This is a genomic window from Kangsaoukella pontilimi (genome assembly GCF_009830125.1).
GTDB lineage: Bacteria > Pseudomonadota > Alphaproteobacteria > Rhodobacterales > Rhodobacteraceae > Kangsaoukella > Kangsaoukella pontilimi.
In genome coordinates this window covers 1-111,032 of the sequence record NZ_WUPT01000002.1, presented here as the reverse complement: position 1 = coordinate 111,032, position 111,032 = coordinate 1, and the positions used below count along the sequence as shown (strand labels likewise).

At 62.8% G+C, this 111,032-nt stretch carries 118 protein-coding genes and 2 tRNA genes (1 of these 120 running past the window's edge); 59 read left to right on the top strand and 61 right to left on the bottom strand.

All coding sequences use genetic code 11. The annotated features are described in order from the left end of the window. From motA to GQ651_RS09920, 4 genes are all read right to left on the bottom strand, one after another. Positions 1-389: the 5' end (the start) of a flagellar motor stator protein MotA gene (motA, locus tag GQ651_RS09935; RefSeq protein WP_160764107.1), read on the bottom strand. It extends 481 nt beyond the left edge of the window; 389 of the gene's 870 nt are visible here — the first part of the coding sequence; the start codon lies at positions 387-389; the stop codon falls past the left edge of the window. Positions 390-452: 63 nt separating this feature from the next. Further along, positions 453-1,052, bottom strand: coding sequence for a MotE family protein (locus tag GQ651_RS09930; protein ID WP_160764106.1), 600 nt, complete (start codon positions 1,050-1,052; stop codon positions 453-455). Further along, the gene (locus GQ651_RS09925; RefSeq protein WP_160764105.1) at positions 1,049-1,438 is read right to left on the bottom strand and encodes a hypothetical protein; all 390 of its coding nucleotides are present in this window, start codon (positions 1,436-1,438) and stop codon (positions 1,049-1,051) included. The genes GQ651_RS09930 and GQ651_RS09925 overlap by 4 nt, the downstream gene beginning before the upstream one ends. 8 nt (positions 1,439-1,446) lie before the next feature. Beyond that, complete coding sequence (locus tag GQ651_RS09920) at positions 1,447-1,908, bottom strand: flagellar basal body-associated FliL family protein (protein ID WP_160764104.1); 462 nt, start codon at positions 1,906-1,908, stop codon at positions 1,447-1,449. Positions 1,909-2,019: 111 nt separating this feature from the next. Between GQ651_RS09920 and fliF the strand changes: the two genes are divergently transcribed. The 4 genes from fliF to fliP are packed head-to-tail and all read left to right on the top strand — an operon-like array spanning position 2,020 to position 5,288. Continuing rightward, positions 2,020-3,636, top strand: a complete 1,617-nt coding sequence (gene fliF / locus GQ651_RS09915) for a flagellar basal-body MS-ring/collar protein FliF (protein WP_227258221.1) — start codon at positions 2,020-2,022, stop codon at positions 3,634-3,636. After that, positions 3,633-4,247, top strand: a complete 615-nt coding sequence (locus GQ651_RS09910; RefSeq protein WP_160764102.1) for a FliH/SctL family protein — start codon at positions 3,633-3,635, stop codon at positions 4,245-4,247. Before fliF ends, GQ651_RS09910 begins: the two co-directional genes overlap by 4 nt. Beyond that, positions 4,240-4,524: a FliM/FliN family flagellar motor switch protein gene (locus tag GQ651_RS09905; RefSeq protein WP_160764101.1), complete on the top strand. Its 285-nt coding sequence runs from the start codon at positions 4,240-4,242 to the stop codon at positions 4,522-4,524. Before GQ651_RS09910 ends, GQ651_RS09905 begins: the two co-directional genes overlap by 8 nt. Positions 4,525-4,562: 38 nt before the next feature. Further along, positions 4,563-5,288 (top strand): flagellar type III secretion system pore protein FliP, encoded by a 726-nt coding sequence (fliP, locus tag GQ651_RS09900; RefSeq protein ID WP_406565471.1) that lies wholly within the window; start codon positions 4,563-4,565, stop codon positions 5,286-5,288. A 68-nt stretch (positions 5,289-5,356) separates the two neighbouring features. Here the strand turns inward: fliP and GQ651_RS09895 are convergent, their stop codons facing one another. The 5 genes from GQ651_RS09895 to GQ651_RS09875 form a co-directional block, all read right to left on the bottom strand. After that, on the bottom strand, positions 5,357-6,457 hold the full coding sequence (locus tag GQ651_RS09895) for a flagellar basal body P-ring protein FlgI (RefSeq protein WP_160764100.1): 1,101 nt from the start codon (positions 6,455-6,457) through the stop codon (positions 5,357-5,359). Next, positions 6,454-7,464 (bottom strand): flagellin, encoded by a 1,011-nt coding sequence (locus GQ651_RS09890; RefSeq protein ID WP_160764099.1) that lies wholly within the window; start codon positions 7,462-7,464, stop codon positions 6,454-6,456. Before GQ651_RS09890 ends, GQ651_RS09895 begins: the two co-directional genes overlap by 4 nt. Before the next feature lie 2 nt (positions 7,465-7,466). Beyond that, positions 7,467-8,924, bottom strand: coding sequence for a flagellar hook-associated protein FlgK (gene flgK, locus GQ651_RS09885; RefSeq protein ID WP_160764098.1), 1,458 nt, complete (start codon positions 8,922-8,924; stop codon positions 7,467-7,469). Between the two features lie 18 nt (positions 8,925-8,942). Then, on the bottom strand, positions 8,943-10,250 hold the full coding sequence (locus GQ651_RS09880; RefSeq protein ID WP_160764097.1) for a flagellar hook protein FlgE: 1,308 nt from the start codon (positions 10,248-10,250) through the stop codon (positions 8,943-8,945). Positions 10,251-10,346: 96 nt separating this feature from the next. Beyond that, positions 10,347-11,153 (bottom strand): flagellar motor protein MotB, encoded by an 807-nt coding sequence (locus GQ651_RS09875; RefSeq protein WP_160764096.1) that lies wholly within the window; start codon positions 11,151-11,153, stop codon positions 10,347-10,349. A gap of 138 nt (positions 11,154-11,291) precedes the next feature. On the opposite strand from GQ651_RS09875, the gene GQ651_RS09870 reads away from it, so the two are divergent. Then, complete coding sequence (locus GQ651_RS09870; RefSeq protein ID WP_160764095.1) at positions 11,292-13,067, top strand: IlvD/Edd family dehydratase; 1,776 nt, start codon at positions 11,292-11,294, stop codon at positions 13,065-13,067. A 15-nt stretch (positions 13,068-13,082) separates the two neighbouring features. On the opposite strand, the gene trhO is transcribed toward GQ651_RS09870, so the two are convergent. After that, positions 13,083-13,988, bottom strand: a complete 906-nt coding sequence (trhO, locus tag GQ651_RS09865; protein ID WP_160764094.1) for an oxygen-dependent tRNA uridine(34) hydroxylase TrhO — start codon at positions 13,986-13,988, stop codon at positions 13,083-13,085. 95 nt (positions 13,989-14,083) lie between these two features. On the opposite strand from trhO, the gene pncA reads away from it, so the two are divergent. After that, entirely contained in the window at positions 14,084-14,689 is a 606-nt protein-coding gene (gene pncA, locus GQ651_RS09860) for a bifunctional nicotinamidase/pyrazinamidase (protein ID WP_160764093.1), read from the top strand. A gap of 152 nt (positions 14,690-14,841) precedes the next feature. Here pncA and GQ651_RS09855 read toward each other — a convergent pair whose 3' ends face one another. The 4 genes from GQ651_RS09855 to GQ651_RS09840 all read right to left on the bottom strand — a co-directional run bounded on the left by GQ651_RS09855 (position 14,842) and on the right by GQ651_RS09840 (position 19,915). After that, positions 14,842-16,656: a M3 family oligoendopeptidase gene (locus GQ651_RS09855; protein ID WP_160764092.1), complete on the bottom strand. Its 1,815-nt coding sequence runs from the start codon at positions 16,654-16,656 to the stop codon at positions 14,842-14,844. Between the two features lie 52 nt (positions 16,657-16,708). Continuing rightward, positions 16,709-17,638: a LysR substrate-binding domain-containing protein gene (locus GQ651_RS09850; RefSeq protein WP_160764091.1), complete on the bottom strand. Its 930-nt coding sequence runs from the start codon at positions 17,636-17,638 to the stop codon at positions 16,709-16,711. A 337-nt stretch (positions 17,639-17,975) separates the two neighbouring features. Then, positions 17,976-19,574: an ATP-dependent DNA ligase gene (locus tag GQ651_RS09845; RefSeq protein WP_160764090.1), complete on the bottom strand. Its 1,599-nt coding sequence runs from the start codon at positions 19,572-19,574 to the stop codon at positions 17,976-17,978. A gap of 89 nt (positions 19,575-19,663) precedes the next feature. Beyond that, positions 19,664-19,915, bottom strand: coding sequence for a DUF1127 domain-containing protein (locus GQ651_RS09840; RefSeq protein WP_160764089.1), 252 nt, complete (start codon positions 19,913-19,915; stop codon positions 19,664-19,666). A 127-nt stretch (positions 19,916-20,042) separates the two neighbouring features. Between GQ651_RS09840 and GQ651_RS09835 the strand changes: the two genes are divergently transcribed. Beyond that, positions 20,043-20,927, top strand: a complete 885-nt coding sequence (locus GQ651_RS09835; RefSeq protein ID WP_160764088.1) for a LysR family transcriptional regulator — start codon at positions 20,043-20,045, stop codon at positions 20,925-20,927. Here GQ651_RS09835 and GQ651_RS09830 read toward each other — a convergent pair whose 3' ends face one another. Both GQ651_RS09830 and GQ651_RS09825 read right to left on the bottom strand, forming a co-directional pair. Further along, a complete protein-coding gene (locus tag GQ651_RS09830; protein WP_160764087.1) occupies positions 20,928-21,590 on the bottom strand; it encodes a ChrR family anti-sigma-E factor in 663 nt (220 codons plus the stop codon). A gap of 5 nt (positions 21,591-21,595) precedes the next feature. After that, positions 21,596-22,147, bottom strand: coding sequence for a sigma-70 family RNA polymerase sigma factor (locus GQ651_RS09825; RefSeq protein ID WP_160764086.1), 552 nt, complete (start codon positions 22,145-22,147; stop codon positions 21,596-21,598). Positions 22,148-22,364: 217 nt separating this feature from the next. Between GQ651_RS09825 and GQ651_RS09820 the strand changes: the two genes are divergently transcribed. From GQ651_RS09820 to GQ651_RS09795, 6 genes are read left to right on the top strand one after another with little or no spacing between them, the layout of a single operon-like run. Next, positions 22,365-23,660 (top strand): NAD(P)/FAD-dependent oxidoreductase, encoded by a 1,296-nt coding sequence (locus GQ651_RS09820; protein ID WP_160764085.1) that lies wholly within the window; start codon positions 22,365-22,367, stop codon positions 23,658-23,660. Then, on the top strand, positions 23,657-24,421 hold the full coding sequence (locus GQ651_RS09815; RefSeq protein ID WP_160764084.1) for a DUF1365 domain-containing protein: 765 nt from the start codon (positions 23,657-23,659) through the stop codon (positions 24,419-24,421). Before GQ651_RS09820 ends, GQ651_RS09815 begins: the two co-directional genes overlap by 4 nt. Further along, the gene (locus tag GQ651_RS09810; RefSeq protein ID WP_160765118.1) at positions 24,412-25,674 is read left to right on the top strand and encodes an MFS transporter; all 1,263 of its coding nucleotides are present in this window, start codon (positions 24,412-24,414) and stop codon (positions 25,672-25,674) included. Before GQ651_RS09815 ends, GQ651_RS09810 begins: the two co-directional genes overlap by 10 nt. A gap of 2 nt (positions 25,675-25,676) precedes the next feature. After that, positions 25,677-26,261 carry a DUF3833 family protein gene (locus tag GQ651_RS09805; protein ID WP_160764083.1) on the top strand — a complete coding sequence of 195 codons (585 nt, stop codon included), beginning with the start codon at positions 25,677-25,679 and terminating at the stop codon, positions 26,259-26,261. Then, positions 26,258-26,989, top strand: a complete 732-nt coding sequence (locus tag GQ651_RS09800) for an SDR family NAD(P)-dependent oxidoreductase (protein WP_160764082.1) — start codon at positions 26,258-26,260, stop codon at positions 26,987-26,989. The genes GQ651_RS09805 and GQ651_RS09800 overlap by 4 nt, the downstream gene beginning before the upstream one ends. Positions 26,990-27,013: 24 nt before the next feature. Beyond that, on the top strand, positions 27,014-28,057 hold the full coding sequence (locus tag GQ651_RS09795; protein ID WP_160764081.1) for a dipeptidase: 1,044 nt from the start codon (positions 27,014-27,016) through the stop codon (positions 28,055-28,057). On the opposite strand, the gene GQ651_RS09790 is transcribed toward GQ651_RS09795, so the two are convergent. The 8 genes from GQ651_RS09790 to GQ651_RS09755 form a co-directional block, all read right to left on the bottom strand. Continuing rightward, on the bottom strand, positions 28,054-28,701 hold the full coding sequence (locus GQ651_RS09790; RefSeq protein WP_160764080.1) for a CDGSH iron-sulfur domain-containing protein: 648 nt from the start codon (positions 28,699-28,701) through the stop codon (positions 28,054-28,056). The genes GQ651_RS09795 and GQ651_RS09790 overlap by 4 nt on opposite strands. A 64-nt stretch (positions 28,702-28,765) precedes the next feature. Beyond that, positions 28,766-30,061, bottom strand: coding sequence for an NAD(P)/FAD-dependent oxidoreductase (locus GQ651_RS09785; RefSeq protein ID WP_160764079.1), 1,296 nt, complete (start codon positions 30,059-30,061; stop codon positions 28,766-28,768). Further along, positions 30,058-31,416, bottom strand: coding sequence for a glutamine synthetase family protein (locus tag GQ651_RS09780; RefSeq protein WP_160764078.1), 1,359 nt, complete (start codon positions 31,414-31,416; stop codon positions 30,058-30,060). Before GQ651_RS09780 ends, GQ651_RS09785 begins: the two co-directional genes overlap by 4 nt. Then, entirely contained in the window at positions 31,409-32,089 is a 681-nt protein-coding gene (locus tag GQ651_RS09775) for a type 1 glutamine amidotransferase (RefSeq protein WP_160764077.1), read from the bottom strand. The genes GQ651_RS09780 and GQ651_RS09775 overlap by 8 nt, the downstream gene beginning before the upstream one ends. Before the next feature lie 152 nt (positions 32,090-32,241). Next, on the bottom strand, positions 32,242-33,045 hold the full coding sequence (locus tag GQ651_RS09770) for a cytochrome c1 (RefSeq protein ID WP_160764076.1): 804 nt from the start codon (positions 33,043-33,045) through the stop codon (positions 32,242-32,244). A gap of 14 nt (positions 33,046-33,059) precedes the next feature. Beyond that, the gene (locus GQ651_RS09765) at positions 33,060-34,406 is read right to left on the bottom strand and encodes a cytochrome b (protein ID WP_160764075.1); all 1,347 of its coding nucleotides are present in this window, start codon (positions 34,404-34,406) and stop codon (positions 33,060-33,062) included. A gap of 11 nt (positions 34,407-34,417) precedes the next feature. After that, positions 34,418-34,978: a ubiquinol-cytochrome c reductase iron-sulfur subunit gene (gene petA, locus GQ651_RS09760; protein ID WP_160764074.1), complete on the bottom strand. Its 561-nt coding sequence runs from the start codon at positions 34,976-34,978 to the stop codon at positions 34,418-34,420. 185 nt (positions 34,979-35,163) lie between these two features. Beyond that, positions 35,164-35,769, bottom strand: a complete 606-nt coding sequence (locus GQ651_RS09755) for a glutathione S-transferase (protein ID WP_160765117.1) — start codon at positions 35,767-35,769, stop codon at positions 35,164-35,166. A gap of 71 nt (positions 35,770-35,840) precedes the next feature. Here GQ651_RS09755 and GQ651_RS09750 point away from each other — a divergent pair, with 71 nt between their 5' ends. Beyond that, entirely contained in the window at positions 35,841-36,173 is a 333-nt protein-coding gene (locus tag GQ651_RS09750; RefSeq protein WP_160764073.1) for a four-helix bundle copper-binding protein, read from the top strand. Here the strand turns inward: GQ651_RS09750 and GQ651_RS09745 are convergent. From GQ651_RS09745 to GQ651_RS09730, 4 genes are read right to left on the bottom strand one after another with little or no spacing between them, the layout of a single operon-like run. Beyond that, positions 36,170-36,778, bottom strand: coding sequence for an FMN-binding negative transcriptional regulator (locus GQ651_RS09745; RefSeq protein WP_160764072.1), 609 nt, complete (start codon positions 36,776-36,778; stop codon positions 36,170-36,172). The two genes, GQ651_RS09750 and GQ651_RS09745, sit on opposite strands and share 4 nt — an antisense overlap. Positions 36,779-36,781: 3 nt before the next feature. Beyond that, positions 36,782-38,038: a tRNA (N(6)-L-threonylcarbamoyladenosine(37)-C(2))-methylthiotransferase MtaB gene (mtaB, locus tag GQ651_RS09740; protein ID WP_160764071.1), complete on the bottom strand. Its 1,257-nt coding sequence runs from the start codon at positions 38,036-38,038 to the stop codon at positions 36,782-36,784. Next, complete coding sequence (dapF, locus tag GQ651_RS09735) at positions 38,035-38,880, bottom strand: diaminopimelate epimerase (protein WP_406565455.1); 846 nt, start codon at positions 38,878-38,880, stop codon at positions 38,035-38,037. The genes mtaB and dapF overlap by 4 nt, the downstream gene beginning before the upstream one ends. Positions 38,881-38,907: 27 nt before the next feature. Continuing rightward, positions 38,908-39,474: a COG3904 family protein gene (locus GQ651_RS09730; protein WP_160764070.1), complete on the bottom strand. Its 567-nt coding sequence runs from the start codon at positions 39,472-39,474 to the stop codon at positions 38,908-38,910. Between the two features lie 146 nt (positions 39,475-39,620). Between GQ651_RS09730 and GQ651_RS09725 the strand changes: the two genes are divergently transcribed. After that, positions 39,621-39,696 (top strand) — tRNA-Lys (locus GQ651_RS09725). A 108-nt stretch (positions 39,697-39,804) separates the two neighbouring features. Here GQ651_RS09725 and GQ651_RS09720 read toward each other — a convergent pair. Next, positions 39,805-40,878 (bottom strand): AI-2E family transporter, encoded by a 1,074-nt coding sequence (locus tag GQ651_RS09720; protein WP_160764069.1) that lies wholly within the window; start codon positions 40,876-40,878, stop codon positions 39,805-39,807. A gap of 80 nt (positions 40,879-40,958) precedes the next feature. On the opposite strand from GQ651_RS09720, the gene GQ651_RS09715 reads away from it, so the two are divergent. The 11 genes from GQ651_RS09715 to GQ651_RS09665 all read left to right on the top strand — a co-directional run bounded on the left by GQ651_RS09715 (position 40,959) and on the right by GQ651_RS09665 (position 51,429). Then, a complete protein-coding gene (locus GQ651_RS09715; RefSeq protein ID WP_319637391.1) occupies positions 40,959-41,459 on the top strand; it encodes a DUF4112 domain-containing protein in 501 nt (166 codons plus the stop codon). Positions 41,460-41,619: 160 nt separating this feature from the next. Beyond that, positions 41,620-43,146: a phospholipase D family protein gene (locus tag GQ651_RS09710; RefSeq protein WP_227258129.1), complete on the top strand. Its 1,527-nt coding sequence runs from the start codon at positions 41,620-41,622 to the stop codon at positions 43,144-43,146. A 226-nt stretch (positions 43,147-43,372) separates the two neighbouring features. Next, a complete protein-coding gene (locus GQ651_RS09705) occupies positions 43,373-43,921 on the top strand; it encodes a hypothetical protein (protein ID WP_160764068.1) in 549 nt (182 codons plus the stop codon). Further along, entirely contained in the window at positions 43,921-44,322 is a 402-nt protein-coding gene (locus tag GQ651_RS09700; protein ID WP_160764067.1) for a phage holin family protein, read from the top strand. Before GQ651_RS09705 ends, GQ651_RS09700 begins: the two co-directional genes overlap by 1 nt. Continuing rightward, a complete protein-coding gene (locus GQ651_RS09695) occupies positions 44,315-45,316 on the top strand; it encodes a DUF3618 domain-containing protein (RefSeq protein ID WP_160764066.1) in 1,002 nt (333 codons plus the stop codon). The genes GQ651_RS09700 and GQ651_RS09695 overlap by 8 nt, the downstream gene beginning before the upstream one ends. Before the next feature lie 218 nt (positions 45,317-45,534). After that, on the top strand, positions 45,535-46,386 hold the full coding sequence (locus GQ651_RS09690) for a YihY/virulence factor BrkB family protein (protein WP_264464694.1): 852 nt from the start codon (positions 45,535-45,537) through the stop codon (positions 46,384-46,386). A gap of 62 nt (positions 46,387-46,448) precedes the next feature. Then, positions 46,449-47,816, top strand: a complete 1,368-nt coding sequence (locus GQ651_RS09685) for a mechanosensitive ion channel domain-containing protein (RefSeq protein WP_160764064.1) — start codon at positions 46,449-46,451, stop codon at positions 47,814-47,816. A gap of 42 nt (positions 47,817-47,858) precedes the next feature. Continuing rightward, positions 47,859-49,517, top strand: a complete 1,659-nt coding sequence (locus GQ651_RS09680; RefSeq protein ID WP_160764063.1) for a mechanosensitive ion channel family protein — start codon at positions 47,859-47,861, stop codon at positions 49,515-49,517. A 60-nt stretch (positions 49,518-49,577) separates the two neighbouring features. Further along, entirely contained in the window at positions 49,578-49,826 is a 249-nt protein-coding gene (locus GQ651_RS09675; protein WP_160764062.1) for a hypothetical protein, read from the top strand. Positions 49,827-49,936: 110 nt separating this feature from the next. Continuing rightward, entirely contained in the window at positions 49,937-50,956 is a 1,020-nt protein-coding gene (locus GQ651_RS09670) for a phosphatase domain-containing protein (RefSeq protein WP_160764061.1), read from the top strand. A 5-nt stretch (positions 50,957-50,961) separates the two neighbouring features. Beyond that, the gene (locus GQ651_RS09665) at positions 50,962-51,429 is read left to right on the top strand and encodes a CreA family protein (RefSeq protein ID WP_160764060.1); all 468 of its coding nucleotides are present in this window, start codon (positions 50,962-50,964) and stop codon (positions 51,427-51,429) included. A gap of 7 nt (positions 51,430-51,436) precedes the next feature. Here the strand turns inward: GQ651_RS09665 and GQ651_RS09660 are convergent, their stop codons facing one another. Then, positions 51,437-51,805, bottom strand: a complete 369-nt coding sequence (locus GQ651_RS09660) for an ANTAR domain-containing protein (protein WP_160764059.1) — start codon at positions 51,803-51,805, stop codon at positions 51,437-51,439. Positions 51,806-51,903: 98 nt separating this feature from the next. Between GQ651_RS09660 and GQ651_RS09655 the strand changes: the two genes are divergently transcribed. After that, on the top strand, positions 51,904-52,632 hold the full coding sequence (locus tag GQ651_RS09655) for a Crp/Fnr family transcriptional regulator (RefSeq protein WP_160764058.1): 729 nt from the start codon (positions 51,904-51,906) through the stop codon (positions 52,630-52,632). Positions 52,633-52,661: 29 nt separating this feature from the next. Here GQ651_RS09655 and GQ651_RS09650 read toward each other — a convergent pair whose 3' ends face one another. After that, positions 52,662-52,874 carry a hypervirulence associated TUDOR domain-containing protein gene (locus GQ651_RS09650; RefSeq protein WP_160764057.1) on the bottom strand — a complete coding sequence of 71 codons (213 nt, stop codon included), beginning with the start codon at positions 52,872-52,874 and terminating at the stop codon, positions 52,662-52,664. Between the two features lie 293 nt (positions 52,875-53,167). Here GQ651_RS09650 and GQ651_RS09645 point away from each other — a divergent pair, with 293 nt between their 5' ends. Beyond that, positions 53,168-54,412 carry a DUF2254 domain-containing protein gene (locus GQ651_RS09645; protein WP_160764056.1) on the top strand — a complete coding sequence of 415 codons (1,245 nt, stop codon included), beginning with the start codon at positions 53,168-53,170 and terminating at the stop codon, positions 54,410-54,412. A gap of 39 nt (positions 54,413-54,451) precedes the next feature. On the opposite strand, the gene GQ651_RS09640 is transcribed toward GQ651_RS09645, so the two are convergent. The 4 genes from GQ651_RS09640 to GQ651_RS09630 form a co-directional block, all read right to left on the bottom strand. Continuing rightward, complete coding sequence (locus GQ651_RS09640) at positions 54,452-55,069, bottom strand: exopolysaccharide biosynthesis protein (RefSeq protein WP_160764055.1); 618 nt, start codon at positions 55,067-55,069, stop codon at positions 54,452-54,454. A gap of 265 nt (positions 55,070-55,334) precedes the next feature. Further along, positions 55,335-55,490 (bottom strand): hypothetical protein, encoded by a 156-nt coding sequence (locus GQ651_RS18720; protein ID WP_227258128.1) that lies wholly within the window; start codon positions 55,488-55,490, stop codon positions 55,335-55,337. A 243-nt stretch (positions 55,491-55,733) separates the two neighbouring features. Continuing rightward, the gene (locus tag GQ651_RS09635) at positions 55,734-56,702 is read right to left on the bottom strand and encodes an amidoligase family protein (RefSeq protein WP_160764054.1); all 969 of its coding nucleotides are present in this window, start codon (positions 56,700-56,702) and stop codon (positions 55,734-55,736) included. A 39-nt stretch (positions 56,703-56,741) separates the two neighbouring features. Beyond that, positions 56,742-57,734 (bottom strand): DNA topoisomerase IB, encoded by a 993-nt coding sequence (locus GQ651_RS09630; RefSeq protein ID WP_160764053.1) that lies wholly within the window; start codon positions 57,732-57,734, stop codon positions 56,742-56,744. A gap of 102 nt (positions 57,735-57,836) precedes the next feature. Here GQ651_RS09630 and GQ651_RS09625 point away from each other — a divergent pair, with 102 nt between their 5' ends. Beyond that, positions 57,837-58,502: a ferredoxin reductase domain-containing protein gene (locus GQ651_RS09625; RefSeq protein WP_160764052.1), complete on the top strand. Its 666-nt coding sequence runs from the start codon at positions 57,837-57,839 to the stop codon at positions 58,500-58,502. Positions 58,503-58,715: 213 nt separating this feature from the next. Continuing rightward, entirely contained in the window at positions 58,716-60,152 is a 1,437-nt protein-coding gene (locus GQ651_RS09620; protein WP_160764051.1) for a sensor histidine kinase, read from the top strand. 10 nt (positions 60,153-60,162) lie between these two features. On the opposite strand, the gene GQ651_RS09615 is transcribed toward GQ651_RS09620, so the two are convergent. Next, positions 60,163-61,029, bottom strand: coding sequence for a LysR family transcriptional regulator (locus GQ651_RS09615; protein ID WP_160764050.1), 867 nt, complete (start codon positions 61,027-61,029; stop codon positions 60,163-60,165). Positions 61,030-61,158: 129 nt separating this feature from the next. Between GQ651_RS09615 and GQ651_RS09610 the strand changes: the two genes are divergently transcribed. After that, positions 61,159-62,154 (top strand): GNAT family N-acetyltransferase, encoded by a 996-nt coding sequence (locus GQ651_RS09610; RefSeq protein WP_160764049.1) that lies wholly within the window; start codon positions 61,159-61,161, stop codon positions 62,152-62,154. Positions 62,155-62,161: 7 nt separating this feature from the next. On the opposite strand, the gene GQ651_RS09605 is transcribed toward GQ651_RS09610, so the two are convergent. Genes GQ651_RS09605 through GQ651_RS09560 form a run of 10 tightly spaced genes read right to left on the bottom strand, consistent with a single transcriptional unit; the run spans position 62,162 to position 71,251 of the window. Continuing rightward, positions 62,162-62,863, bottom strand: coding sequence for an alpha/beta fold hydrolase (locus tag GQ651_RS09605; RefSeq protein WP_160764048.1), 702 nt, complete (start codon positions 62,861-62,863; stop codon positions 62,162-62,164). Beyond that, on the bottom strand, positions 62,860-63,984 hold the full coding sequence (locus tag GQ651_RS09600; RefSeq protein ID WP_160764047.1) for a cobalamin-independent methionine synthase II family protein: 1,125 nt from the start codon (positions 63,982-63,984) through the stop codon (positions 62,860-62,862). The genes GQ651_RS09605 and GQ651_RS09600 overlap by 4 nt, the downstream gene beginning before the upstream one ends. Next, positions 63,981-64,601 carry a class I SAM-dependent methyltransferase gene (locus GQ651_RS09595; protein WP_160764046.1) on the bottom strand — a complete coding sequence of 207 codons (621 nt, stop codon included), beginning with the start codon at positions 64,599-64,601 and terminating at the stop codon, positions 63,981-63,983. Before GQ651_RS09595 ends, GQ651_RS09600 begins: the two co-directional genes overlap by 4 nt. Next, positions 64,598-65,551: a cupin domain-containing protein gene (locus tag GQ651_RS09590; RefSeq protein WP_160764045.1), complete on the bottom strand. Its 954-nt coding sequence runs from the start codon at positions 65,549-65,551 to the stop codon at positions 64,598-64,600. Before GQ651_RS09590 ends, GQ651_RS09595 begins: the two co-directional genes overlap by 4 nt. A gap of 33 nt (positions 65,552-65,584) precedes the next feature. Continuing rightward, on the bottom strand, positions 65,585-66,553 hold the full coding sequence (locus GQ651_RS09585; protein ID WP_160764044.1) for a nuclear transport factor 2 family protein: 969 nt from the start codon (positions 66,551-66,553) through the stop codon (positions 65,585-65,587). Next, the gene (locus GQ651_RS09580; RefSeq protein ID WP_160765113.1) at positions 66,550-67,569 is read right to left on the bottom strand and encodes a LacI family DNA-binding transcriptional regulator; all 1,020 of its coding nucleotides are present in this window, start codon (positions 67,567-67,569) and stop codon (positions 66,550-66,552) included. The genes GQ651_RS09585 and GQ651_RS09580 overlap by 4 nt, the downstream gene beginning before the upstream one ends. Further along, complete coding sequence (locus GQ651_RS09575; RefSeq protein WP_160764043.1) at positions 67,566-68,336, bottom strand: SDR family NAD(P)-dependent oxidoreductase; 771 nt, start codon at positions 68,334-68,336, stop codon at positions 67,566-67,568. Before GQ651_RS09575 ends, GQ651_RS09580 begins: the two co-directional genes overlap by 4 nt. Before the next feature lie 9 nt (positions 68,337-68,345). Further along, positions 68,346-69,674 carry a histidinol dehydrogenase gene (hisD, locus tag GQ651_RS09570; protein ID WP_160764042.1) on the bottom strand — a complete coding sequence of 443 codons (1,329 nt, stop codon included), beginning with the start codon at positions 69,672-69,674 and terminating at the stop codon, positions 68,346-68,348. Positions 69,675-69,683: 9 nt separating this feature from the next. Then, a complete protein-coding gene (locus tag GQ651_RS09565; protein ID WP_160764041.1) occupies positions 69,684-70,184 on the bottom strand; it encodes an ester cyclase in 501 nt (166 codons plus the stop codon). Positions 70,185-70,210: 26 nt separating this feature from the next. Then, positions 70,211-71,251: an ABC transporter ATP-binding protein gene (locus tag GQ651_RS09560; RefSeq protein WP_160764040.1), complete on the bottom strand. Its 1,041-nt coding sequence runs from the start codon at positions 71,249-71,251 to the stop codon at positions 70,211-70,213. A 253-nt stretch (positions 71,252-71,504) separates the two neighbouring features. Between GQ651_RS09560 and GQ651_RS09555 the strand changes: the two genes are divergently transcribed. The 6 genes from GQ651_RS09555 to GQ651_RS09530 all read left to right on the top strand — a co-directional run bounded on the left by GQ651_RS09555 (position 71,505) and on the right by GQ651_RS09530 (position 79,328). Then, positions 71,505-72,740, top strand: coding sequence for an ABC transporter substrate-binding protein (locus GQ651_RS09555; RefSeq protein WP_160764039.1), 1,236 nt, complete (start codon positions 71,505-71,507; stop codon positions 72,738-72,740). Between the two features lie 60 nt (positions 72,741-72,800). Then, positions 72,801-73,829 carry a carbohydrate ABC transporter permease gene (locus GQ651_RS09550; protein WP_160764038.1) on the top strand — a complete coding sequence of 343 codons (1,029 nt, stop codon included), beginning with the start codon at positions 72,801-72,803 and terminating at the stop codon, positions 73,827-73,829. Between the two features lie 3 nt (positions 73,830-73,832). Then, positions 73,833-74,717 (top strand): carbohydrate ABC transporter permease, encoded by an 885-nt coding sequence (locus GQ651_RS09545; protein WP_160764037.1) that lies wholly within the window; start codon positions 73,833-73,835, stop codon positions 74,715-74,717. 6 nt (positions 74,718-74,723) lie between these two features. Further along, positions 74,724-75,722, top strand: coding sequence for a nuclear transport factor 2 family protein (locus GQ651_RS09540; protein WP_160764036.1), 999 nt, complete (start codon positions 74,724-74,726; stop codon positions 75,720-75,722). 36 nt (positions 75,723-75,758) lie between these two features. After that, positions 75,759-77,450 carry an adenine deaminase gene (gene ade / locus GQ651_RS09535; protein WP_160764035.1) on the top strand — a complete coding sequence of 564 codons (1,692 nt, stop codon included), beginning with the start codon at positions 75,759-75,761 and terminating at the stop codon, positions 77,448-77,450. 108 nt (positions 77,451-77,558) lie between these two features. After that, a complete protein-coding gene (locus GQ651_RS09530) occupies positions 77,559-79,328 on the top strand; it encodes a calcium-binding protein (RefSeq protein WP_160764034.1) in 1,770 nt (589 codons plus the stop codon). 15 nt (positions 79,329-79,343) lie between these two features. Here GQ651_RS09530 and GQ651_RS09525 read toward each other — a convergent pair whose 3' ends face one another. Then, positions 79,344-81,002: a M10 family metallopeptidase gene (locus GQ651_RS09525; protein WP_160764033.1), complete on the bottom strand. Its 1,659-nt coding sequence runs from the start codon at positions 81,000-81,002 to the stop codon at positions 79,344-79,346. Positions 81,003-81,212: 210 nt separating this feature from the next. Next, complete coding sequence (locus GQ651_RS09520; RefSeq protein ID WP_160765112.1) at positions 81,213-82,250, bottom strand: LacI family DNA-binding transcriptional regulator; 1,038 nt, start codon at positions 82,248-82,250, stop codon at positions 81,213-81,215. 155 nt (positions 82,251-82,405) lie between these two features. On the opposite strand from GQ651_RS09520, the gene GQ651_RS09515 reads away from it, so the two are divergent. After that, positions 82,406-82,482: transfer RNA gene (locus tag GQ651_RS09515), tRNA-Arg, on the top strand. A 2-nt stretch (positions 82,483-82,484) separates the two neighbouring features. Here GQ651_RS09515 and GQ651_RS09510 read toward each other — a convergent pair. After that, complete coding sequence (locus GQ651_RS09510; protein ID WP_160764032.1) at positions 82,485-83,018, bottom strand: Crp/Fnr family transcriptional regulator; 534 nt, start codon at positions 83,016-83,018, stop codon at positions 82,485-82,487. A gap of 68 nt (positions 83,019-83,086) precedes the next feature. Here GQ651_RS09510 and GQ651_RS09505 point away from each other — a divergent pair, with 68 nt between their 5' ends. Further along, positions 83,087-83,674 (top strand): hypothetical protein, encoded by a 588-nt coding sequence (locus GQ651_RS09505; protein WP_227258127.1) that lies wholly within the window; start codon positions 83,087-83,089, stop codon positions 83,672-83,674. A gap of 11 nt (positions 83,675-83,685) precedes the next feature. Here the strand turns inward: GQ651_RS09505 and GQ651_RS09500 are convergent, their stop codons facing one another. Continuing rightward, positions 83,686-84,390 (bottom strand): winged helix-turn-helix domain-containing protein, encoded by a 705-nt coding sequence (locus tag GQ651_RS09500; RefSeq protein ID WP_160764031.1) that lies wholly within the window; start codon positions 84,388-84,390, stop codon positions 83,686-83,688. Then, on the bottom strand, positions 84,362-84,649 hold the full coding sequence (locus GQ651_RS09495) for a hypothetical protein (RefSeq protein ID WP_160764030.1): 288 nt from the start codon (positions 84,647-84,649) through the stop codon (positions 84,362-84,364). The genes GQ651_RS09500 and GQ651_RS09495 overlap by 29 nt, the downstream gene beginning before the upstream one ends. 182 nt (positions 84,650-84,831) lie before the next feature. On the opposite strand from GQ651_RS09495, the gene GQ651_RS09490 reads away from it, so the two are divergent. The 5 genes from GQ651_RS09490 to GQ651_RS09470 all read left to right on the top strand — a co-directional run bounded on the left by GQ651_RS09490 (position 84,832) and on the right by GQ651_RS09470 (position 88,653). Next, a complete protein-coding gene (locus GQ651_RS09490) occupies positions 84,832-85,332 on the top strand; it encodes a hypothetical protein (RefSeq protein ID WP_160764029.1) in 501 nt (166 codons plus the stop codon). 207 nt (positions 85,333-85,539) lie between these two features. Further along, entirely contained in the window at positions 85,540-86,148 is a 609-nt protein-coding gene (locus tag GQ651_RS09485) for a ribonuclease HII (RefSeq protein ID WP_160764028.1), read from the top strand. Between the two features lie 116 nt (positions 86,149-86,264). Next, positions 86,265-87,362, top strand: a complete 1,098-nt coding sequence (locus GQ651_RS09480; protein WP_160764027.1) for a site-specific DNA-methyltransferase — start codon at positions 86,265-86,267, stop codon at positions 87,360-87,362. 354 nt (positions 87,363-87,716) lie between these two features. Then, positions 87,717-88,064 carry a hypothetical protein gene (locus tag GQ651_RS09475; protein WP_160764026.1) on the top strand — a complete coding sequence of 116 codons (348 nt, stop codon included), beginning with the start codon at positions 87,717-87,719 and terminating at the stop codon, positions 88,062-88,064. Then, a complete protein-coding gene (locus tag GQ651_RS09470) occupies positions 88,057-88,653 on the top strand; it encodes a DedA family protein (protein WP_160764025.1) in 597 nt (198 codons plus the stop codon). Before GQ651_RS09475 ends, GQ651_RS09470 begins: the two co-directional genes overlap by 8 nt. Here the strand turns inward: GQ651_RS09470 and GQ651_RS09465 are convergent. Continuing rightward, positions 88,650-89,522, bottom strand: a complete 873-nt coding sequence (locus GQ651_RS09465) for a TIGR01459 family HAD-type hydrolase (protein ID WP_160764024.1) — start codon at positions 89,520-89,522, stop codon at positions 88,650-88,652. The genes GQ651_RS09470 and GQ651_RS09465 overlap by 4 nt on opposite strands. Before the next feature lie 10 nt (positions 89,523-89,532). Next, positions 89,533-90,453 (bottom strand): manganese-dependent inorganic pyrophosphatase, encoded by a 921-nt coding sequence (locus GQ651_RS09460; protein ID WP_160764023.1) that lies wholly within the window; start codon positions 90,451-90,453, stop codon positions 89,533-89,535. A 183-nt stretch (positions 90,454-90,636) separates the two neighbouring features. Between GQ651_RS09460 and GQ651_RS09455 the strand changes: the two genes are divergently transcribed. Both GQ651_RS09455 and GQ651_RS09450 read left to right on the top strand, forming a co-directional pair. Further along, the gene (locus GQ651_RS09455; RefSeq protein WP_160764022.1) at positions 90,637-91,302 is read left to right on the top strand and encodes a DUF2161 domain-containing phosphodiesterase; all 666 of its coding nucleotides are present in this window, start codon (positions 90,637-90,639) and stop codon (positions 91,300-91,302) included. A gap of 9 nt (positions 91,303-91,311) precedes the next feature. Further along, positions 91,312-92,085: a sulfite exporter TauE/SafE family protein gene (locus tag GQ651_RS09450; RefSeq protein WP_160764021.1), complete on the top strand. Its 774-nt coding sequence runs from the start codon at positions 91,312-91,314 to the stop codon at positions 92,083-92,085. A gap of 118 nt (positions 92,086-92,203) precedes the next feature. On the opposite strand, the gene GQ651_RS09445 is transcribed toward GQ651_RS09450, so the two are convergent. Then, the gene (locus GQ651_RS09445; protein ID WP_160764020.1) at positions 92,204-93,823 is read right to left on the bottom strand and encodes a phosphoenolpyruvate carboxykinase; all 1,620 of its coding nucleotides are present in this window, start codon (positions 93,821-93,823) and stop codon (positions 92,204-92,206) included. 364 nt (positions 93,824-94,187) lie between these two features. Between GQ651_RS09445 and GQ651_RS09440 the strand changes: the two genes are divergently transcribed. From GQ651_RS09440 to GQ651_RS09415, 6 genes are read left to right on the top strand one after another with little or no spacing between them, the layout of a single operon-like run. Then, a complete protein-coding gene (locus GQ651_RS09440) occupies positions 94,188-94,889 on the top strand; it encodes a response regulator transcription factor (RefSeq protein ID WP_160764019.1) in 702 nt (233 codons plus the stop codon). Next, complete coding sequence (locus GQ651_RS09435; RefSeq protein ID WP_160764018.1) at positions 94,890-96,617, top strand: sensor histidine kinase; 1,728 nt, start codon at positions 94,890-94,892, stop codon at positions 96,615-96,617. 12 nt (positions 96,618-96,629) lie between these two features. Next, positions 96,630-97,067 (top strand): HPr kinase/phosphorylase, encoded by a 438-nt coding sequence (locus GQ651_RS09430; protein WP_160764017.1) that lies wholly within the window; start codon positions 96,630-96,632, stop codon positions 97,065-97,067. Continuing rightward, positions 97,064-97,975 (top strand): RNase adapter RapZ, encoded by a 912-nt coding sequence (gene rapZ, locus GQ651_RS09425; protein ID WP_160764016.1) that lies wholly within the window; start codon positions 97,064-97,066, stop codon positions 97,973-97,975. Before GQ651_RS09430 ends, rapZ begins: the two co-directional genes overlap by 4 nt. A gap of 5 nt (positions 97,976-97,980) precedes the next feature. Then, positions 97,981-98,364 carry a PTS sugar transporter subunit IIA gene (locus GQ651_RS09420; protein WP_160764015.1) on the top strand — a complete coding sequence of 128 codons (384 nt, stop codon included), beginning with the start codon at positions 97,981-97,983 and terminating at the stop codon, positions 98,362-98,364. Between the two features lie 4 nt (positions 98,365-98,368). Further along, entirely contained in the window at positions 98,369-98,641 is a 273-nt protein-coding gene (locus GQ651_RS09415; RefSeq protein WP_160764014.1) for an HPr family phosphocarrier protein, read from the top strand. A gap of 67 nt (positions 98,642-98,708) precedes the next feature. Here GQ651_RS09415 and GQ651_RS09410 read toward each other — a convergent pair whose 3' ends face one another. Continuing rightward, the gene (locus GQ651_RS09410) at positions 98,709-99,584 is read right to left on the bottom strand and encodes a 3-hydroxybutyryl-CoA dehydrogenase (protein WP_160764013.1); all 876 of its coding nucleotides are present in this window, start codon (positions 99,582-99,584) and stop codon (positions 98,709-98,711) included. A gap of 145 nt (positions 99,585-99,729) precedes the next feature. On the opposite strand from GQ651_RS09410, the gene GQ651_RS09405 reads away from it, so the two are divergent. After that, positions 99,730-100,614 (top strand): DUF6473 family protein, encoded by an 885-nt coding sequence (locus GQ651_RS09405; RefSeq protein ID WP_319637389.1) that lies wholly within the window; start codon positions 99,730-99,732, stop codon positions 100,612-100,614. Positions 100,615-100,666: 52 nt separating this feature from the next. Here the strand turns inward: GQ651_RS09405 and GQ651_RS09400 are convergent, their stop codons facing one another. Both GQ651_RS09400 and GQ651_RS09395 read right to left on the bottom strand, forming a co-directional pair. Then, the gene (locus tag GQ651_RS09400) at positions 100,667-101,599 is read right to left on the bottom strand and encodes an electron transfer flavoprotein subunit alpha/FixB family protein (RefSeq protein ID WP_160764012.1); all 933 of its coding nucleotides are present in this window, start codon (positions 101,597-101,599) and stop codon (positions 100,667-100,669) included. Further along, on the bottom strand, positions 101,599-102,357 hold the full coding sequence (locus tag GQ651_RS09395) for an electron transfer flavoprotein subunit beta/FixA family protein (RefSeq protein ID WP_160764011.1): 759 nt from the start codon (positions 102,355-102,357) through the stop codon (positions 101,599-101,601). Before GQ651_RS09395 ends, GQ651_RS09400 begins: the two co-directional genes overlap by 1 nt. 148 nt (positions 102,358-102,505) lie before the next feature. On the opposite strand from GQ651_RS09395, the gene GQ651_RS09390 reads away from it, so the two are divergent. Further along, the gene (locus GQ651_RS09390) at positions 102,506-102,874 is read left to right on the top strand and encodes a VOC family protein (RefSeq protein WP_160764010.1); all 369 of its coding nucleotides are present in this window, start codon (positions 102,506-102,508) and stop codon (positions 102,872-102,874) included. A 174-nt stretch (positions 102,875-103,048) separates the two neighbouring features. On the opposite strand, the gene GQ651_RS09385 is transcribed toward GQ651_RS09390, so the two are convergent. The 4 genes from GQ651_RS09385 to GQ651_RS09370 all read right to left on the bottom strand — a co-directional run bounded on the left by GQ651_RS09385 (position 103,049) and on the right by GQ651_RS09370 (position 105,331). Continuing rightward, positions 103,049-103,621: a cob(I)yrinic acid a,c-diamide adenosyltransferase gene (locus tag GQ651_RS09385; protein ID WP_160764009.1), complete on the bottom strand. Its 573-nt coding sequence runs from the start codon at positions 103,619-103,621 to the stop codon at positions 103,049-103,051. Position 103,622: 1 nt separating this feature from the next. Further along, positions 103,623-103,826, bottom strand: a complete 204-nt coding sequence (locus GQ651_RS09380) for a twin transmembrane helix small protein (RefSeq protein WP_160764008.1) — start codon at positions 103,824-103,826, stop codon at positions 103,623-103,625. Between the two features lie 71 nt (positions 103,827-103,897). After that, entirely contained in the window at positions 103,898-104,731 is an 834-nt protein-coding gene (locus GQ651_RS09375) for an SDR family NAD(P)-dependent oxidoreductase (protein WP_160764007.1), read from the bottom strand. Between the two features lie 63 nt (positions 104,732-104,794). After that, entirely contained in the window at positions 104,795-105,331 is a 537-nt protein-coding gene (locus GQ651_RS09370) for an SH3 domain-containing protein (protein ID WP_160764006.1), read from the bottom strand. A gap of 144 nt (positions 105,332-105,475) precedes the next feature. Between GQ651_RS09370 and GQ651_RS09365 the strand changes: the two genes are divergently transcribed. The 5 genes from GQ651_RS09365 to GQ651_RS09345 all read left to right on the top strand — a co-directional run. Further along, on the top strand, positions 105,476-107,794 hold the full coding sequence (locus GQ651_RS09365; protein ID WP_160764005.1) for a DNA topoisomerase IV subunit A: 2,319 nt from the start codon (positions 105,476-105,478) through the stop codon (positions 107,792-107,794). A gap of 4 nt (positions 107,795-107,798) precedes the next feature. Continuing rightward, complete coding sequence (locus GQ651_RS09360) at positions 107,799-109,013, top strand: YjgN family protein (protein ID WP_319637388.1); 1,215 nt, start codon at positions 107,799-107,801, stop codon at positions 109,011-109,013. Next, complete coding sequence (locus GQ651_RS09355) at positions 109,010-110,122, top strand: M48 family metallopeptidase (protein WP_160764003.1); 1,113 nt, start codon at positions 109,010-109,012, stop codon at positions 110,120-110,122. Before GQ651_RS09360 ends, GQ651_RS09355 begins: the two co-directional genes overlap by 4 nt. Positions 110,123-110,187: 65 nt before the next feature. Then, positions 110,188-110,820, top strand: a complete 633-nt coding sequence (locus tag GQ651_RS09350) for a hypothetical protein (protein WP_160764002.1) — start codon at positions 110,188-110,190, stop codon at positions 110,818-110,820. An 89-nt stretch (positions 110,821-110,909) separates the two neighbouring features. Then, a partial coding sequence (locus GQ651_RS09345) for a GTP-binding protein (RefSeq protein ID WP_227258212.1) occupies positions 110,910-111,032 on the top strand: 123 nt, incomplete at its 3' end.

Genomic DNA, 111,032 nt, shown 5'->3' with positions numbered 1-111,032 from the left:
GTATCGCAGATCATCTCAACCGCTTCGTGATCCTTCTGAATTTTCGGGTAGCTGCCGAAGACAGAAGAATTTTCCGGGTCCTCGATGTGTTCTTCCAGAGCCACGGGGTTCTGACGCGCGAAGCGGATCAGTTCGAACAGAAGACAGAGGAGATCACGGTAATCCTCGGGCTTCCATTTCGGTCCCTTGAAGGCTTTTGAGATGTCGGCAATCGCATGTTTGGCGGCCGCGCCGCTATTGGCGATCAGAAAGGCGCCCGTGGCGGCGCCGCCGATCATCATCATCTCGTAGGGCAACGCGCCGATGATAATCTTCATCTTGCCGCCGGCCAGAAGATAACCGCCGAAAACCATGCCGAATACGACAACTATTCCGATAATGCCGATCACACCGAGTGTTCCGTTCCGCCAGACGTTGCGGAGCCTCAGTGACAGATCGGCGTTAACAACTGGCTACTGCTCCAGAGGTTCGACCGGCAAATCTGCGTTTCTTCCAGCGAGAACGACCGAGATCGAATAGGCAAGGTCGGGCTCTAGTCCGGCCAGTATCGCCGCCGCCGAATCCGAGCGCATCCGACCCAGGAAACCGGCTGCGAAGCTGGGCTCCATCCGGCTGAACAGATCGGCGGCCTGCTCGGCTTTCATATTCTCGTAGACGGCGGTCAGCCGGTCGATGTCGCTTTCGGCGGCGGCGTTGACGTCTGCGATCGTGGAGCGGAGCTTGGCCTCGGCCTCTTGCAACTGGGCAAGGTCCTCGGCGATCTGCGCCTCGGCGCGTTTCAGGACCTGCATACGCGCCTCCATAGCGAGGGTGCGTTCCTGAAGCGCGACTTCACGTTCCCTGAGCGATTCGAGCAGCGCCAGAAGCTCGGGCGTGACGTCGGAATCCGGGCCCTTCGGCTCTCGGGTGACGACATCTTCGGTATCCGGATTTGCCGCGAACGCGAACCCGCCGCCCGAGCCGATGCGGATCACGGCGGAGCCGACAAGCAGCATTGCGAGGATCGCGAGAACATTCTGTGCGGGTCTTGTCCGCTTGCGTTTTCCCGTCATTCCGCAGCCTCCCGATGAGGCGCGCGCCGTGACTGAAAGAGCGTGACCACGTCATTCTCAAGACCTCCATCGCGCGAGGAGCGGGCCTCGGCCGGAGCAGGCTCGGGAAGGTCGTGCATCGATGCAACAAGTAACTCGAGCCGTTGCGCGACACCCTCCGCCTTGTTTGTCAGAGAAGACAGAGAGGTAGCCGAGTTCGCCGTTGCCTTCTGCGCCGTCTCCAGCGCCTTCGTCATGTCCGACACCTGCTTCGACAGGACGGCGATGGCCCCGCCGACACCCTTTTCCACGTCGTTGAATCGGCTCAGGCGGCGCGACAGGACGATGCAGTAAAGTCCGGCGCCCAGGGCTCCGGCAATCAGAAGGATATCGGCAACAAGTTCCACCTTCGGCCTCAACTCACAACGAATTCCATGACCAGCAGGTCCCTTACCAGTTCTCCTCCGACGACCAGATCGATCCGGCGGCGCATCTGTGCACGAAGCGTCAAGAGCGCTGACGGATCCTCAAGCTCGGCAAGCGTGACGGATCGGAGGTAGGTGTTCAGAACGTCGACCACGCGCGGCATCTTTTTCTCGACCTCGTCGGCATAGCTGGGCGACACCTCGAGCTGGGCGGAAAACCTCAGATAACGCGCGTTCTCTGCCGTGCCGATCGGGATCGTCATGGACTGAATCGGCACGAAGGCGATGTCGTCCGAGGTTTTTTCGACCTTTGCCGTCTCTTTCTCGGACCCGCCGGCCATGAGGAAGTACCCGGCGCCGGCACCGGCCAGCCCAAGTACCAGCCCTATTACAAGCGGCATCTTTCCGCGTTTTGGCGGCGCCTCTTCAGCATCTGCCGTGGCGTCGGTCATCTGAAATTCCTTTCACACACTGCCTTCATAGACCGCGCTGGCTAACCGAATCTTAAGAAGGCAGATGCGAGAAAGCGTTCACGAGCAATTGTGGAGAGTTTCGTGGCGCAGATGGCAGAAGCCTGGGGCGCGATGACGCTGCAGAAGCGCATTGTGGTTGTCGCGGCAACGCTGGGTATGTTCCTGGCGGTGATCGGTCTGGCGCGCATGGCGTCGCAACCCCGCTACGAACTGCTCTATGCAGGCCTGGAACCTGCAGTTGCCGGCGATGTGATCGCGGCTCTTGAAGCACGCACTCTGCCGTTCGATGTACGGGGCAGCGCAATCTATGTGCCTGCTGCGGAACGCGATGCCCTCCGTATGGCATTGGCCGGTGAAGGGCTGCCCAGCTCGGGTGGTCAGGGTTACGAGCTTCTCGATACGCTGTCGGGCTTCGGCACGACGGCACAGATGTTCGACGCCGCCTACTGGCGCGCGAAAGAGGGCGAGTTGGCCCGTACGATCACGGCAAGCCGCCATGTCTCGGCCGCGCGGGTCCATATCGCCAACCCCGGCACCGGCCCCTTCGATCGCGGCAGTGTCTCGGCGGCGTCCGTGACGGTGACCACTGTGTCACCGCTCAGCGCCGCGCATGTCGATGCCCTTCGGCATCTCGTTTCCTCTGCGGTTTCCGGGCTTGAGGCGGCAAATGTGTCGATCATCGACAGTCAGAGCGGCCTCATCCCGGCTGACGGCGCCGGGCAGATGTCGCCCGGCGGAACGGCGCAGACACTCGCCGACAGTCTTCGCGCCAATGTGCTGCGTCTGGTCGAGGCACGCGTCGGTGTGGGTAATGTCCGGGTTGAAGCGCATGTTGACACGATCACCGAACGTGAGGCGATCTCCGAGCGGCGCTTCGATCCCGACAGCAGGGTCGCGATCAGTTCCGAGACCGAAGAGACATCGACGCGCGCCGCCGATCAGAACAGCGGAGCGGTGACGGTCGCCTCGAATCTTCCGGAAGGGGATGCGGGCGGATCTGCCAACAGCTCCGAGTCGAACGAGACCCGGAGCCGGGAGATCGTCAATTTCGAAGTCTCCGAAACGCTCCGAGACGTCGTCCGTGAGCCCGGCGGGATACGGCGCCTGTCGATTGCGGTTCTGGTGAACGGGCTGGTCTCGACAGCCGAAGATGGGACAATCGCTTGGGAGCCTCGTCCAGACTCCGAGATTGCTGTTCTCAGGGACCTTGTGGCGTCAGCCGTCGGGTTCAACGCCGAACGAGGCGACCAATTGACGATCCACTCCATGCAATTCGATAGCCCCGAGGTCGATGCGCCTGTGGAAACGGCGTCCTTCATCGACTCGTTTTCGTTGGATGTGATGTCCCTCATTCAACTGGCGACGCTTGCCCTCGTCAGCTTGATCCTGGGATTGTTCGTGGTGCGACCGCTACTGATGAGCTCGAGTCGCGCGCCGACAGCCGCGTTGCCCCGACCCGAGCGCGCAGAGGGCCCTGAAGACGACTTTCCGGCCCTGCCGCCTCTTGATGGCGAACTGTCCGGCCAGGGCGAGGGGTTCTCGGGCCTACCCGACCTTCCAGGACTTCCTGATTTCGGTGATATGAACGGCGGTGGCGCATCGAATGATCCCGCGGACCGCATTCGTCAGCTTCTTGCAGACCGGCAGGACGAAGGGATCGAGGTGCTTGCGCGCTGGATGCAGGATGCGGGCGAGGCTGCGCAATGACACTGCGTGACCTCTTCGAGGATTTCGAGACGGCAGAACGCGGTTTGCCATCCGCGCCGGCTCGGTCGCCCGAGCCGGCCTCCGCGCCAACCGACGAAGACGTCAGATCCGAGGGGTTCGAGGCAGGCTATGCATCGGGCTGGGAAGACGGTGAAAGGTCGATGGCCGAGCGGCATGGACGGGTAAGCGCGGAATTCGAACGGACGATACGCGATCTCGGGTTCACCTATCACGAGGCACTCGAACAGCTTCAGGTCCAGTATGTCCGTTTGATTGAGGGCTTTTTGGAGGCGCTCTTTCCTGCAGCGGTGCCGGAACTCATTCTGGAGACCGTGCGACACGAGATGTCGGAACGGTCAGCGGGGCTTGCTGACGGCAGCATGAACATCGTCGCGGCGCCCGGAATGGTCGGGCTTCTGGAGAGGCTGGTTGCCGAGCATTTCCCGGACCAGATCACCGTCACCGAGGAGTCGAGCCTTGCCGAAAACCAGGCCTTCATCCGGCTCGGTGAGACTGAATTGATGGTCGATTTTGAAACCCTCGTCACGCGGATGAGGGAACAATTGGCGGCGCTTGGCAGCGAGAACAGGGACCTGGCGGTAAATGAGTGACGAGTCCAATCAGACCGAAGGCCCCATCGCGGGCATAAGCGACGTTCCTGTCACACTGACCGTGTCCGTCGGGCGTGCACGGCCGACCGTTGGCGAGCTGTTGTCACTGACGGCGGACGATATCTTCACTCTGGACAAGTCCCTCGATGATCCGGTCGACCTCTACGTGGGCGATCACCTCGTCGGGCGAGGTGTCCTCGAGGAACTCGACGAGCCGGGCTCGGGACGCCTCGGAATAAGAATCACCGAAATAGCGCCGATCAAGGACCTGGTTTGACTGCTTTCCGCCACCGATGTCCTGTGTTCCTGGGTAGGTTGGGTGGCGCCGCGCTCGCCGTTGTTTTTCCATCCATTCTTTGGGCACAAACAGTGACGGTCTCCGTAGGCGAAGGCGCTTCGGTGGCTGAATACGCCATTCAGCTTCTGGTTCTCGTCACGCTTCTGAGCCTTGTTCCCGGACTGGCCATGATGATCACCTGCTTTCCATTCATGGTCACGGTCCTTGCCATTCTGAGGCAAGGGATCGGACTTCAACAGTCTCCTCCCAACATGCTCATCGTGAGCCTCGCCCTGTTCCTGACGTTTTTCGTGATGGAGCCGGTCTTTCGGGAGGCGTGGACCGCCGCAGGTCAGCCGTTCTCCAACGGCGAAATCGATGCAGGGCGAGCTGTCGAGCTTGGTCTCGGTCCTTTTAAGGCGTTTATGCTCGGAAGGGTCGATGGGGACACTCTTGCGGGACTTCAGGCGCTTCGGGACGACAACGCGGCAGGCGCATTCGGCTCGACGCAAGGGGTTAGCGACCTGAGTGTCCTCATACCAGCCTTTCTGCTCAGCGAGATCGAACGCGCATTCCAGATCGGATTTTTGATTTTCCTCCCTTTCCTGATTATCGACCTCGTCGTTGCGGCTGTTCTAATGTCCATGGGGATGATGATGGTTCCGCCCGCCATCGTTTCGCTTCCGTTCAAACTCGCGTTCTTTGTGGTTGCGGACGGTTGGTCGCTGATCACAGGAGCCTTGGTCCGGGGCTATCTGAACTAGCTCCCCTAGAAGGTCGGCTTTCTCTTTGGCTTCGTGTTGGCCACGCGATCGAACCACGCCGACGCTTCTTACCGAACAAGCAGCTCCGCATGAAGCGCACCCGCTGCGTTGATCGTCTTCAGGATGTCGATCATGTCGCGCGGCGAGACTCCCAACGCATTCAGCCCGGCGACCACTTCCGAAAGTGTCGTCGCCTCCTCGATCTCGGCGAGTCCGGTTCCGGGGGCTTCCTCGATGTCGACCTGCGTACGCGGCACAATGATGCTTTCGCCTTCGGCAAACGGGTTCGGTTGCACGACAAGAGGGGCCTCTTCCACCCGGAGCGTCAAATTGCCTTGTGACACCGCGACGCGCGACAGACGAACATCCTCGCCGATGACTATGGTTCCGGACCTCTGATCGACGACGACACGGGCAAGCGACGCGGGTTCGACGGTAAGCCCCTCAATGAATGTGATGGCGCGGGCCGGGTTGCCTAGCCCCGCACCGGTCGTATCGAACACGACTGTTCCAGGGTCAGTCATGAGCGCAACTGTCTGACCGAAGGCCGCGTTGATTGTTGCTTCAATTCGGGCAGCGGTCGTGAAATCCGGCGAACGAAGGGACAGACGCACCTCTCTCATCGAATTGAATTCGAAGGGGACCTCACGTTCGACCCGTGCGCCCCCTGGGATGGAACCCGCAGTCGGTACACCCTCGACAACCTCGGCGCCATTCCCTGCCGCCGCGACGCCGCCCGCGATGATCGTGCCCTGAGAGACCGCGTAGATCAGACCATCGGCCGCGTTCAGGGGTGTCATCACGAGAGTACCGCCCAGAAGGCTGCTGGCATCACCGATCGCGGACACCGTCACGTCGATCCTGCTGCCGGCTCGGGCGAATGGAGGTAGTTCCGCAGTGACCAGAACTGCGGCCACATTCCTTGGCCGAAACTGTTCGCCAGTCACGTTCACACCGAGACGCTCGAGGATGTTCGACATGATTTCTTCGGTGAAAGGTGCGTTTCTTATCCCGTCTCCTGTCCCGTTCAGACCGACGACAAGGCCATAGCCGACAAGATCGTTGCCACGGACCCCGTCGAAATCAACGAGATCCTTTATCCGGACCTCCGCCAGAAGCGACGGCGCCAACATCAGCCAGACAAGACATGCCCCCAGAAGTCCCCTCATCTCAGATAATCCGTAAGGGAAAGCCCGGACATTTTGGACGTGAGCACGTAGAGACTGCGAAGCTGCGTTTCGACGGCTTCGATTTCGCTTGCGACCTCAAAGGGATCGATTTCCGTCAGAGAGGCTCGCGCGACCTCGAGCCCGTCTCTTTCAGCGGCGGTTTCTGCAATCGCCACGTCCAGATTTTCCTGCATGGTGCCGACTTGTGCCTGCAGGGAAAGAACGCCTTCGCGCGCATTCAGGAGAATGTCACCCGACCGCCTGAGTAGCGTTTCACGATCCTCGGGCGTTGCAGTCGTCAGGCCACGTTCCAGAAGGGCTGAGGTGACGAAGCCTTTGACGAGGCCCCGCAGCTCGGGGGTCGCGGCGGTAGGCGCGACGGACGCGAGAGACAACACTCCGGCGGTATCTCCGCTCACTGGAGGACCGCCCCGATAGACAAGCGTATCGAAATCCCCGCCGGGTGCCAGCCAGTCGTCCAGCGCAGCCTCGATATCGGCGGCCGTCACGGCGCCCTGCGCGACGATCACAGCCTCGGCGGAATTGAGAATGTCGGACGCGGGCGGCAGGGCCGGGCCGTCAACCCGGGTGCCGGCAAACAGGCTTCGGCCACCGATCTGGGTGTTCAGTTGCGCCACGGCGCGATCGAACGCCTGCGCCGCATCGCTTAGCACTTCGGCTTCCAGCGTTGGCCGCGGGGCCCCCTGCAGGAGAAGAAGCTGACCCGCGACCCGATCGGTCGCCTCACGGATCGATGACAGCGCGGTTTGACGCGCATCGGTCTCGAGGGCGAATTCGGATAGGGAGGTGAGCGTTGTCCGCGCTTTGGCGATGCCGGAATCGAAAGCGGCCAGAGCCCGGTAGTCTCCACCGACGGCATCGTCCAGCCGCGCGGTCCGGCCCGTCGAGAGTTCGCGCGTCAGCTCGTCGAAACGGGCGGAGAGGCGGGCATTGTCACGTCGAAGCTGGAGAGACTGCGCAAGATCGCCGATCGAAATGAAGGACATCACTAAAGCTCCAGAAGTTGGTCGATGAGGCGGCTGGCGGTTCTTACAACCTGTGCATTGGCGGCGTAGGCCTGTTCGATCATCAGAAGCTTCTGCATTTCCTGATCGGTATCGACTCCGCCGGAGAGTTCGCGGTTGAGAAGCGTCTCCTGACGGGCTGCCTGAAAGCTCCGTTCCCCATCGGCAGCAAGGCTTTCTCGGGACACGGAGGACAGAAGGTCAGCGGCAAGGATGCTGACCGTTCGGCCCGCGCCACCAAAGACCGGGTCGGCAGGGGCCTGAACGGCGCTGAGGGTGGCAGAAAGGCTTGAGATCAGGGTCGCATCGCCCACGTCGCCCGGCAGAGCGGCGCCGAGACCATCCCGCAAACGCCAGCTTTCACCACCCGCGTCGGGATCTAGTGCTGTATTCACCGACAATCGACCGGCGAGCCCGATCAGATCGGCCGCGTCGTAGACGCCGCCACCGTCGGTGAAGAGGCCCGGGTCCCCCGGCGCACGTGTGGGGTCATCCGTATTTGCTTCGAACCTGGTCAAAAGTTCGGCGGCGAAACCGTCCAGTCGCGCTTGCACCTCGGGCGCGCGGGCGTCGCGAAGATCGAACAGTGCCGCAAGGGAACCTCCGGCGATTGGCGACGACGCGCCCGCGGTGTTCACCAGCCGACCATCGATGGTCAGACCGGACAGCGCGCCGGATGCAAGGCTCATGTCCGGCGTAATCGGCTGCGTTTGATCGAAGCCGAGCTCTGCGGCGGTCAGGTCGACAAGCCGCGCGCCGCCGGGTGTGTACAGCGCGATCGTGTCATTGTCGCGCGCGATGATGCTGACAGGCAGAACGCGCGAAATCTCGTCGACAATGACCTGTCGCTGATCGAGAAGGGCCGGGTAGTCCTGACCGCTGCCTCGGGCGCGTAGGATCGCATCATTGAGATCAGCAACCCGTTGGAGGTTGGCGTTTACAGTGCGCACCTGTGTGGCGATGGCGGCGTCGGCATCCTCGCGCTGCTGCTGAACGGACTTGCTTGCGTCATTCAGTTTTCCGGCGAGGTCGCGCGCGGCCCCGACCGCCGTGTCCAGCCGCGCGACATTGTCCGGGCGCGATGCAGCGAGGCTGAGAGCGTTCTCGAAGGTCGTGAGGACATCCGTGAGGCTGCCCGCCTCGCCCGGGCGGCCGATCGTTTCGAGCGCCCGCTGAAAGAAACCGACGAACACATCGGCGTTGGCGAGTCCGGCATCTGCGAGACGGCGGTCGCGGAGAAGTATCGCGTCGACCGAGCGGCGAATGCCGTCGATCTGTACACCGTCGCCCGCGCCTGTTGTCGTCCGCGCGCTGAGTTCGAGTTCGCGACGGCCATACCCTTCCGTCATGGCATTGGCCACGTTCGAGCTGACCAGCTGCGCCGCGCGCGACGAAGCGGTCAGACCTGAAAGGGCGTTGGCCAATGCAGATGAAATACTCATGATTTAGCGTAAGCGCCCCTACCGTTTGATATTCGTGGTTTCCTGAAGCATCTCGTCGACCGTTTGGATGACCTTCGCGTTGGACGAATAGGCCCGCTGTGTCTGAATGAGCTGCGTCAACTCCCCGGCGACGTCTGTCGCGCTTTCCTCCAGGGCGAAGCCGACGATGTCGCCAGTCGGTCCGTCAGCCGCATCCCAGAGAAAGAAGGTGCCGCTGTCATTCGACGTGCGATAGGTCTGGTTGTCCTCGGCGATCAGGCCATTGGGGTTCGGCAGGTCGATCAGAGGTATCTGGTAGATTGTGCGCGTAATTCCGATGTCGAAATTCGCGCGGACGAAGCCGTTCGCATCGACCTCGACCGAGATCAGGTTGCCCACAGGCGAGCCGTCCTTCGAAATGGAGGTGGGCGCGAAGCTGTCGGAAAGCTGGGTCAGACCCTGTCCGCTGCCCACGGAACCGATATTGATGTCGATCGGGCCGCCGGCCACGTTCACGGTGAAGTTTCCGGTTGCGGGGTCGTAGGCGCCACCGGTCGCGCCGACGGCCACACCGGCGAGCGTACCGCCGGAGCCACGCGTATCATCGAAGGTCAGCGTGTACTCCCCGATCACGGCACCGCCGGAGGCGCTGTCGGTCAGGGTCATTGTCCATTCGTTCGAGAGGCCGGGCGCTCCGGGAACGGTGGGCGAGAACTCGATGTTGATGGATTGCGAGGTGCCGAGGTTGTCGAAATATTCGACGGAAAGCTCCAGCGGATTGCCGCTCGACCCGAATTCGGTTTCCGTGGCGGGCAGATTCACGCCGAGCGCAATGCGCGTGGTCGGTTCGGAAGTGAACTGGTTTACGTTGATCTGCACAGGTTCCAGACCATCGCCTGTATCGCGCGGAAAGGTCGGGATCGTGCCGTCGGGATCGGCGGGCCACCCCATCAGCGTCACGCCGGCGCTGGTCCTCAGAAACCCGTCCGCATCGGTGCGGAACGAACCGGTCGTCGCCAGAAAGAGCGGGTAATCCCCGGTCTGACTGAGAAGCGAGCTGGCAGTGGTGACAGGAAGGAAGCCCCGGCCGCGAACGGCCAGATCCGTCGGATTGTTCGTCGTCGCCAACGCGCCCGGCTGATCGATAAGCCTTTGCGTCGACACGCGGACGCCGCCTGCCGAATAGGTGCCCTGACCACTTTCGATCACGAGCGATGAGAAATCGGCTTCGGCCCGCTTGTAGCCGTAGGTCGCCGAGTTCGCGATATTGTCCGAAATTGTTGCAAGTCGGCTGGCATTCGCCGCCAGGCCCGCCACACCCGCGTTCAGCGAGGAAGAGATCGTCATTGGTCTGCACCTTTCTGCTGCATCGCCCCCGATTTCCGACCCGGATATCCCGCTGGGCTTAAGGATCGGTTGACGTCAAAAATTCGAAACACTTTCTCAGAGCCTGTGCCGCAGCAGGATGACCTCGACCCTCTCGTTTCTGGGCGCACCCGGGTCCCGCATGACGGGCTGACCGGCACCGAACCCGGTGATCCGCTGAAAACGCGCCGACGGCAGACCGGCCCCAACCAGGGTGCTACGGACGCCGTCGCTTCGGATGACGGAGAGCGACCAGGGGTCCAGGCCCCCGGCCGCGACGTGAACCTCGATCGCGATTTCGTTTCGCACAAGGCGTGCAGCCTCAGCCGTGGCTTCCAGTAGCGCGGTCAGAAGCGGCGTCGGCGCCTCGGCCTGAAATAGCGGTGCGTCGGGCGTGGCGAAGAGTTCGACGATCAGGCCTTCATCGCTGATCTCGCTGATGATGTGTCGGGCAAGCAGATCGCTGACAAGGCTTTCACCGCCCCGCCCGCTCAGCGCGGCCTGTACGTCGTCAAAGCTCGCTTCTCCGCCACCTTCTTCGCTTTCGAGATCGGACGTTCCATTCTGTGTCTCTAGGCCCGGCGCAAGAAGTGCCGCGCCGGTGCCCGAATTGGCCAGCGCGACCTCGGTGAAGACGCTGTCGCCCCCAAAGGCACCATCGCCACCGCCGGACACCTTGTTGATCGGAATGCTGGGATTGAAGTAATCCGCGATCCCCTTGCGCTGCTTTTCGTTCGTCGCGCCGAGCAGCCACATCAGCAGGAAGAACGCCATCATGGCCGTCACGAAATCGGCATAGGCGACCTTCCAGGCGCCACCGTGATGTCCGCCCTGAATGATCTTCTTGCGCTTGACGATAATCGGCGCTTTCGCGTCGGCGGCCATGTATCACCCCATCAAAGCCGCCCACCGACACCGGGGATAGAGGTCAGGAGTAAAGCCCGCGTTAATACGGGCTTTCGCTGGAAAAGCTGCCGCGTTTGTTCTACTCCCCGACTTAAACCCAAGGACAAGGATAGGGCCGTGACCAAGCTTCGTTCCCAACTCTGGTTCGACAATGCCGACAATCAGGAGATGACGGCGCTCTACCTCGAGCGCTATCTGAACTACGGCCTGACGCGCGAGGAATTGCAGGGCGGCAAGCCCATCATCGGCATCGCCCAGACGGGCTCGGACCTGAGCCCCTGCAACCGACACCATATCGAACTGGCCAAGCGTGTCCGGGACGGCGTCATTGCGGCTGGCGGCACGGTGATCGAGATCCCCGTCCACCCGATCCAGGAAACCGGCAAGAGGCCCACGGCGTCGCTCGACCGGAACCTCGCTTACCTGTCGCTGGTCGAAACGCTCTACGGCTATCCCATCGACGGCGTGGTGCTGACCATCGGCTGCGACAAGACCACACCTGCGCTTCTCATGGCTGCCGCCACCGTCAATATCCCCGCCATCGCGCTGTCGGTCGGACCTATGCTGAACGGCTGGTTTCAGGGCAAGCGCACCGGGTCGGGCACCATCGTCTGGAAGGCGCGCGAACTGCACGCGGCGGGCGAGATCGACGATGACGGCTTCATGGAGCTTGTCGCCTCGTCCACGCCATCGGTCGGCTATTGCAACACGATGGGGACCGCCACGACGATGAACTCTTTGGCCGAGGCGCTGGGTATGCAGCTTCCGGGGTCAGCGGCCATTCCGGCGCCCTATCGCGAGCGCGGACAGATCAGTTACGAGACCGGCAAGCAGATCGTCGAGATGGTTCATTCCGATCGCCGCCCGTCCGACATAATGACCCGCGAAGCCTTCGAGAACGCTATCGTCGTGAATTCGGCCATCGGCGGGTCGACCAACGCGCCAATTCACCTGAACGGTATTGCGCGCCACCTGGGCATCCCGCTCGACAATGACGACTGGCAGACGCTAGGCCACAAGGTGCCGCTTCTGGTGAACCTGCAGCCCGCGGGCGAATACCTTGGCGAGGATTACCACCGCTCGGGCGGCGTGCCCGCCGTAATCGGTGAGCTGATCGAAGCCGGGCTGCTGCCGCATCCGGACGCGCTGACCGCCAACGGCAAAACCATGGCCGAGAACTGCGCCAAGGCCCGCAGCGAGAACCGTGACGTGATCAAGACGGTCGGCGAGCCGATGAAACGGGATGCCGGGTTCATCAATCTCAAGGGAAACCTGTTCGACAGCGCGATCATGAAAACCAGCGTGATCTCGCCCGAGTTCCGTGAGCGTTACCTGTCGAACCCCGACGACCCCGAGGCCTTCGAGGGTCGCGCCGTCGTCTTCGACGGGCCGGAGGATTTCCACGCCCGGATCGACGACGAAACCCTCGGCATCGACGCGAATTGCATTCTGATCATGCGGGGCGCCGGGCCGATCGGCTATCCCGGCGCGGCAGAGGTGGTGAATATGCGCCCGCCGGCCTACTTACTGAAGAAGGGCATTCATTCACTGCCCTGCGTGGGCGACGGGCGGCAATCCGGTACATCGGGTTCGCCCTCGATCCTGAACGCCTCGCCCGAGGCTGCGGCGGGCGGCGGCCTGGCGCTGGTGCAGACGGGCGACCGCGTTCGGATCGATCTGCGCACCTGCACCGCGAACATGCTGGTGGAAGATGCCGAGCTTGAGGCCCGCCGCGCCGCTTTGCCCACGCGTCCCTTCGCCCCGGAAAGCCAGTCGCCGTGGCAGGAGATATTCCGCGACCGAGTTGGGCAACTGGCCGAGGGTATGACGCTGAAGGGTGCGGATCAGTATCGCGACATCGCCCGCAAGCACATGCCCCGCGACAACCACTAGGCGGCGCTCGGGACGTCAGCCGGTTCCGAAATGCTCCGATCCGCGGGCGGCGGCGAGTTCAACCTGACGCTGCCGTTCGCGGAACCGCGCGCGGTCGGCCTCCGAATACGTGCCGATGCAGCGCGCACAGGAAACGCCCAGCTCGAAATCGGGATGGGCCTTGTCGGTCTCGGAGATGGGGTGCCGGCAGGCGTGACAGAGGTCATGCGCGCCCGGGCTGAGGCCGTGACCGACAGACACGCGCTGGTCGAAGACGAAACACTCCCCGCGCCAGAGGCTCTGCTCTTCCGGGACCTCTTCGAGATATTTCAGGATTCCCCCCTTCAGGTGGAACACATCCTCGACCCCCTGACCGATCAGCCAGTTGGTGGCCTTCTCGCAGCGGATGCCGCCAGTACAGAACATGGCGATCTTCTTGCCCTCAAACCGGTGGCGGTTGGCGGCCCACCATGCGGGGAAATCTCGGAAGGTCTCGGTTTCCGGATCGACCGCACCTTCGAAGGTCCCGATGGCAACCTCGTAGCCATTCCGCGTGTCGATGACGGCCACATCGGGCCGGGAAATCAGGTTGTTCCAGTCGGATGGCGGCACATACGCGCCGACCTTCCGGCGGGGGTCGACGTCCTCCTGCCCAAGCGTGACGATCTCCTTCTTCAGCCGGACCTTGAGCCGGCCAAAGGGGTTGGTGTCCGCTTCGGATTCCTTCCAGTCCAGATCGGCGCAGCCCGGCAGCGCACGGATATGGTCGAGAACAGCGTCTATTCCCTTCCGCGTTCCCGCTATGGTGCCGTTGATTCCCTCTCGCGCCAGAAGAAGTGTGCCCCGCACCCCGTTCGCGCAGGCAATCTCGGCCAGCGGCGCTTTCAGAGCGGCCGGGTCTGGGAAAGGCGTGAACCTGTATAGCGCTGCAACGACGATCATCAGCGCGACCTAAGCCATCCGGGCCCGGCCCTCAAGCCCGGCGGTTGACCGCAAGGCGGGCGCTGCCTAAGCCATAGGCCTCAAGGAGTTTGCCAATGCGTCCTCAGAACGAAGCCATCATTGTCATCGACGTTCAGAACGATTTCTGTCCGGGCGGCGCCCTCGCTGTGGCAGGCGGCGATGAGATCGTCGCTCCGATCAATGCGCTCGTGCCGGAGTTTCCGGTGCGTGTCTTCACGCAGGACTGGCACCCTGCGGGTCATTCGAGCTTTGCGACAAGCCATGACGGGCACGATCCTTTCACGATGATCGACATGCCCTACGGGCCGCAGGTCCTCTGGCCTGACCACTGCGTGATTGGCTCGGACGGCGCTGCCTTTCACCCAAAACTCGATACCCGACATGCCGACCTGATCGTGAGAAAGGGCTTTCGTACCGAGATCGACAGCTATTCGGCTTTTTTCGAGAATGACCACGAAACTCCAACAGGGCTGGAGGGGTACTTGCGCACCCGCGGGGTCGACACGGTGACGCTGGTCGGTCTCGCCACCGATTACTGCGTGAATTTCTCGGCCGTCGATGCGGCACGCCTCGGGTTCAAGGTGACCGTCATCGAAAGCCTTTGCCGCGCGATCGACCTCGACGGTTCGCTTGCGGCCGCGCGGGACGGTATGAAAGAGGCGGGCGTCACGCTGGCGTGATGGTGTCAGGGGGCTCTGCCCCCCGCCGCGCTGACGCGCGTCTCCCCCCGGGATATTTCCGAACAGGCGAAGACAATTTGACTCAAATTTTTGCTTCTTCTGTTTGAAAATACCCCGGGGAGCGCGAGGGGCGGGCCCCTCGCTGCCCGCCGCTACTCCATCGCTTCGAGCTGATCGATGAAGCCCGAGATCATCGACAACCCCTTGTCCCAGAAGGACGGATCCGACGCGTCGAGGCCGAAGGGGGCAAGAAGTTCCTTGTGGTGCTTCGACCCGCCTGCCTTCAGCATGTCGAAATATTTCTTCTGGAAGTCGGCGTCGCCCTCTTCGTAGACCGCGTAAAGCGCGTTCACGAGCCCGTCACCGAAGGCATAGGCATAGACGTAGAAGGGCGAGTGCACGAAATGCGGGATATAGGCCCAGTAGTTCTCGTAGCCCTCCATGAAGGTGAAGGCGGGACCGAGGCTCTCTCCCTGCACGCTCATCCAGAGCGCACAGATATCGTCGGGCGTCAGTTCGCCGCCCCGGCGTGCGTCGTGGAGTTTGCATTCGAAATCGTAGAAGGCGATCTGACGGACGACCGTATTGATCATGTCCTCGACCTTGCCCGCGAGCAGCACCTTGCGCTCGGCGTCGTTGGGTGCGGCGGAGAGAAGCTGCTTGAAGGTCAGCATCTCGCCGAAGACCGAGGCGGTCTCGGCAAGGGTCAGCGGAGTCGATGAGAGCAGCTCGCCCTGTCCGGCGGCAAGCCGCTGGTGCACGCCGTGGCCGAGTTCATGGGCCAGAGTCATCACGTCACGCGGTTTGCCGAGATAGTTCAGCATCACATAGGGGTGCACGTCGGCAACCGTCGGGTGGGCGAAGGCGCCCGGCGCCTTGCCGGGCTTCACGCCGGCATCGATCCAACCCTTTTCGAAGAAGGGCTCGGCCAGGCGGGCCATCTCCGGGTCGAACGCGCCATAGGCGGAAAGCACCGTGGTCTTGGCCTCGTCCCAGCCGATCTTACGCTCGGTCTCCATCGGTAGCGGCGCATTCCGGTCCCAGACCTGAAGCGTGTCGAGGCCCAGCCATTTCCGTTTCAGCTCATAGTAGCGGTGTGAGACTTTGGGATAGGCATTCACCACAGCGTTGCGGAGCGCTTCGACAACCTCGGGCTCCACATGGTTCGAGAGGTGCCGCCCCGTCTGCGGTGTCGGCATGCCGCGCCAGCGGTCCTCGATCTCTTTTTCCTTGGCGAGCGTGTTGTGGACTCGGGCGAAGAGCTTGATGTTGTCCCCGAAAACGCGTGCGACCTCGCGCGCAGCCTCTTCACGGCGGTCGCGGTCCTGGCTGGTCAGGTGGTTGAGCGTGGCCTCAAGACCCTGCATCTCGCCATCCACGTCGAACTCCAGACCGGCGATGGTCTCGTCAAAAAGACGGTTCCAGGCGGCAGCGCCAACGGTGGACTGGTCGTGCAGGAATTTCTCCAGCTCGTCGGAAAGCTGGTAGGGCCGCATCGCCCGCATCCGGTCGAAGATGGGCTTGAAGCGGGCCAGACCGACATTCTCTGCGAACAGGCTGTCGAGATGCGCGTCATCCACGCGGTTCAGCTCCAGCGAGAAGAAAACCAGCGGCGTCGTATAGGCCGTGACCTTATCCTGCGCGTCGCTCATCGCCTTGGCGCGTTCGGGATCGGTAGTGTTCTGATAATAGCGCAGACCGATGAAGGACATGATGCGCCCGGCGATCAGGTCGATCTTCTCATAGCGCAGAACGCAGTCGAGCATCCCGGTCGCATCGAGCTCGGCGAGTTTGCCTTCGTAATCCGCCGCGAAATCGGCGCAGGCCTTTTCCAGCCAGTCCATGTCCCGCTTCAGCTCGGGGGCATCGGGTGCGGGGTAGAGATCCGTCAGGTCCCACTCCGGAAGCTGGCCGAACTCGCCCGAAGCGGCGGCATCGGCATCGAAGACGCGTGTGTCGAAGGTCATCCTGACTCCTTTTGTCTGACGCATGAGAGATAGTGCCTTGCCCGGTGCGGGTTCAAGCGGAAGGCGTATCGCCGAAGATGCTGAGGCGGTCCTGTGCCGCACGCTCCGCTGCCCACTCTCGGAATGCTTTGACCTGGCGCGTGTTCCAAGCGTCCTCATGTGCCAGCAGGCTGAACGAGCCGCGCGGAGAGGGGCAGGTCAGCGTCGGGAATGGCAGGACGAGCGTTCCCAGCGAGATTTCTTCGTGACAGAGCGCGAGGTCGGCCATGAAGACGCCGGCACCCATGGTGGCGGCCTTGGCGATCAGGTCGAAGTTCGGAAAGCGGTCTGCGCCGCTGTCGTCCAGCATTGGCGCGAACTGATCGCACCAGTCCGTCCAGTCCTGATTATGACCCGATTCACGAAGAAGCGCGCAGCGGGCGAGGTCGGCAGGTGTGTCGAACGGCCCGTGTTCGTCAAGGTAGGCCGGTGAGCAGGCCGGGGTCAGGATATAGGGGAGCAGCGGCTCGACCCGGATCTGAGGAGACCTCGGCCGGATCGGAAACTGAACCGAAAACCCGATCTGGTATTCGACCGCATCGAACCCACGATCACCGAAAAAGTCTGTCGTGACGCTGATGCGGATGTCCGGATGCAACGCGCGGAACTCGGGCAGGCGCGGCAGAAGCCAGCGCACCGAGGTTGCCGGCGGACAAATGATCCGAAGCGTGTCGCCCGTGTCGGAGGCCTGACGCGCGCCTTCCGCGATCCGTTGAAAGGCGTCTGTCAGGACCGGCAAGAGCCGCGCGCCGGCTTCGTTCAGCTTCACGCCCCGGGCGTTCCGGTGAAACAGTGCCACTCCGAGATGATCCTCAAGCGTCTTCACGTGCCGGCTGACAGCGCCCCGCGTGACGTTCAACTCATCCGCAGCGGCGATGAACCCGCCGTGCCGTGCGGCGGCTTCGAAAGCGCGAAGGGCGTTTAGCGGAGGAAGTCGCGACATGTCTTTGGATCAGGTTTTCTCAACCATATTGTCAGATCTTGTGGTTTGCCGTCCAGACCGGGCGTCTCTAGATCTTCGAATGCAATGCTGAATTCGAGGTTGGAGTGACTATTCACATGGAATTATTTAGTGCTCTGCCCGCATTCCTGCTTTGGCTGAGACGCTTCGGCAGCTATTCCGGGTACAGAAATAGTCATCCTTGGGAGGATGAGGGCCTGCAGCGGCTGGCCGAAACGTCGCCCCACCTTTTGCGTGACATCGGACTGTCTGCCGCAGACGTCTCATCTCCGACACCCTCCGAGATCGCCGCGCAAATCCAGCTGAGGTCAGGACGCGGTTAGCCGTAGGCGTCGAGCATCGCGTTGAGATCATCGAGCGTGTTCGCCTCGGACATTGGCTTGTCCTTGCGCCAGCGCAGCATACGCGGGAACCGAAGCGCCACGCCCGATTTATGCCGGGGACTGGCCTGGATGCCTTCAAAGGCAATCTCGAAGACATGCTGGGGTTTCACCGACCGGACAGGACCGAACCGCTCGACCGTGTTCTTGCGGACCCAGGCCGTAATCTCACGGAATTCTGCGTCGGTCAGGCCGGAATAGGCCTTGGTGAAGGGGATAAGCGCGTCGCCGTCTCGCACGGCAAAGGTGAAGTCGGTAAACAGGTTGGCGCGCCTGCCGTGTCCGGCCTGGGCATAGATCATCACGGCGTCGATGGTCAGCGGGTCGACCTTCCATTTCCACCAGTCGCCTTTACGGCGGCCGTCGCGATAGGGGCTGTCGAGCCGCTTGAGCATCAGGCCCTCAGCTTGTTTCTGGCGCGCATCCTCGCGCTGACGGGCAAGGTCGGCCCAGTCGGTGGTCGGAAGCAGGCCGGACATTCGGAATGGGGCGCCGCCAGGAATATCCATCGCCAGACGGTCAAGCCGGGCGCGACGCTCGGAAAAGGGCAGGGCGCGGATGTCGCTGCCGCCATCCTCGAGCAGATCATAGGCGCGGATGACCGCAGGCGCCTCTGCGAGCAGCTTTTTCGGTACAGTTTTCCGCCCGATCCGCTTCTGAAGGGCGTTGAAGCTGAGCGGTAGGTCGGCCTCATGGTCCCAGGCCAGTACCTCGCCATCCAGAACGGTACCGGGTGGAATGAAATCGATGAGCGCGGCAAATTCCGGGAAGCGGTCCGTCATCAACTCTTCGCCACGCGACCACAGGAAGTGCTGCCCGCCCCGGAGGACAAGCTGGCCCCGGATCCCGTCCCATTTGAATTCCGCGGCCCACGCATCCGGCGGCCCGAGGCTCTCGACAGGGTCATCAAGCTGATAGGCGAGGTAGAAGGGATAGGGCTTGGACAGGTCCGTCTCGGGGTCCGGCGCAAGGATCAGGCTATCGAACGTCACGTTGTCCGGCGACCAGTCGCCCATAAGGCGGTGGGCGAGGTCGGGTTCCTCGATTCCCGTGGCCCGCGACAGGGCGCGGGTCATCAGCTTTTGCGAGACGCCCATACGGAAGCCGCCTGTTAGAAGCTTATTGAAAACGAAGCGCTCGGTGCTCTCTAACTGGTCCCAGGCGTCGAGAATGCCCTCGCGCTTGCCGGTGTCGCCCATCGCCGAAAGTGCGCGAAGCGCGCCGATCCAGTCCGACAAGGTCCGGTCGGAGTGTCGCGTCGGCTCGGGCAGGATCAGCGCGATGGTCTCCGCCAGATCGCCTACGATCGGATAGCTTTCCTCGAACAACCAGAGCGGCAGTCCGGCCCGCTCCGCCGCCCATTCCCGCAACTGGGTCGTCGTGACGGCGCGTTTCGGGCGGCGGCCCGAGAGAATGGCGATCGTCCAAAGCTTGTCCGGCTCGTCGGCTGTCTCGAAATACTCGGCCAGCGCCGCAACCTTGGCATTGGTGCGTGTCGTCTGGTCGAGCGCCGTAAAGAGCGTGGCAAAGGCCTTCACGGTCTTCGGGCCCCGCGCGATACGGGCGAGGGGCCCTTGGATTTCTGAGCACTGGTCATGGCGGGAAAGTAGTGCCGCCGACCTGCCGGTCACATGAAATTCCGGCGCCGTTCGAGTGACATCCGATAGAGTTCCGTGGCCGCGTTGGCCGACAGCGGCAGATAGGACGCCTCGACAACTTCGGCGCGGGTCACGCCCATGTCGTCAAGCATGTGGTCGTCCATGTCGAGCAGACGAAGAAAGCGCTGCCGGCGCCGGCGGGCCTGGGTCCGGTCACGAAGAGCGGTCACGAGACGGGCAAAAGGGCCGGGCGATGCGGGAATGCACGTTGCTTGGGTCATATCAATGTTCCTTTCGACTGTTTGGTCGAGACGTCGCGACGGCCTCACAGTCAGGAACATGCGCTCTGGACATCATTCAATCAAACGAATAGGTTTGACGAAAGCTTTCAGAATTATTGACAGATAGATGAACGTCCAGACGTCACCCAAAATACCGCTTCTCGAACTCGATCTCCTGAACACACTGGTCGCGATTGCCGAGACCGGCAGCTTCTCAGCCGCCGCTCAAGCCATTTTCCGGACGCCATCGGCGATCTCGATGCAGGTCAAGCGGATGGAGGAGTTGCTTGGCCGCCCGGTCTTTGTGCGCGACAGCCGGTCTGTCAGTCTGACGGCGGATGGCGCTTTCCTCGTGGAACATGCGCGCCGGATGCTGGCGATGAATAACGAAGCGGTCGCGCGGTTCGTTCAGCCCGATCTGAAGGGGGTGGTTCGTCTTGGCGCGACCGATGACGTGGCAGAGCGCTTCCTGCCTCCCATGTTGCGCCGTTTCGCGGACAGTCATCCGGGCGTATCCGTCAACGTGACGGTCGCCGATACGGTCGGCCTTCGTCAGGACCTGAATACCGGGCGACTTGATATGGCGCTTGTCGTGGGCAAAGCAGAAGATCGCGACGCCTTCGGTGCCGAGGTTCTGATGGAGGAGCAGTTGGTCTGGGCCGCAAGACGGTGCGGCACAGCCGCATCACGCGAACCCCTGCCGGTCAGCGTCTGGGAAGAAGGGTGCGCATGGCGTATCTCGGGCCTCAAAGGCCTTGATGCGCAGGGCCGCCCCTGGCGCATCGCCTTTCAGAGCGCGCATATCTCTGGACAGAAGGCGGCGATACTGGCCGACCTTGCGGTCGCGCCGCTTCCTGCCGCGACACTGTCCGGGGACATCGTGGAAGCGCCCGCGAAATACGGGCTTCCGAGACTTCCCAAATACGTGCTGGGCCTGATGGTCCGCTCTGACCCGTCGCCTGCCATCGAAGCTGCGGCGGATCACCTGCGGGCCAGTTTCCCGAGAGACTGATCAGATACCGATGAAGCGCTGAGCAATGCGCGGCAGGATGCCCTTGAACCGCAGAGGCGCATCGGTTGCGGCCAGACAGATACACACTTCTCCCGGCTCGGCGATCGGCGTGTGATGAAGGTCCTCGTTAGCCACCTCGACGTCGCCGCGCGCAAACAGCCCGTCATCGTCGCGGAAGGCGCCCTTCAGAACCAGCGTCAGTTCCGTGCCGTGGTGGCCGTGATCGGGCATTGCAGCGCCGCCCGGAATGGCAAGAAGCCGAACCGTCGCGTCGCGCGACGTGGGAAGAACCGCCTGTTTCACGCCACCCGCGATGGAGCGCCACCGCACAGCGTCCAGATCGCCGCCGACATAGTCGCGGAGCGGCTCGGGAAAAACGGTTTCCGCTTCCGGAGCCGTGTCCCGGATGCGGATTGGATCCTTGGGCGCGCCTTCGATCAGGCGAAGCGTGCTTTCAAGTGCGTCGTCGTTCACGTCGACTGCATCAGCCGCCTCGTCGATCAGCGCGCCGCCGACCGCCTCGAAACTGCCAAGGCGCGCGCGGCACTCGTCGCACAGCGAAATATGTGTGGCCACCACAAGGTCGAAAGCCTCGGGCAGGTTCCCCGACGCGTAGCCCATCAGAAGGGCATCCGTCAGATGATGTTTGATCTCGTTCGTCATTCCCGTCATCCCATCGCGTGGCGCAGCCGTTCCAGCGCCAGGCGAATTCTCGATTTGATCGTCCCAAGCGGCAGCCCTGTCTCTGCCGCGATTTCACTGTGGCTCAGGTCGCCGAAATACGCCTTCTCGATCAGCTTTCGCTGCTTCTCGGGCAATTTCTTCATGGCCTTCGCCAGTTTCTCGCTCTCCTGCTGGAGCGTCATGACCTCTGCCTGATCCGGTTCCGCCTCTGGTCCCCAGGGCAGGTCTTCCGGCTCGGGTCGCCTTTGCCGCCGAAGCGCGTCGATCTTCCGGTTGCGCGCGATCGTGTAAATCCATGTCGACACGCTCGCCCTGCTGGGATCGAACATATGCGCCTTCTGCCAAAGGGTCGCCATGACCTCCTGTGTGCATTCCTCGGCCAGGGCTTCCCCTGCGCCGGACTTCATCAAGAACGCCTTCACGCGTGGCGCGAAATGCCGGAACAGAGCCGCAAAGGCGGCCTTGTCTTTGTCCCTGTCGACCCGGCGGACAAGCGCCGCCCAGTCCTGTTCCTCGGCTTCGACCACTACGTTCATGGAGGATTTCGTTCCGATGTGTGCATTTACCCGCACCCTACCGTAATAAGGCGCAGCGCGCTTTGCACGCTCATCGTGGAGTTGTCCGTCCATAAGCATTCATCAGGTCTACGCCGCGTCATGAAGACCGGATCAAAAAAGAAAAACATTCGGTTAGTTTAATCTGCTAGGCAGCGCTCCACGTAGGACGTTCAAGACCGAAGTACTGGAGTGGCTGATGCCTTTTGAAACTCGTGACGCCTCGACCCGGCGTGTAGCTGTGATCGGTGGCGGAATATCGGGCATGGGTGCAGCCTATCATCTGTCGGAAGACCACCATGTCGTTCTGTTCGAGGCCGAGCCTCGGCTGGGCGGTCATGCGAGGACGATCATCGCGGGAAAACGGGGCGATCAACCCGTGGACACTGGATTTATCGTCTTCAATTACCGGAACTACCCGCACCTGAGCCGTCTTTTCCACGACCTGGATGTGCCCGTGGCCGAAAGCGACATGAGCTTTGGCGTCTCGATCGGCGGCGGCGCCATGGAATATGGGCTGGCCGGTCTCGACACGATCTTTGCGCAGCGACGCAATCTGTTCAGCCCGTCCTTCGTCGGCATGATCAGGGACATTCTGAAATTCAACAAGCTGGCCGAGGCCGCGACACGGCCGGGCTATAGCGTCGGTGATCTCTGCGACGAACTGGGCCTCGGTCAGTGGTTTCTGAACTACTACCTGCGGCCGTTCTCGGGTGCGATCTGGTCGACGCCGACCGGGCGCATCACCGATTTCCCGGCCGAAACGATGACGCGGTTCTTCAAGAACCACGGGCTTCTCGGGTGGTACACCCAGCCCCAGTGGTACACCGTCAAGGGCGGCTCCATCGAATATGTGCGCCGGCTCGAAGCGGCGATGGACGCGCGGGGCGTCGACATCCGTCTTGGCGCTCCGACCGCGGGCGTGCGCCGCACGGAATTCGGCGTTCAGGTCCGCGTGACCGGCGGCGAATGGGAGGCTTTCGACGAGGTGGTCTTTGCCACCCATTCCGACGACACCCTGCGACTTCTGAGCGATGCAACGGGCGTCGAGCGCACCGCGCTGTCCTCGGTCCGGTATCAGCCGAATACGGCAGTTCTGCATTCCGACGAAAGCGCGATGCCGAAGCGCCGGAAGGTGTGGTCTTCCTGGAGCTATGTCGACACGGGGAAAGCGCCCGATCAGCCCATCGACCTCACATACTGGATGAATTCTCTTCAGCCGATCCCGAAGGACGATCCGCTGTTCGTCACGCTGAACCGGAATGCGCCAATCCGTGACGAGCTCATCCATGACGAAACGACCTTCCGCCACCCTGTCTACGACGCGGCTGCCATTGCTGCGCAGGACACGATCCGCGCGATCAACGGGCAGAACAGCACCTGGTTCGCGGGGGCGTGGATGCGGAACGGTTTCCACGAAGACGGTCTGGCCACGGCGGTTGACGTGGTCCATGGGCTGAGAAACCGTACGGCGCTTCCGATCGCCGCCGAATGACTGGGCGCGTCGATCATATCGACGGCACGACCTTTCACGGACGCAGAGGCGATCTGGAGAACGCGTTTCGCTACAGCATCGACTACGTGCTTCTCGATGCGGAAAAACCCGTGCGCGCACCTTTCCCGTTCCGGCGAAATCGGCGCAGTATTGTTTCGCTTCACGACAGCGACCATGGCGGGCAGCCGGGCTCGGGGGACGGCGCCGGATGGGTGCGACGGGTTCTGGACGACGCCGGTCTGGACAGTTTCGTGCCCGCGCGGATCGAACTTCTGGCGCAACCGCGCATCTGGGGACATGTCTTCAATCCGGTCAGCTTCTGGCTGATCCGCGATGCCGAGGGCGCGCTGCGGGTCGTCATCCCCGAGGTCACGAACACCTATGGCGACCGGCATTCCTACCTTTGCCACCATGACGACCTTCGGCCCATCGGGCGCGAAGATACGCTGCATGCGCGCAAGATTTTCTACGTCTCGCCGTTTCAGCCGGTGGAAGGCGACTACACCTTTCGCTTCGATATCACCGACGACCGGATCGGCATCTGGATCGACTACAAGACCGGGAATGGCGGGCTTCTGGCGACGCTCACAGGGCACCGCCGACCGCTGACGACCGGCCGGATTTTGCGCGCTCTGGTCCGCAGGCCCTTTGGGTCGCGTCGGGTTCTCGGTCTGATCCACTGGCAGGCTCTTAAGCTCTGGTGGAAAGGTGCCACCTTCAGCGCAAGGCCCGAGCCGCCCGCAGACGAGGTATCGCGGTGAGTGAACGGTTGCCGTCCTACGCGGTATTTGCGGCGATGTTGTCGGCGGCGGGTCTGCCGATCTATATCCACGCGCCCAAATTCTATGTGGACGAGTTCGGTGTCAGCCTTGCCGCACTCGGAACTGTCCTGTTCCTGCTCCGCCTCCTCGACGTCTTTCAGGATCCGGCGCTCGGCTGGCTCAGCCGCCGCTTGCGGCACCATAGGGCGGCCGCGGTCGCAGTAGGGTCTGGTCTGATGGCCGTGTCCATGGTCGGGTTGTTTGGCGTGACGCCGCCGATCCGGCCGATCTTCTGGTTCGCGCTGACGCTTGCCGGACTCTTCTCGGGATTCAGCTTTCTGACCATAACCTTCTACGCCCAAGGCGTGTCCAAGGCAGATGCGATGGGCGAGGGCGGGCATGTCCGACTTGCGGCATGGCGCGAGACCGGGGCACTTCTGGGCGTGTCGCTCGCTGCCGTCGCGCCTGTTGCGCTTCTGGCGTTGACCGACGCGCCGTTCCGCACGTTCGCATGGGCCTTTGCCTGTGTGGCGGTCCTCGCGGTTATCGGTATGCGGCGCGAATGGCGCGCGACCGACCGGGCGAGCACGCCCGGTATCCGCCCGATCCTCTCCGATCCGCTGGCGCGTCGTCTGCTCCTGATCGCTCTTGTGAATGCCACGCCGGTCGCCGTCACCTCGACGCTCTTCCTGTTCTTCGTGGAAAGCCGGTTGGAGGCGCCGGGTTGGGAGGGGCCGCTTCTGCTCCTTTTCTTCCTCGCCGCTGCAGCCGCCGCCCCGGTCTGGGGCCGCGTAGCGGCTGCAGTAGGCCCGAAGCCCGCGCTCATCGCCGGCATGATACTGGCCATCCTGTCCTTCGGCTGCGCCGCACTTCTTGGACCGGGAGACGCGGTCCTCTTCGCGCTGATCTGCCTTGCATCGGGAGCGTCGCTCGGGGCTGATCTGACGCTTCTGCCGGCCATGTTCGCAGCCCGTCTCGAACGGATTGCGCCGGAGGCAGCCGAGGGCTTCGGCCTCTGGTCCTTCGTGTCGAAATTCACTCTGGCTTTCGCGGCGGTGACCCTCTTGCCGCTTCTCGAACTGCAGGGCTTCCAGACCGGCGATACCACGGCCTCGCCCCCCGGTGAGGCGCTCTTCACACTCACCCTGATGTACGCGGTTTTGCCCTGCATCCTGAAACTCTTCGCTCTTGCGCTGCTTGCGACGACGCCGATCGACGGCGCGCAGGCTGCCAGGACCCTGAAGGAGGTATGACGATGGAACTGGTTCTGGCCTTTCTGCTCGGACTGATCCTGGCGCTTGGCGCCTTCTGGCTACGCGCCAACCAACTGGGCTTCGCCGCCCAGGTGCCCGCCGAATACAGGAATGGCGAGCCGCCTTTCGACATCCGGCAGGTGCTGAACGGGCCGATGGCCTGCGAGGGCGTGATCTTCGGACCGACGGGCCGCGTCTCGTCACGCTTCGTGGCCGAGTTCCACGCCTCATGGGACGGTGACACGGGGCGGATGACCGAGCGGTTTCTGTATGACAACGGCGACACGCAGGACCGTGAGTGGCGTCTGACCGTCGATGATGCGGGCGCGATCCGGGCCGAAGCGGATGACCTTGTCGGAATCGGCCGCGGGCGTCAGGCGGGGCACAGCGTCATGCTGAACTATCGCATCCGCCTGCCCGAGGCTTCGGGGGGGCATGTCCTCGACGCCATCGACTGGATGTACCTGACGGACAATGGAACCATCATCAACCGAAGCCAGTTTCGTAAATTCGGGATCAAGGTTGCCGAACTGGTCGCCACGATCCGCCCGATGGAGGCCGTGGACGAGCAATTGGAGGCAGCATGAGAGAGTGGAGCGGTAAACGGTATTGGATTGTCGGTGCGTCCGCAGGGCTTGGCCGGGCGGTCGCCAAGCAGATCTCTGCCACCGGCGCCACGGTGATCCTGAGCGCACGCAGCGAGGACGAGCTGAACGCACTTGCCGAGGAATGCCCCGGCAAGGCCGAAGTCGTACCAGTGGACGTCGCGGATGACGAAAGCGTCGCCAAGGCGGCCGAAGCTGCCGGTCACGTGGACGGCGTCGTCTTTCTCGCCGGCGTCTACTGGCCTCAGAAGGCGCAGGAATGGAACGCCGAACAGGTGGTCAAGATGCTCGACATCAACCTGACTGGTGCCGCACGTGTGCTGGGTCACGTCATCCCGGCGATGGTCGAGCGGGATGCCGGCCATATCGTTCTGACAGGCTCTCTGGCGGGCTTCCGCGGTCTGCCTGGGGCGAACGGCTACGGCGCGTCCAAGGCGGGGATCATGTCGATGGCCGAAACGCTTTACATGGACCTGCGAAAGACTGGTATCGACGTGCAGCTCGTCAATCCGGGCTTCATTCGCACGCGTCTCACCGACAAGAACGAGATCTCCATGCCGTTCATCATGGAGCCGGACGAGGCCGCCCGGCACTTTGTCGAGCACATGCACGACGACAGTTTCTCGAAGTCCTACCCCCGCTTTTTCTCGTCACTCTTCCGCGTGTCCCAATTCCTGCCCGACTTCGTCTATTACCGCCTGTTCGGCTGAGGGCGCGCGTGCTAGCCCTTTGGCATGAGCAGCGACCCCATCATCTTCGACGGCCATAACGATGCGCTCTTCCGCCTGTGGCGGGGACGACCGGAGGCGATTGACCATTTCCATCAGGGTGGGCCGGGTCATATCGACCTGCCCAAGGCTCTTAAGGGCGGGTTCGCGGGCGGTCTGTTCGCGATCTTCGTTCCGGGAGAAGGTAAGTTCGACCTCGCAGCACTGCAGGCGGAAACCTACGACATTCCGCATCCTCCGGAACTGAAAGAGGCGGATGCGCTGAAAGTCGTTCTTGAGCAGGCGGCGATCTTTCTGGAATTGGAGTCGCGCGGTCATCTGAGAATGTGCCGCAGTGTCAGCGATATCCGCGCGGCGATGGACAATGGCAAACTCGCGGCGGTCCTGCATATGGAGGGCGCCGAGGCCATAGGGCCTGACCTTGCCGCGCTTGAGGTCCTTTACGCCGCCGGTCTGCGCTCGATCGGGCCGGTCTGGAGCCGAGAGACGATATTCGGCACGGGCGTCCCCTTCCGCTACCCGTCCGATGGCGATATCGGCCCCGGCCTGACCGAGGACGGCCGCCACCTGATCCGCCGCGCGACGGAATTGCGAATGGTCATCGACCTGAGCCACCTGAACGAAAAGGGTTTCTGGGATGTGGCCGACATGGGCGTACCGCTCGTCGCGACCCATTCAAATGCCCATGCGATCACGCCGCTTTCGCGCAACCTGACGGACCGGCAGCTCAAGGCGATCGGTGAGACCGGCGGTCTTGTCGGGCTCAATTTCGCCACCGCCTTTCTGCGTCCCGATGGACAGATGCGGCCCGAGGGCGCGCTGGAGTGGATGCCACGTCACCTGGCCCACATGATCGAACACGCAGGCGAGGCGCATGTTGCGCTTGGGTCGGATTTCGACGGCGGCATCGTGCCGACCGAGATCGCGGACGCCGGGGGGCTGGGCGTTCTGCGGCAGGCCATGCGCGACCACGGGTTCAGCGACGCGCTGATCGAGCGCATCTGCTGGCGGAACTGGTTTGAGATGCTGGAGAGGACCTGGGGGGCCTAAGCCTCGGTCTCGTCGCGGCTCGACGGCTTGGTGAAGCCCAGACGCTTGTGCGACCCGTCGCAAAAGGGTTTGTTCCCCGACGCTCCGCAGCGGCAAAGATAAGCCTCGGTCTTGCGGGCAATGCGGTGACCGTCCGACCCGATAATCTCAAAGCGCCCCGTGATCCTGTACGATCCGTTTTCCTGGGCGATGATTTCGACCGGGCCGGAACGATCGTCCAGGTCCTCGTCGCTGTCGGCATCGAAAGCCACCAGCCCCGTCGCTTCGAACCCCTTTCGGTGCGCATTATTGCAGAAGGGCGGGTTTGCGGTCTTGCCGCAACGGCACAGGAGGACCCGGCGACGCTTCTCTCCGTTGACGGTCAGGTCGCCATGGACCTCGATCGGGCCATCCTCCCACAACCGAACGCGGTTGACCCGTGGTGCCGGTTCCTCGCTACCGTCTTTCCGGACATAGCTGAGAGCGCCCGAGGGGCACGCCTCGATCACGTCGACGATTTCTTCGGTGTCGCCATGTTCGGGCTGAATCCAGGGCCGGGCATCGGTGTTGAATACCTTGGGCAGGCCAAGCACGCATTCCCGCGCATGGACACACTGGCGCTGATCGTAACGGATCGTCAGGTCGTCGGTCTCGATGGGTTTCATGGTCGGGCCTTTCGCTTGCTCGGCGAAAGGATAGCACCGACTTGGTCCCCAGCAATGCCGCTTGTCAAATGCCCAGCCGGTCGCGCAGCGAGAACCACGTCATCGCCAGCGTCAGCAGGGGCGCGCGCGAGTGCTTTCCGCCCGGGAAGGGCGCGACAGGGAGCTTGCTGACCAGCCCAAGCCGCGCCTCGTCTCCGGCGATCGCTTCGGCCAGTATCTTGCCAGCAAGGCCGGTCATGGCGACGCCATGGCCAGAGAATCCGGCGGCGACGAGCGTCTGATCGTCGATGCGACGGATATAGGGCAGGCGCGGAATGGTGATCCCAAGCGTGCCGCCCCAGTGATAGTCGATCCCGATCCCCGCGATCTGTGGAAAGAGCTTTTCCATCCGTGCCCTGAGCGCCGTCAGAATATCTGTCGGAAAGCCCAGGCCATAATTCTCGCGACCGCCGAACAGAAGCCGCTTGTCCTCGCTCAGGCGGAAATAATTCACGACGAATTTGTCGTCCGCGACTGCCACGTCCATCGGTAGAACCTCGTCCGCGAGGTCCCCCAGAGGCTCGGTCGCGGCGATGAAACTGTTGATCGGCATGACGCGTGACGACACCTTGTCCTGCAGGTCGGGGAAATAGCCGTTTCCGGCCAATACAACGTGATCTGCATGGATTGTACCACTCGGTGTCCTGATCCCGCCTTTCCCGATGCGAGTGGCTTCGGTCCGCTCAAAGATGCGGACGCCGGCAGCTTCGGCTGCGCGGGCCAGACCCAGGCAATAGCGAAGCGGGTGCAGATGCCCGGCGTCCCAGTCCATGACGCCGCCTTTATAGAATGCCGTCTTCACGATGCGAGAGACGGCTTCGCGGCCTTCGACCATCTCGGAGGGGTAGTCGTAGTGCTTGGCCAGATGTTCAGAGAGCGTCCGCCATTCCTCAATTCCGGATTTGTCATAGGCGCCGTGAAAGATGCCGGGCTTGTAGTCGGCGTCTGGTGCGTGCCGGGCCACCAGCGACCGGGTCAGCGCCTTGGCCTCGACCGTCAGGTCCCAGAGCTTTCGCGCGTCGTCCCGTCCCAGCCGCTTTTCGAGCCATATCTGGTCCTTGTTCCAGCCGGTGCCCGCCTGCCCGCCATTTCGCCCAGAGGCGCCGAACCCGGCTCGGTGCGCGTCGATGACGACCACGTCCAGACCCTTTTCGGCGGCGTGAAGCGCGGTCGAAAGCCCGGTATAGCCCGCGCCCACGATGGCGACATCGGCGCGGATACTGCCATCGAGCGCCGGGCGTTCGGCGGGAATGTTTGTCGTGGCGGCGTAGTAGCTGGGCGGATAAGTGCCCCGCCGGTCGTTTCGGTAAAGCGGGTTCATACGTTCAGCAGCAGATGCTCGCGTTCCCACGGACTGATGACCTGCAGGAATTCATCATACTCGGCCTTCTTGACGATCTCATAAACGCGGGCGAACTCCTCGCCCAATACGTCGCGCAAGGGCTGACAGGCGGCAAACTCGTCCATCGCGGCATAGACACCGCGCGGGATTTCCTCCTCGCTGTCGTAGGCGTCGCCCTTGAACTCGTCCTTGGGCGTGATCTTCTCGACCATGCCAAGGTACCCGCAGGCCAGCGATGCGGCGATCCCGAGATATGGGTTGCAGTCCATACCGGGCAGGCGGTTCTCGATCCGACGCGCTTCGGGCCCGGAGACCGGAACGCGGATCGCCGTGGTGCGGTTGTCGCGCGCCCATTCCAGGTTGATCGGCGCGGCGTGGTCTTTCACATAGCGTCGGTAGGAGTTCACGTAGGGGGCGTAGACCAGCGTCGCGGCGGGCAGGTAGCGCTGAAGCCCGCCGATGAAATGCATGAACTCGGGACTTTCGCTCTCGTCCGGGTTGGAAAAGATGTTCTGCCCCGTCTCGGTCGAGATGATCGAGTGGTGGATATGCATCGCGCTGCCCGGCTCGCCCTCGATAGGTTTCGCCATGAAGGTCGCGAAGCAGTCATAACGCAGCGCAGCCTCGCGGATCAGCCGCTTGAAGAAGAAGATCTCGTCCGCCAGCTTGACCGGGTCGCCGTGGCGCAGGTTGATCTCGAGCTGACCTGCGCCGCCTTCCTGAGTGATGCCGTCGATCTCGAAGCCCTGCGCCTCGGCAAAGTCGTAGATGTCATCGATGACCGGGCCGAATTCGTCTACGGCGGTAATCGAATAGGCCTGACGCGCGGCCGCTGGCCGACCGGAGCGCCCGGTCATAGCCGAGATTTCCTGTGACGGGTCGAGATTGCGCGCGACTAGATAGAATTCCATTTCGGGCGCGACGATGGGCGTCCAGCCCCGGTCGTTGTAAAGCTGGACTACCCGCTTCAGCACATTGCGCGGCGCGAAGGGGATCGGCTCGCCCGACTTGGAGTAGGCGTCGTGGATCACCTGAAGCGTCAGGTCCTTGCTCCACGGTGACGCGGTCGTGGTGTCGAAATCGGGTATCAGAACCATGTCCGGCTCGGTGAAACCCTCTTCGCCGGCAGCTTCGCCCCAGTCGCCCGTGATAGTCTGAAAGAAGATGGAATTCGGCAGGTAAAACTGCGCCTGCGTTGCGAATTTGGACGCGGGCATCGCCTTGCCGCGGGCAATGCCCGACAGGTCCGCGATGATGCACTCGACCTCGTCCACACGGCTTTCGCCGACATATTCGCGCGCGGCATCAGATGTATTGTTCAGCCAGTCAGCCATGTGCGGCCTCCTTGAAAAAGGCCGCGATCCGCGCGGCCATGCGGGCATTGTCATCCGCTGTTCCCAGCTTCTCCTGCGCCGGAGCGATACGGTCGTCTTCGACAACGCCGGGTGCGCGATGCTCAAGCAATGGCTTCAGAACGCTGTCGTCGAATTCCGGGTGCGGCTGGACCGAGAACGCCTTGCCGTCGTAGGCGAGTGCCGCATAGGTGCAACCCGGTCCTGTGCCGACAAGTGTCGCCATGGGCGGAAGCTCGACCACCTGGTCCTGATGCCACGCGTTCAGCGCGAAATGCTCGCCCTCGATCTCGTAATCGGTACGCCCGACTCGCCAGCCGCCATCGAATTTCTCGACACGGCCTCCGAGGGCCTGCGCGATGACCTGATGTCCGAAGCAGACACCAACGAGTGGAACCGCGTTGGCATAGGCCTCGCGGATGAAACTTTCGAGCTTCGGTATCCAGGGAAGGTCATCGTAGACACCGTGGCGCGAGCCGCCGATCAGCCAGCCGTCCGCCGCGTGAACATCATCGGGAAATTCGTCGTCTACCACGCGCCAGGTTCTGAAAGAGAACCCGTGGCCGGCCAGCATCTGAGGATATAGGACATCGTATTCAGGCATGGGGACGTCGCCTCGGTCGAGGTGTCCGGCCTGCAAGATACCAATCAGCATGAAGCACCAGAAAAAGTGGATGAGCAGACGGTATAATTGCCGCCTTGGCTCGACAAGAGATGTTTTTGATCAAATTCGGAAATGATGCCCGATGACCAAAGAAAAAGCGCGCCCCGGAGGTCCGGAGCGCGCTTGAAGCGGAAGCGAAAGGCTTACTCGGCAGGCGTCGTGCCGGCCTTACCCTTCTTGATAGGTGCCCAGATGCGCTTGTTGGTGAGGTACAGAAGCACGCTCAGCACGGTCAGGAAAAGGACAGCGATGAAGCCCGATTCCTTACGGGCGTTGAGCTGAGGCTCCGCGGTCCACATCAAAAAGGCGGCCACGTCCTTGGCCTGCTGTTCGATGGTTGCTTCGGTGCCGTCCTCATAGAGCACGTCATCGCCCCAAAGCGGCTGACCCATGGCCAGATAGGTGCCAGGATAGGCCTCGTTCTCGTAAAGAACTGCGCCCGCCTCTTCCTTTTCCTCGCCGGTATAGCCCGTCAGAAGTGACGCGATATATTCCGGGCCGCCCATGCCTTTGAAGAGCTGGTTCAGACCCAGGCCGTAGGGGCCATGAAAGCCCGCGCGGGCCTTGGCCATCAGGCTCAGGTCAGGCGCGTTCTCGAGGCTGGACTGCGGGAAGTAGTCGGTCGGCGTGGCGGGACGGAAATCGTCCAGTTCCTCGTCAAAGACCTCGTAGAATTCGGCATAGGCCCGGACCTGATCGTCGGGAAGGTCAGGCCCACCCTCGTAGCCGAGCGCCCGGAACGAGACATACTGCAAACCATGACAGGCCGAGCAGATTTCGGTGTAGACCTGAAGGCCGCGCTGAAGCTGCATCTGGTCATAGGTTCCGAACGGCCCCTCGAACGAGAAGTCGTAGTCGGTGATATGTCCCGCCTCGCCGGCGGCGAAAGCGCCGCCAGCGGAGAGCCCGAAAGCCGTGAGTGCGGAAAGAGCGATCTTACGGATCATCGTATTGGTTCCTTTCATTCCGCAGGCGTGGGGCTGACCACGGTCTTGGTGCCGCCCGTCTTGGATTTGTGCGCCTCGAAATCGGCTTCGATGGTTTCCGGCTGCGGCAGCGGCTTCTCGATCACGCCGAGAAGCGGCAGGATCACCAGGAAGTAGGCGAACCAGTAGGCCGAGCCGAGCAGCGCGATGTAGGGATAGATACCCTCGGCCGGCATTGCGCCAACCCACATCAGCACGAAGAAGTCGACGACCAGAAGCCAGAACCACCACTTGAACATGGGGCGGTAGCGGCCCGAGCGGACACTCGACGTATCCAGCCAGGGCGCAAGCGCCATGACCGCGATCGCGCCGAACATCGCCAGAACGCCGAAGAACTTGGCGTCGATGATGCCGCCGGTGATCCAGTTGGCCGCGATCACGACCCAGACTTCACCGTCGAAGGCGCGCAGGATCGCGTAGAACGGCAGGAAGTACCATTCAGGAACGATATGCGCAGGCGTCACCAGAGGGTTGGCTTCGATGTAGTTGTCGGGGTGACCCAGGTAGTTGGGCATGAAGCCGACGATGGCAAAGAAGACAGCCAGGATCACGGCCAGCGCGAACAGGTCCTTGATCACGTAGTAGGGCCAGAAGGGCAGGGTGTCCTTGGCCGCTTCCTCTTTCGAGCCGCGACGCACCTCGACACCGGTCGGGTTGTTGTTGCCCGTGGTGTGGAATGCCCAGATGTGAACGATCACGAGACCGGCGATCAGGAACGGCAACAGGTAATGCAGGCTGAAGAAGCGCGTCAGCGTATAGTTGTCCACTGCCGGTCCGCCCAGAAGCCAGGTCTGCAGCGTGTCGCCCACGAAGGGGATCGCGCCGAAGAGACCGGTGATCACGGTTGCACCCCAGAACGACATCTGGCCCCAGGGAAGGACGTAGCCCATGAAGGCGGTGCCCATCATCAGGACGTAGATCAGGATGCCGATGATCCAGGTGACCTCGCGCGGCTCCTTGTAGGAACCATAGTAGAGGCCCCGGAAGATGTGCGCGTAGACCGCGATGAAGAACAGCGATGCGCCGTTCATATGCAGGTAGCGCAGCATGTAGCCGCCGTTCACGTCGCGCATGATGTGCTCGACGCTGGCGAAAGCGAGCGAGGTGTCAGGCGTGTAATGCATCACCAGAACGATGCCGGTGACGATCTGAAGCGCCAGACAGAAGGTCAGGACGATGCCCCAGATCCACATCCAGTTCAGGTTCTTGGGCGTGGGGATCATAAGGGTGTCGTAAAGAAGACCGACAATCGGCAGGCGGCGGTGAAGCCACTTTTCGCCCGAGGATTGCGGTTCGTAATGGTCGTGAGGAATTCCAGCCATCTCAGTCTCCGTTATCCAAGGACGAGGGTGGTTTCGTCTTCGAACCGCACGACCGGGATCGGCAGGTTCTCGGGCGCGGGTCCGCGACGAATGCGGCCCGAAGTGTCATAATGCGAGCCGTGGCAGGGGCAGAACCACCCGCCAAAGTCACCGGCCTGGCCAAGCGGCACGCAGCCCAAGTGGGTGCACACACCCTGCTGGACCAGCCACTCGCCGCTTTCGCCAAGCGCACGGTTCTCGTCGGTCGCCGGCACGTCGCCCGTCAGGTTCGGGTTGCGCGCAATCGGGTCCGGAAGCGAGGAAACGTCCACGTCGCGGGCCGCTGAAATCTCGTCTGCGGTGCGGCGACGGATGAAAACCGGCTTGCCGAGAAAGTTCACCGTCATCTGGGTGCCTTCTTCGACACCGCTGATGTCGACCCGGATCGACGAGAGCGCCTGAACGTCCCTCGACGGGTTCATCTGGTTGATCAGCGGCCAGATCGCCGCCCCGGCCGCGACTGTACCGGCGCCGGCGGTGGCGTAGTACAGAAAGTCACGGCGTGTGCCTTCGTGGTCATCTGCGTGCGACACGTTTTGCTCCATTCAAAGTTCGGGCAAGGCCCATGACGTAACAGGCCAGAGGCGAGTCTGACCGCATTGTGGCGCTAAATAGCGGGCAGCCCCCTGACCGTCCAGCGGACAATCGCGCGCACCCCCCCTTGTGACGGGTGTCGCGGACTGTCGCCCTGATCGGTTAACGAACCACTACCGGCGGCCTATAGCGCCGGCACAGTGTCTTGCATGGACGGGCGCTCGGAAAAGCGCGTGAACCAGTCTGTCAGAAGCGGACGCCCTGTTCGCCATCCGCGCGCATCGTGGCGGAAATCCAGATATCCGAGCGCCGCTCCAACCGCGATATGCCCCATGCCCAGACGGCCTTCGAGATGGCTGATCCAGCGCGCCTCGATCACGTCGAGCGCACGGGCGATTTTGTCCCACTGGCCGTCTACCCACGGTTCGAAGCGGATCTCTTCTGGCCGCAGACGCCACTCATATGCCATCAGAAGCGCCGCATCGAGAATGCCATCGGCGGTGGCTTCCAGCGTAAGCACCTCCCAGAGACGCTTCTCCGGGTAATACACCCCGCCCGCGAGCGAATCGAGGTACCTGCAGATAACCCGGCTGTCGTAGAGCGCCGGGCCGTCGTCGCGGATCAGTACCGGTATCTTGCCGATCGGGTTCGCCGCCGTCGTCGTTGCGTTCGGCTCAAGAGGTGTGCCGGAGGCGTTGGTCTCGGTCACATGGCTGTCCAGACCGCTTTCGCGGAGCAGCACTTCCACTTTCCGGCAATACGGGGATGTGGGGCTGGTCAGCAGTTGCATGGTCATGATCCGGAACTCCCTTCGAGATGCCATGTTGTCCTGTTGCGTTTCACTAAAGGAATACGAGTGACATGAACATTGAGGACCTGAACATATCGCACAAGTCATGCGCGACCGCCTGCGCCATCTGCATGCTGGCCTGCGCGAAATGCCTCGATCACTGCGCGGGCAAGGTGCAGATGACCGAGTGCATGAAGCGCTGCCGGGACGCGATGATGGCTTCGGCTGATTGTGCGCGGTTCTGTGCGGGCGGTTCGCGAATGCATTCGGCCATGTGCCGCGCCTGCGCCGAGATTTGCGAGGCATGCGCTGCAGAATGCGAAAAGCACGACGATTACCAGTGCCGCCAATGTGCTGACGCCTGCCGAGCTTGTGCAGAAGAGTGCCGCCGTATGGCCGCCTAATCCGCCTCGTCCATCAGCCGCCGGAGCCGGTCCAGTTCGTGACCCAAGCCGCTTGAGATCTGCGCGGCGGCTGCCCGTCGCGCTTCGACGGGCTTGTTTTGACCCAGCTTCCACGTGCCGTCGATCCGCTCGACCGTCATGCGAAACGGCAGGATTTGCCGCATCATGCGGTCCAGAACCTGTGGCGTCATTTTGTCGGTCGTCCACGGCGTCTTAGGCGCGAGCCGCGTCTCGTAATCTGCCGATTGCCGGTCGAGCATGGCGCGCATTTCGCCGTGATCCAGCGGTTCGAGACGCCCCCTGAGGTGGACCGCGACGTAATTCCACGTCGGCACCTGGTCCGCGACGCCGTACCAGTCCGGCGAGACGTAGCCGTCCGGCCCCGAAACCGCGATGACCGCCTGTACCGCGCCGAGCCGCGCGATTGGGTTTGATCGGACGAGGTGCAGGTCGGCAGCATTGCCCGCCTCGTTCAGCGCAAAGGGTATATGGCTGAGGAGGGGGCCGTCGGGCGCATTGACCGCGAGCACACCAAAGGCCCGCTCCCGCGCGAAGGCGACATTGCGCGCGCGATCCTCAGCGCGAAAGGCCGGGTTCGGATGCATGGCTCAGGCCGCCAATCGGGTGCCGTCGACCGACCGGATCTGCGCCGTTACGATCTGACCTTCGGCCTGCGGAGCTTCGAAACGCACCTCCGCGAATTGCTCCGTTCGGCCCATATCGGCGCTCTCGGTCAGCACGCGATGCGCCTGACCCACCTGCTCGGCCAGATGCCGCGCGACCGCCGCATCGCCCGCGGCACGCAGCCGCGCCGCCCGTTCCCGTATCGCCGGGCCCGCGACCTGTGGCATGCGAGCAGCAGGCGTCCCCTTCCGGGGTGAGAAGGGAAACACGTGCAGCCAGGTGAGACTGCACTCGTCCACCAGTCGAAGCGAGTTTTCGAACATCGCGTCGGTTTCGGTCGGGAATCCGGCGATGATATCGGCACCGAACGTCATCTCTGGCCTCAGGCGCCGCGCCTCTTCACAAAAGCGGATTGCATCGTCGCGAAGGTGGCGGCGCTTCATCCGCTTGAGGATGAGATCGTCCCCGGCCTGCAGACTGAGGTGAAGGTGGGGCATGAGGCGAGGCTCGGTCGCGATGGCCTCCATCAGCGCCTCGTCCACCTCGATCGAATCGATCGAGCTGATGCGCAGGCGCGGCAGGTCCGGAACCAGCTTCAGGATGCGGCGCACCAGATCGCCCAGCTTCGGGGTCGACGGAAGGTCCGCACCCCAGCTTGTCAGGTCAACCCCGGTCAGAACGACCTCATTGAAACCGCGACCCACAAGCCGCTTGATCTGGTCGACCACGACACCGGCGGGGACCGAGCGCGAGTTGCCGCGACCGTAGGGAATTATGCAGAAGGTGCAGCGGTGATCGCAGCCGTTCTGAACCTGAACATAGGCCCTGTGCCGTCCAAACCCGTCGATCAGGTGACCCGCCGTTTCGGTAACCGACATGATGTCATCGACGCGCACCCGCTCGGTGTCGCCGATGAATCCGCGCGCCGCGTCGGTCCACGTCTCGGGCGACATCTTCTCGGTGTTCCCGATGATCAGATCGACTTCGCCCATGGCCGCGAACCTCTCGGGCTCGGTCTGGGCAGCGCAACCGGTAACGATCACGGTCGCGCCGGGATTTTCCCTGCGCAGACGGCGGATTTCCTTCTGGCTTTTGCGCACGGCCTCAGCCGTCACGGCGCAGGTGTTGACGATGACCGCATCCGACAGTCCTGCTGCCTCGGCCATTTCGCGCATGGCTTCGGACTCATAGGCATTCAGCCGACAGCCGAGCGTCGTGAACTTTGGGGCTGCGCCTGTCATTTGAGGGTGTCCAGAAAAGCCTGAGTGAAGGTTCCCGAGAATACGTGGCTCGTCGGACCCGTCATCCAGACGCCATCCTCGCGCCATTCGACCTCGATCACGCCGCCGTCAAGGTCGATCACGACCCGTCGGCCGGTAATTCCCCGGCGCGCAGCCGCCACCGCAACCGCGCAGGACGATGACCCGGACGCTTGCGTCACGCCCACCCCCCGTTCCCAGACGCGCATGCGCAGCCGGTCCGGCGCGGTCACGCTGGCGAACTGAACATTGGTGCGCTTGGGGAAGAGCTCGTGGTATTCCATCTCGGATCCGCGCCCCTCGAGATCGACCTCTTCGGCATTCTCCACGAAGAAGGTGCAGTGAGGATTGCCCATGCCCGTGGCGATCGGGTCGCCGTCGATCGGCAGGTGATCGATATCCACCTCCTGCGCCAGGGGAATGGCGCGCCAATTCAGGATCGGAGCCCCCATGTTCACGCTGGTCAGGCCATCGCCGACATCGAGCGCTGTCAGCAGGCCACGCTCGGTCCTGAGATGCACCTCGCTTTTCCCGGTCTCGTCCATGAGATGCCGGGCGATGCACCGCGTTGCGTTCCCGCATGTCGCAGATGGCGAACCATCCGAGTTGAAAAAGACCAGACGCCCGTCAGACCCGGCGTCGTTTTCGATGATCGCCAGTTGATCGAATCCAACCCCGCGATGGCGATTGCCTGCTGCATGGACCAGCGCAGCCGTCACCTGCGGCCCGCCATGACGACGGTCGATCACGACAAAATCGTTGCCGAGGCCGTGCATCTTCATGAAGTGCACAGAAGTTTCCGAATCCCGAACCATTGCCGCCATATAAGGCGGGAGAATGTTAGTGTTAAGTTACTTCAGGATTTCAGTCGCGAGGCGCAGCTCTACAGCCTGCTCGGCATCGACGACCCATATCTTGCCGAACGGGACCTTGTAGGCTGCGTCGTTCACGGCGGACAGACCGAACGAGGACCAGTAAGGTTTGTCCAGTGAGTAACCGAAATCCGGATCCGAAGCAGCGTGGAGCCCGAGTTCTGCATCTGCGGCGATCGACCGTTCGCGTCCCGCAATGAAGACATCGACGCAGGCCGATTGGCAACTGACCAGAACGGCCGTGTTGATTCCGTTTGCCGCGATGACCCGCCCGATCTGATGCGCGGCAAGCAGGTTGCCGCCCGGGCTTTGCGCGATGACAAGCCCGAAGACATCCGCCTGTTGCAGCACAGCCTGAAACTGGAACGAGGTCTCCCCGGTGATTTCACCGTCAAGCACCAGAATTTGCTCGCCATCCGTAAGCGTTTCGACAAAGAGCCCGCCGCCCAGCGGCTCGGCACTGGGGCTGACCAGAAGTCCGTCCCGAGGAACGCCACAGGCGGTCAGAGCGATCAGGGCAAGCGCGGCCAGGAGGCGGGACAGCATATTCGGGAAAACCTATTCGACGTCGACGTCCGAGCCTGAGTTGCGGACAGCCGCCAAGTCAACCGCTCGAAATGTTCGGATTGCACCGCGTGACGTATTTGCCCCTTGACGGTCGTGTGACCGGCGTTTACGTCCGGCGCCCGAGTGGGCCGTTAGCTCAGTTGGTAGAGCAACTGACTTTTAATCAGTGGGTCGCAGGTTCGAATCCTGCACGGCTCACCACTCTTTTCCCGGAAAGCCGATCAATGTCCTTTGAATGGATTCTATGCCCGGCGCCGGGCTTTTCTCCGCCCGTTACAAAATTTTCTGTAAAGTCGGTTGCAGACCTAGCTATTCGGCGACAGCTAGACGTCCGTTGGCCTGAAGCAATTCGTGTTGTGGAGTGGCGGGTTGTGTGAGCTCTCCGACAACAAATAGTGCCCATACGAGGATCGGGATCGCGACGACGCCGCCGATTGGTCCCCAGAGCCACAGCCAGAAAACCAGCGACAGAAAGACGAGCAGGGGATTGACACGCATGTGGCGGCCGACGAGTGCCGGCGTCACGAACTGCCCTTCGGTCAGGTTCATCGCGACATAGATGGTCGCCGGCAGAAAACTGTAAGGGCCGTCAAACTGTACGATGCCACCGACGACGAGGGAGATCGCGAAGAGCACCGGTCCAAGGTACAGGACGAAGTTGAGAAGAAAGGCGGCAAGGCCCCATAGCATCGGATTCGACATGCCAAGGCCCGCCATGACGAGGCTGACGCAAATGCCGAAACAGGCATTGATGGCCGTGATGGCCGAGAAATACCGGCTGACGCGCGCCTCGGCCCGGCAGAACAGATCGGTGGTGAAACGCTGCGACACCTGACCGATCCGCTTGTAGAAATCGAGCCGCGCGACGAGGAAGAAATAAAGCGTTCCGACAAAGACCAGCACGGCGGCTGCGAGCGACGGGGCATAGCTGAGGGCCTCCATGACACCAGGCACGGCCACCGTCGCCGCGTCGCCGGCAGGACCCTCTGCCGCTGTCGAGGGACTGCCATCCTCGGAAAACGCCTCGTTCACAGTGGTCTGCAGCTCTTCAAGGCCAGCCAGCGTTGCCCGGACCTCCTCCAGAAATTCGGTGAGCTCGCGCCAGATCAAGGGCGCGTTCCGCATGGCAGATGACAGGGTCGGCTCAATGGCCAGGAAGCCGGCGAGAAGAATGGCCAGAAGGCTCATCATCGTCACGAGTGCGGCGCCCGTGCGAGGCACGCCGATCTTCTCGAGACCGTCGGTGAGCGGAGCGCAGACCACACCCAGTACGAGTGCGGCCAAGATGGGCGCGAGCAATTCCTCTGCGGCCCAAAGTGCAGCTGCCGCGATCATCAGACTGATGAACGCGAGACATAGCGTATTCAGAGACTGTTTTTGCACCGAGAAAGCTCCTTGGAGAGGATAACTCGCCCTGTCCGCAGCGGTTCCCAGACGGCCAGAGGGGAACAACGGATACCCCGGTGCGTTCCCTCGCCAACGGCTCATGGGAGATGGAAATGGCCACTCGGCAGCAGGAGAGAGCGAACTCGCTCGACAATGTCCGCGACGGGACGCGCGGCGATGCACAAGGGCCCGCAGGGTCCGTCGAGGCGCGGATTGCACGTCTTGACCGGCTTGCAAAGGCGCTCGACAGCCGGTTTCGCATTCCAGGCACCTCTATACGCTTCGGCTGGGACTCTATTCTGGGCCTCGTGCCCGGCCTTGGAGGCGCGGTGACCTTCGTGCCCGCGGTGATGCAGATTGTGGAAGGTCGTCGAGTGGGGGCAAGACGCAGCACGCTGATCCGAATGGCCGTGAACAGTGGCCTGGATTTCTTCATCGGAGGCGTACCGATCGCAGGCGACGTATTTGACGTATTCTTCAAGGCGAACAGGAAAAACCTTGAGTTGCTCAAGGCAGAGCTGCTCCTGTCAACGCAGGATGAACGCGTGGTTTCGGCCGCGAAGAGCCGCGGCAGATAATCCGCAGCTTCAGGAGGCGGCAGGTCGGGCGAGGTCGCAACTGCAAGTTTGCTGAAACGCTTCTGGCGTTCTCAGATGTGGCCGGCATTAACGTTACCGCGGGGCGAAACCAAAGCCGGGTGGTTTGCGTTGCTGTATCTAACGACAAATCAACGGGCTGATGGGCCGGGAACTGGAGACGATCATGACATCTGCTGAGACATCTTTGGACGCGGCTCGCGCTGCGGTTCAGGACGTTCAGGTGTGTGTGACGGCGGCCGAAGCCTTTCCGGAATTCGAGCGGCTCTTCCTAACCGCTGAGACCGAGATCATTGGTGGTTTCCGTGTTTTCGACCTTCGCACCCGGCTGCGCAGCGACGCGGCGCGTGCGATTGGTGAGACATGGTTGGACCTTCTGGTTCACACACTGAACCGGGGCGTGACGGTCACGCTCGTACTCACCGATTTCGACCCGGTCGTGGGCGCAAAATACCACCGGAAATCCTGGCGGACCGCTCGGCAGATGGCGATCGCGAAAGAAATCGCGGTGGCAGGACAGCTTAATTTTCGGGTCGATACCCATGGTGCCCGCGCCGGCGTCGTGCCGCGCATGGCGCTGAGGGGAAAGGTCCGTGAAAAATTCGAAGAGCAAGAGGTGGACAAGCTGACACCTGGTCTCTGGAATTTGTCCGAGAACGACCTGTTCGAACTGGTGCCTGCGACCCATCATCAGAAGCTGGCCGTCTTCGATCGGAAAACGCTGTATATCGGCGGTCTCGATCTCGATGAGCGGCGGTTCGACCGGCTCAAGCACGACCGTTCGGCGGACGACACCTGGCAGGATGTCCAGCTGATCGTCAGCGGCCCAGTGGTTGCAGCGGCCCAGGAACATCTGGAATCCTTTGAAGCCGTGACAGATGCCAGAACTGCGCCGACAGCGCAGGCGCCGGGCTTTGTCAGAACACTATCGCAGCGACGTGGGATCGCTCCGTTCCATGTTTCGCCGAAATCCTGCGTGACGGAAATCGAAGCAGCCCATCTGGAAGCCATCGGCCGGAGCGAGCGCTTCATTTATCTCGAGACGCAATTCCTGCGGCACCAGCCGCTTGCAGATGCACTCGCCCGCCGTGCGGCCGAAGCGCCAGACCTGCATCTGGTGGTCGTTTTGCCTGCAGCCCCCGAGACGGTGGCTTTCGATGGAAATACGGGACGCGATGCGAAAATGGCAGAGCATCTTCAGGCCACGGCCATCGAGAAGCTGCAGGAGGCATTCGGGGACCGCGTGCTGATCTGCTCGCCGGTCCAGCCGCGCGCGTCCGACAAGGATGACCGGACTGCGCTTTGTGGCTCGCCCATAATTTACGTGCACTCGAAGGTCTCCATTTTCGACACGCGCGAGGCGATTGTTTCATCCGCCAACCTGAACGGGCGGAGTATGCGCTGGGACACGGAAGCGGGCGTTCACCTGACAGAAGAAGCGGCGGTGACGAAGCTTCGGTCACGGCTTCTTGGACACTGGACGGGTGATGCTGCCGATGAGCCTAAGGCTGGGCGTGAAGGCTCTTTCCATTCCCGTCTCGGTGAACTGGTCATGGCGAACGGACGGGCCAAACCCGAAGAGCGGAACGGGTTCCTTGTTCCCTATGACCTCGAAGCCGCACGCGAGCTTGCAGCAGCCGAGCCGTTCATGCCTGACGAGCTTGTCTGAACATCGCTGCGTCCGCGCGACGTCCTGATCGGGGCAATCGGAATTTAGCGGTGTCAGCGGGTCGGGCGAACGGAACCACCGACCTTCGGACGCGTTAGTCAGGCAACGCACAAGGGGGAAAGGCCATGCACAACGTCTTCTACGTGATTGGTCTTCTCGCGATCGCGCTTGTTGCGATCAACCTTGCGACCTGAATTCATCCAAGGAGGTTCAAATGCCTGACAAGATGACTGAAAATCAAAAAACTGCGGCTTCCGCAGGAACTTCGGACCCGCTTGATAAGGGCGAGCCCTCCGCAAAAACGCAGCCAGAGGGCCATCTCGACCAAGCCAAGAAAGCCGCCAAGGCCGAGGCCGAAGAGACGCTTGAAAATGCGTGGGGTACCGCAGAGGCGCATGCGGATGCTGCCAAGAGCGGCGCAGCGCGCGGGTTGAGCGACACCGCGGCCGATGTCCGCGAGGCCGGCAGCGCGTTCGATCCCAATTCCTTTGCCGGGATTGCCGCCGACCGTCTGGCCGAAAACCTGTCTCATGCAGCCGATGCCGTTCGTGGCGTTGACCTTGGTTCGGTACAGTCGGATCTTTCCGAGTTTGCACGCCGTAATCCGCTGATGTTCTTCGGCGGGGCTGCCGTTCTTGGTTTCATGGCGGGCCGGATGCTGAAGGCGTCGGAGCGGAATGCGGTTTCGACCCTCCCCGCACCTTCGATCGACAATACGCGCACGACGACGCGTCCAACGACCGGCCACGAGCATGGCGACTGGGGGGCCTCGTAATGACGGAGCGCGCCGCCGACCCGCGTGGCAGCGCGTCGCTTATCGGCGACATCGTCACGCATCTGAGCAATCTTTTGCAGAGCGAGATCGCGCTGGCGAAGAGCGAGATCAGCGAGAATCTTGGTCGTGCCGGTGTCGCGGTTGGGCTGCTTATCGGCGCGATGATCATTGCGCTGACGGCGCTCAACGTTCTGGCGGCTGCGGTCGTGACCGGTTTGACCGCCTTGGGTATTGCGCCCGGTTGGGCTTCGCTCATTGTTGGCGTGGCGCTGTCGCTGATCGCCTACCTGCTGCTACGGAAAGGTCTGAACGACCTGAAGCTGTCCAGCCTCGCACCGAGCAAGACGGTCGAGAATGTCCGACGCGACGTGGCGACCATGAAGGAGAAGCTTCATGACTGAACGCCGGTCCGAGGAAATCGAGCGCGATATCGCGCGGGAAAGAACGGCTCTGGAGCAGTCCATCGAGGCACTGCAGGCGCAGTTTTCGGCGGATGCTCTCGTCGATCAGGCGACTACTTTCCTCAAGACGCAAGGTGCCGGGATCGGCGCCAAGCTGATCGAGACGGCGCGCGAGAATCCGGCTGCCGTCGCTCTGACCGGCGCGGGGATCGCCTGGCTTCTTGCTGGAAGCGGTGCGCGCCAGCCTGATCAGCGCCGTGAGTCTGTCGCGGCCTACGATCGTCGGCAGCGCGAGACGGTCAGCGGATTGCCTGACCGGCAAGCGTCTTCAGAGACGTTCGAAGAACGCATGGCCCGTGCTGAGAAAGACATGAAATCCGAAGGCGCATTCGATCCGGCGATTGCCGGCGGAGACGCCCGCCTTTTGAAGGAGGAAGATAGAATGAGTAATGAGTTTCAAGGAAGCCGAAGCGCTGTAGATGCGCGGAACCCGTCGATGCGCGACCGCGCCTACCGCACCGCATCCGATCTGCGTGCCCGTATCGACGAAGGCACGTCCGGACTTTCGGATGCGGCCCGCGAACGCGTACGTCGCGCGCGTGAAGCCGCGATCTCGGCGCAGGAGGCGGTTGAGCGTCACACAAGCGCGACGGCCCGTGAAATCCGTAAGACAAGCCACGACAACCCGCTTCTGGTAGGTGCCCTGGTCGCCGCAGCCGGTGCAGTTCTGGCCGCCAGCCTGCCGCGGACATCCACCGAGGACCGCGTTTTGGGTAGTCGACGCGACCAGTTGTTCGATGAGGCCAACCGCGTATTCCGCGAGGAGGCGGGCAAGCTCAAAGAGGTTGCCAAAGCTGCGGTGGATGAAGGCAAGGCGACAGCGCGCGACGCTCTGTCCGAGGGCGCGAAACCTGACGCCGGTGACGCCGTGTCCCGCGTGGCTGATGCGGCCAAGGCCGAGGCCCGCCGTCAGGGTGTCGGCCGGGTCGGCTGATACTTCTCGACGATTTTCTGATTTGAAAGCGCTCCCGTCGCAAGGTCGGGGGCGTTTTTGCGTTCCACGGCTTACGGGATGCCGGAACCATTGGCGCGACGGGGCGTTTTCGCTCAATCATGACAGATACGCATCGACATCAGACTGCGCGGCACGCAACGCCGCAAGACCTTGACCGGAAGGACCTAAAACATGCGGTCCTTCGAACCAAAGACCGCATGGGCGAAGACAATATCGGCCTGATCGCGGCCGGTGTCGCCTTTTACGGGCTCTTGGCTCTGTTCCCAGGCATCGCCGCCCTTATCGCGGTTTCGGGCCTTGTGACGGAACCGACCGAAATCCTGCCGCGCCTTCAATCGCTCACCGCGCTTCTGCCGGACGCGGCGCGCGAGATCATTCTGGGACAGGTCCGCGAGGTGACCGGTGGAAGCAGCGGCGGCCTAGGCCTGACGGCGCTCATTGGTCTCGGACTTGCGCTCTATGCTGCAAGCAAGGGAACGCAGAACCTGATGACCGGGCTGAACGTCGCCTTCGACGAGGATGAAACGCGCGGTTTCATCAGGCTCAAGGCGGTATCTTTGGCGCTGACGGTCTTCGTCGTTGTGCTGAGCCTTGTCAGCGTCGCCGCGCTGACCCTTCTGCCGTGGCTGGCCGACAGGCTCGGCGGGCTGCCTGCCGCGGAAACGCTGATTGGTGCTCTTCGCTGGCCGGTTCTTCTCGGCCTTGGGATCGTACTTTTTTCGATCCTGTTCCGTTACGGGCCAGACAGAAAAGGCGCCCGCTGGCGCTGGCTGACGCCGGGGAGCATTTCTGCCTGCCTTCTCTGGGTTGTGGGAACGCTCTGTTTTTCGATCTATGTCGAGAACTTCGGCAGCTACAACGAAACTTTCGGCACGCTCGCTGGTGTGGTTATCCTCTTGATGTGGCTATGGCTCAGCGCGTTCGTTACGCTTCTGGGGGCACTTCTGAACGCCGAGTTGGAAGCGCGCGCCGAGGGCGACACGACCGTCGGAACGCCCCGTCCGAAGGGCGAACGCGGCGCCACCAAGGCGGATCAGGTCGCCGGATAGGACCCGGAGGCAACGGGTGAAGGACGGCGCGGCACCGCGCCAGGGATCAAAGAGGGCGTAGAATGCGCATCGGACAAGTTCTTCGCCTGATGGCCCTGCTCATGTTCGCGGCAGGCTTTTGCACATCCCTCAGCGCACAGGACGCCGCCGGTCCGGAAGGCGCCATCGAGGTCGGTGAAACGGCGATTTCGGACACTCAGATCGCTGACCGCATCAATGCGGTTCTGGCCGAGATCGAGGGGTTCGACAGTATCACGGTGGCCGTCAGCGCAGGGGTCGTACGGCTTCAGGGCGAAGTTCTGGATCAGGTCGCCGAAGCCGAACTTGTTCGGATAGTCGAGCGTGTGGAAGGCGTCGTTGCCATCGACAACGAGCTCACCCAGACGACTGACCTGAACGAACGTCTCGCGCCGGCAGTCGAGAGGCTTGTCGACCGGGTCGACAGGCTTTTCGCCAACGCTCCGATCTTCGGTGTCGCCTTGGCGGCACTTGCCGCAATTTCTGTACTGGGCTGGCTTCTGACTACGCGCCTGACCTTCTGGCAGCGGCTGGCGCCGAACCGCTTCATTGCCGATATCTACCGTGCCGTCGCACGTATTGCCTTCGTCCTTTTGGGCGTCATTGTCGCGCTGGATATCCTGAACGCGACTGCACTCATCGGGGCCGTACTCGGCGCGGCTGGTGTCGTGGGGCTGGCAGTCGGCTTTGCGGTACGGGATACGGTGGAGAACTTCATCGCGTCCATTCTTCTCAGCCTGAGGCAGCCGTTCCGGCCCAATGACGTCGTGGAAATCGACGGTGAGACGGGGAGCGTTGCACGGCTGACATCGCGCGCCACCATCCTCATTTCGCCCGACGGCAACCATATCCGCATTCCCAATTCCACGGTCTTCAAGGGCAAGATCGTGAACTTCACGCGCGATCCGCAACGCCGCTTCGTTTTCAAGCTGGGCGTTGACGCAGATGCCGATCTGACTGCTGCGCTGGCCGTGTCGGTCGAGGCGCTGGAGGGTCTGGATTTCATCCTTTCCGAACCGCCGATTGGTGCGTGGGTCGACGAAGTGGGCGATTCCAATGTCGTTCTGTCCTTTGCCGCGTGGGTCGACCAGACCCAGACGAACTTCCTGAAAGCACGCGGCGAAGCGATCCGAGTGACGAAGACCGCGCTCGAATCCTCGGGCTTCGGTCTGCCCGAGCCGATTTACCGGCTCAAGTTCGACGGGCGACCTGCCACGCTTCTGGAATCCGACAGTGCCGCGCCGGCAAAACCCGACGCGCCACAGCCGCAACCGGTCAGCAAACCGCTGCCCGAAGCCGCCGCGCCTCAGCAGACCGACCGCACAGCCGAAGAGGCCGTGGACCGAGAGCAGGAACGGCAGAAAAGCGATGCCGGACGGAACCTTCTGACCGAGAACAGCGCGCAGGAATGACGCCTCTGGGGAACCAGGAGCCCGGATCGGCGTTTTTTGCACATGTTAAGCAGGCTATTCGCCATTCTCGCGCTGATCTTCGCCATCAGCGCGCCCGCCGCCGCCCAGACGGACGACTGCCTTCGTGAGAGGTGGTTTTGTACCGACGAACTGAATGCGGCGCTTGGGCCCGTCCCGGAGGAGCTGGACCGCACCACGCCACACGCGACGCTTGAGACCTTTGTCCGGCTGTCAGCCGCACGCGACTGGCGGAGCGCGGCGCATCTTCTCGACCTGTCCGGTCTCGACGTAGAGAACCAGGCAATCCTCGGCCCTCTTCTGGCCGAACAGCTTTCGACGGTGCTCGACCGAAAGACGGTCATCGACTGGAACACGATTACCGTCAGACCCGACGGTTTGAACGAGCGGGAAAACGCTGATGCGCCGATGGCCGGCGAGCCGCGCAAATCCTTGCGTCTCTGGATGCTCGACCTGTCGACGCATTCCGCGTCGATCCGGCTGAGCCGGGTCAAGAGCGGTGACGGCGAGCCGGTCTGGATTTTTTCCACACAAACCGTCGACGACATTCCGGCGCTTGCCGAGCGCTACGGTCCCAGCAGGTTCGAGCTGATGCTGCCGGAGAGCCTTCGTGAGAAGGTGGGTTTCGGTCTGATGGGGTGGGAGCTGATCGGGCTTCCGCTTGTTCTTATCCTCGCGGCGCTGATCGGGCGTCTCGCGTGGAAGGCTCTGGATGCGGCCAGCGGCCGGTTCGGCGCGCAAATGACGGGCGAGATCCTGCGGGCGATCCGCGGCCCCGTGACTGTTGGCCTCGCCACCGGATTCGCGTTTTTCGTCGGTGCCGACGCCTTCGTGTTTTCCGGCCTTATAAACACAGTCTTCACGCCGCTCGCCTGGCTTGGCGTCGTGGGGTCGGCGCTTTGGCTTTTCGTGAATGCGGTTGAGGTGGTTCTCGACCGGGTGACGCGTTTCGAGGACACCGATATCACGCAAGGCGAAGCCATTCACGCGCGGACGGTCGCAACCCGCATAGCCGCGGCCCGCCGCGCGTTTCTGATTGCGGTCGTGCTGATCGGCGGCGGCATGTTCCTGTCGCAGACCACGCTTTTCGAAAACCTCGGACTCACGCTTCTTGGCACGGCCGGTGCGCTGACGCTGGTTCTGGGTTTTGCCGCGCGGCGGGTGCTGGGCAACATCATGGCCTCGCTTCAGATCGCGCTGAACGGATCCGCCAAGATCGGCGACCGCATCGTCTACAAGGACTATCTTTGCCACGTCGAGCGGATCAACTTTACCTATGTCCAGCTCCGTGACTGGGACGGCACCCGGCTGATCGTGCCAGTCGAGGAATTCGTCTCTACGGATTTCGAGAACTGGACGATGAAAGAACCCGCGATGCTGCGGATCATCAAGCTCAAGTTTGCGCATCAGGCCGACGTCGAGCAGTTGCGGAAAATCTTCGATGAAATCATTCCGGAACTCGACCAGGACCTGCTGGGTGACCTCGATGCGGTGAAGGTCCGCGTCGCCGAACAGGATGTCTTCGGCAAGGACGTCTGGTTTGCTCTGCCCTGCAGCGACCCGAATTCGTCCTGGGATATGGCCTGCCTTGCGCGCGAGAAAATCATTGCTGCCGCCGAGCGTATCGGGCGGGAAAACAATGTCGCCATGTTCCCCGAGGCGAATCCTGCCGAGGCAGCATAAAAAAGAGGAACTTCTTTTGTATCAGCACGTTATGTCTGCAATGAAAGGAGAGTTTCTGAGATGAAAACCGGAAGTATCATTGCGATTATCGCCGCTGTTGCCCTCGTGGCTTTTGGCATTTTCTTTTTTGACGTCGAACAGACCGAGGAAGCCAGCCTTCCCGAAGTCGACGTGACCGTCGAGGGCGGCAACGCCCCGGAATTCGACGTCGAGGCAGGTGACATCGAGACCGGCACCGAAGAGGTCACCGTGACCGTGCCGACCATCGACGTTGAGAGCCCCGAAGAAGAGCGCACCGCGAGCAACTGACGTTGATCAGTCTCTCCGAGAGCGAACTTTGAACAACAACGCCCCTCGCGCGAAAAGTCGCGCGCGGGGCTTTTTCGTTTCGAAAGGCTTTCCATGATCGGCAGAGCGCGATGACCGGCACAATCCATCGAACCGTCCTGCGGCTCGAGGCGCTGGTGGCCCGGCGCTTTTCCCTGAAGCGGACGCCGCGCGTCATCGAGCCGTTCATCGGATACGCATCAGAAGACGTCCTCTTTGTGCAGGGCCGCGTTCACAGCAAGCTTCGCGACAGCGAAACCCGTTTCGGTCAGAGCCGGATTGCGAACCTGAGGCAGATGCTGGGGATGTTCCTGACATCCGAGGTTCCGGGTGCCGAGGTGCATTGCGCCGGGCAGACAGTACGTGCCGACGAAGAAGGGTATTTCCGCGTCGATATTCCGCGAGACGGCGCCCAGGGCTGGCTACTATTCGACGCCAGTTTGCCAGGCATCGAAGGCCAATTCGCGTGCCCCGTCTTTGCCCCGCCGCCCGGCGACCCGCCCATGGTGATCTCGGATATCGACGACACGATCATGAAGACCGGTGCTTATTCGCTTCTCAAGAACCTTTGGACGTCGCTGACGGGCAATCCGCTGACCCGACAGGTGTTTCCCGACGGTGCCGTTCTTCTCGACCGCTTGAACCGGGAGCAGGAGTGTCCCGTTTTCTACGTCAGTTCTTCGCCATGGAACCTGTTCCGTTTCCTTGAAGCGGTGTTCGACAGGAACGCGGTTGTGCCGGGTCCGATGTTCCTTCGGGATCTCGGGCTGGACGAGGCGAAATTCGTCACCGACGGTCATGGCGATCACAAGGGGCGCGCGATCGACACCATCCTCGGCGCCAACCCGTCCCGTGACGCGATCCTGATCGGGGATACCGGTCAGGAGGATGCGAAGGTCTATCTCGATGCGTCCGAACGACACGGCGACCGTATCCGTGCCGTCATTCTCAGAACGCCCGGTGCGTCCATCGAGCGCGACAGCCTGCGCAATATCGAAGCGCTGCGCCAGCGTGGCGTCCTGACCCTTTGCGGCCGCAGCTTTGCCGGTTTCCATGAAACGTTGACGGCGTATCTGTCCGCCGACGATCCCCCACCAGACCAAGGAGCATGAATTCCATGAGACGCGTCGTCACTGCCCTTGCCGCCCTAACTCTGCTGGCCGCCCCTGTGGCCGCCGAGCAGGTCGGCAAGATCGATATCGACTGGCTTGGCAACGACATCATTGTCGAGGCCTTCGAAGACCCGAAGGTTGCCGGCGTGACCTGTCATGTTGCCTATTTTGAACGCGGGCTGATCGACCGGCTGCAGAAGGGAAACTGGTTCGAGGACCCATCGAACTCGTCCGTGGCCTGCCGTCAGACCGGCCCGATCACTCTGGGTGATATCGACAGATCCCAGAACGGCGAGGCCGTCTTCGCGGAGCGCCGGTCCATCATCTGGAAGTCCATTCGCATCACGCGCGTCTTCGACGAAGAGAACCGGACGCTAGTCTACGTGTCACACGCGCGCGATGTTCAGAACGGCTCGGCCAAGATGTCGGTGTCCACTGTCCCGCTGTTTACACCCACGGGCGATGATGGCTGAGCCACTCCTATCGGTCGCCACCGTCTGCTTCGGCACGCATGAGGATCTCGTGGACGTCGTCGGTCCGAAATGGCTGGGAAAGGACCAGAATGCCGGCATTGCGCTGGATGGTGTCTTTCGAAAGCCCGTTCAGGATGATGATGCTCGTCCCGCCGTCCTGCATCGCGCGCAGTCGCGCATCTCCCAGAACCCGGGCCACGGGAATATCCAGAAATGCCACGTCGTACCGGGCGTCCGGCATGTCGATGGGATCCATGACCGCATCGACAGCCATGAAACCCTTGCCCAGAAGGATGTCTTTGAGGTCGTCCGCGACCAGCGTTTTGGCCGTGACGATGAGGGCCCGCCTTCCGGGCTTTTGGGTTGTGTCTTTCATTCTATGCTACTCGTCTCACTCAGGTTAGCCTTGAGCATTCTTATCCAGAGGCAGCGAGTCGCTTTCATTAAACCAAGACATAGCGGGTACCAGTTTCCATGGTCGTAGACTGCAAGACATGCCCCCTTCGGAAAGCCGAAATCTTCGACGAGATGACGGAGGAAGAAATCCAGTTCATGGGCACGTTCAAGGTGGGCGAGACCAAGCTGGATAAAGGCGCTCAGATCCTGATGGAGGGTGCGCGAAGCCCGCAGCTTTTCACCGTCCTCCGTGGAATGGGCCTGCGTTACAAGGTTCTACCCAACGGTCGCCGGCACGTGGTCAACTTCATACTCCCCGGTGATTTTCTCGGGCTTCAATCGGGGGTTATGGGCGAAATGAAGCACTCGGCAGAGGCGACAACGACCATGACACTCTGCGTGTTCAACCGATCGGACCTGTGGACGATGTACCGTCAGCAACCGCAACGCGCTTATGATCTGACATGGCTTGCGTCTGTCGAGGAACACTTCCTCGGAGAGGCTTTGGCGAGTGTTGGTCAGATGGATGCGATACAGCGCATTTGTTGGGGGCTTGTGCGATTTTTCGACCGTTGCGACGGCCTCGGGCTTGTGTCGGACGAGGCCTGCGCCTTTCCGTATCGTCAGCAGGATCTTGCCGATGCAGTCGGGCTGTCACTCGTCCACACGAACAAGACGCTACAGAAACTGCGCGACCGGCAGGTTCTGTCGTGGCAGGACGGAACGCTGCGATTCCTTGAGATGGACGTCGCGCGCCAACTGGCGATGATGGAAGAGGATTCTGCAGAAACGCGTCCTTTGATCTGACGCACCGGCTGCGCGCGGCTCTTGCCGGATCAGGCCTTTTCGACCTCCGTAAATGACTTCAGAACCTCGTCGCCATCATCCTGTTCGATCAGGTAGGCCGGCTCGTCGTCCGTGGCCTTTCTTGTCACCTCGTTGCCTTTGAGCGTGCGCGTTACCTCGGATGTGAAGACCTCCACGACCCTCCCCGTCGCCTCACCCGACCCCCATGACCAAGACACGCGGTCTCCTTTCGAAATACTCATACCTTCACCCCCAAAGTCACAAAGTCAGATGTCCTGTCGTACAACGTGCCGCCAGTCACACGGTTCCCCTCGGCGCCGTCACGCGAGCGTGGCACGGAACAGTTGTGCCGCGCTGTCGTTGAGATCATGCCTGACAAGGGCTCCGTACAGAGCTTGCCGCCGCAATGCGTGTCCCGATTGGGCTTTCGGATCGGTGACGTCCTGTGCTCTCATGCGGCGTCGATATCGAGGAAAACGAAGACGATGGTATATGCCGCGAGGCCATCACCAGTGACGCAAGCGGGGTATGTTCCATGGGCCGTCTGAGACGCCTCATTCTGTTTTTCCGGCGCTACTACCGCAATATGGGCCTGCGCGTCGTTCTTTACGCGCTGTCGTCGCTTCTGGCTGCGTTCCTCGGTCCGCTCGGTGCGGCGTGGATTAATGACCTTCTGGACATCGAGATGACCTTCTCGTCGGTCCTGCCGGTTCTGACGATCCTTGCCTCGTCGATGCTGGCAGTCTCGACCTTCTCGTTAAACATCATGGTGGCGGCCCATCGCGCGGCCGCGAATGCGACCACGCCGCGCGTGCACCGCATTCTTCTGGAAGACACAACGACGCAATCCGTGCTGGCCGCCTTCATCGGTGCCTTCGTTTATTCCCTGAGTTCGATCATCCTTTACCGGGCCGGCTTCTACCGGGAAGAGGCCGCGCTTCTGGTGATGGGTCTGACGATCCTCGTTGTCCTCGGCGTCGTTTTCTCGCTCTTGCGATGGATCAGCCATCTGACAACGCTCGGCAGCGTCGATGAAAGCCTGCGCGTCGCGCAGGCGCGGGCCGAGGAAACGCTGACCGAAATAGCCCGCCACCCAAGGCACGGTGCACGCCCGCTGTCCGATCTTACGGACTGGCCTGACGATGCGGTGAAGATTCCGGCCCCATCGTCGGGCTTCGTTCAGTTGGTCGATATCGGGCAGCTTCACGAATGCATCGGCGCATCGGAACGGCTGCGGATCGACGTGCGCGCCGGAATGCACGTCCTCGAAGGCGCTCCGGTTGCCGAGGTCACCGGATCCCCAAGCGACGATCTTGTGTCGAGCCTCAGCGATGCCTTCACCATCGGCGATACACGCAGTCAGGATCAGGATGCCGAGTTCGGGCTGACCGTGCTGGCCGAAAGCGCGTCGCGCGCTCTGTCGCCCGGCATCAACGACCCTGGAACGGCCATCCAGGCGCTGTGCTTGCTCAAATCGCTCCTCTGGCACTATGCCCGCACCGAACCGGATGAGGATGCCGAACTTTCGGATCGCGTCTTCGCGGGTTTCGCGGATCCTGAGCATCTTGTGGATGCTGCATTTCGGTCGATTGCGCGTGACGGCGCCGGTACGATCGAGGTGGCCAAGCACCTGAGGCGCGCCTTGGCCGAGCTGGCGAAATGCGGAGATCCGTCGCTCGAGGCCGCTGTGCGCGACATGGCGGATCTTGCCATGGCGTACAGCAAGAGCGCGGGCCTCCTCGATCAGGAGCTGGAGGAATTGAGGGAGATAAATGTCTGAGCTCGACGCGCCATCAAAACGGGCGTTGACCGGAGTGTGCTAGATGTACAGCGCCACTGCCCCGGCAATAAGCGGCGGCACGAGGCTGGCAAGAACGACCAAGCCATCGCGAGTGAAAAGACCCAGCATCTGAACGGCAATGACGCTGCCGATAATGCTCGATGAGAACGGCACAAGTTCAAGAAACGGCATGGCGAGGCCGCCGATGCAGGCAAGAACGGCAATCAATCTGCCGGCAATGTCACTGGTCAGCGCGCTGAGCCGACGCGCCGTGTAACGATCCGCGAAGCGCGCGGGTTTCCTCAACGCTTTCAGCGCGTTCTCCAGCTTGTCCGCGTTGACAGAGCGGCGTCGTAGCCATCCGGGAAGCCAGAGACCACTCCTGCCTGCGGCCATCTGGATGGCGAGCAGCGCAATCGAGATACCCATCAGCGCGGACAGACCCGGTACTCCCGAAAGCGGCGAGGCGACCAGTGCCGCAGGGACGAGAACAAGGGCTGCGTAACCTTCGCGGCCCGCGCGATCGGCGATGTCGCCCAAGGTCACACGCTCATTGGACTTGTCGGGACTCAAGGCGTCCAAAAGGTTGCTCGCTGCCTGTGTTGTCATCGTCTTGAAACCGTTCCTTTCAGGACAGGCAAGAGCGTGAAATGCCATCGGTCCGTCCTGCTCAATGAACCCATCAGCCGAGCAAGGGTTCCGGCGCACAGTGTCTGTCCGGTTGTTAAAAAAACACCTGCGGCTGACGGAACCCGACACGCCTCGTGGCGTTTAACTTACATGCGCCAGAGCGCCCCCGTCGGGGACGGCGGACATTGCGAAAGACAGATGTCGAAGCGTTCTTTGTTAGTGGTTTGGGTGGGTGAAAAAAGGCCCGGAGCTGATGCTCCGGGCCTCGTTTCTTTCTGACGCATAGTGGTGCTCAACGGTGGTCCGGCGTGTCTGCAGCCAGCGTCGACTTCGGCGCGTCGTCATCTTCAAGACGGTCCTGCGTGCGCTTTTTGGAATACAGGGCAAATGCCATCACCGCCCCGAGCGTCACGATCGCAAGCAAAATGAGCAAAAAACTTCCATCCATGTTCAATCTCCATCGGTATCGAGTATCTCGGCCAGGAACCTCCGGAGAGGGGAACTTGCCCCGTTCGTCCCGTCTCTACGGGAATCTCCGGAAAGACAGGCGCGATCCCGAAATCGCGTCGTTCATCTCGCCTGTCGGACTGGCCTGCTTCGTTTCAGGCAGCCTTGCTGCCACTTCTATTGATCAACGTAGCGGCAGGCGGCTGGTTCCGTTTCGGGTCGATGAAACCAATGGTAGTCCGGCTCATGCAGCGACGGCGTTCTGGCCCGCGTCCAGAACAGAGCGGCTTACCGTCACCCAGTCCCGCTCCCCGCCACCGGCCCGATAGCGGGCCCATGCGCGGCAGAGGGCAGAGAGACATGCCGGGTTCTTCGCCACGGCCTCGACCATGCACCAATAGTGCCACTCCCGGCTAATGCTCCCGCCGGGCTCATCGATACGGCTTTCGGGCAAGCGATAGTGCCACGCCGGGCGCGGCGCGATATTCTCGTCATATCCGACTGCGTCTCGGACTTTGTCCGGAAGCGCGTGGGCCAGAAGCGGCAATAGGTCGAGCCCGTGGTGTTGCGATCGAGTGTGCCGAAGATAGAGATCTGCGAGAACAGCGAGGCCACCGCCCAAGTCCATCGTCAGCGCATCCGTCAGTTCTTCGGGATACGGATCGACGAAGGGCAGGGCTTGGCTCGGGCCATCCAGCCCCATATCGGCGCGCAAGAGAGGCTCTAGCAGCGCATAGGCCCGTGCTACGGCAGCGATATGGGGAGCGTTGAGCGACGCGGCGTCCACGTTCAGATGAACCCCGAGGCAATGCATGAGCGATCCGCGTGATCCTGCCGCCCCCGCATCCCGCAGCGCTTCGAGCGCCGCGTCAAACGCGGGCAGATGCTTCGGATCGAAAGGCTCGGTGACAAGTTCCACCGGAACCACGCTTTGCGCGAGGTCAAGCACACCGGTGCCGCCCAGAGTGGCAAGCGTCCCCCGCCACGCGGTATCAAGAGAAAGATCGCAGGTTCCGAAGAGGGGCGTCTCGCAACGCCAGCCATCGTCTGTTTGGAAAGCCCGTCCGCCGGTCGCACGCGCGAGGATGGCGGCAGCATCGGAAGCGGAAAGGCCCGCAAATTCGATTTCGATGCCGATGAGGCGACGTTTGCCGTCGGCATCGATAGGGCAGGGAAGTGCGGCGGGAAGACCGCCATCAAAACCGTTTGTCATGCCCGCTAAAGCACCGGGCAGACAAATGGTTCCACGACGTCACTCGACAAGCAGAATATCGCCGGCGAGAGAGGGTGCGTCGTTGAGAAAGACCTGAAGCTCGGCCTCTCCCCTCCGCAGGCCGCTCGGCGCGTCCTGAAGCATGTTGCCGGGCAGCGTTTCGCGCGCGTCCAGAATGGCGGGATGCACGTAGCTGGACCGCGCAATGGCTGGCGTGTTGTGCAATCGCTCTGCCGCTGCTTCGGTCAGACTGGCGATGGTGGGGGCGTCGTCACTTCGGGTGGCAGCAAGAAAGGCGGCGTGGCTTCCGTTCCATGTCCGAAAGGTCTTGGCGGAGAACCCGTCGCCGGCAATCTCGGCTACCCGCGCATTGAGGTCGGAGGCGCGAACAGCTCTCGTGCGACCGTTGTCATTCCAGATCAGAAGCTGTCGTCCGGGTGCCTTCGCCATCGCGTCGAGAACCTCGCGGAGAAGTCTGCCGGTGACCGGCTTCTCGACGCTGCGCCCGCCCTTGGCGGGCCAGCTCAGTTGCACCGATCTGTCCTCGCACGTCAGGTGCCGGGCCGTCAGCGTCGTTGCGGCGTAGCTTCCGTTCTCTCGGCTGTATTCCGGGTTGCCCACACGCATGGAAAGGCGGTCGATGAGCGCAAGCGCGGCGGCGACGGCGGTGTCCCGCGCGCCGATCTCGCCTTTCAGGTTCCGACCGATCCAGCGCCGGAGCGCGGGCAGAGCCGCGCCGAACTCTGCAAGGCGGTCGAACTTCTTGGCATCGCGCAGACGGGTCCAGTCGGGATGGTACATGTACTGCTTGCGCGCGCGGTCGTCGCGTCCGGAAGCGCGCAGGTGACCGTTGATCTTGGGGCTGATCCAAACGCTCTCATATGCCGGCGGGACAGCGAGCTTTTCCAGGCGTTGCCGCGTCTCCTGGCAACCGACCCGCGTGCCGTCGGGGGCACGATAGCTGAAGCCTCGTCCGCGCCGGATACGCGTGAAGCCGGGACGGTCATCGGGATAGAAGACAAGCTCGCTCATGAGCGGAGAACGCCGTCACGCCCCGCGCGTTCCCTCGGAACCGTGTCTGCGCCGCTTTGTTGGGTCATCGAACAGCAAAGACAAAGACCGAAAGGACACCGAATGACGCACCGACTGACCCTGCTCGAAACGGTTCCGCTGACGCCGGATGTGAAAACCTATATTTTCGACAAGCCGGACGGCTATTCGTTCACGCCCGGCCAAGCGACCGAAATGGCGCTCGACCGGGACGGATGGCGCGACGAGAAGAGACCGTTCACGTTCACCTCCGATCCCGACGCCGGTATCCTGTCTTTCACGATCAAATCTTATCCCGACCATGATGGCGTCACCGAAAAGCTGCCAGGTCTGGTCCCTGGTGACTCGGTTCTGATCGACGATGCCTGGGGCGCAATCGAGGACAAGGGTCCGGGCGTGTTCATCGCGGGCGGTGCGGGAATCACGCCCTTCCTCGGCATTCTTCGCCACCGCGAACGCCATGGCTCGCTGAAGGGATGCCATCTGATCTTTGCCAACCGCGCACCGGAGGACATCATCCTTCGTCCGCTTTGGGAGACGCTGCCCGATCTGAAGACCACATTCGTGGTGGCAGAAGGCGCGCGGGACGGTCTTCGCAAGGGTCAGGTTGACGGGTCGCTCCTCGACGATGTCGTGGATGATTTCTCGGGCCGTTTTTACCTCTGCGGCCCGCCGCCGATGGAAGACGCCGTGGCCGAACTGCTGTCGGAAAGAGGTGTCTCCGAAGGTAATTTGATCCGCGAAGAGTAAATTTCCTGAGATAAATCGCGATGTATGCGCCCAAGTCCGCCGCACTCCGTTGTGCGGCGGTCGTTTTCTCTAGGTCTTGAGGGTTCCGGGCGAAAAACGCTCTGTGCAAACTCTTGAATGCGCCCGCCAATGAGATAGTTTCTGCGCGTGTAAGCGAGGAAAAGTGTGGTGGATGTTTCTGTATCTTGGGCGTCTGCCAATGCAGCTGAGAACGTGCTGCGCCTTGCTGGCAAGGCACTCGAAACTGCACCCTTCGCTGCCCTGATTTTCGAACCCAACCAGAATCTCACACTTCTTTGGCGAAACCCGGCGCATGTCGAGATGACGGCAACGCCCGATCTGGATATCGCCGGTCGCGGCATGTTCGAGGCCTTTCCGCCCACCGACGAGGAAGGCGGCGACGCCGCGATGGACGCGATCCGCTCGACCGTGCGCGCCATTCTGGAGACGGGCGCGCCAGTCAGTATCGGTCCATACCGCTATGATCTTGTGAATGAGGCGGGAGACTACGAAGAGCGCTACTGGAAGATCCAGATGTCGCCCATCGTGGAAGAAGGCGAGACGGTGGCCATCCTCCAAATCGCCCGCGATGTCACAGACCGCGTTCTCTCGGAAGAGCTCTCCTCGGCGGAAAAACGATCCGCCGTCGCCACGACCGCCGTCAGTTATTTCACGTTCGACCCCAGCAGCGGCCGCTTCGATCGAAGCGAGGCTGTGGACGAGATGTTCGGATTCGCTCCGGGCGAGGCGGGTGATCTTGCTGGGCCGTTTTTCGAGCGGGTCGACCCCGAGGACTTGCCAGCGGTCTATGCCGAGGTCGACCGGGTATTTGCCGCACCGCGCGGTGAAATCGCTGCCTTCGACTACCGCGTCAATCGCCCCGATGGAACCGAGCGGTTTCTGCGTATCCGCGGGGAAGTGGTCATCGATCCACATGACCGCCGCCGGAAACTGGTCGGCACCTTCGCGGACTTCACGGATATCGAGCGTCAACGCCGTCAGCTCGACCGCGAAAACCAGATGAAGACGGCTCTGGTCGAAGAGGCGAACCACCGGATCAAGAACAGCCTGATGCTGTCCCTGGCCATGATAAATGTCGAGCGTCGCAGCCTTGTGAAGCAGGGCGATGATGCAAGTCTTGAAGACCTCGTTGGCGTCCTGAATGGGATCGCGGAGCGGATCGAGGCAGTCTCTGCCGTCCACGGTCTGATGCAGATGACCGCATCCGATCTGCAGGTGTCACTGAACCAACTTATACGTCAGCTTGTCGATCACACCCTTCGAAGCGTGGCCATTGGCACGGACAGGCTGATTCCAGATCTGGGCGACAGGGAGGTTTTCGTCGGCAGCCAGCCAGCGGTGTCCCTTGGCCTGATCATCAACGAAATGCTGACGAACGCACTGAAATATGGCTTCCACCCGGACAGCTCGGAACCCATCCACGTGCGGCTGAGGATTGTGGAAGACTTACTGACGCTCGAGGTGTCGAATACCGTTCTCGATCCCGGCAGCATCAGACGGATTCCTTCGACAGGGATCGGGTCGCGCTTGGTTGCGCAGATGGCCGAGAACCTTGGCGCGACGATCAGCACCGACGAGGGCGAGACATATCTTTCGAAGCTCGAGATCGACCTCGCAAGCATCGAATAGCCTGGGTCGCTTATTCGCACGGATGTCCGAAACCGGCGCGAATCCAGTCCACGACCTTTCCCGCGGTTCGATGCCCTAAATCCTCGCGTGACCATGACAGGTAAAGCTGCTGTCGGGGCGGTTCGGGATCGGACCAGATCTCGCTAAGCCTTCCACGGGCAATGTCTGCTTCGACCATGTAGGCCGGCGCGATGGCGACCCCGTGCCCGTTGATCGCCGCATCGAGCGCCAGCGCGGACCGGTCCACGTTCAGAGGCTTCGCCTGTTTCTTGGCTCCGCTCTCTTCTACCAGCCTGTCCCAGTGACGATTGGCGTCCTGCAGAAACGGCAGGGCAAGAAGCGCTGCGGTGTCCAGCGTGCCCGCCGGTCGGGCCAAGCTCGGCGCGCATACGGCGACAAGGCGAATTTCGGTGAGCACGCAAGACAGATGCGCAGGATTTCCGTCAGGCGCGCTTCCCGGCCATATCGCTAATTCGTTCGGACCCAGGCTTCGCCTCAGTCGTGTTTCGTGGATTTCGGTGGTCAGTGCCACGTCGGGGAATTCGGCGCGAAAGCGGTCCATCCGCGGCATCAGCCATTTTGTCGCCGTTGAAGAGCCGAGGTGGATCGTGATCGTCCCATCCTTGTCACCGATGCCGGACAGCGCGGTCTCGATGAGGGAAAGCGCCTCGACCATCGCGGCACGGCAGCGTTCGCCGTCCTCGGTCAGGGCCACGCCCCGTGCGCCGCGTTCCAGAAGCACAGTGCCGAGATCGACCTCGAGCTGTTTGATCCGCTGCGAAACGGCGCCTCGCGACAGGTTCAGCCTATCAGCCGCCCGCTGCAGGTTTCCGTGCTCGGCCACCACGGTGAAGACCCGCAGGGCATTCAGGTTCACATGTCGCACAGAGTCCTCAAGCCGTTAGATTTTCTGAACGCTCGGAGAATTGTCCTGCTTTGTCAAACGCGACGTGGTTGCCGATAAGGGGAAGGGCTCTTTTTGACAGCCAAAGCTCGGGAACCGACGATGACCCTTTCAATTCGTGACGCTACGCCGGACGATATTCCGCGCCTTGCCGACCTTCTGCTCCTGGACGCGGGCGAGCGTGCGGCCGTCGACCCGATCTTGTGGGGCGTTGCCGATAACACACGGCATCGGGTGGAAGAGGAGCTGGCCTATGCACTCACCGCCGAAGACCAGCCGGTCCGCCAGTTCTGGCAGGTGGCCGAGGACGGCGATGATCTTCTTGGCGTGGTCCACGCGATGCTTTTACCGGTGCCGCCGATCTACAAGGGCCGCTTCGGGATGCCGGGCCTGATCTTGGCGGATTCCTACGCCGCGCCCGAGGCTCCGGACGGTACGGTCACGGCGCTTGTCGCAGCGGGTGAACGCGCGCTGAGGGAGGCGGGCGCTCAGGTGTTGCTGTCCACCTTCGTGACGGGAGAGGTCTGGCGAAGCGCGTTCGAGGAAGCGGGCTTCGCGCCCCTGACCCTGTACCTGTCCCGGAACGATCTTGGCGATAGCGGCGCACAGGCGGGTGTCCGCCCAGCGACCGAGGCCGATATCCCCGGCATCGTCGCCCGAAGCGCCGAGAATCGCCATACCCTTTTCGAGATCGAGCCGTTCTGGGAAATCCACGCCGAGGCTGACGCGCGGTTCGCCGCCTGGATGACCCGCAGCCTGACGCTGGCCGACCGGGACATGATGGTGATGGGCACCGCAGACGCGCTCGATGGCTATGCGATTGCGCAACCCGCATCCCGTATCCATTTCCCGCCTGCGCATGACGTGGTCGGCACCGGTGTGATCGACGACTACTACCATGTCGATTACGCGGACATCGAACACCTCGCCGGCGAAGGGCAGGGGGCAATGACGCTTCTCCGTGCCGCCGAGGGCGCGCTGGCCGCACGCGGGGTCGGCGCGGCGTTCGTCGTCTGCCCGGCGGGCTGGCATTCGAAAGTCGATCTGCTCCGTCGCGCGGGCTACGAGACCGCAATGGTCTGGTCGATCAAGCGGTGAGACCGGTTCACCCGGTCTCGGCCAGCCAGTGGGACAGAGCGGCGGTCGTCTTATCGGGACATTCGAGCGTCGGCAGATGGCCCGCCTCTTCGATGACCTGAAGATGCGATTGCGGCATGAGGGAGTGCATCAGCTCATGCCGATGCACGGGGCAGAGCGCGTCATGCCGACCACAGAGCACCAGCGCAGGTCCGCGATACAGGGCAAGCGTTTCGGTCTGGTCGATCCGGTCACGAAGCGCGCGGGACTGACGCAGGAAGACCTCCGGCCCGAGCGCTTCGGCCATGTCCATGCAAAGCGCGAGAATGTCGTTTCGGTCGGGACCATCGGCAAGGTAGAGCGGTTTCATCTCGTCCCGCATGACGGCCCTCAACCCACCGGCGGCGACGCGGTCCATCTGCCCCGCGCGCCGCGCTTTCACGCGGTCGGCTTCTGCGAGCGGGTTCGTATCCAGAAGGGCGAGCCCCGCGATCCGGTCCGGTGCCTGACGCAGCATCTCCATCGCCACGATGCCGCCCATGGACAGACCCGCCAGACAGAAGCGCGGTGGGGCGTCTTCAAGGATTTCTGCGGCGAGCGCATCCATCGTGTCATGCCCATCGATACCGGGCACGGTCACCTGCCGATCTGCCGACAAGGCGGCGATCTGTGGGCCGAACAGCCGGGCGTCGCACATCATCCCCGGCACGAGCAGCAAGGGAAGGCTCATCCCGCGCGTGCCGCGCCCTCGGCCAGCGCTTCCAGCTTGGCATAGGCGATGTCCGGGTCTACCGCGCCGAAGCCCGCGAAAGTGCCGAAGCCGCAGTCACTGCCTGCGACCACGCGATCCGCACCGACGATATCGACGAACCGGGCGATCCGCTGAGCGACCAGATCGGGATGCTCGACGAAGTTGGTGGTGGTATCGACCACGCCCGGCACCAGCACCTTGTCCTCGGGAATATCCGTCGCGCGGTCGCGGAAGACGGTCCACTCATGCCCGTGGCGGGGATTGGACGTCTCGAACAGCACGTAGCGCGCCTTGGCGCTCATCAGCGTGTCGAACATCTTGGCCATGGGTATGTCGCAGACATGGGGGCCTTCGTAGTTGCCCCAGCAGATATGCACCCTGACACGGTCCTCCGGCACGTCCTGAAGCGCATGGTTCAGCGCCTCGACATGGGCTCCGGCGACGCGGACGAACTCCTCGTCGCTCAGATCGGTAAAGAGCATGTGGCGGGATAGCGCGAGGTCCGGGCAGTCGAGCTGCAGGTCCAGCCCGGCGGCAACGATCGTCTCGTACTCCTCCTTCATCGCATCCGCGAGTGCGGCCAGATAGGCTTCTCTGCTGGGATAGTAATCGTTCTGCAGGAAAAGCGAGATCACGCCCGGCGAAGCGGCGTTCATGAAGCCGCGCTCGACCCCATGCGCCTCCATGGCACTCTTCAGGTTGTCGATATCCTTCTGCAACTCGCCCTGACCTTTCGACCGGACTTCGCCCACGCACATCGGACGCGCGTATTTCGGCGTGCCGCCATCGGCGGCAAGGCGCTTCAGGAAGGACGGAAACAGCTTCAGGTCGGCGGGCGCATTTCTCGGGCTGTCTCCGTCGAAGCCGGTGTAGCGGTCCTTGACGTAGGTGGCGTAGCTGATCTTGGAGGTCTCGCCATCGGAGACGATCTCGATACCCGCCTTCACCTGTTTCGCAACTGTCTCGTCGACCGCTTTCGTCATGGCCGCGTCGAAGGCGGCGGCGTCGTAAGGCTCGGCCCGCTCGCGCGCGAAAATGAAGTCGACCACCTCCTGCGTCCGGGGAAGCGAGCCGACATGCGTGGTCCTGATCCTGCTCATGGGCGGGTCTCCTTCGTCTTGCGCGCCATCAGCACGGTGTGGAAATTGCAATAGGGGTCTTCAGCCATGAAACCGGTCAGCCGCATATCCGCGCTTTCGAGAAGCGCTGCGTATTCTCCGACCGACAGGCTCGCGTGATAAACCGGCTCGCCTCCGACGCTGCCGATGCGCTCGCTTGCAATCGGACCCACCGTGACCACGAGAACACCGTCGGGCAACAAGTGGCGTGCAAGGCGCGGGATGGTCTGGCGCTGTTCATCGGGCGTCAGGTGGAAGAAACTGTCCCAGCCGATGATCCCGTGGAACCGGTCGTCAAGATCGAGGCTCCTCATGTCGGCCAGCCGCCAGTCGCCATTTGGAAACCGCTCGCGCGCGATGGCCAGCATCGCGTCCGAGAAATCGGCTCCGGTCACGTTGTAGCCCTCGCGGATAAGCCAGCCGGCGATCGGCTCTCCCGCCCCGCATCCGACATCCAGCACACGCGCGCCTTCAGGCAGGGAATCCGCAAAGCGCGACAGCCATCGCGCCTCGAAGAACGCGCGGGACCGGGCCGCGTCGTAATCCTCGGCGCGGCGGTCGTAGACGCCCTTGATGTCGCTGGGGTCGGTATTCGTCATTCAGGTGTCCAGGTCTTGCCGGCCGGATCGTCCGTACCGATGACATGATAAAGCGCGGCTTCGCCCGTCATCGACGGCACCGCGCCATGATCCAGCCCGGCCGGAACGCTCATCGTGTCACCCGGGGCGAGCACGGCCTCGCCGCCGTCCCAGAACACGCGCCAGTGACCCTTGACCGGCATCAGAACAGAGGGCCGGTCGTGGCTGTGCATCGCTTCGCTGGCGCTGCCGCGGGTCACCAAATCGACCTCGAAGCCGGGCTTGTCCCGAAGCATGCCGTTTTCCCCGATCACCTTGACGGGTTTCCGGTCGGCCAGCGCGACCATGTCCCAATAGCGCGCCACATAATGCGGGACCACGTCGCGCGTCGTAGGTTCCGGGAAGGTCGTCAGTTCCTCATCGGTCAGTAACGGCATCGGCGCCACGCCCTCGGGCAGGCTTTGGCCCTTCTTCGTGTCGTAGAGCTTGCCGTTTTCGCCCAAGACCAGCCCATGATCGCGCGCGTCCTCGATCACCTGCGGCGCCCAGATCACGCCGCCGCCTGCGTCGTCACCGCCAAGGATCGCCATGATCATCCCGTAGTCGGTGCCGATATTCTCGAAACCCCGGAAGATGCCTGTCGGGATGTTGAAGATGTCGCCTTCCTCAAGGACCACTTCGCCCGCGTTTCCCCACCGGCCCCAGAAGAAGCGCCAGCGTCCGGAAAGGACGAAAAACACTTCGGCCGTACGGTGAGAGTGGAGCGAGTTCCGGCACTTGGGCGGCTGACCCGCCGCGCCGATATTGAAGCCGTGCGGCTTGGCGATGTGCACATGCTGATCGGGGCTTTCGGACACGCCACCGCCGATGATCGTGAAGTTTTCCTTCTGGTCCGAGCCGGGCGTGTGGGCGTCGATGAAGGCCGTCTTGCAGGGGCGGAGTTCGCCGTAGCGGACGATGTCGGGGGTCATGTAATCTTCTCCAAACGGTCCCGGAACAAGCGGTCAGGCCGTCCCGAGGTGAATCTGCTTCCAGATGGCGATTTCGTCCCAGAGGGCGAATTCCCGTCGCAGGCCCCAGGGGCCGAACTCGGCATGGCTCATGCCCATCACGTGGACATGGGCGCCGGTCGGCTTGCCGAAGCTGCCCCAGCCTTCGTGTAAACCGTTCAGCGACCAGCGGATCGCGGCGCGCGGCGGCAGCATCCCGCCCTCCATCCCGATCTGGTGGTGGATCCTGAACGTCGCATTCGGAAACGAGGACCGAAGCCCAAGCCACTGGGCCGTGACGCCTTCGGTCCCAAGGACCGAGACCGCACCGGCGTACTCCCCGATAACCGCCCGATCATAGGTTTCGCGGATATGGGTGAAATCCTTATCCATGATGCGGCTCAGCGTGTCGGCATAGCGCTGGCCCCACTCGTTGTCGTTACCGGTACCGTGATAGCCGCCATCGACATCCATGTCGGGGGTGAAGGGGCGGGCGGCGGCCTCTGGCCCGCCCTCGGCAGCGATCAGTGTCTCGGCATAGTCGCGCGGCGACAGGCCAAGCTGCCTGACAATGCCGCCATAGTCCCGGACAAGCCATTCGTCATAGATCGTGTCGGCCTTCGCCGCGCAGTCCGCGATGACGCGGACGGTCCATGTCTTGCCCGTCGCTGGTCCGAACTGACCGTCGGCGCTGTGGGTCGCGGTAGTGATCAGCCGGTGCGAGGACAGGTACCCCGCTTCGTCATCGCCAGACCAGATCACGTCCTCGCCGAAAAGCTGCCTATCGGGAAACTCGTGACAGGTCGCCATCGTCGAGGCGATGACCGACTGATTGCCGCGCTGAATGCCCATGGGGGAGCGGACGGGAATGTCATCCGAATAATAGTGATTGAGCGTGGCGATGCCCCGGTCTTCCCAGATCTCCTTGGTGATCCCGATGATGTAATCGGGAAAGTCCCGCCACTTGTCGGAAAAGCCCTTCATGTCTTCCATCCTTCCGGAATACGCGCGGACGCGCGCACGATGAGCGGCCCCGCGATCTCGACTTTCTGTGCCGGGCGATCACGGTCCGCGATCTGTCCCAGAAGCGTGTCGACAGTGGCCTCGACCATGCGGTTCATCGGCTGACGCACGCTGGTCAGGCTGTAGGCATCCCAGGACGCCAGTGGCACGTCGTCGTAGCCCACGACCGAGACATCATTCGGCACGCTCAGGCCCAACTCGCTGCGGAGCGTGTCCATGACGGCAAAGGCCATGTGGTCGTTGCCGACGAAGATGGCATCGGGCGGGTCGGAGCGGGCCATGAGCACCCGCGCCGCCGACTGCGCCGCCTCGCGGCTGTACATCCCGTCGATTTCGGCCAGGAGAGGCACGCCTGCGGCCTTCAGCCCCTGCCGGAACCCGAGCGCGCGGTCGCGGCCCGTGGACGACCCTTGCCAGCCCGCGATATGCGCGATGCGACGATGCCCGCCCGCCACGAAAAACTCGGCCACCTGCCGCCCGCCGTCGATATTGGCCGACGTCACCGAGGACAGGCCCAGACCGTCCTGCCCCCGGTTGAACAGAACCACGGGAATCCCGGCACTGGCGCAGCGCTCGGTCAGGTCTGAACTGATCGAGACCGAGGCGAAAACGATGCCTTCCACCTGATAGTCCATCAGCTCCTGCACGATGGGCTCCACGTTGTCGGTCGCGTTCGACGCCATGAAGACCAGAACGTGATAGCCCTCGGCCTGAAGCGCGTTCGACAGACGCTCCAGCGCGACCGGATAGAACTGGTTGTCGAGATACGCGACGACCAGCCCGATCATCCGGCTCTTGCCGGTGATCATGGCGCGGGCCAGCGTGTTGGGCCGGTAGCCCAACTGATCCGCCGCCGCGCGTACTTTGGCGATGGTCGCTTTCGAGGCCGAAGCCCCCGAGAACACACGGCTAACCGCCGACTGACTGACTTTGGCCAGCCGCGCGACGTCAAGCGATGTGACCTTCTCGACCATCAGTCCGCCGTCCAGCCCCCGTCGACCAGGATCGACGTCCCCGTGACCAGCGACGCCGCGTCCGACGCCAGCCAGACCACCGCGCCCATGATGTCCTCGACCTCGCCCACGCGGCCCAGCTTGATCTTGTCCTCGATCCACGCGACGCGCTCGGGGTTGTCGAAGGTGGGCGCGGTCAGCGGCGTGCGGATGAAGGTCGGGCAGATCGTGTTGACGCGAATGCCCTTCGGGCCCCACTCGATCGCCATGGATTTCACCATACCCTCCAGCCCGTGTTTCGACGCGGCATAGACCGCCCGGTCGATTCCGCCGACGTGGCCCATTTGCGAGGAGATATGGATGATGCTGCCGCGTATCCCGGCGGCCATCTGCGCCCGCGCTACTTCCGCCGACAGGAAGTATGCACCGCGCATGTTCAGGTCCATCACCGCGTCGTAATCCTGGGGCTGCGTATCGACTGCCGGCGAATGCCGCGCCGTACCTGCCGCGTTGACCAGAATGTGAAACGCGTCGGCCGTGGAAAGCGCCGTGCCGATCCCCTCGATATCCGCCGCGTCGAGCGCCATCGCCTCGGCGGACCATCCGGCATCGCGCATTGCGGCGACCGTGTCTTCCAGCCGCTCGACGCCGCGCGCCGCGCACACCACATGCGCGCCGGCCTCGGCCAATGCGACCGCCGCCCCCTGACCGATGCCGGAGGAAGCGCCGGTCACCAGCGCGCGCCGGCCATCGAGCCGGAAGGACGGAGTGCGGGGCAGTTGGGTCGTCATGGCTGCCTCCTATTCCGCCGCATCCAGCGGCTCGGCGGCTGCGCCATAAGGCACGTTCCGTCCGCCGTAGCGGCGCACGCGAATGTTGCACTGCTCGGCGTGGCCGACGAAGCCCTCCAGCATACAAAGCCGCGAGCCGTATTCGCCCACCATGGCCGCCGCCTCGTCGGTGGTGACCTTCTGATAGCTGTGGGTCTTGAGGAACTTGCCCACCCAGAGACCGCCCGTGTACCGCCCCGCCTTGCGCGTGGGCAGCGTGTGATTGGTGCCGATGACCTTGTCGCCGTTGGCGACGTTCGTGCGGGGGCCAAGAAAAAGAGCGCCGTAGGAATGCATGTGTTCGAGATACCAGTTGTCGCGGTCCGTCATGACCTGCACATGCTCGTAGGCCATGTCGTTGGCAACGGCCAGCATCTCGTCATGGGTGTCGCAAAGGATCACGTCGCCATAATCCTGCCAGCTGGTCCGGGCGGTTTCGGCCGTGGGCAGGATGGCGAGCAGGCGCTCGATCTCGGCCAGCGTCCCTTCCGCAAGGCTCCGGCTGTTGGTGATCAGGCAGGCGGGCGAGTTATAGCCATGTTCGGCCTGACCCAGAAGGTCGGTGGCGCAGAGCTCGGCATCCACCGTGTCATCCGCGATCACCATGGTCTCGGTCGGACCGGCGAAAAGGTCTATGCCGACCCGTCCGAAAAGCTGCCGCTTGGCCTCGGCCACAAAGGCGTTACCGGGGCCGACCAGCATATGCACGGGCTCGATCGTCTCCGTGCCGATGGCCATGGCGCCGACGGCCTGAATGCCGCCCATGACGTAGATCTCATGGGCGCCGCCCAGATGCATCGCAGCCACGATGGCCGGATGGGGGGCGCCAGCAACCGGCGGGGCCGAGGCGATGATGCGCGGCACGCCCGCGACGCTGGCCGTCAGCACGGACATATGGGCCGACGCCACCATCGGGAACTTGCCGCCCGGCACATAGCAGCCCACGGACTGCACGGGGATGTTACGGTGACCAAGGATGACGCCCGGAAGCGTCTCGACCTCGATGTCCGTCATCGATGCGCGCTGTGCCCCTGCGAACCGCCGAATCTGGTCCTGCGCGAAACGGATGTCCTCTATATCGCGGGTCGAGACCTTTTGCATGGCCGCTTCGATCTCGGACCCGGTCAGGCGAAAGCTCTCGGGCGCGTAATTGTCGAACTTCTGCGACAGGTCGCGGACTGCCGCATCGCCCCGCGCCTCGATATCGGCCAGCGTCGCCTCGACCGTGGCGCGCACGCGGGCGTCATCCTCGGCGCGTTCTGTTTCGGGTTTCGATGTCTTCAGCCGCGTGATCGCCATGGTCCGCCCTCAGAGCCCTTCGTCATCCGGCACGGGCTTTTCGCCCCGGTCATAGGCTTCCCAGCCCTCGCCGCCGAAGACATCGCGGCCAAGCTGAAGCAGCACCGACGCGAAATCGACCGAGACCGGGTTGTCGATGATACGGCCATCCTCGATCCGCCAGAAATCCATGTAGGGAATGCGTACGCGCTTGCCGGTGGCCGGAATGCCCATGAACGTGCCGGAATGGGTGGCTTCGATATGTCCGAAACACGCGGCCCACTCGCCATCCGCCATGAAGTGCTCGGTCTTGTAGTCGCGCTCGGTGAACGCCTTGCGGAACGGCTTTTGCCAATGGCTGCGGAAGGCCTCGACACCTTCTTTCGTGCCGCAGCCGACATTCCCCCGCCAGACGAAATCCTCATGGAAATACCGGGTCATATCCAGTTCGCCCGCCGCCAATCCGGCTTCCATCTGCTTCACGGCGGCCAGTGAGGCGGCGCTCTGCTTGGCGTGTTCTTCGTAGTTCATTCCGACCCTCAGCTTGTCGTTTCGTGTCAGATGCGCTCGCCGCTTGTCGCGTCGAACAGGTGGCAGATGCCCGCCGGAACCGAGGCCGCGAACGGGTCTCCGATTTCGGCACGGAAATCCTTGGGCGCCTTGACCGATACCAGCGCGCCGCCCGCCTTGACCGTCACCATGGTCGCATCGCCCAGAAGTTCGAGCGAATAGACCGGGGCGCTTACCTCGCCTTCGCCGGCTGGTTGTGCGTCCTCGGCGCGGAAGCCAAGGGTGACCGGCCCGTCCGGTCCCGTCAGGCCGGCAACCTGGATGTTCTTTGCCGAGAAGACGCCGCCCGACAGGGTCCCTTCAATCAGGTTCATGGCGGGTGAGCCGATGAAGCCCGCGACAAAGGCATTGGCCGGGCGGTCGTAGATGTCGGTGGGAGTGCCTACCTGTTGAACGACGCCCTTGTTCATGACGACCACACGGTCGGCCAGCGTCATCGCTTCGATCTGGTCGTGAGTGACGTAGATGGTGGTGACCTGAAGCTCGTGGCTGAGATTCTTGATTTGTGCACGGGTCGAGACGCGCAGTTTGGCGTCGAGGTTCGACAGCGGCTCGTCCATCAGAAAGACATTGGGCTGACGTACGATGGCGCGGGCAAGCGCGACCCGCTGCCGTTGACCACCTGACAGTTCAGCAGGCCGGCGATGCAGGAAATCGTCCAGCTCGACCATGGCTGAGGCGCGGCGGACGCGCTCGTCATGTTCGGCCTCGGGAATGCGCCGGACCTTCAGAGGGAAGCGGATGTTTTCGTAGACGTTCATGTTCGGGTAGAGCGCGTAGCTCTGGAACACCATGGCCACGTCACGGTCCTTGGGTTCCAGCCCGTTCACGCGCTTGCCGTCGACCAGAATATCGCCCTCTGTGGCATCCTCCAGCCCGGCGATCATGCGCATGGTCGTGGTCTTGCCGCAGCCCGAGGGGCCCAGAAGGACAAGGAACTCCCTGTCGGGGATCGTCAGGTCGAAATTGGCGACGCCGACGAAATCGCCCCAGCGTTTCGAGATGTTGCGAAGCTGCACTTCCGCCATGACGCGCCTCTTTAATGCATACGAATGCAAATCAGTTAGGCACGATTCATTAAATGCGGCAACACCTTATTTTTATGACCTATGAGAAATGACGCCTCTAGAAGAAAAGTCTTGCCAGAACGTAATTGATGCGACGTAATTGCAGACGTATGCAAACGGATTTCCGATTCGTGCGCACCCGTGACAGCGATGCAATCGTCGCGCCCAAACAGCCCCGCTGAACAGGGGCGAAGCAACAGGGGGTCGAAGGACCATGACTTTTCTCAGAACAACAGCCTTGGCGAGCGCCGCCATCTTTGCAGGGTCCGCGGCCTTTGCGGGATGCGGGTTGAGCGGCGGCAACGTCAACATCCTGGGCAACGACTTCGCCGCGATTCAGTCGGTCGTGGCGGGTGCCGCCGAATGCGCGGGCGACGGCGTGACCGTCGAGTCCAACCTGACGACCGAGCATCGTGACCTTCAGGTCGCCGCTCTGACCGCCAACCCGGCGCAGTACACCTCGGCGATCGTGGCGAACTCGTCCATCGTTCCGCTGATCAACGAAGACCTGATCCGTCCGCTGGACGATCTGGTGGCGAAGCACGGCCAGAACCTGAACCCGACCCAGCTGATCACCGTCGACGGCAAGGTCATGGCCATTGCCTTCATGGCGAACGCGCAGCACCTCTATTACCGCTCCGACATTCTGGAGGCCGCCGGAATCGAGCCGCCGACGACCTATGAAGAGGTCATTGCCGCTGCGCAGAAGCTGGAAGCGGACGGGGTGATGCAGAACCCCTATGCAATGAATTCGCAGACGGGCTGGAACCTGGGCGAAGAGTTCGTGAACATGTATCTCGGCCATGGCGGCCAGTTTTTCGAGCCGGGCACGGCGCGCCCGTCGATCAACAACGAAACCGGTGTCGCAACGCTGAACACGCTCAAAGCGCTGGCTGACGTGTCGAACCCCGATTTCCTGACATTCGACTCGAACGCGACGGCAGCGCTGTGGGAGTCCGGCAGTCTGGCGCTGGCGACCATGTGGGGCTCGCGCGCGGCGCCGATCCTCGATGACGAAGGTTCGACCGAAGAAGTCACCTCGACCACAGTTCTGGCTGCCGCGCCCACCGTCGCAGGCGGGAACACACCCGCCTCGACTCTCTGGTGGGACGGCTTCACCATCGCCAAGAACATCTCGGACGAGGATGCCGAGGCCACTTTCGTCGCACTTCTGAATGGAATGACGGAAGACCGGATCGCGGCCAACAACGACCTCGCCGTCTGGCTGGCGCCGGGCTACACGCCGGGCGCAACCGCAGAGGGTGTATTCGCGACCGCTACTGCCGGCGCACGTCCCTACCCGATGATCCCATTCATGGGCCTTATGCATACGGCGCTGGGCAACGAACTCTCGGACTTCCTGCAGGGCAATGAGAGCGCCGAGCAGGCTCTGGCCGATGTCGAAGCGGCCTATACCGCCGCTGCCCGTGAACAGGGCTTCCTGAACTAAGACCCGAAACGGGGCGGCCTGACGGGGCCGCCCCGAACGCTGCGGGACAAGGGGCGCATCATGCCGCACAAGACCTTCTTCTGGTTCATCCTTCCGTCCCTCGCGGCGATGCTGCTCTTCATCGCGCTACCCATTGTTTCGGTCGCGATTCAGTCGCTTCATATCGAACACGAACAGGTCCTCATCACTGTCGAGAACTGCGGCCCATTTGGCTGCGAACAGGAAACCGTTGTCGACACTGCCGCCACCGCTGAATTACGGCAGGCGCAGCCACTGGGTCGGTTCAACGGGCTCGGCACCTATTTCGACCGTGGACATCTGGCGACCGCCGAAGTGGCCGAGATCTGGCGAACCGCCGATGGGATCAGAGAATTCTTCTCGCGGCTGATGAACCTGCCTTTTTACAAGGCGCTGGTCTTTACGCTGGCCTACACCGCTATCGTGACACCAAGCGTCATTCTGCTGGGCATGGCGATCGCTCTGGGCGTCAACGCGTTGCCGCGCATGTTCCGGGGTCCGACGATCTTCGTGTCGCTTCTCCCGATGATCGTGACGCCTCTGATCGGCTCGCTGATCCTGTTCTGGATGATCGACGCCGAGGGCATCATCGGGAAGACACTTCAGGTCCTGTTCGACGATCCCGAACTGTCGCTCAAGGCGTCCCCGACGCTGACCTGGATCACGCTTTTCGTCTACGGCATCTGGCACTCCGCGCCCTTCGCCTTCGTCGTCTTCTACGCCGGTCTTCAGACCGTGCCGGGCGAAACGCTGGAAGCCGCCATGGTCGACGGGGCCAGCCGGTGGGAGCGTATCCGCTATGTGGTCATCCCCTACATGGCGCCGCTCGTGGTCTTCGTGACGCTGATCCAGCTTATGGACAACTTCCGGGTCTTCGAGCCCATCGTCGGCTTTTCGGCCGAGGCGAACGCAACCTCGCTGAGTTACATCATCTATAGTGACCTCCGCGGCGACGTGGCGCGCTTCGGGTCGGCGGCGGCGACGTCCCTTCTGACGATCGTGGGTGTTGCGATCCTGCTTACGCCGGTGCTGATCCGCACCTGGCGCGATTTCAACCGGAAGAGGGCCTGAGCCATGTCAGCGACCGCAGCCACCCGCCGCTCGCCTGCGCTGATCGCGTTCTCGACCGGCTTCGTGATCCTCTGGGTCGTCCTTGCCTCATTCCCGTTCCTCTGGACCCTCTGGGGATCGTTCAAGGTTCAGGGCGACTTCTTCTCGAAGGCAGACTGGATGAACGCCCTCTGGGGCACCCGAACGCTGGTCGAGACCGGTGCCACTTTCACCGGTCAGGCCTATCACGGCGCGTGGGTCGAGCAGGATTTCTGGCGGTCCGCGCTGAACACGATGATCGTCGTCGTCTTCACCGTCATCGTCTCGCTGACCTTCGGTACGCTCGGCGGCTATGCGCTGGCGCGGTCCGGATTCCGCTATGCCTTCTGGCTTCTGATGATCGCGCTGATCTTTCGTGCGATGCCGCATATCACGCTGGTTTCGGGCTATCTTCTGCCCTTCTTCGAATGGAACCTCTGGGGTCATCTGCCCACTGCGGTCATCGTGCTGGTGGCGATCAATCAGCCCTTCACGCTCTGGATGCTGCATTCCTTCTTTCTGAACATCCCGAAGGACCTGGACGAAAGCGCCATGGTCGACGGTTGCACCCGGTTTCAGGCGTTCCGCCATGTGATCGTGCCGGTGATGTGGCCGGGAGTAATTACCACGGGCCTGTTCTCTTTCCTGCTGGCCTACAATGACTTCGCCGTGACCGCGATGCTGCTCAGCCAGGAAAATCAGACGATGGTGCCCAAGATCGCGTCTTTCCTCGGCTCGACCTTCGAGGAAGGAAACGTCATGTTCGCCGTGGCGGCGGTGGTCTCGGCCACGGCGCCGCTCTTCGTGTTGGTCATGTTCTTCCAGCGGCAGATCGTGTCCGGTCTGACGGCGGGGGCGGTGAAGGGTTAGTCAGACGTGGATCTGCAAAAGGCCAAGCGGGTTGTCCGCGACTATTACGATGCGCTCGACAGCGCCGCCCCGGACTCAGCTGCCGACGTTATGGCGGCGCACACGACAGCCGATTTCCTCTGGCGGGGCTATCACCCGTGGGGCGAGATCGGCGACGCGGCGGAGGTCGGTGAACGCTTCTGGACACCTCTCCGGACGGCGCTGACGCCGCTGCAGCGGCGGCTGGACATCTTCATCGCGGGGCAGAACGCCATCGACGGCGGCGCCACTGTCTGGGTCGCCTCAATGGGTCATCTCATGGGCCTGTTCGACCACCCCTGGCTGGGCATCCGACCCACCCGCAAGATCGCGATGCTGCGCTACGCCGCCTTTCACCGGGTCGAGGGCGACCGGATCGCAGACGAGGCGATGTTCTTCGATATTCCCCATCTGATGATGCAGGCGGGGCTATCCCCATTTCCGCCGCAGACCGGCGCGCATCTGGTCCAGCCGGGGCCGATGCCTCATGACGCGCTGCTGTTCGAGCCGCGGCCGGAGATCGAAGGGAAAGAGACGCTCGCCGCCATCGACCGCATGGTGACCGACATCCGGGACTGGCAGAAGGGCGAACCGATCGAGACCGAACTGCGCCGAAGCTGGCACGAAGACATGATCTGGTGGGGCCCTGCCGGGATCGGAGCGACCTACACCATCCCGCGCTATGCCGAGCAGCACGCCGGTCCGTTCCGCGCGGCCTTTGCGAAGCGCACCTTCAACGGCCACGTCGCCAAGATCGGCGAGGGGCATTACGGCGGCTTTTTCGGCTGGCCGAACCTGACGCTGGATCATGGCGGCGGCTTCATGGGGATGCCGGGCACCGGGACCGGCGACATGCGGGTGATCGACATGTACCGCCGCAGGGGCGACAAGCTGGTCGAGAACTGGATCTTCATTGATCTTCTGCATTTCTGGAAGCAGCAGGGCGTCGATATTCTGGCTCGCACCACCGGGATCGACCGCGCCTGATTGACCTTTCCTGCGGCTGGCCGCACGATTCCGGGCATGAGTGATTTAGAGACACGTATTGCACAGGCTCGGGGCGATGCCCCAGCCGATATCGTCCTCAGCGGCGGGCAGGTCTTCGACCTGATCACGGGCGAGATGCTGACCGGCGACGTCGCGTTGACAGGTGACCGCATCGCGGGCATCGGTACCTACGAGGGGCGCGAGGTGGTAGACGTCAGCGGACTGACGCTGGTGCCGGGGTTCATTGACACGCATCTGCATATCGAGTCCTCGCTCATCACGCCATACGAGTTCGACCGCTGCGTGACGCCGCGCGGCGTCACCACAGCCATCTGCGACCCGCACGAGATCGCCAACGTGATCGGTGCCGAGGGCATCCGCTATTTCCAGACGGCGTCCGAGGCGACCCTCATGGACATCCGGGTGCAGCTTTCGTCCTGCGTTCCCTCGACCGACATGGAGACCGCAGGCGCGGCGCTCGACGCCGATGACCTCGCCGCGCTGATGGGGCACCCGTCGGGAATCGGGCTGGCCGAATTCATGAACTATCCCGGCGTGATCCATCGCGATCCCGGTGCCATGTCCAAGCTGCGCCTGTTCGAGGGAGGTCATATCGACGGGCATTGTCCGCTTCTGTCAGGCATGGACCTGAACGCCTATGTCGCCGCTGGCATCCGCACCGAGCACGAGGCGACCAGCGCCGACGAGGCGCGCGAAAAGCTGCAAAAGGGGATGCGCGTTCTGATCCGAGAGGGATCGGTGTCCAAGGATCTGCTGGCGCTGCAACCGCTTCTGACCGAGCGGACCTCACCCTACATGTGCCTTTGCACCGATGACCGGAACCCGCTCGATATCTTCGAGCACGGGCATCTGGACTATATGATCCGAACCCTGATCGCGAAGGGGACGCCGCCGCTTGCCGCGTACCGCGCTGCGTCGCTATCCGCCGCCGAGGCGTTCGGCCTGAAGGACCGCGGTCTCATCGCGCCCGGCCTCCGCGCTGATATTGTGGCGCTCGACAGTCTTGAGGGCTGCCACGCGCAGATGGTCTTCGCCGGTGGCGTCCGCGTCACGGAGGACGCTTTCGCCGGCCGCACGATCGCGCCGCCGGTGGGGCGCGGGTCCGTCAGCGCGCCTGCCATCACGCCCGAGACCTTTCGCGCCACCGCGAACCGTGAAGAGACCGACGTCATCGGTATCCTCGAAGGCAAGATCATTACCGAGCACCTGACGGAAACCATTCCCATCGTCGACGGGGACAAGCGCCCCGATCCGTCGCGGGACCTGATCCGCGTCGCCGTCATCGAGAGGCATGGGCGGAACGGAAACAGCGCGACGGGCTTCGTCAGGGGTTTCGGGATGAAGGCCGGGGCCATCGCCTCGACCGTCTGTCATGACCATCACAACATTTGCGCCGTGGGCGTCGATTACGCCGACATGGCGCTGGCCGCCAACCGCCTGACCGAGATCGAAGGCGGTTTCGTGGTGGCCGGGGGCGGCAAGGTTCTGGCCGAACTTGCGCTGCCGATTGCGGGGCTCATGAGCCTCGACAGTTTCGAAACAGTGCGGGACGCACTTGTCGATCTCCGCGCTGCCGCCCGGTCACTGGGAGTCGTTCTGGAAGAGCCGTTCCTGCAACTCGCCTTTCTCGCTTTGCCTGTCATTCCGGCGCTCAAGATCACCGACCGGGGCATGGTCGACGTGACCCGCTTCGAGATCATCGGCTAAAGTGAATTTTCTGCACTCCGGCAAGGGTTCCTTAACCAAGATTGCCGAAAACCTGCCTGAGCGCGGGGGTTAACGGCCTGTCAAACCCCCGATTCCGGGGAGGCAGAAATGGCCCAGCTTGCGGTTGATCAGGTGCTGGACGCGGGCGATCTGGGGATCGCCGCCGGCCTGACGGATCTGCTGTTCGCGGAAATCGGCGGGCGGCGTATTCTCTATGCGCTGAACAGGGCCGAGGGCGAGCTTCTGGAGTTCTCCGTTGCGCCCGATGGGACGCTCACCCTCGTGACGACCTTGCCGCTCTCGGGCAGCTTCTCGGTGGGCAGCGATCCGGAATTGACCCTTGTGGGCGACCGGCTGGCGATTGCGGGTCTCGACCCTGTGGCCGGTGCTTTCGTCACCCTAAACACCACCGGGGGTCTTGTTGCGCAAAGCGTCGATCCGGCGCCCGGGCTTCTGGACGCGCCCGCCGCCTTCACGCTTTGGTCCGATCAGGCGCTGCTGACGGGCGATGCCGGGGGCGGCGTGTCTCTTTATCGCGATGCGGGCGCGGGCCTCGTCCACGCGGCCAGCCTTGCCGATACAGCCGACCGATACCTTGCCGATATTGCGGCGAGCGCTGTTCTGCCGGGTAGCGGCGGCGCGATGATCGCGCTGGCATCGGCCACCGAGAACGGGGTGACATTGCTCGCAGCCACGCCTGCCGGAACCCTGTCGGTCGCATCGAGCTTCGGCGCTGCCGAGGGTTTGCCCGCTTCGACGCCCACCGATATCGCCGCGGTGACCCATGCGGGCCGCGACCACCTCGTCCTGGCCTCATCGGGAAGCTCGTCTCTCAGCATTCTGACGGTCGACCCCGCGGGTGGCATGAAACTGGCTGATCATGTGCTCGATTCCACGGCGACGCGCTTTCAGTCGGTGCAATCGGTCGACGCCGTAACATTGGGCGATTTCGCCTATGTCGCCGCCGGGGGCAGCGACGGGGGCGTCACGCTCTTCACGCTTTTGCCGGATGGGCGGCTGATCCACCTCGCAACGGTGACGGATACGGCGGCGACGACGCTTTACCGGGTCTCGTCGGTTTCGCTCTTCGCGACATCGGGCACCTTGAACCTCGCCGTCACCTCGCAATGGGAGGCGGGAGTGACGCGGCTCGCCTACGACATCGGCAACCTTGGCGCGGTCTTCGTGATGGAGGACGGCGATCCGGGGCAGGGCACCAGCGATGACGATCAGATCATCGGCACGGATGTGGGCGACACGATCTCGGGCGGCAGCGGCGACGACATCCTGTCCGATGGCGCTGGCAGCGATGTGCTGACCGGAGGCTTCGGCGCGGACCTGTTCGTCTTTGCCGCTGACGGGGTGGCTGACCAGGTCACCGACTACCGCAAAGGACAGGACCGGCTGGATCTCTCTGCCTGGGATTTCCTGACGGATGTCTCGCAACTGACCGTCACGCCCACCGCCAATGGCGCGATTCTGAGTTTTCGCGACGAGGTGATCGAGATCACCACGTTTGATGGCGCGCCCCTGTCGGCGGCGGATTTCACCAATGCCGATATCCTGAACGTGGATCGTCCGTCCTTCCTGCCGATCGACCAGACCCTCAAGGGCGGGCCGCTGGGAGATTTTCTGAAAGGCGGTGCCGGAGACGACGTCATTCAGGGGAATGACGGCGCCGATTTCCTGTTTGGCGCTTTCGGCGCGGATATCCTCAGCGGTGGCGACGGCGCCGACACGCTGGACGGCGGCGCAGGTAATGACACGCTTCAGGGCGATGCCGCGAATGACAGCATCGCGGGCGGCGAGGGCGACGACCTGATCGACGGGGGCGCCGGGTCGGACATTATCTATGGCGATGCCTTCGACATGATCTGACGGGAGGTACGCCGGTCAGGCCAAAGCGAAGACGTCGGCCAGAATGTCCTCCCACAGGGTAAGGTAGTCGCCCTCGCTGATCAGGTCCTCGGCATTTACGGGCGGCGTCCAGTCCGGGAAGAGCGCGATCAGGTCAGCAAGCGTGACGTCGTCTCCGATCATCAGGTCGCCACCATCGCCGCCATCGAGCGTATCGTCACCCGTGCCGCCGGTAACCATGTCCCGCCCGGTGCCGCCCGAGGCGCTGTCATTGCCGTCGCCGCCATCGACGGCATCATCGCCGCCGCCGCCGTTCAGCGTGTCGCTGCCGCCACCGGCACTCAGCCCGTTCCCGGCATCGTTGCCTATGAGAGTGTCGTTCCCGGTTCCGGTGACCCCGTATTCGATCACCGTCCCTCGCGCGATCCCGATATTGCCCACCAATCCGGCGAGGTCGGAAAAGTTCTCTTCCCGCAAGTCCAGTCGCTGATCGTCGGCAAAGCCCGAGAAGTCGAAGACATCCGTGCCGCCCGTGTCGAAGACCGTGTAGGAGACCGGATTCGAGAGCGACAGTGCCTGATCAAGGTGGCTTCCAGTCGTGCCGCCGACGCCATAGGTATCGTTGCCCGTCCGGGCCTCCGGCGTGCCGTAGAGGTTGTGGATTGCGAGGATGTCCGCAATCTGCGGTGTGATCACATAGGCGAAGCTGGCATCGATGAAGCTGTTCTCGGTCTGGTAGAAATACGACATGACCGACGCCTGCCAGCTGTCGTTGGCATAGTCCGCATCGAACGGATAGCTGGCCGAGCCGTTGTAATTGCCTGCATGGCCAAGACCCAGAGCATGGCCGATCTCATGCAGGTAGGTCTGGAAAAAGTAGCCGTCGATCCGGTTCTGCCCTCCGGCCCAGCTATCGTCGATATTGACCGTGCTGCGGGTGATGGTGCTGCCCGAGATCCAGAACTGCGCATAGGCACCACTGTTGTTGTCGTCGAACGTGATATTCGACGAGGCGCGTTGATCCCGAAGCTCGACCCTGTAATCGCCGGTTTCACTTCCGGTCGCGCCGGCTACCTCGATATAGTAGGTGCCGGATGTTGGGACCTTAAGCGCGATCGCCGTGTCCATGCCATGCGCGCCATCCGCCTCGCGGATGACCGTGCCGCTCGAATCCAGAAGACGGATGACGGCACCGTCCAGCGGCGCGCCGCCGTCGCCTTCGAGCTTGATGGTGACCTTTCGCCCGGCGCTGAGCGTCACCGCCACGCTGTCGCGGTCGCCCGCCGTGCCTAGGCTTCCCGCGAAGTCCTGACCGACCGACATGGAATAGGCGGTCGAGGTGCCCTGACCCGCATCTGCGCCCTCCAAGACCGTTGCAGTCGGAGCCGCCGTCGAGAATTCCTGAAAGGCGATGCCGGAGACATCCGTCCACGCCTGGAGCGCAAGCCGCGCCATCTCCTGGCCGTCCTGTGTCAGACCGGTCAGGTCGACCGTTAGGGTGCCGCCGGTCGTGACGTTGAACGAATAATCGTTCCCGCCCCAATAGCCGTTCGTCAATTGCGTCGCGATCTGGTCGTAGCTGTAGACGGGAAGGGAGTTGTCCAGAGCAGCATTGTCGGTCTCGGCGTCGCTATCCGGCTTGGCATAGGGGCAGTCCGGATCCCAGGGTGTGAAACTAGCGCAGATTGTGCACATCGCACCCTCCCACGCCATGAGCCACAACCACACATACCCAACCGTATTGAGACGGCTTGCCGTTCAATCCCATCTTCACCCCTTTCGACATCGGGGCCCCCGAGCCCGCGTCAGTCGTAGAGGTTTCTGGGACTATAGATTTGACAGAAGGTTATTTCAGGTCGCCCAGGCGAAGGCGAAATACCTAAATTCCTAAGGACCGCGCGACCCTCACCAGCGGCGCAGCGTCTCGCCCGGCTGAAGTTTGGGCGTCAGCTCAACGCGTTGCCCGGTCTCGGTGATCGACCCGTCGCTTCGGCCCGCGATGATCCGCGCTGCCTCGCGTCCGATTTCGCGGCGCCCGGCATCCATCGTCGCGAGCTTGCGCGGCAGCCCGTCCAGAAGCTCGACCCCGTTGAACCCTGCCAATCCGATCCGGCCCGGAACGTCGATCCCGGCATCAAGGCAATAGAGAAGGCCGCCCGCGCCGATCATGTCGTTCGAGTAATAGAGGAAATCGAGATCGGGTGAGCGCTCCAGAATGGTCTGGGTCATCTCGCGGCCTTTCTTCAAGGCCGAACCGCCGGAGTAGAACTCCTGATCCATGACCTCGACGCCTTCCTTGGCAAGCGCCTCGGTGAAGCCCTCGAAACGCTTCCGCGCCCGGTGGTCGAGCGGCATCTTGGTGCCGAGGAACCCGATGTTCTCGTAGCCCGCCTTGCAGATGGCCCGCGCCATTTCGCGGCCCGCGCGCCGGTGGCTGATGCCCACCATGGCGTCGATCGGCTCGCCGTCCACGTCCATGATCTCGACCACGGGTATACCGCTCGCATGAAGCATGGCGCGGCTGGCGTCGGAGTGTTCGAGCCCCGCGATAATCACGCCCGACGGACGCCAGGACAGCATTTCGAAGAGAACTTCCTCTTCTTTTTCGGGAAGGTAATTCGTGACGCCCACGACAGGCTGCAGCGGCGTGTCGTCCAGCACTTCGGAAATACCGGTCATCACCTCGGGGAAGACCATGTTCGACAGGCTGGGGATGATCACCGCAACAAGGTTGACCCGGCTCGACGCCAGCGCGCCGGCGATCTTGTTGGGCACGTAGCCGAGCGACTTCGCGGCGGCGAGAACCTTTTCCCGTGTCGCGTCCGAGACATCGCCCCGGTTCCGGAGCACGCGGCTGACCGTCATCTCCGAGACTCCCGAGGCTTCGGACACATCCTTCAGCGTCAACGGGCGCCGCGGGGGAATCTTGATGTCGTCCGTCATCGGGATGATCTTTCCGTCATTCATGCTCTTATCTCATGTGCCGCAAGTTATTGTCCAGCTTGGCCTGACCGGTATGTTAGGGCTAACAGCGCGGGAAGGAAACACCTCAATCCACGCTTGATCCGCCGCGCGGTTCCGGGGACAAGGGGGCTGGCGGCCCCGTGGCTCAACTGGATAGAGCAGCCCCCTCCTAAGGGGCAGGTTGCAGGTTCGAATCCTGCCGGGGTCACCACTTCACAAGTCCTCACCCGCGGCGCGACGCTTGGACAATTCCCTGTAGAGCGCCGGAGGGGTCACACCGATCCAGTCCGCCACAGCGACCCAGCCGCCGCGCGCGGGCACTCCATGCAGGTCCAGATATGCGTCGAGCCGCAGAGCAACGGATTTGAGCCTCATCACCTCCAGCCGCGCCCGGAGCGCCTGGACGTCCTTGGCCGTGTCCGCAAGAGCGGCGAGCGCGAGGTCCGCTTCCCCGAGCGCGCCAAGCGTCGTGTCCCTTGGCAAGACAGCGACACGGCAGGACGTCTCGCAAAGAGCGTCGCAGTGATACCGCTTCACGAAAAGCGACGCCCTTGCCACGAGACCCGGAGCAACGGTTCGGTCAATGATAAGGCGCGTCCCGTCGGACAGGTGCCGTTCAAGGCGCACTGACCCCTCAAGTAGCAGATATGCGGAATGTATCGGGTCATCCCGCCGGAAGAGCACAGCGCCACTGGCAAGCGCTCGTGTGGGCGCGGAGGTGAAAATACGGCTCCAGACGTCGGACATGATCCCGATCATGTTCTCTAAGCGCGGGTTCAGGCAAGTCCCGTGTATTCGATACGGAGTTTCTGACAATGACCTTACGGCCCCTCGCTTTCGCCGTTGCGTTCCTTGCGTCGCCCGCACTGTCCCAAAGCGACATCCACGCGCCCTACGCGGGCCTTGATAGTCGTGAGATCGCCGCTCTTTCGGAAGACGACATTGCAGAGATCGAAGCGGGGCAAGGCTGGGGACTGGCTTTGCCTGCCGAACTAAACGGCGTGCCGGGCCCGACGCATCTGATCGAACTCGCCGCCGAGATCGGCCTGACCGAAGATCAGATCAGTGGACTGACGGTCATTCGGGACGAAATGCGCCGCGACGCGATCGCAGCGGGCGCCCTATTCCTGGCGGCAGAGAAAGCTCTGAACGACGCGTTTGTCGCGGGGCCGCCGTCGCCCGAAGCGCTCGAGACCCTTGTCAGCGACGCAGGTGTGGCGCGTGCACGGCTCCGCCACGCTCATCTCGCGGCCCACCTGAAAACGGCGCCGCTTCTCCGGCCCGGGCAGATCGCGGCGTATAACCGCCTGAGAGGATATTCCGCTGCTTACGATCCATGTCTTGCCCCGGTTCCCGAAGGCCACGACGAAGCGATGTGGCGACGGCACAACGGCTGCGGCTGAAGCGCCCTTGTTCAGAGCATCCGTATGGCGTTCTGGTCGATGGACAGCACATAGCCCTGCCGCGCCACCGTCTTTATCAGCAGTTCGCTGACCAACTGGTTGCCGAGCGCATCGCGGAGGCGCTTGATCCTTGTGGCGCCTGCTGCCTCTTCGCAATCGGCGGCGTCGCGGCCCGAGATCATCGCCTCGATCTCGGCTCCCGACAGGATGTCGCCGTCCATGCGCGCCTCGGCCAGGACGGCCAGCGTCTCGATGGCGGCTCCGGTCAGTGTGAATTCCATGTCGTTCAGGACGACCACCTTTTCCTCGCGGCTGATCACGAGGGTCGAGACCTGAATCCCCTGCCGCTCGATCTGACCCATGCGACGGTTCAGCAGCACGATGGTCACCACGAAGACGAGACAGGCGATCAGAAGCCCGGTCGCAAAGAGCATCAGGACGAAGATAACCACGCGGTATGTGCCGAGCGTCTCGGAAAACGCTGTGCCGGACTGGGCGAGGATCTCGAGAAGCTTGATCTCGGCCCCCGAGGTCAGGTCAGTATTCTCGATGAAAAGCTGCTCAACACGCGCGTTGAACGCCCCCGCATCAGGCAGGGTCCACAAAAGGAACCCGGCCGAAAGACCGAGGATCAGCACCACCGCGATAATGCCCAGAACGACGACGCGCGTCCCGGCAAGTTTGGCTTCAGAAGCGGAGGAAGTACTCACCGGCATCCGATCTTTTTGCGTCAAGGGCGCTTTCGTCGAAGACGGATTCGACTTGGAGAAGCGTCCAGCCACCCGCCGCGAGCCGGCGCGTGATCGTGTTTTCGACCGCTGGCGAGGGCTCACAGGGCGAAGCATCGATCTCGATGACGCCATAGTGCAGCCGGAGCGGATTGTCCTGCTTGGCCTTGTAATCGGCATAGCAGGCGGCCTGAGCGGCAGAAGCGCCGAAGGCCAGAAGGGCAATGGATACCAAGATACGTGTCATGGCGGCGAGCCTGCGCGGGCCTGCCGCGAAAATCAATAACCGAAGGCAGACCGCCGGCTGATATCCCATATCAAGGCGCCGATATTGTTTAGCCCGGTACCCCGACCCCAAATCGATTGCAGGCCGCCCGAGGCGAGGCGTCCGAACGGTTCAAACGGTTTCGGTGTGCAAGGGGGAAGCTCATGTCGGTCGTCAGAAACACGTTTATTGCGCTTATGGCATCGGGGGTTCTGATGGTGCCCGCGCCTGCATCGGCCGACGCCGAGGACGTGGCGCGCGCTCTTGTCGGGATTGCGGCCGTTGGCATTATCGCCAAGGCGATCGACGACCGGAAGGATCGTCGCGAGGAACAGACAAAGGCTGCCGAGCGGCATCAGTTTCGGCTTGGGCCTGTCGAGCAGACCGGGCGGCATATCGAAGGCCGTATCCGCCCCTATGACCAGCCGCGGGGCAAGAAGCTGGGTGTGAAAAAGCGGCCCCTGCCACAGGAATGCCTGCGCTGGGTCGAAACCGCGCGGGGAGACAGGCTCGCCTATGGCGCGCGGTGCCTGAACCGAAACTATCGGCACGTCCGGCATCTGCCTGACCAATGCCACACGCTGGTGCGGACACCGCGCGGCCTGCGCGAAGTCTACGGCGCGCGCTGCCTCGAACGCGAGGGATGGCGCGTGGCACGGCGCTGACACGAAACACAAGAGATCCGGCGGCGGGCTCCCGCACATCCCGTTCGTCGCCGGTTGGCCGGGGCCTTCATCCCGCCCCGGCCGCCTTAACGAGTGAGAGTTAGCGAGTAACCTATTGAGTGGTGGGGGTACGAGTATGGGCGGCGGCCGGTCCCGGTCGTCGCCCTTTTCTTGTCATGGTGGTCGGGATCGGGTTTTGTCCCTGGGATGAATGCACCCGATTTCAGTTTTGAACAGGCCGCCGGGGCGCGCGGTTTCATACGCGTCGCCGGCGTGGACGAGGTGGGAAGGGGGCCGCTTGCGGGTCCGGTCACCGCTGCGGCGGTCGTGCTGGACCCGTCCCGCATTCCCGAGGGTCTGAACGACTCGAAGAAGCTGACGGCAGCCGCTCGTGCGCGCATCGCCGCGGCGCTCTGTGAGGTGGCAGATGTCTCCATCGCCCATGCGAGTGTGGAGGAGATCGACGCCCTCAACATCCTGCGAGCGTCCCATCTGGCCATGGAGCGCGCGGTGGGCGGGCTCTCGCGACAGGTGGATTTCGCGCTGATCGACGGCAACATGATACCGCGTGGCCTGACCTGCTCTGCGGAGGCGGTCATCAAGGGCGACGGACGCAGCCTCAGCATTGCCGCCGCGTCGATCGTGGCCAAGGTGACGCGCGACCGCATCATGGAGGATTTGGCGCAACAGCACCCCGGCTACGGCTGGGAACGGAACGCCGGCTACCCGACGAAAGCCCACAGAGAGGCGATTCTAAATCTTGGGATCACCCCACATCATAGACGTTCCTTCAAGACGATCCACAATATGTTGTGACAAGCTATTTCTATAAGTCGTTGATTCAAAAAAGAAATTGACGGCGAATCGGTCCTGACTCATCTTTATCCACAACGAACGAGGCGCCGGGACAGCGCCCGGACCGAGAGGCAGAGATGACGACCAAGACCAAGCCGGAGGCCGCGCGCCTTCCCCTGAACACGATTCTGAACGGCGATTGCATCGAGTTGATGCGGTCCCTGCCCGAGGCGTCCGTCGACCTCATCTTCGCGGACCCGCCCTATAATCTGCAGCTGCGCGGTGACCTGCACCGGCCCGACAATTCCAAGGTCGATGCTGTCGATGACGCCTGGGACCAGTTCGGTTCCTTCGCAGCCTATGACCGGTTCACCCGTGACTGGCTGGCCGCTGCGCGGCGTATCCTCAAGCCCGACGGCGCGATCTGGGTGATTGGATCCTACCACAACGTTTTCCGGCTGGGTGCCGAGCTTCAGAACCAGGGTTTCTGGATTCTGAATGATGTGGTCTGGCGCAAGTCCAACCCGATGCCAAATTTCCGGGGCAAGCGTCTGACCAACGCACATGAGACTCTGATCTGGGCCTCGAAGGGCGAGGGTGCGAAATACACTTTCAATTATGAGGCTCTGAAGGCGCTGAACGAAGGGGTGCAGATGCGCTCGGACTGGGTCCTGCCGATCTGCACCGGTCATGAGCGGCTGAAGAACAAGGATGGGGACAAGGCGCATCCGACGCAGAAGCCCGAGGCGCTTCTCCATCGCGTGCTTGTGGCGACGACCAAGCCGGGCGACGTGGTGCTCGACCCGTTCTTCGGGACCGGGACGACGGGTGCGGTTGCCAAGATGCTGGGCCGCGACTTTATCGGGATCGAGCGCGAGGCGGCCTATCGCGAAGTGGCCGAGGCGCGCTTGGCCAAGGTCCGGAAATTCGACAAATCGGCGCTGGAGGTCACGCAATCGAAGCGGGCCGAGCCGCGCGTGCCCTTCGGACAACTGGTCGAGCGCGGCATGCTGCGCCCGGGCGAGATGCTGGTCGGCCCCGGCGGCAAAGCCGCGAAGGTGCGCGCGGACGGCACGCTGATTGCCGACGATATCAAAGGGTCGATCCACCAGGTGGGCGCGGCTCTGGAAGGGGCGCCGTCCTGCAACGGATGGACCTACTGGCATTACCGGCGCGACGGAAAGAACGTTCCCATCGACGTTCTGCGCCAGCAGATACGGGCCGAGATGAGCTGATCCCGGTCCGCGCTCCGGACGCGGGCCACTGCTTGCCCCCGCGACCGGTGCGACCCTCTTACCGCCCGTGACCGTATCCGCCTGCGGCACGGACTTGGCCCCGCGCAAGTCGCGGGGTCTTTTTTGTGAGGGATTGCGCCCGGCTGCGCCGGTCGCGGTGGGCGGATGCTCACGCATCCGCCGAATGCAAATGCTGGCGCATTCGTTTTAGGCGAGGGGGCTGTCTGCCCCCTCGCGCTCCCCCGAGGATATTTTCGAACAGGCGAAGAGGCTGGGGTGCTGCCTGTGGCATTGCGGCATGTGTCTCTGGAGCGGTGAATGAGGTAGCGATGGGTCAGCGGGTCGGGAGGCGTCATGACCGAATTGACGGGAAAGAGACGGGTGCTGCTTGTCGGTGCTTTCCTCGTGGCGGCGGCGCTTTCGGTGTTTTTCGCGGTCAGGCTCGGGGTCTCGGTCGTCTACTGGTCGGACCCCTCGCATATCGATCAGGCTTTCGAAGGCTGGATGACGCCGCGCTACGTCGCGCGGTCATGGGATTTGCCGCCTGACGTTGTCGCCGATGCGCTTGCCCTGGAGCAGGACGGCGCCGGACGCAGGGTGACGCTCGAAGAGATCGCGCGAGCCTCCGGGCGGGATCTGGCCGCCCTTTTCGACGCGCTTGAGGGTGCCATCACCGATTACCGGACCCGCGGCGGTGAATGAGCTGCTGTTCGGATATGTCTCGGTCTACGGGCTGCCGATTGTCGGGCTGGCAGCTTTTCTATCCTGCCTTGCGGTGCCCATACCGACCTTCGCCGTCATGCTGGCCGCCGGAGCCTTCGCGGCCACGGGTGACCTTGTCCTCTGGCAGGTGCTGGCGGTGGCCTGGCTGGCGGCGGTGGCGGGCGATCAGACGGGGTTCCGGATCGGGCGATGGGGCGGCGCGCCCATTGTCGAGTCGCTGTCGAAACGGCCCACGCGTGCCGTGCTGATCGAACGCGCCATGGCGTCGATCCGCAAGTGGGGCGGCACGGGCGTCTTCTTCTCGACTTGGCTGGTGGCCCCTCTCGGGCCGTGGATGAACCTTGCCGCCGGAGCCTCGGGCATGGGCTGGCTGCGGTTCACGCTTTGGGACGGTCTGGGTGAGGCAATCTGGGTCTGCGGTTATGTCGGCCTCGGATATCTCTTCGGCAGCGAGCTCGACCGGCTGACGACGCTTCTGGGCGACTGGGCGGGGCTGACCAGCTCGCTGGCGATCACCGCCCTTCTTGGCGTCATTCTCTGGCGGACGGTTCGTCGCCGCGCGCCTTAACGAAGAAAACCCATCGCGAAGGTCGGTGCGATCTGGTGGCCGGATACGAATTCCTCGAGAGCCTGGGGGTCGGGCTGCCGGTCCGTCCGCGTCTCGGCAGCCGCCAGTCCGCCGGTGATGAAGAGCGAGTCCAGATCCTCGCCAAGAGCGCCCCTGATATCCGTGTTGATCCCGTCGCCGATGGCAAGAATCCGGTTGTCGGAAATGTCCGTACCAAGCTCGGAGAGACGTCGCCGTGCGAGATCGTAGACCGGCGGATGCGGCTTGCCGAAATAGAGGCTCTCGCCGCCCATTTCGGTGTAGAGCTGTGCCAGCGCGCCCGCGCACCATTCCCGCGTGTCACCACGATCCACCACGATGTCCGGGTTTGCGCAAAGAAGCTTAAGCCCCTTGGTTTTTGCATAGAGAAACTCGGGCCGGTTCACGGCCGGATCGGCCTGCGCGTCGAAGGCACCGAGGCAGACAATACCTTCTGCCTGATCGAGCGGCACACGCTCGATTTCGACAGGGTCGTCGACCAGTTTGATCGGCTCGAAGAAGGTCAGATCGCGCTCTTCGCCCATGAACCAGACCTTGTTGCCCACAACACCGCGGAACATCGCGGCGCGGGCGCTGTCGCCCGATGTGGCGATCGTGTCCCAGCAGTCGCGCGGCACGCCCATCCCGTCGAGCTGCTTTTCGACATCCGCACGTGGGCGGGGAGCGTTGGTCAGCAGGACAACCTTGCCGCCATCGGCCCGGAAGGCGCGCAGCGCCTCGACCGCCTCGGGAAAGGCCGAGATGCCATTGTGCAGACAGCCCCAGAGGTCGCAGAAGACAGCGTCGTAATCGTTGGCCACCTCGGCGAGAGTGTCGATGATCCGGACCATGCGCCGCGCCTCAGACCTGAAGCGCCGGGATGATCTGCTTTTTCCGGCTGACAACGCCGGGAAGGCTGACCAGATCGCCGCGAACCGTCACGGCAAAGCTCTTCTCGGCCACGTCCTTCACGAAATCGTTCGGCACGAACAGCACCGATTCCTCGTTCAGGATGTCGACGAGGAAGAACAGCACCTGATCGACGCCATCCTCCTCCGCGACGGTCGCCATATCCTCCATCAACCCGTCCTTGCGGCTAAGGACCGTGGCAGGCGAGGTTGTTTCCAGCACGGAGACCCGGAATTTCCGGCCACCGACCTCGTAGGCCTTGCTGTCCATCCTGAGAAGTTCGCTGTTCGAGAAGGACGAGACATCCGATTTGGCGGCGAACATCTCGGCGGCGTAATCCGCGATGTCGAGACCAAGCTCGGCTGCCAGCGCCTCGGCCAGCGAGCGGTCTACGTCCGTCGTGGTGGGTGAACGGAATTCCAAAGTGTCGGACAGGATGCAGGACAGCATCGCGCCCTTGATCTCGTCCGGCATCTTGTCGGCATCTTCGCCCATCAGGTCGTGCATGATCGTCGCGGTGCAGGCGACGGGCCGAACCGTAATGTTGATCGGCGCCGTCGTCTTCAGCCCGCCTTGCAGCATGTGGTGGTCGATCACCTCGCTCACCTGTGCCGAATTGATCGAGGGCGGCAGCTCGGCCACGTTATTCGTGTCGACGATCACGACCTCGTCCTCGGGTGTCACGTCTTCCAGAAGCTCGGGCTTGTCGAGGTTCCAGCGGCGCAGCATGAAGGCGGCCTCGGTGTTGGGCTCGCCCAGAAGGCGAGGTTCGGCGTCGATGCCGCGGCAATGGCTCAGGTACCATGCCCAGATGATGGGCGACCCGGTCGAGTCCGTGTCAGGGGATTTGTGGCCGAAGACTTTGATGGTCATTGGGGGCAGTCCGTCAAAACAGGTACAATCGCGGGCGTTATAGCAGGGGCGCTCACGTTGTCACCCTTCGCCAGAGAGCCTGCGCTGCTTTGACCGCGTTTGAAGGGGCCGAGGCCCCGCACCGCTTGATGCAAGGCGGTCGATACGTGCAGGATGCGCCCGAGCAGTCGAAGGCAGGCAGAATTGCGCGAAACAGAGCTTTACCCGCCGGTGAAAGCCTTTCTCGAAGGGCAAGGCTATGAGGTGAAGGCCGAGATCGGCCCGGCGGATGTCGTTGCCGTTCGCGGTGACGAGCCCCCCGTGGTGATCGAGTTGAAGACCGGTTTCTCACTGGCCCACGTGCATCAGGGGATCGCGCGGCAGGCGATCACCGACGCTGTTTATCTCTGTGTTCCGCGCAAGACGGGCCGGCCATTTCTTTCGCAGCTCAAGTCGATGAACGCCCTCTGCCGGCGGCTCGGCCTTGGCCTGATAACCGTCCGGCTCAAGGACGCGCTGGTCGAGGTTCATTGCGATCCGGTCCCCTATCGGCCCCGACAGAACCCCGCCCGTCGCGATCGGCTCCTGAGAGAGTTCGCGCGCCGTCGGGGTGACCCGAACAAGGGCGGCCGGGCTGCGAAAGCCGGGCTGGTGACCGCCTACCGGCAGGACGCGATCGCCTGCGCGAAGTGGCTATCGAAAGAGGGACCGTGCAAGGGCGCAGACGTCGCGAAGGGCACCGGCGTGGATACTGCGACGCGGCTCATGGCCGACAATCACTATGGCTGGTTCTGCCGCATCGGGCGCGGCATCTACGACCTGAGCGATGCCGGACGGATGGCGCTTTCCGAGGGCTCGGAAACTGTCTAAAGCCGTGCCATGAATGTCGCCACCGTTTTCGACCTCGGCCCTCTGGCGTTTGTCTTCGCGGCGAGCGTCGCTGTCGTCGCCGGTTTCGTAAAAGGCGCGACCGGCTTCGCCATGCCAATGGTCATGATCTCGGGTCTCGGCTCGTTCCTTGCGCCCGAAGTCGCGCTGGCGGCGCTGATACTGCCGACGCTGGTCTCGAATCTCTGGCAAGCCTTCCGGCAGGGCGTCGCGGCAGCCTGGGCCTCGGCCCGCGAACACTGGCGTTACGTCACGATGGTGGCGCTCTTCATCGCGCTTGCGGCGCAGCTCGTCACGTCGATCCCGTCCCGTGCTCTGTTTCTGATCCTTGGCGTGCCGGTGACGATCTTCGCCATCCTCCAGCTCTCCGGCTGGAGGCCGACCGTCCATGACGGCAACCGCAGGCGCGTCGAGTACGGAGTAGGCGCCTTCGCGGGCACGCTCGGGGGGCTGTCGGGTGTCTGGGGACCGCCAACCGTTCTCTACCTGATGGCAATGAACACCCCGAAGCGCGAAAGCGTCCGCGTGCAAGGCGTGGTCTACGGTACGGGTTCGGTCATGCTTCTTGGCGGGCACATGACCTCGGGCGTGCTGAATCCGGCCACTCTTCCGCTGTCGATGGCACTTGTCGTTCCGGCGGTCTTGGGCCTGCTTATCGGCTTCGTGGTACAGGACCGCCTGGATCAGGACCGTTTCCGCACCCTGACCCTGATCGTCCTCGTCATCGCGGGGCTGAACCTGATCCGCCGCGGTCTAGGCTTCTAGGCCGCCCGGCTTCTTCTGTTCGGAAATACTCCGGGGAGACGCCCGGCAGGGCGGCGGGGCGGAGCCCCCGAAGGATCGTGTCGGGGGCGTCAGCCCCCGACATCCGGATCAAACGGGATCAGGCTGAAGCGGCTTCGCGGATCGCGATGGCCTTCACGTCGTCGTCGATGTGCTCCTCGTACTGAGCGAAGTTCTCGGCGAACATCTGCACCAGTTTTGCGGCCTGCCGGTCATATGCTGCCGCGTCGTCCCAGGTCCGGCGCGGATCAAGCAGAATGTCCGGCACGGCCGACGCCTTCACATGGGTCGGAACCTCGAAGCCGAAATTCTTGTCCTTCCGGAACGGCGCGTCTTCGAGCGACCCGTCCAGCGCCGCCGTCAGCAGCGCGCGCGTCGCCTTGATCGGCATCCGGCTGCCAGTGCCATAAGCGCCGCCGGTCCAGCCTGTGTTCACCAGCCAGCAGGTCGCGCCGTGCTTGGCGATCTTTTCGCGGAGGAGCGCGCCGTATTCCTCGGGCCGGCGCGGCATGAAAGGTGCGCCGAAACAGGTCGAGAAGGTCGGCTGCGGCTCGGTGACGCCACGCTCGGTCCCGGCCACTTTCGATGTGAAGCCGGACAGGAAGTGATACATCGCCTGCGCCGGCGTGAGCCGCGCGATGGGCGGCAGTACGCCAAAGGCGTCGCAGGTCAGCATGATGATGTTCTTCGGATGCCCGCCAAGCGCCGTCGGCGACGCGTTCGAGATATAGTCCAGCGGATACGCGCAGCGCATGTTGGGCGTCAGGCTGTCATCCTCGAAGTCCAGTTCTTTGGTCTCGGGATCGTAGACCATGTTCTCGATGACCGTGCCGAACTTCTGGGTGGTCTCATAGATCTCGGGCTCGGCTTCGCGGCTCAGGTTGATGGTCTTGGCATAGCAGCCGCCCTCGAAGTTGAAAGTGCCCCGGTCCGACCAGCCATGCTCGTCGTCACCGATCAGCACGCGCTCGGGATCGGCGGACAGCGTCGTCTTTCCGGTGCCCGAAAGCCCGAAGAACACCGCGGTGTCCACCGGGTTGCCCGGCGCATGGTTGGCCGAGCAGTGCATCGGCATGATGCCCTTTTCGGGCAGCATGTAATTCAGAAGCGTGAACACCGACTTCTTGTTCTCGCCCGCATATTCCGTGCCGCCGATCAGGATCAGCTTCCGGTCAAAATTCAGCGCGATCACCGTCTCGGAGCGGCAGTCGTGCCGTTCGGGATCAGCCCGGAACGAGGGCGAATTGATGATCGTGAACTCGGGTTCGAAGCTGTCGATGTCCTCTGCTTCGGGCCGGCGCAGCAGGTGCCGGATGAACAGCGAATGCCAGGCAAGCTCGGTGACCACGCGCACGTCCAGCTTGTGAGCCGGGTCGGCCCCGCCGAACAGGTCCTGAACGAAGTAGTCGCGCCCCGCCATGTGGGCGAGCATGTCATCGTAAAGACGGTCGAAGCCTTCAGGCGACATCGCGCGGTTCGCGTCCCACCAGATCTTGTCGGCAACGCTATCGGTCTTGACGATGTGTTTGTCGTTGGGCGATCGGCCCGTGAATTTTCCCGTCGAGACAAGAAGCGTGCCGCCTTGGCCCAGCTCTCCCTCGCCGAGGCACAGTGCCTGGGCGATCAGGTCGGGCTCCCGCAGGTTGTAATAGACCGTTCCCAGCCCCGTAATGCCTTGCGTTTCAAGAGTATGGTTCGGGTTCACACGGCCTTTGGCCATCGGCTTCAACTCCTTGACAATAGGGTGGCGACGCCGACAGAGGCGCGCTCCGTTCTCCGATATAATGGTATCTATAGGGCGTCGGTTCCCCTCATGGATAGGACGGAACCGCACAGTTAGCGCAACCAAGTTGTTGATTTTCTTGAGTTAGCGCCATCAGCCCCCTGCATTCCGGCCGGTAAGGGCGGAAAGGTGAGTCATATTAGCCATTCCTTCAGGAAAATATCGTCTCTCAGACGTGTCCTATGGCTGCGATTCGCACTTAATTGTTGAAAAACCACGAGGCTGACACGATGATGCCCGAAAAATGACAAACAGGAAGCGCCAAAAAACAAGGCGTTTATGAGCAGTAAAGGAATTCAGGATGTCCAGGATCGCTCTGGTCGATGACGACAGAAATATTCTGACGTCGGTATCTATGACTCTCGAAGCCGAAGGGTTTGAGGTCGAGACTTACAATGACGGGCAGGCCGCCCTCGACGCCTTCAACAAGAAGCTGCCGGACATGGCGGTCTTCGACATCAAGATGCCCCGCATGGATGGCATGGACCTGCTTCAGCGGGTGCGCCAGAAATCCGCGATGCCGGTGATCTTCCTGACCTCGAAGGATGACGAGATCGACGAGGTTCTGGGGCTGCGCATGGGCGCCGACGACTACGTGAAGAAGCCCTTCTCGCAGCGTCTGCTGGTCGAACGCATCCGTGCACTCCTCCGCCGTCAGGAAGTCATCGCAAGCGATGCGGGCGGCGAAGTCGATCAGGCACAGGTCATGGTCCGCGGCGAGCTGCGGATGGACCCGCTTCGTCACTCGGTGACCTGGAAGGGTCGCGACGTGTCGCTGACGGTGACCGAATTCCTGCTTCTTCAGGCGCTCGCGCAGCGGCCCGGCTTCGTCAAGAGCCGCGACCAGCTGATGGACGTCGCTTATGACGATCAGGTTTATGTCGACGACCGCACCATCGACAGCCACATCAAGCGCCTGCGCAAGAAAATGCGCATGGTCGATGACGAGTTCTCGGCAATCGAGACGCTCTACGGCATCGGGTACCGGTATAACGAAGAATAGATGAGCGCCTTGGGGGTCGACGTGGTGGGCGCAAAGCCGACCAAACACGCCGACGTCGTTCTGGGCGAGGATTGGATCGGTCCGGACGCGGCGGCGGAAAGCGAAGCCCGCAGAAAGCGGGACCGCCGTGGCGTGATCGCCATGAACCGGTCCCCGCTTGCCCGCAAGATCATCACCTTCAACCTTCTGGCAATCCTCGTCCTCGTGGCGGGGGTTCTTTTTCTGAACCCGTTCCGGGACAGCCTCGTTGTTCAGCGCGAGCGGAGCCTCGTCATCGAAGCCGAGCTTTTGTCCAGTTTCTTCGAGGCGGGGCTTCAGGACAGCGAAGCTGCAGGCCTTGGCGCCGACGGCTCACCCGATCCGGCGGCGATCCTGGCGTCCATCGATATCCCTAACGCCGTTGAGATCTTCGTCTTCGACGCAAGCGGCGGCCTGGTCGCCACGACCATGGGCCGCAACCGGACATCCCAGGCGGTCGAGACTCTGGATAATTCCGAACGCTCCACCGTGATCTCGGATCTCCTGCATGGGATTTGGGAAGGCATATCCAGCGTCTCAGGCAAGGACCTCGCCGAGGCGCCCGAAGACCCCGGCAACACGGACCGAGCCCGCAGCATCGCGCTCGAAGCTCTCAGCGAGGACACGCTCGTCCGGTCGACCACCGATCTTTACGGCAATACGATCTTCACCGTCGGAACGCCGATAGAGCGCAACGGGGTTGCCATCGGCGCCGTGGCCATCGCCAGCGCCGCGGGTGAGATCGACCAGCTTGTCCGTTCCGAGCGCGAGCAGGTTTTGCAGATGTTCGTCATCGCGATCCTGGTCTCGATCGGACTTTCGCTCGTCCTCGCATCGACCATCGCCAACCCCTTGTCCGATCTTGCCGCGGCCGCCGAAATCGGCCGCGAAAAGAACTCGCGTCGGATCAGCCCCAGCCGCGTTCGCATCCCCGACCTGACCGCCCGCCCTGACGAGATCGGGCGACTTTCGGGCGCGCTCCGCGGTATGGTCGCGGCGCTGTACGACCGGATCGACGCCAACGAACAATTCGCCGCCGACGTCGCGCATGAAATCAAGAACCCGCTCGCGTCGCTTCGCTCGGCCGTCGCCTCGCTCCGCGATGTCGAGCGTCCCGACCATCGCGAGAAGCTGCTCGACGTGATCGAGCACGACACCCGCCGCCTCGACCGGCTGGTCAGCGACATCTCGAATGCCTCGCGGCTCGACAGCGAACTGGTGAAAGAGGACGAAGAGCCCTTCGACCTCCTCAAGATGATCGGCAATCTGGGCGACTATCTTGGCGAACAGGCGCGCGACAAGGGCGTCGAGTTCATCACCGACATGCCGTCCGACCCCATCGTGATCGAGGGTCTGGAAAGCCGTCTGGCGCAAGTCTTCGTGAACCTGATTTCGAACGCGATATCCTTCTGCGAAGACGGCGACGCAATCCGTGTCTGGGTGCGGAAACGCGAGAACCGGGTGCTTGTCGTGGTCGAGGATACCGGGCCCGGCATCCCCGAACAGGCGCTGACCAAGATTTTCAACCGCTTCTACACCGAGCGCCCGGTTGGCCATTTCGGCAACAACTCGGGCCTTGGTCTGTCGATCTCGAAACAGATCGTCGAGGCGCATGGCGGCGTGATCTGGGCCGAGAACATCCGCCCGACAGACGCGGATATCACCTCCGAACCGCTTGGCGCGCGCTTTGTCGTCGGCCTGCCCGTCTGACTGCGACGCCCCATGACCGAGGCCGTACCGCCCCAAGTGCTGCACGCAACAGCGGTAGCCATCGGAGGGAAGGGTCTGATCATCAAGGGCGCGTCAGGGTCCGGAAAATCCAGTCTTGCACTTGAGTTGATTTCGCGGGGCGCTGTCCTGATCGCGGATGACCGGGTCATCTGCACGCCGCGAAGCGGCACCGACATCCTGTGGCTCAGCCCGCCCGACACCATCGCCGGCCGGATCGAGGCGCGGGGCCTCGGGTTGATTGCCATGCCATGGCAGGAGGCAGGAGCGGCGGCTGTCGTCACTCTGGACAAGGTCGAAAATGCCCGCCTTCCCGAGCGGCACGAAACCGTGATCGCCGGTGCGACACTGCCGCTCTTCCACAAGGTTGAGAGCCCCGCGTTCCCCGCTATTCTGATGGCCTGTCTCACCGGAGAGCGGGTCGCACCATGACCGTCAAATACAGTCCGCATGAGGGCCGGGCGCGCCTGGTTCTGGTCACTGGCGCCTCTGGGGCCGGACGCTCGACCGCTATCAAGGCGTTTGAGGCGCTCGGTTTCGAGGTGATCGACAACCTGCCTCTGTCGCTGATGGACCGCCTTCTGCACGGCCCGCTGTCGGGCGGCGATCTGGCGCTCGGGATCGATGTCAGGAACCGCGATTTCTCGACTGACGCGGTGGCCGCGCTTCTGGACGATCTGGCCGCCGAGCCTGACGTGAACGCCGAGCTTCTGTTTCTGGATTGCCGGACGGATGTCCTGATCCGGCGCTACTCCGAAACCCGCCACGTCCATCCGCTGGCGCCGTCCGAAAGCCCTGATGTGGGTATCGCGCGCGAGCTTGAACTCTTGGTGCCGATCCGCGCCCGCGCCGATGTGCTGATCGATACTTCCGAACTGACCCCCCATGACCTGAAAGCGGAGATCGAGCAGATCTTCGGCGGTCACGACGCCCGCCCCATGGCGATCTCTGTCGAGAGCTTTTCCTACAAGCGGGGGCTTCCCCGTGGCGTCGACATGGTCTTTGACGTGCGTTTCCTCGCGAACCCTCACTGGGAACCGGCGCTGCGCGGTCTTACCGGGCAATCCGAGGCGGTCGCACGCTATGTTGCGACCGATCCGCGATATACACCGTTCTTTGACCGGGTGACGGATCTGGTGGAAAGCCTGCTTCCGGCGTTCAAGGACGAGGGCAAGGCCTATCTCAGGATTGGCTTCGGATGTACCGGGGGGCAACACCGTTCCGTTGCCGTTGCGGAAAGTCTGGCCTCGGCCCTTGCGGACCGGGGGTGGCAGGTGTCAACTCGCCACCGGGAGCTGGAGCGGCGCAGCGATGCGCAGCGCTCCGGCGAAATGGGGTAACCGGCGTGATCGGGATCGTGATTGTCGCGCATGGCGGACTGGCGGGCGAATATCTGTCCGCCATCGAGCATGTCGTGGGCAAGCAATCCGGTATCGCGGCGATCGCCATAGAGCCCGACCACGACCGCGAGGCGAAACAGGACGAGATTTGCGCCGCCGCCGACAGGGTTGACCGAGGAAAGGGTGTGGTTGTCGTGACCGATATGTTCGGCGGATCGCCCTCGAACCTGAGCCTGCGCGCCTGCGACCCGGCGGATCGTGTCATTCTCTACGGAGCCAACCTACCGCTTCTGATCAAGCTGGCAAAGAGCCGCCACAAGCCCATCGCCGACGCCGTCGCAGCGGCGAAGCAGGCGGGTCGGAAATACATCGACAGTTTCAACGGATGACCGCATGACCCACACCCGCGCCATGGAGATCGTCAACGTCAAGGGACTGCACGCGCGCGCCTCTGCGCGTCTTGTCGAGCTGGTGGAAAGCTACGACGCGGACGCCGAAGTGTCGAAGGACGGCATGTCCGCCACGGGTGACAGCATCATGGGCCTGCTGATGCTGGCCGCGAGCCTCGGCACGACGATCGAGGTCGAAACGAGCGGACCGCAGGCGGCCGAGCTTCTCGATGCCATTGACGAGCTTGTCGCGAACAAGTTCGGCGAGGACATGTAAGAGGGGCTCCGCCCCCGCCGCCCAGGGGCGGCTCCCCCGGAGTATTTGCGCCAAGAAGAAGTTGCGATCAGCGCGTCGGAACCGGCGTTTCGCCGCGGTAGTCGTAGAAACCGCGCTGTGTCTTACGGCCGAGCCAGCCGGCTTCGACATATTTCGTCAGAAGAGGGCAGGGGCGGTACTTGGTGTCCGCCAGACCGTCATGCAGCACGTTCATGATGGCGAGACAGGTGTCCAGCCCGATGAAGTCGGCCAGTTCCAGGGGCCCCATCGGGTGATTGGTGCCGAGCTTCATGGCGCTGTCGATCGACTGGACCGAGCCCACGCCCTCGTAAAGCGTATAGACCGCCTCGTTGATCATGGGCATCAGGATGCGGTTGACGATGAATGCCGGGAAGTCCTCGGCCGAGGCGGCGGTTTTCCCGAGTTTTTCCACCACGCCGACGCAGGTGCGATAGGTGTCTTCGTCGGTCGCGATGCCGCGAATGAGCTCGACAAGCTGCATCACGGGCACCGGGTTCATGAAGTGGAACCCCATGAACTTCTCCGGACGGTCGGTGCGGCTGGCCAGCCGTGTGATGGAGATGGACGACGTATTGGACGTCAGGATCGTCTCTGGCTTCAGATGCGGCACGAGATCTTCAAAGATTGCGGTCTTCACGGTTTCCCGTTCCGTCGCCGCCTCGATCACGAGGTCGGTCGCGCCCAGATCCGCCAGTGTCATCGTGGTCCGGATCCGCGCCATCGCGCCCGCGCGCTCTTCCTCCGAAATCTTGTCGCGCGAGACCTGCCGTTCAAGATTGCCGTCGATCAGCCGGAGCGCCGCCTCAAGAGCGTCGTGGCTGATGTCGGTCATCAGCACCTCATAGCCCGCGAGTGCAAAGACATGGGCAATCCCGTTGCCCATCTGCCCCGCGCCGATCACACCTACAGATTTGACGTCCATCCGAACACATCCTTTCGCGCGCGACCATAGGCGCAGCGCGGAAGCCGGTGCAAGGCGGCGCGATTGTTAAAATGCCGAGTTTATCCATTTCTCAACCGTATGCGGCGAATCTGCGCGACGGGTGATGCAGGAATGGCGGGCTGACGTGACCGACGACGCAAAAAACAGCACCGGAATTGACTATCGGACATGCCGATATGGCGCGTCTCGGCTCCGTTTTCGCGGACCGCGCCGCGCACTTGACGGTCCCTATGTTGCGGCGCTTGGGGGAAGCGAGACGTTCGGAAAGTTCGTCGACCGGCCTTTTCCCGACCTTCTGGAAGATATTCTGGAAGAGCCCGTCGCGAATTTCGGCGTTATGCAGGCGGGCCTGACGTCTATCCTGGATGATCCCGACATTCTCGACCTCGCCTCGCGCGCCCGGTTCACAATCATCCAGGTGCTTGGCGCGCAGAATATGTCGAACAGGTTCTACAGCGTGCATCCACGCCGCAACGACCGCTTCCTAAAAGCATCGCCCAGCTTGCAGCACCTCTACCCAAAGCTGGATTTCACCGAGTTCAATTTTACCGGTCACCTCGTCAAGACGCTTGAGGCCGAGGGCGGCCGCGCATTCACGGAACTCGTCAGCGAGCTGAAGCTGGCATGGGTCTATCGAATGAAAAGCGTTCTCGATTCGATTCGCGGCGAGACGTTGCTGCTCTGGATGTCCGAGCGGCGCCCCGAGGATACGACGGATACGACGTCTGACGCGGATCCGCTTTTTGTCGACCGTGACATGCTGGAAGAACTGTTGCCTCATGCGGCGGGTCTGATCGAAGCGGTGCCAAGCCCCGGAGCCCGAAGCGAGGGTCTGGATACGCGACGCTTTGCCCCCGGTGAGGAAGCCGCAGCGCAAGCCCTGCCCGGTCCGCGCTTTCACGCCGAGGTGGCCGATGCGCTTGCAGACGTGATCGGACGGCCAGACGCATCCCGGCGCGCTACAAGTACGCCACTGGTCTGGACACAGGCAGCCAGCGGCGCGGCATGAAAAAGGGCGCTCCGGTTTCCCGGGCGCCCCTTTCGCGGTTTGGTCAGGCCGGTCAGCCGTCGAGTTTCTCGATCAGTTCCGGCACGGCCGTGAACAGGTCGGCCACAAGACCGTAATCGGCGACCTGAAAGATCGGCGCCTCTTCGTCCTTGTTGATCGCCACGATGATCTTCGAGTCCTTCATGCCAGCCAGGTGCTGGATCGCGCCCGAGATGCCCACCGCGACATAGAGGTCGGGTGCCACGACCTTGCCGGTCTGCCCCACCTGCCAGTCATTCGGCGCATAACCCGAATCGACCGCCGCGCGCGACGCACCGACGGCGGCACCCAGCTTGTCGGCCAGCTTTTCGATCAGAGCGAAGTCCTCTTCCGAGCCGACGCCACGACCGCCAGAGACGACGATGCCTGCGCTGGTCAGGTCCGGACGGTCGCTCTCGGCAACCTTGTCCTCGACCCATTCCGAGAGGCCCGGGTTCTCAGCGGCGCCGATCGTCTCGACCGGGGCCGAGCCACCCTCGCCGGCGGCGTCGAAGGTCGAGGTGCGGATCGACACGACCTTCTTGGCGTCCAAAGATTTGACGGTCTGAATCGCGTTGCCGGCATAAATCGGGCGTTCGAACGTGTCCGCATCGACCACACCAGAGACATCCGAGATCACCATCACATCCAGAAGCGCCGCGACGCGGGGCAGGATGTTCTTGGCGTCGGTCGTCGCCGGGGCCAGAATGTGGCTGTAGTCACCCGCCAGCGACACGATCAGCGCCGCCGTCGGTTCGGCCAGCCGGTGCCCGAGCGAGGCGTCCTCGGCCACCAGAACCTTGGACACCCCATCGATCTTCGACGCAGCGTCGCCCGCAGCAGCCGCCGAGGCCCCTGCGCAAAGCACCGTCACATCGCCGAGCGCCTTGGCCGCGGTCACCGCCTTGGCGGTCGCGTCCATGTTGAGCTCGCCACTCGTCACTTCTGCAAGAAGAAGAACGCTCATCACACGGCCCCCGCTTCCTTGAGTTTCGCCACAAGCTCGTCGACCGAGCCCACCATTTCACCCGCCTTGCGCTCTTCCGGCTCGGTCGTCTTCACGATCTCGAGGCGCGGCGCGACATCGACGCCGTAATCGTCCGGCGTCTTCTCATCGAGCGGCTTCTTCTTGGCCTTCATGATGTTCGGCAGCGACGCATAACGCGGCTCGTTTAGGCGCAGGTCGACCGACACGATGGCAGGCATCTTGACCTTGATGGTCTGAAGGCCGCCGTCGACTTCGCGGGTGACGCTGGCATGATCGCCGTCGATTTCGACCTTCGAGGCGAAAGTCGCCTGCGCCCAGCCGGTCAGCGCCGCCAGCATCTGGCCGGTGGCGTTCATGTCGTTGTCGATCGCCTGCTTGCCGCAGAGCACGAGGCCCGGCTGCTCTTCGTCGATGACCGCTTTCAGAAGCTTGGCGACGGCCAGAGGCTCGATATCGGTGTGCACGTCATCGGTAGCGACGATCAGGATGGCGCGGTCGGCGCCCATGGCGAGCGCGGTGCGGAGCGTTTCCTGCGCCTGCTTGACGCCGATCGACACGGCGATCACCTCTTCCGCGACACCCTTTTCCTTCAGCCGGATCGCCTCTTCCACGGCGATCTCGTCGAAGGGGTTCATCGACATCTTCACATTGGCCAGATCGACGCCCGATCCGTCCGCCTTCACGCGGACCTTCACGTTATAGTCGATCACACGTTTGACAGGTACGAGGACCTTCATGGGTACAAAACTCCCTGTTCCATGGCGGAAAACCCGCCCTTCCGCTGCGGGTGTAGCGAAGCAGCTTGGGAGGTGACAGTATAAAATCGACGCGTTTCGGTCTTGCGACGCCGCGTTTTTTTGAATCTCGCGTTTTGAGGAGGACGAATTGGAAAAGGTCACGGGTATTGGCGGCGTGTTCTTCCGGGCGAAAGATCCGGCCTCGCTATCGGCGTGGTACGACACTCATCTGGGTGTCAGCCCCGCGCCAACGGACATGGAAACGCCGCCCTGGGTCGGCGAGGGCGGCGTGACTGTTTTCGCGCCCTTCGCCGCGGATACGGATTACTTTCCGGCGGGGCAGCAGACGATGATCAACTTCCGCGTGGCGAATATGGACGCGATGCTGAACCAGCTGCACGCCGCCGGCATCGAAACCTTCAACGAGACGACACTCGACGGAATTGGCCGCTTCGCGCATCTGAAGGACCCCGAAGGTAATGCGATCGAGCTGTGGGAGCCTCCCGCGTCATCCTGAGCGCATGCTCCGTTGCGAGCGGTTGAGGGGGCGCTGCCCCCGCTGCCCTGCGGGCAGCTCCCCCGGGATATTTCCGAACAGGCGAAGACAATTTGAGTCAAATTTTCGCTTCTTCTGTTGGGAAATACTCCGGGGAGCGCGAGGGGCGCTGCCCCTCGCCACGACCGCACGAAGTCAGCGATTTGCGCCCGGCTTCCAGAGCACGTCGGCGCGGCCTTCGTCATTGGCGATCCGGGCCGCGCAGAAGAACCAGTCCGACAGGCGGTTGAGGTATTTGACCGCTGCTTCATTGACAGATTCCATCGTCGCGAGCTCGACGGTGTAGCGCTCGGCCCGGCGCGCGACGGTCCGGCAGAGATGAAGCTGGGTCGAAAGCGGCGATCCGGCAGGCAGGATGAATGAGCGCAGCGGTTCGAGGCGCGAGATCATCTCGTCGATCTCCGTTTCCAGACGTGCGGTCTGCTCGGGCACCATGCGCAGAACCGGGTAGCCGGCCTCGTCGTCCTTCTCCATGTCAGGGCGGCAGAGGTCTGCGCCAAGGTCGAAAAGGTCGTTCTGAATACGGGCCAGCGCGGCATCGGTCACTTCGTCCGCGACAAGGCGCGCCATACCGACCGTGGCGTTGAGCTCATCGACCGTACCATAGGCCGAAACGCGGACCGAATGCTTGGCCACGCGGGCGCCGTTGCCGAGCGCGGTTTCCCCTGCATCTCCGGTTTTTGTATAGATCTTGTTCAGTACGATCATTTCAGCCCCCCCGGCGCACGAGTACGAAGATCAGGATCAGCACGATGGCTATAGCCTGGGCGTAAATGCGCCAGCGCATGATTTTGTTGGCGTGTTTCTTGTTGAAATCGCCGCCCTTCGCGAAGCCGCCGACCCCCGTCAGCAGGATGCCGAGAACGATCAGGCAGGCAATGCCGACGATGATGAAAAGCGGGTCCTGAAGCATGCTGTCTCCTTGTCAGCGTGACCTAGACCGTTTGCGGTCCGAGGCGAAGGGGGCGTTCTGTCCCACCCGGGTCAGAGCCTTGCGAGGATGCGGTCCTGCAGGCGTGTGGGCAGCAGACGCTTGCCGATCGCCGCGATCTTGGTCGGAAGCGTGATCCGGTACCGGGCGCGGGGGTTCTTTGCCGTCAGGGCGCGCTTTACGGCCCGGGTCACCGCCGATGCCGGAAGTTCGAAGGGATCGCGCTCGTTCCCCAGTTTGTAGAGCCGGGGTTTCAGCTTTGTCTCGTATTCGTCAGCACGCGCCGATGCGGCCGGGACGAACCACTTCTCGAAATGGGGGATCGAGTTCTGCCGGATCAGTGCGGTGATCGGACCCGGCTGGATGAGGATCACGTGAATGCCGGTGCCCCGCATCTCGCGCCGCAGTGTGTCGCAATAGCCTTCCAGCGCGTATTTGGTCGAGTTGTACGCACCGCGCCACGGAAGCGCGGTAAAGCCGAGAATGCTGGAGTTGAACAGAATCCGGCCATGCCCCTGCGCCCGCATGACCGGAAGGACACGGCGCGCAAGCTCGTGCTGGCCGAAAACGTTCGTCTCGAAAATCGCACGGAGCGCACCGGTGGGCATATCTTCGACCAGACCGGGGATCGCATAGGCGCCGTTGTTGAAAAGCGCGTCCAGCGTGCCGCCCGTGCGCGACAGCGCCTCGTCGAGACCGGCCGCGATGCTGTCCTCGTCTTCGTAATCGAGGCGCCAACTTTCCAGGCCCTCGGACCTGAGACGTTCCGCGTCGGTCTCCTTGCGGCAGGTCGCAAAGACACGCCAGCCGGAGCGCGCGAGACCATGCGCCGCGTCATACCCGATGCCTGACGAGCACCCGGTAATCAGGATGGTGGGTTTTCCCATATTGTCCTGCCCTTTTTGCCTGACGCGGAAATAGGCCGCGCGCCGGGCCGGATCAACCGGGGATCAGCCGGGCTGGTTTCGGTCTAGGAATCGGCCCGAAATCCAGCCTTCGACGTCGGCGCCCTCGGGCCGGATGCGCATCCAGCCACCGGACTGATCCAGAACTTCGGCAGCGTCGCCGGCGCTGACCTGTGCGACGACCGGATTGCCGGTGCCCGGTCCGGAGCGGACATTGACCGCGGTGCCGGTGACATACCACATCTCAATAGCCAGCTGGTCTGCAGGCGCGTCAGGGTCGGGCTCGGCCTCGACCGCGGCGATCAGCGTTCCCTGCATCGGGCGCGCCTCGCGACCGTCGCGATGGGCTCGTCCTGCGGCCAGCGCCACACGAAGGGCTTCCGCCTCACTCAGGGCAGGTTCGGGCAGCTTGGCTGTTGCGATGACCTCATCGGTCTGGAACCAGTTCCCGGGGTCGAAGCTGAAGGCAAGAGCATCGCCTGCCGCACGCGTCGTCTCGGGCCGACGCTCTTCGGCGCCGTAGACGGTCAGAATGCCATAGAGTGCGGCGAGCGTCGCCGCGCTGAGCAGAAAGCGAGTCATATTCCCCCCAAGGAATCTGGCCTGAGTGGCCGGGCAGCAAACAGAATGAATAGCACAATCCCGCCGAAAATCGAGCCGGTGAGACGCGACGTCGCGATGAACGGACAGCTTTACCCGGCAAGATGACGCGGCTACACATCATCTATGACCGAGGCGAGCGACGACCCCAAGATCGACCCCAGAAACCTTGCTGAACCGCTTCGCCGCGCGATCGGCGACCGGTATCTGACCTATGCTTTGTCAACGATCATGCATCGGGCCCTGCCCGACGCGCGGGACGGTCTGAAACCGGTTCACCGGCGAATCCTTTTCGCCATGCGCGAGTTGCGCCTGTCCTCCTCCGGGGGCTTCAGGAAATCGGCCAAGATCTCGGGCGACGTGATGGGCAACTACCACCCCCACGGGAACCAGGCGATCTACGACGCGATGGCGCGTCTGGCGCAGGATTTCAACGTCCGCTACCCGCTGGTCGACGGTCAGGGGAACTTCGGCAATATCGACGGTGATAACCCTGCTGCCGAGCGCTATACCGAGGCGCGGATGACGGCGATGGCCGAGGCGCTTCTCGATGGGCTGGACGAGAACGCGGTCGACTTCCGACCGAACTATGACGGCACACTTGAAGAGCCGGTGGTGCTGCCCGCCGCGGTTCCCAACCTGCTGGCGAACGGATCGTCCGGTATCGCCGTCGGCATGGCGACCAACATTCCGCCCCACAATATCGACGAACTCTGCGACGCCGCGATCCATCTGGCCAAGGCCAAGAACAGCGAACTGGTCCGCGACGATACTCTGATCGAGATGGTGCGCGGCCCCGACTTTCCCACGGGCGGCGTCATCGTGGAGCCACAGGAGGCCATCTTCGAGGCCTATCGCACCGGCCGGGGCGGGTTCCGTGTCCGCGCCAAGTGGGAGGTCGAGGATCTGGGCCGCGGCCAGTGGCAGATCGTCGTCACCGAGATCCCCTATCAGGTGCAGAAAAGCCGCCTCATCGAAAAAATCGCCGAGACGATCCAGACCAAGAAGGTGCCGATCCTTGCCGATGTGCGGGATGAGTCCGCCGAGGATATCCGCATTGTGCTGGAACCCAAGTCGCGGAACGTGGACCCGGACGTCCTGATGAACATGCTCTACCGGAACTCCGATCTGGAAAGCCGGTTCAGCCTGAACATGAACGTGCTGATCGACGGCGTGACGCCCAAGGTCTGTTCGCTCAAGGAGGTGCTTCGCGCCTTCCTCGATCACCGCCGCGACGTGCTCCGCCGCCGGTCCGAACACCGGCTGGCCAAGATCGACCACCGGCTGGAGGTGTTGGAAGGGTTTATCACCGCCTTCCTGAACCTTGACCGGGTCATCGACATCATCCGCTATGACGACGAGCCCAAGGCCGCGCTCATGCGCGAGGATTGGTCGAAGCCTCACAAGCGCGCGATGGACGAGGCCGACTACGTTTCGCCTCCGCCGGGCGAGGGCGAGCTCAGCGAGGTGCAGGTCGACGCGATCCTGAATATGCGCCTTCGCTCGCTCCGCCGTCTCGAAGAGATGGAGCTTCGTCGCGAGTATGACGAGCTTCTGCAGGAACGCGAGACGCTCGAGGATTTGCTGGCGGACGAAGGTCAGCAGTGGTCCAGGATCGTGGACCAGCTTCGCGAAGTGAAGAAGACCTTCGGCAAGTCGTCCGAGGGTGGCGCGCGCCGCACCACTTTTTCCGAAGCGGTCGAGGTGGCCGACGTGCCACTCGAGGCCATGATCGACCGCGAGCCGATCACGGTCGTCTGCTCGGAGATGGGCTGGATCCGCGCCATGACCGGCCATATCGACCTGACCCGCGAGTTGAAATTCAAGGACGGCGACGGCCCGCGATTCATCTTCCATGCCGAGACGACCGACCGCCTGCTTGTCTTCGGCTCGAACGGGCGATTCTATACGCTCTCGGCGTCCAACCTGCCCGGTGGCCGTGGCATGGGCGAGCCGCTGCGACTGATGGTCGACCTGCCGAACGAGGCGCAGATCGTGGACCTTTTCACACATGTGCCGGGCCGGAAACTTCTGGTCGCGTCTTCCGCTGGCGATGGCTTTGTGGTGCCTGAGGATGACGTCGTGGCCCAGACCCGCGCCGGGAAACAGGTGCTGAACGTCAGGGACGACACCCGCGCTGTGGTCTGCAAGCCGGTCGATGGCGATCACGTCGCCGCCGTGGGCGAGAACCGCAAGATGCTGGTCCTCCCGGTGGCCGACCTGCCCGAGATGGGGCGCGGCAAGGGCGTTCGGCTTCAGAAATACAAGGATGGCGGCCTGTCTGACGCGCGCACCTTCACGCTGGAAGAGGGGCTCTCCTGGCTGGATCCGGCCGGACGTACCCGCACCGTGACGGCCGATGACCTTGCCGAGTGGCAGGGTGCCCGCGCATCCGCCGGACGCATGGCCCCGAGGGGCTTCCCGCAGACGAACAGGTTCACCTGATAACGTGGCGGCCCCGACGCTTTCGACCGATTTCGCCGGCCGCCGCTGGCCGCTTTTCAAACTCTCCATCAGGACGGGCCTGCTGACGGTCCTGACCGTGGGTCTCTACCGGTTCTGGATGAAGACGCGCCTTCGCCGCTTCTACTGGTCGTCGATCCGGCCCGGTGGGCACCCGATGGAATATGTCGGGCAGGGCATCGAGAAGCTGCTCGGTTTCCTGATCGCCGTCGTGATCCTCGCCTTCTACATCGGCATCGTGAACCTGCTGCTGATGTTCGTCAGCTTCTCGCTATTCGACGGGAACTACGCGGCCTATGTCGCCTCTTTCGTCGGCGTCATCCCACTCTGGTTCTACGCCCGCTACCGCGCCCGGCGCTATGTGCTGGCCCGGACACGCTGGCGCGGCATCCGCTTCGGTGTCGATCCGGGCGCGTGGGGCTACGCGTGGCGGGCGATGCTGTATTGGGGTCTGACCATCCTCTCCGGCACGCTTCTATGGCCACTGATGACCCACCGGCTGGAAAAGTACCGGATTGACCGGACATGGTTCGGGGACCGGCAGCTTGAGCAGGGAGGGCGCTGGACCGGGCTGATCAAGGGGATGATCCCGTTCTGGATCGTTCTTGCGCTGGTCGTTGGTTTTGTCGTCTGGGGTTATGTCCTCACCCCGGAGGGCACCTTCTCGACCGAAGACAGTCTGGAGGCGCTTCTCGGCGGTCTTGTGATTTCTCTGCCGTTCCTCGCCATCGCGTTCGCCTGGTACTCGGTCCGCTCGTTCCGGGTGCTGACCGCCACGAAGTCCGCCGGACCGATCCGCTTCGAATCCCGCGCCAGAACACCTCGCGTCATTGGCATCTACATGCTTGGCTTCACAGCCACCTGGCTTTTGACGTCGCTTTTGGCAATCGTCCTGCTGGTCGCCTATTTCGGCCTTTTGTTTCTTGCCGTCGGGGCCGAGTTCTCGCTCGACGACCTCGACAACCTGACCGCGCCGGGTTTGCCGCTTCAGCTGCTCGGCTTCGCGGTCTACTTCCTGATCTTCATCATATGGGGAGCGTTTCAGCATATCTTCGTGACCCTGCCGCTCTGGCGGCATTACGCTGAAACGCTGGAGATCGTGGGCAGCGAGGGCTTGCACGATATCCGCCAGCGCGCCCGCGACGAGCATCACGAGGCCGAAGGCTTTGCCGAAGCGCTCGATTTGGGGGCCGCGATATGAGCGCCCAGGGCTTCGCGGATTTCTTCGATGGCAAACAGGCCAGCGTCAGGCGCGTCGGATACCGCGTCGAGACGGGCGGCATTGTCCTCGACATTCCCGAGCAGGGTGAACGCCTCTGGCCTATGGCGGCGCTTCGCGAGATCGGGGATCAGGCCGTCAGGACCAATTTGGTCCTGACGTTGGAAGACGCACCCATGTCCCGGTTGATCCTGACCGACAAGGCGGCGATCGGGGCGGTTCGGAGCGGGGCGAAAAGCCTGAGGAAGGGAATGCCGGTGCGCGGGCTCCGCGCCGTTCTGGGCTGGGCCGTCGGTGCGGTCGCGTCGGTCGCGCTCATCGTGCTGGTGCTTGTTCCCATCATGGCGGATCAGTTGGCGCGTATACTTCCCGCCGAAGGCGAGCGCGCGCTGGGCGAGGCCACACTTGGTCAGATCCAGACGGCACTGGCAGACGATTTCTCGAACTTCGTGCCGATCTGCCAGAACCCCGAGGGGCTCGATGCAATGCAGACCATGCTTGACCGGCTCATGGCGACAGGTCCGGCGTTGCCCCATGATGTCACGGTGACGGTGCTCGACCACGACATGGTCAACGCCTTCGCGCTGCCGGGCGGGCAGGTCGTGTTCTTCCGGGGGATGCTGGAAACCGCGACCGACCCCGATCAGATCGCCGCCGTCCTCGCCCATGAAATCGGCCATGTGGCCGCGCGTGACCCGACGCGGATCGCGCTGCGTTCGGCGGGGTCGCTCGGTGTGCTCGGGCTTGTCTTCGGAGATTTCGCGGGCGGTGCCGCCGTTCTTTTTCTTGTCGAGCAGCTGATCCAGGCCGATTACACGCGCGAGGCAGAGGCGGCCGCCGACGATCTGGGCATCTCCATGCTGCGCGACGCCGAGATATCGCCTGCGGCGCTTGGCGATCTTTTCGAGGTGATCCGCGATATGTATGGCGATGCCGAGGGGATCGCGGCGCATTTCATGTCGCACCCGAGCCTTGGCGACCGCATCGACAAGGCCCGGGCCGCCAGCGAAAACATGAGCGTGACCACGCCGTCCCTGTCGGATGAAGACTGGTTGGCCCTGCAGACGATCTGCAACTATCCTTGGGACTGACATATTGAGCTTCTGCCCGGAGACGACTAGGCCCGGTCCGAAGTGCAAACCAAAGGGGCAGGCACATGATGCGTTTTCTGATGATCGGGCTGGCGGCCTTTACGCTTGCAGCCTGCGCCACCGAAGAAGACCTGACGCTCCCCCCCGAGCCTCTGGGTCAGTTCCGTCTGGGCCACAATATCGCGATTGCCGACAACGTGACGCGCGGCCCGTTCTCGCGCAGTTTCACCGAGGTTCAGCTTGAAGCCTCGGTTCAGAACGCGGTGGCGAAACGGCTCCGGCGCTATGATGGGGATGGGCTCTATCATCTTGGTATCGTCGTCGGCGGTGTCGTTCTGGCGCAGCCGGGCATCCCGGTCGTCTACGCGCCGCGCTCGACGATGATCGTGGATGTGACCGTCTTCGACAACTTCACTCAGCAGAAACTGAACGAAGAGCCGTTCCGCATCGTCGCGGGCGAGGGCATCCGGAACGCGGTGCCGATCCTTGGCTCGGGCTACGTGCGCAGCCCCGAGGAACAGCTTGAAAATCTGTCCGAGAACGTCGCCCGCCGGATCGAGCAATGGCTGCGCGAGAACCCCGAATGGTTCGCGCCGCGCCCCGGTCAGGTGCGCGTGCCCTACACCATCGCCACGCCAGCTCCCCCGCTTCCTGCGTCGGAAAGCGACACCGCCGCGGCGGAAACGGTTGCGAACTGACGCTTGATTTTCCCCGGCCAATCCCATAGACGGCCCGCGGTGTAGACCCGGGCCGCGTGCGGCCCCTTTTTTCAGAGGCTGTGAGGGCAATGGCAAAGGCAAAGTTTGAACGGACGAAACCGCACGTCAACATCGGCACGATCGGTCACGTTGACCACGGCAAGACGACGCTGACGGCTGCGATCACGAAGTATTTCGGCGACTTCAAGGCG

Coding starts and splice junctions, on each gene's coding strand:
- GQ651_RS09930 (WP_160764106.1), bottom strand. CDS start 1,052: ATGACGGGAAAACGCAAGCGGACAAGACCCGCACAGAATGTTCTCGCG.
- trhO (WP_160764094.1), bottom strand. CDS start 13,988: ATGATCGTCGTTGCAGCGCTATACAGGTTCACGCCTTTCCCAGACCCG.
- GQ651_RS09415 (WP_160764014.1), top strand. CDS start 98,369: ATGACCCACACCCGCGCCATGGAGATCGTCAACGTCAAGGGACTGCAC.
- GQ651_RS09640 (WP_160764055.1), bottom strand. CDS start 55,069: ATGGCATTTCACGCTCTTGCCTGTCCTGAAAGGAACGGTTTCAAGACG.
- GQ651_RS09510 (WP_160764032.1), bottom strand. CDS start 83,018: ATGTCCGACGTCTGGAGCCGTATTTTCACCTCCGCGCCCACACGAGCG.
- GQ651_RS09375 (WP_160764007.1), bottom strand. CDS start 104,731: ATGGGAAAACCCACCATCCTGATTACCGGGTGCTCGTCAGGCATCGGG.
- GQ651_RS09460 (WP_160764023.1), bottom strand. CDS start 90,453: ATGACCATCAAAGTCTTCGGCCACAAATCCCCTGACACGGACTCGACC.
- GQ651_RS09480 (WP_160764027.1), top strand. CDS start 86,265: ATGACGACCAAGACCAAGCCGGAGGCCGCGCGCCTTCCCCTGAACACG.
- GQ651_RS09625 (WP_160764052.1), top strand. CDS start 57,837: ATGACGCACCGACTGACCCTGCTCGAAACGGTTCCGCTGACGCCGGAT.
- GQ651_RS09445 (WP_160764020.1), bottom strand. CDS start 93,823: ATGGCCAAAGGCCGTGTGAACCCGAACCATACTCTTGAAACGCAAGGC.
- GQ651_RS09880 (WP_160764097.1), bottom strand. CDS start 10,250: ATGACGATCTCTTCCTCGCTGAACGCGGGTGTGGCGGGCCTGGCGGCG.
- GQ651_RS09630 (WP_160764053.1), bottom strand. CDS start 57,734: ATGAGCGAGCTTGTCTTCTATCCCGATGACCGTCCCGGCTTCACGCGT.
- GQ651_RS09825 (WP_160764086.1), bottom strand. CDS start 22,147: ATGAACGTAGTGGTCGAAGCCGAGGAACAGGACTGGGCGGCGCTTGTC.
- GQ651_RS09555 (WP_160764039.1), top strand. CDS start 71,505: ATGACTTTTCTCAGAACAACAGCCTTGGCGAGCGCCGCCATCTTTGCA.
- GQ651_RS09805 (WP_160764083.1), top strand. CDS start 25,677: ATGGAACTGGTTCTGGCCTTTCTGCTCGGACTGATCCTGGCGCTTGGC.
- GQ651_RS09835 (WP_160764088.1), top strand. CDS start 20,043: ATGAACGTCCAGACGTCACCCAAAATACCGCTTCTCGAACTCGATCTC.
- GQ651_RS09575 (WP_160764043.1), bottom strand. CDS start 68,336: ATGACGACCCAACTGCCCCGCACTCCGTCCTTCCGGCTCGATGGCCGG.
- GQ651_RS09370 (WP_160764006.1), bottom strand. CDS start 105,331: ATGACTCGCTTTCTGCTCAGCGCGGCGACGCTCGCCGCACTCTATGGC.
- GQ651_RS09710 (WP_227258129.1), top strand. CDS start 41,620: ATGGGCCGGGAACTGGAGACGATCATGACATCTGCTGAGACATCTTTG.
- GQ651_RS09855 (WP_160764092.1), bottom strand. CDS start 16,656: ATGACCTTCGACACACGCGTCTTCGATGCCGATGCCGCCGCTTCGGGC.
- GQ651_RS09680 (WP_160764063.1), top strand. CDS start 47,859: ATGTTAAGCAGGCTATTCGCCATTCTCGCGCTGATCTTCGCCATCAGC.
- GQ651_RS09450 (WP_160764021.1), top strand. CDS start 91,312: ATGAATGTCGCCACCGTTTTCGACCTCGGCCCTCTGGCGTTTGTCTTC.
- rapZ (WP_160764016.1), top strand. CDS start 97,064: ATGACCGTCAAATACAGTCCGCATGAGGGCCGGGCGCGCCTGGTTCTG.
- GQ651_RS09700 (WP_160764067.1), top strand. CDS start 43,921: ATGACGGAGCGCGCCGCCGACCCGCGTGGCAGCGCGTCGCTTATCGGC.
- GQ651_RS09610 (WP_160764049.1), top strand. CDS start 61,159: ATGACCCTTTCAATTCGTGACGCTACGCCGGACGATATTCCGCGCCTT.
- GQ651_RS09785 (WP_160764079.1), bottom strand. CDS start 30,061: ATGAACCCGCTTTACCGAAACGACCGGCGGGGCACTTATCCGCCCAGC.
- GQ651_RS09500 (WP_160764031.1), bottom strand. CDS start 84,390: ATGCCGGTGAGTACTTCCTCCGCTTCTGAAGCCAAACTTGCCGGGACG.
- ade (WP_160764035.1), top strand. CDS start 75,759: ATGAGTGATTTAGAGACACGTATTGCACAGGCTCGGGGCGATGCCCCA.
- GQ651_RS09590 (WP_160764045.1), bottom strand. CDS start 65,551: ATGACCCCCGACATCGTCCGCTACGGCGAACTCCGCCCCTGCAAGACG.
- GQ651_RS09490 (WP_160764029.1), top strand. CDS start 84,832: ATGTCGGTCGTCAGAAACACGTTTATTGCGCTTATGGCATCGGGGGTT.
- GQ651_RS09670 (WP_160764061.1), top strand. CDS start 49,937: ATGACCGGCACAATCCATCGAACCGTCCTGCGGCTCGAGGCGCTGGTG.
- GQ651_RS09385 (WP_160764009.1), bottom strand. CDS start 103,621: ATGATCGTACTGAACAAGATCTATACAAAAACCGGAGATGCAGGGGAA.
- GQ651_RS09365 (WP_160764005.1), top strand. CDS start 105,476: ATGACCGAGGCGAGCGACGACCCCAAGATCGACCCCAGAAACCTTGCT.
- GQ651_RS09645 (WP_160764056.1), top strand. CDS start 53,168: ATGGGCCGTCTGAGACGCCTCATTCTGTTTTTCCGGCGCTACTACCGC.
- GQ651_RS09485 (WP_160764028.1), top strand. CDS start 85,540: ATGAATGCACCCGATTTCAGTTTTGAACAGGCCGCCGGGGCGCGCGGT.
- GQ651_RS09745 (WP_160764072.1), bottom strand. CDS start 36,778: ATGCATCCGAACCCGGCCTTTCGCGCTGAGGATCGCGCGCGCAATGTC.
- GQ651_RS09505 (WP_227258127.1), top strand. CDS start 83,087: ATGACCTTACGGCCCCTCGCTTTCGCCGTTGCGTTCCTTGCGTCGCCC.
- GQ651_RS09705 (WP_160764068.1), top strand. CDS start 43,373: ATGACTGAAAATCAAAAAACTGCGGCTTCCGCAGGAACTTCGGACCCG.
- GQ651_RS09815 (WP_160764084.1), top strand. CDS start 23,657: ATGACTGGGCGCGTCGATCATATCGACGGCACGACCTTTCACGGACGC.
- GQ651_RS09890 (WP_160764099.1), bottom strand. CDS start 7,464: ATGTCCTTCATTTCGATCGGCGATCTTGCGCAGTCTCTCCAGCTTCGA.
- GQ651_RS09350 (WP_160764002.1), top strand. CDS start 110,188: ATGATGCGTTTTCTGATGATCGGGCTGGCGGCCTTTACGCTTGCAGCC.
- GQ651_RS09650 (WP_160764057.1), bottom strand. CDS start 52,874: ATGAGTATTTCGAAAGGAGACCGCGTGTCTTGGTCATGGGGGTCGGGT.
- GQ651_RS09850 (WP_160764091.1), bottom strand. CDS start 17,638: ATGTCGCGACTTCCTCCGCTAAACGCCCTTCGCGCTTTCGAAGCCGCC.
- GQ651_RS09840 (WP_160764089.1), bottom strand. CDS start 19,915: ATGACCCAAGCAACGTGCATTCCCGCATCGCCCGGCCCTTTTGCCCGT.
- GQ651_RS09545 (WP_160764037.1), top strand. CDS start 73,833: ATGTCAGCGACCGCAGCCACCCGCCGCTCGCCTGCGCTGATCGCGTTC.
- GQ651_RS09780 (WP_160764078.1), bottom strand. CDS start 31,416: ATGGCTGACTGGCTGAACAATACATCTGATGCCGCGCGCGAATATGTC.
- GQ651_RS09920 (WP_160764104.1), bottom strand. CDS start 1,908: ATGACCGACGCCACGGCAGATGCTGAAGAGGCGCCGCCAAAACGCGGA.
- GQ651_RS09800 (WP_160764082.1), top strand. CDS start 26,258: ATGAGAGAGTGGAGCGGTAAACGGTATTGGATTGTCGGTGCGTCCGCA.
- GQ651_RS09795 (WP_160764081.1), top strand. CDS start 27,014: ATGAGCAGCGACCCCATCATCTTCGACGGCCATAACGATGCGCTCTTC.
- flgK (WP_160764098.1), bottom strand. CDS start 8,924: ATGAGTATTTCATCTGCATTGGCCAACGCCCTTTCAGGTCTGACCGCT.
- GQ651_RS09775 (WP_160764077.1), bottom strand. CDS start 32,089: ATGCTGATTGGTATCTTGCAGGCCGGACACCTCGACCGAGGCGACGTC.
- GQ651_RS09600 (WP_160764047.1), bottom strand. CDS start 63,984: ATGAGCAGGATCAGGACCACGCATGTCGGCTCGCTTCCCCGGACGCAG.
- GQ651_RS09755 (WP_160765117.1), bottom strand. CDS start 35,769: ATGCAACTGCTGACCAGCCCCACATCCCCGTATTGCCGGAAAGTGGAA.
- GQ651_RS09605 (WP_160764048.1), bottom strand. CDS start 62,863: ATGAGCCTTCCCTTGCTGCTCGTGCCGGGGATGATGTGCGACGCCCGG.
- GQ651_RS09910 (WP_160764102.1), top strand. CDS start 3,633: ATGACACTGCGTGACCTCTTCGAGGATTTCGAGACGGCAGAACGCGGT.
- GQ651_RS09660 (WP_160764059.1), bottom strand. CDS start 51,805: ATGAAAGACACAACCCAAAAGCCCGGAAGGCGGGCCCTCATCGTCACG.
- GQ651_RS09690 (WP_264464694.1), top strand. CDS start 45,535: ATGGGCGAAGACAATATCGGCCTGATCGCGGCCGGTGTCGCCTTTTAC.
- GQ651_RS09495 (WP_160764030.1), bottom strand. CDS start 84,649: ATGACACGTATCTTGGTATCCATTGCCCTTCTGGCCTTCGGCGCTTCT.
- GQ651_RS09820 (WP_160764085.1), top strand. CDS start 22,365: ATGCCTTTTGAAACTCGTGACGCCTCGACCCGGCGTGTAGCTGTGATC.
- GQ651_RS09765 (WP_160764075.1), bottom strand. CDS start 34,406: ATGGCTGGAATTCCTCACGACCATTACGAACCGCAATCCTCGGGCGAA.
- GQ651_RS09530 (WP_160764034.1), top strand. CDS start 77,559: ATGGCCCAGCTTGCGGTTGATCAGGTGCTGGACGCGGGCGATCTGGGG.
- GQ651_RS09410 (WP_160764013.1), bottom strand. CDS start 99,584: ATGGACGTCAAATCTGTAGGTGTGATCGGCGCGGGGCAGATGGGCAAC.
- GQ651_RS09895 (WP_160764100.1), bottom strand. CDS start 6,457: ATGAGGGGACTTCTGGGGGCATGTCTTGTCTGGCTGATGTTGGCGCCG.
- GQ651_RS09550 (WP_160764038.1), top strand. CDS start 72,801: ATGCCGCACAAGACCTTCTTCTGGTTCATCCTTCCGTCCCTCGCGGCG.
- GQ651_RS09695 (WP_160764066.1), top strand. CDS start 44,315: ATGACTGAACGCCGGTCCGAGGAAATCGAGCGCGATATCGCGCGGGAA.
- GQ651_RS09675 (WP_160764062.1), top strand. CDS start 49,578: ATGAAAACCGGAAGTATCATTGCGATTATCGCCGCTGTTGCCCTCGTG.
- GQ651_RS09790 (WP_160764080.1), bottom strand. CDS start 28,701: ATGAAACCCATCGAGACCGACGACCTGACGATCCGTTACGATCAGCGC.
- GQ651_RS09400 (WP_160764012.1), bottom strand. CDS start 101,599: ATGAGCGTTCTTCTTCTTGCAGAAGTGACGAGTGGCGAGCTCAACATG.
- GQ651_RS09730 (WP_160764070.1), bottom strand. CDS start 39,474: ATGCTGTCCCGCCTCCTGGCCGCGCTTGCCCTGATCGCTCTGACCGCC.
- GQ651_RS09435 (WP_160764018.1), top strand. CDS start 94,890: ATGAGCGCCTTGGGGGTCGACGTGGTGGGCGCAAAGCCGACCAAACAC.
- GQ651_RS09585 (WP_160764044.1), bottom strand. CDS start 66,553: ATGAAGGGCTTTTCCGACAAGTGGCGGGACTTTCCCGATTACATCATC.
- GQ651_RS09520 (WP_160765112.1), bottom strand. CDS start 82,250: ATGACGGACGACATCAAGATTCCCCCGCGGCGCCCGTTGACGCTGAAG.
- fliF (WP_227258221.1), top strand. CDS start 2,020: ATGGCAGAAGCCTGGGGCGCGATGACGCTGCAGAAGCGCATTGTGGTT.
- GQ651_RS09750 (WP_160764073.1), top strand. CDS start 35,841: ATGAACATTGAGGACCTGAACATATCGCACAAGTCATGCGCGACCGCC.
- pncA (WP_160764093.1), top strand. CDS start 14,084: ATGCGTCCTCAGAACGAAGCCATCATTGTCATCGACGTTCAGAACGAT.
- GQ651_RS18720 (WP_227258128.1), bottom strand. CDS start 55,490: ATGGATGGAAGTTTTTTGCTCATTTTGCTTGCGATCGTGACGCTCGGG.
- GQ651_RS09525 (WP_160764033.1), bottom strand. CDS start 81,002: ATGTGCACAATCTGCGCTAGTTTCACACCCTGGGATCCGGACTGCCCC.
- mtaB (WP_160764071.1), bottom strand. CDS start 38,038: ATGACAGGCGCAGCCCCAAAGTTCACGACGCTCGGCTGTCGGCTGAAT.
- GQ651_RS09430 (WP_160764017.1), top strand. CDS start 96,630: ATGACCGAGGCCGTACCGCCCCAAGTGCTGCACGCAACAGCGGTAGCC.
- GQ651_RS09655 (WP_160764058.1), top strand. CDS start 51,904: ATGGTCGTAGACTGCAAGACATGCCCCCTTCGGAAAGCCGAAATCTTC.
- GQ651_RS09355 (WP_160764003.1), top strand. CDS start 109,010: ATGAGCGCCCAGGGCTTCGCGGATTTCTTCGATGGCAAACAGGCCAGC.
- GQ651_RS09685 (WP_160764064.1), top strand. CDS start 46,449: ATGCGCATCGGACAAGTTCTTCGCCTGATGGCCCTGCTCATGTTCGCG.
- GQ651_RS09560 (WP_160764040.1), bottom strand. CDS start 71,251: ATGGCGGAAGTGCAGCTTCGCAACATCTCGAAACGCTGGGGCGATTTC.
- GQ651_RS09665 (WP_160764060.1), top strand. CDS start 50,962: ATGAGACGCGTCGTCACTGCCCTTGCCGCCCTAACTCTGCTGGCCGCC.
- GQ651_RS09595 (WP_160764046.1), bottom strand. CDS start 64,601: ATGACGAATACCGACCCCAGCGACATCAAGGGCGTCTACGACCGCCGC.
- GQ651_RS09465 (WP_160764024.1), bottom strand. CDS start 89,522: ATGGTCCGGATCATCGACACTCTCGCCGAGGTGGCCAACGATTACGAC.
- GQ651_RS09440 (WP_160764019.1), top strand. CDS start 94,188: ATGTCCAGGATCGCTCTGGTCGATGACGACAGAAATATTCTGACGTCG.
- GQ651_RS09380 (WP_160764008.1), bottom strand. CDS start 103,826: ATGCTTCAGGACCCGCTTTTCATCATCGTCGGCATTGCCTGCCTGATC.
- GQ651_RS09565 (WP_160764041.1), bottom strand. CDS start 70,184: ATGAACTACGAAGAACACGCCAAGCAGAGCGCCGCCTCACTGGCCGCC.
- hisD (WP_160764042.1), bottom strand. CDS start 69,674: ATGGCGATCACGCGGCTGAAGACATCGAAACCCGAAACAGAACGCGCC.
- dapF (WP_406565455.1), bottom strand. CDS start 38,880: ATGGCGGCAATGGTTCGGGATTCGGAAACTTCTGTGCACTTCATGAAG.
- GQ651_RS09475 (WP_160764026.1), top strand. CDS start 87,717: ATGACCGAATTGACGGGAAAGAGACGGGTGCTGCTTGTCGGTGCTTTC.
- GQ651_RS09395 (WP_160764011.1), bottom strand. CDS start 102,357: ATGAAGGTCCTCGTACCTGTCAAACGTGTGATCGACTATAACGTGAAG.
- GQ651_RS09830 (WP_160764087.1), bottom strand. CDS start 21,590: ATGACGAACGAGATCAAACATCATCTGACGGATGCCCTTCTGATGGGC.
- GQ651_RS09905 (WP_160764101.1), top strand. CDS start 4,240: ATGAGTGACGAGTCCAATCAGACCGAAGGCCCCATCGCGGGCATAAGC.
- GQ651_RS09770 (WP_160764076.1), bottom strand. CDS start 33,045: ATGATCCGTAAGATCGCTCTTTCCGCACTCACGGCTTTCGGGCTCTCC.
- GQ651_RS09635 (WP_160764054.1), bottom strand. CDS start 56,702: ATGACAAACGGTTTTGATGGCGGTCTTCCCGCCGCACTTCCCTGCCCT.
- GQ651_RS09875 (WP_160764096.1), bottom strand. CDS start 11,153: ATGGCCGCCGACGCGAAAGCGCCGATTATCGTCAAGCGCAAGAAGATC.